The following is a 115,343-nucleotide window of genomic DNA, read 5'->3' as shown; positions in this document are numbered from 1 at the left end:
AAACTGGGGAACTTAAAAGCAATCCAAATTCTAACATTCTTCAATTAGTATTGTTTGAAGGCCATTATTATGAGGAGATTTTCAGTAAAAATCCTAAGGAACGCCAAAAAAAGCCACATGCCAAAAGTTATTTTAAAGAGTATACCATTAATGTTGACCTTGAAGGTTTGAATGATGTCGACATCGATGACAAAAGTTATGACAACAAATATAATATGCTTAATGTAAGTAGCTTAAACTATACGATTGATAGTTTGTATGTGAAAAAATCAGAGAAACTAAAAAACTTTTCAAATACACTCTACGGACGAACCATGTTTGAAAATCTCAACCAGCAAATAAGCATTTCAAAAGATTCGATATTTGAGGGAGATGTTTTCAACTTGTTCAGTAACAATTATAAAGCCCAAATACTTAATCTCGCATCAAATACAGCAACTAGCACTAGGCAAATCATTAAAGCTAACAAGAAAAATGTGGCAACCTCAACTAAGTGGCTGAGTAAGCACATCATTTCCCTTCATGAGAAGTATGTACTTGGGTTGGCTTGTATTATTTTGTTTTTTGTTGGAGCACCATTAGGAGCATTGATTCGAAAAGGTGGTATCGGATTGCCTTTGGTGATTGCCATCTTATTGTTTCTTACTTATCATTTCATTGGGATTTTTGCAAAAAACAGTTCTTTAGATGGTACTATCAATCCAGTCTTTGCTACTTGGCTATCAACACTGATCATGCTTCCGTTAAGTATTTATTTAACAAGTCGAGCCACTAAAGACAGGCAATTATTTGAATCGGAAGGTCTTTTAGAACCATTAAAAAAATTATTTGGTATCAAGAGCAAGACACTTACTTTCAGCACCAATACATTAGATGTCTCTACAACTGACTATCAAACATTGGAAAACTATGACGACAAAAAACTGATTGACGTTGTAAAGCATTACAGGCAATATGATTATGGCATTGAATACAAAAATTCTGCCTTAGCCATTTTAGAAAAAAGAGGCATCACCCAACAACAATTAAAATTTGCAGGCAACTTAACCGATTACGATTACGAAGAGTCCTTAAGATTAAAATATTCTTATGAGGAAAATTCGAAACTAGCTTTTGTGCTATATGGTTTGATGCTTCTAATTGGACTGCCTGGTGCTATTTTGAGGAATAACGGTTATCCTACCTTAGGGCAAACACTCTTTGTAATAGGCATCGGTATTGGTGTCTTGTATTTATTTGCTTTAATGAAATCATTTGTAGATCATTCCAATCTTTACAAGCAGTTAGGAAAGAAAAACATTTCGAATGCCGTTCTCTTTTTGCTTTTAGGTTTACCGCTTTATTTTGTGTTCTATGTCTTCCAAAAGAAAAGAATCAACGAAGATGTAAAAGCCGCAAAAAAAGTCACAAAAAAGGCGGTTGATAGTAATGCTGTTGATATCGATACCATCAGTGGCGGCAAAAACCAATTGCAAGCATATACAAATTACGCCACTTATGCACTCATATTTTTTGTTCTCGCTGTTGTTTTAGTGATACTTCATTTTGTCTTCAAAAACAATGAACTACCCGCAGCTGAAACCGCTTGTTTTGAACTTTCAATAATAAGCTTCTCTTTATTTGTATTGTATTATGTGGTTACAACGATACATTACATCAAACTATACAGAATCACTTCACAAAAAGGCTACCAAAATATCCTATGGATTCTTGTTGGCTTTTTAGCCTATCCTCTGGCCTATTTTAAAAGAAAACATAAAATTTCGAAAGACTTTTCAGCATAGAAAAAATAAGCCATATCTTTGCACTTTAATTCATCGTTATGCTTACCACAATGTCGAGTACCAAAGATGCATCCAAAATACAACTCAATACAATTGAAGACGCTATTGAAGATATCAAAAACGGAAAAATTGTTATTGTTGTTGATGATGAAAACAGGGAAAATGAAGGTGATTTTATAGCAGCTGCTGAAGCGGTTACACCTGAAATGATCAATTTTATGGCTACCAATGGTCGCGGATTGATTTGTACACCGTTAACCGAAGATCGTTGCGAAGATTTGGATTTAACCATGATGGTTCAGAATAATACAGTTTTGCACCATACCCAATTTACGGTTTCTGTGGATTTGATAGGCCATGGATGTACAACAGGAATTTCTGTACATGACAGAGCAAAAACCATCAAAGCTTTGGTTGATGATACTACAAAACCTCACGATTTAGGTCGTCCAGGACATATTTTTCCGTTGAAAGCAAAAAATGGAGGTGTTTTAAGACGAACTGGTCATACAGAAGCTGCAGTAGATTTAGCGAGATTAGCAGGATTTAAACCTGCTGGGATTTTAGTTGAAATCTTAAATGACGATGGCACCATGGCGCGTTTACCTCAACTGATGGAAGTTGCCAAAAAGTTTGATTTGAAATTGATTTCCATTGAGGATTTAGTGGCTTACCGAATGGAACACGACTCTTTAATTGAGAAAAAAGAGGATTTTAACATCGAAACTCGGTTTGGAAGCTTTCGTTTAAGAGCCTACATACAAACTACTAACAATCAAATACATATCGCTTTAACAAAAGGCTCATGGTCTAAAGACGAACCTGTATTGACCAGAGTTAATGCAACCTTAGTGAACAATGATATTTTAGGAACGTTGACCAACAATGCTGACGAGAAATTAGATGACATGTTCAAGGTCATTAATGAGGCTGAAAGAGGCGCTATTATATTTATCAATCAGCAAGCCCAATCCATGAATTTGTTAAAACGTCTTCATATTTTGAAAGAAAGTCAAGTTGATGGCGAAGTGGTTAAAGCACCTCGTATTGAAATGGATAGTAAGGACTTCGGAATTGGTGCACAAATCCTTCATGATTTAAACATTCACAAGTTACGACTCATTTCGAATAGCCAACAAACCAAACGTGTTGGTATGATTGGTTATGGACTGGAAATTGTGGATTATGTGAATTATTGATACATTAATCAATCACATCAAAAACCTTAAACAACCCTTTGCTTTTTGTATTAGGCACTTCTGATATAAAGGCATACTTACCTGGCTCTAAATCGGCATAAAAATAACCTGTATGTCCTGTAGGCATATCGTTTACACCTCCCAAAAACGTTACGCCATTCGGAACTGGTGTGATTAAACCTTTTGGGTCAGCCCAATTCATCCAAGTTTCTAAAGCTTTTTCATCTGCATAGTCTTCAAGCTTAACTAAGTTGATGTCATGCCATATAAAATTTTCATGTGGTTTCTGATCTTTTACAAACACAGAAAAAATGTGTTTCCCTTTTGTAATTCCCTTATCATATGATATCCCTTCCTCTCCAGATAATGTAATATTTACAGTAGCTTCAGGTGGATTGTTTCCGCTATTCTCTTCGGTAACAATGATAGGTTTTGCCATTCCCATAAGGGTATGAAATTTTCCGTTTGGCATTTTCACATAGCATTCCATGATATAATACCCAGGATCTAACTTTAATGTGGTAATGGCTGTATGCTTTGGTGAAATCAAACCTGATCCTCCTGAAAACACAATATCTCCAAACCATTCAGGTAATTCTCCAAAGGCAGCAAAACCTTCTTCAGATTTACCTTCATTGATCAGATCCATACCCTTTTCAAAAACAGGAGCCACATCTTTTAAAGTATGCTCTATCGTTTTCCCTTCAGGATACTTATCTAAGAGAAAGAAATGGGTTTCATTAGAGAGGTTTTGATACTTAAAATTGTTCCATCCTGACGGTATTGTATCCACACTTTGAAAGTCCATACTACGTGTTACAATATCAATAACATTTGAAGGAAACTTTATGTCTTCCGCCATTTCAGTGACTGGTTCTTCAGTAGTATTTTTTTTATCATTCTTACAATTAAGAAAAAACGTAAAAATCAGAAGGATCAAAACAATTGGTTGGTTAGTTTTTTTCATGACTTATAGATTAATGTTATGATATAAAGCTAGTTAATAATTATCTTTTTTGTGATTTGATGTATATCAGTTATTACTTTTAGAAGATACACTCCATTGGGAAGATGTCCTAAATGCAATTCACCCAGATCATTTTTATAATCAGCAACCAATTTTCCCAAGGCATCATAAAGTTGTATAGATGACAATTTTTGTGGACTTTGTATATATAAAATATCAGTTACAGGGTTGGGATAAATTGTTATGACGTCACTTAAACCTTGTGCTACGATACTTAATGTAGGCTCACCTATCAAAGGATTAATAAACCCTTCAGAAATTGTCACATTGCCAACAGTTACCTCTTGAACACTAACTTCTCCAATGGTAAATAAAACTTGCATCGTTCCATTTGAAACACTGGCACCTCCGCTATCGATTGAAAATTTTTCAATAGTTTGAGATTCAGCCAATAGATTCATAAACATAAAACCTAATAATAGAATTTTAATTCTCATAACATTCTAATTTTACCGTAGTAGTTGATTTCTGATTTTCCAAAGCTTCAACACGTTCTAAAAGAGCTTGTAGCATTTGTGATTGATTTGTATTGGCTTGTTCTTGATTTTTAATGGTTTGCCTTTGGTTATCTATGATATCCTGTTGTTCTTGAATGGCTTTGATAAGCACAGGTATCAATTCAACATAACTCACACTTAAGGTTTTGTCTTCATTCTCAGCTTCGTGTACAATCTCCTTGATTATGGTTTGTACATCCTGAGCAATTAAACCTAGAGATTTTGGCTGGTCTGGATGTTTTTTCCAATGGTAACTTACGGGGTTAAGTTGTAGCACCTCGTTTAAACCATAGTTTAGCTTATTTATATCTTGTTTTAAGCGTCTATCAGAACTTTGTGTTAAGGTGCCTGCTAGTGTGGCATCGCCATTAGCAAATACGGTAAACGCATTGGAGCGTGCGACAGGATCTCCATTTCCGACTTGAAATAGAGAGGTTGTAGATAAGGTATTGTCATTCAATCGACCAACAACTGTTGAAAACTGATCGTCAGCAATGGTCTCAGAACCTAAAGCTGTAGCACTAAAGCCCGAAGCCTCAGTATTATCACCAAGCGCAACCGTTGCATAGGATGAGGCTCTTGTACCGTAGCCTATGGCCACAGCATTGATACCTGTTGCATCAGCAGAATACCCAAAAGCCAAGCTATAGTCATTAGTTGCGCTACTTTGAAAACCAAAACTGAAAGAGTATTCTCCCAAAGAATAGGTCCAGGTACCCATAGAAAATGCATGATCACCTAAAGCTCCACTCGGAACCAATGAAGAACCAACACTAAAATCAATAGCATCTTCACCAATATTTCCATAGTCATTAGGATTCCTACCTCTCAAGCGCCAACCAATACCATTACCTTCGTCAATGGCCTCCAAACCTGAAGGCGCATCACTAGATCCAGCCTCTATAAAGGTGGTTTCAACAAATTCCCTAGTGACTAAGGTTTGCGGATTTGACAATAATATCTGACCTATTGTCAAACTAGGCGCCGTTACAACACCACTTGAATACACATTTAATGCATTAGACAACAGTACATTGGAGGTTCCGTTTCCAACTTGAAACAAGATGCCGCCTTGCGACGCATTATAGCGACCTACCACCAAGGCATCATTTTGGTTGGCAAGGGTATAAAACCCAAAAGCCGCCGAATTACTTGCAGTTGCCCGCGTATGGTCTCCAATCGCAAAGGTATGATTGCCTGTGGACTCCGTGAAGTAGCCGCCTGCAGCACTTCGAAAACCAGAAGCCTCGGTATCTTGTCCAAACGCAAAAGCGTTATCTCCAGAAGCAACAGATCGGTATCCCATACTCGTAGAAGTAGAACCAACTGCTTGGGATTGCCAACCCATAGCAGTGGCATTATCTCCAGATGCAATCGTAGCATTGCCCAGTGCCGAAGCATTTAGTCCTGAAGCCGTGGTAAATGCTCCTGAAGCCAACGAGAACGAACCCGTGGCACCATTTGTACCAGAAGCAATACCCGAATAACTTAAATCAACGGCTTGTAGGCCAATATTTCCATAATTTATAGGGTTAGCACCAATGAATCGCCAACCATCACCATTACCTTCATCTAAAGCTTCCAAACCAGTGGAGCTTGAGCCTGAGTTTTCAGCATAGAGCGCATACGGCACCGCCATAAATTGTGTGGTTCCTAAATCGACCAAGCCACTACCAGAGTCTATTTGAACATTTAAAAAATGACTATCATTAGCCCAATCTATAGTATTATAGTTTCCGCTTAAAACAGTTCCCATACCAATATTGACAATGACAATACCATTGGCATCAGTTGTCGTATTATGCTCTTCTTGATAGACGGTTGTATTGCCTGTTTCCTGTATGATTGCAAATTGTATGGTTACGGGTTGACTGACTAACACATTGCCCATATTGTCTTTAATCAATGCTTTGTAGTTAATAGCTTGTTGAGCTGTTACAACAACCGTAAACATCAGAGCTATTAGGAACATATATATAGTTTTCATGGATTTATGGTTTTAGTGTATTTAATTTAAATGCTTTAAAGATCTTCCAAACTTCTTCTTGTTGAAATCCAGTGACTTTCAAATTGACTGCAAAGCGATCATTGTAGAAAAACTCTAAGGTGTATCTGTTTTGATTTTTATCATAATGTTCTTTTACAATGGTGTTATCGTATTCTTTTATTTTGATGTAATCGCCATATTCTTTTTTATTGGTTTTATCGTATTTAATAGCTCTATAAACGGTTGTGGCTGCCGAACCCTTTTCACCTGCACCATCTAAAATCCGTAATTTTATTTGCTTACTGGTATTTTGCCCATAAGTTGCAAAGGCCGTTGAAGCACCTGCCATATCTAAGGCATTACTATTGGTTTTTGGCATACCATAAATAGTTTCTGGAAAGAATGCTTTTAAGGTTTCAGTTGAAATTGGTGTGAGTTTTTTTAAGGCTTCTGACTCTGATGCCAAATCTCTGGCACCTTTTACAAAATTGTTGCCTGTTTTTACTTTTTCTACTACTGAATTGGTTTTTGTGTCTGCTTCTCTTTTATTATCTGATCCACACGAAAATAGTACGACCTGAATAACAAACATTGCCGAAATTAAAATGTGCTTATGTATAGTTTTCATAGTTTGATTGTTATTGAAATCTTTTAGTCTTGAATGTTATATTCAAAATTTGCAGTTATATTATAGAGCAGTTCTCCTGGATCTGTGGTTGGACTAGTGAAATAATTACTGAAAAACTGGTTTCCAGAATCTCCAGGTTCTCCAGAGTTATCTATTTCTCCCTTAATACGCTTCAATGTAAGAATCCCTAATTCGTTTGTAGTTTCTTCGTATTCAGTAATGTTGACTACTACATTTTTGGACAATAAATTATTTGACGCATCATTATCCTGGTCACTATCATTATCATAAAAAATATCCTCATCATCTACTGATACTATCATATACTGAGTCGGCTGGAATGTAATCAAACCTGTTGATCCTGTCTGAAATTCCCCAAGAACCTTAGGTCCCGTACCTGCAGAAAAAGTCATCTCAATATTTCTTTCTACTTCACCATTTGACCCAATATAACCATACACCAAAGTGACTAGTTTTTCAGTCCCAAGTTCGGTTTCTTCAAAATAAACGTGACCTGATATGAATACAAAGTCGTCTTCAGTATCTTGTTCACGACTTATGGTAATATTGGTCCCATTTACAACACCTGTTCCGAGTAATGTATAGGTGATCTTTGAAGTCCCAGTAGACGGGTCTTCAGTATTTGGATCTCCATCGTCGTTGTTTGAGCATGAGATGATGGCTAATAAAGTAATACTTGCAATAACTGTACTAAGTAATTTTAAAATGGATTGTGTTTTCATGTTTTCTAATTTTTGGTTTTTTTAAGCATTTGTCCGCCAGAGAAAAAGTCCATGGTTTGATATTCTACTTTTTCTATTGATGTTTTGTTGTTCTTGAGAGATTTGGCGATGATGTTGACATTGTTCTTAGATTTCTTTTTATCGATGATATCCATTTCCAAAAGCAATCCATTAGAAAATTGTTCAACTACTTTCGAGTCAATATTGGGCATGCCCATCTTTTGATTCTGATTACCAAAATTCAAAAAGTTGGAAAGTTTTATTTCGGCTTCTGAGGTATGGTACACTTTCATTATATACTTATCATCTTCAAGTTGTAGCCCTTTGCAGTTGTATCCAATGATGGTTTTGGAAGGCAGGTCAGTAATCTTATATGTATTCATCAGCTCTTTGGTTTCCACAGGATCAGGAATGGGATGAATCTGTAAAAATTTTTGCCCTTGGGCTTCCATAAACATCACCATGGATTTCAAATCCATATCGAAAAGCATTGTTGAAACACCTTCATTCTTGGTGTCTTCCATAATCATCTTGGTCGCTTGGTAATTGGCACTTTTATTTATTAGGAACACCATCTGAATAACCTCTTTACGTTTGTTGTTTAATTGCATTTCTGTTTCCAATTCCCAATCAAATTCATAGCGATCCTTAAGGTCTTTGGAAGTCACTTTATGATTTCTCAAAGTCGAACGCATGCGCTTGGTCATCCCTTTTTCTTCACTGGTATCATAATCCTCTTCATCGATATCTTCTTTTGGTTGTTTTCCACCTTTAACAATGTTTTCCATAACGCCTTCCATGAGTCCTTGTCCGGCCGCTTTAACTTCTCTGGCATAAGGCAGATTGACCTCAACCGACTTATAATCGTACTTCAAACTACTCTCACCTTTTGGACCGTTTGAGCCAAAACCAGTCATCATCTCTGCATTTTCAGACATCTTTGTAAAAATCTCAACCAATCTATCTTGATCATCAAATAAGACATAGCTACCTTCATAACCAGGTTCATTCAAAAATTCAAACTTGGTATAGGTTTTTCCTTTTATCTTTTGTGGGATTTCATTAAAATCATCATACCTAAAGTCATCCGGCTTATAAATGAAAGCAAACTCCACAATGCCATTAAATGGATTAGCGGTCATGCCAATATCTGTTTGTTTTTGGTATTTTGCCATAAATGGTTCAGGAGGCAGCTTATAAGCTTCAATCATCATGGTTGGCGCCATCAAGCCTTGACTTTGGACTGCTATAAGAGAGGATTTAGTATACTCACCATCTTTATAAACATACATGAAGCCTTCACTGTCCACAAAGCCAGGTTTCGGTTGTTTTGTATCTTCCAACTTTACTGCCACGGCATCTGAATCAAAATATTGGGTTTGATTGGTCTTGCCATTTTCAACAAGCTGAATCACAACATCACTCGTATAAAAAGCTTTTTTCTCCTCAGTATTTTTTTCTAATGCTGAATTGTTAGACCCTTGCGTGGTGTCGGATTTATCAATTTTAGTAACTTGATTGATCTTCTTTTTGAGTTTCTTTAATAATTGAGCTTCAGCATTTGTCGAAAATGCTGAAAGCATAAAGATTAATAGGATGTGTTTTAGTTTCATTTTTGTACTTTTTTAAGTTTTACCAATCATAGACCTCTATAATTTTGTCGCTAATAATATTTCGAAATTGTAGTCTGTCATTATTTCCATCGTTATTACTATCTCTGTCATCATCACCATTGGTCAAAATAACAATGCCAGCAGATTGCACACCATCACTATTATTAATATTTCTTATTCCAGTAAAAAGGGCTTTAAAACCATCGTTTATACCACCATGTGAATATGTTATTTTACTTTCATCTTTTAAAATATTGACTCCTAAATCATTATCTATGAGCTGTCCTATAGCGTTGAGACTAAGTATTCTTTCATCTCTAAAAACCCCATTGTCATTTATCATTATTATCATATTCGCTAATTCTAATGCGTTAGTATATAATCCTGCAGCGGCATACTGAGGATACCTTTTAATTAAATACAACTCACCCTTAGAGTTATGACCTCTAGCAAATTCATCATAGAAATTTTCTGGTCTTGTAAGAAATTCGCTTTTATTCATATTAAGTGGTCTTAAAATATTATCACGCATCCAAACTGAATATTCAGTCTTTGTAATATCTTGAGTTAGTTTTTGTAATACGGTAAATGCCTTACCAGAATACCACCCAACTCTCATACGAATATTATTTGGTCGGTTTACAGTAGGATCATAAGTGATTGTTATATCTTCCATTAAATCTACCATTCCTGGGATATCATTTAAACTTTCAACATAAGGTTCAATACTATCATCTTTATCTTGGTAGCCCTTATAGCCTCCACCTTTATGAATTCCTTTGCTATCGGGTAGAACATATTGGCAGGTAATAGAATCCAATAAACTTCCTCTTCCTTCAATACCACTAGTATGCTGTAATATGTTTCTAATTGTAAGTCTGTTAAAATTTTGTGTCCATTGGGCACTTCTAACACATGGATGAAAAGGTATAGTGCTTTTTAAATTTTCTGAAGTCATTAAATTCTCATCAAGTGTTGCTTCTCCATCATCTATTAACTTAAATGCACCTAAAGCCGCAAACACTTTACTTATTGATGCGGCTTGAAACATGGATTCAGGATGTGTAGCATAGCGCTCATCATTTGCGATTAAATGACCATAACCTGTTGCCCAAGCAATTTCACCGTTTATGACAACCGCTACAGCTATGCCTGGAACACCTCTTTGGCGCATTAAGTTCCAAATAGATAAACCGCCTACATTTTGTTCAAATTCCCTTATTTTATTAACTGGAATGGCTTTTGTACGTTTATCTGCTACAAGACTCCAGCCGTTATTATCTGGGTCGAATGCTATTATACTATTGTTATATTCCCTACCACGAAACTCACCAAGTTTTTTAAATGCCTCATCTGGAATATTTCTGGTATAAAAGTAATCTTCAGCAAAAACTACCCAGCCACCTGAAGGTGTAAAAGACACTTTAGTAATCTTCCTATCACTAGGTTTATTTGGCATATCGGATTGCCTGATATTTTGCATGATTTGATAGCATTCATCAGGAATGTTTTTTGAAAATGTATCTCCATCTGTTGTTAAAATTACCCAGCTGTTGTCACTATCGTGATCAAAAATATTTATATAAGGGAATGATACACTTTCAATAGTTTTTCCCTGCTGTTTTAATGCTTGTATTCTTACATAACATTCTTGTGGAATATTTTTAGCATAAGTGTCATTTTCAGTGATAATTAACCATGAATTGTTACCACCTTTTGGTGGAAAAACCACTTCTTTAATTTTGACACCTGCATTATGATATTCTTTAATTTTTTCGAAACATTGTTGCGGTATTCCTCTAGCAAAGTAGCCGTTATTCTTAGTAATAATAACCCAACCACCATTTGGGGTAAATGAAAAAGATTGTATGCCAAGTGGCATTAATTCTTCCATTTTTTGAATGGCTTCATCTGATATATCTTTGTTGTATTTTATTTGGTCTACAGTACCTGTATTGTCTGAAGTGTTTATCACAAAATTTGTAAGCCCAATATTAGCCTCGAACTGCGAGTCATTCACTACACCAGCAATGGACATCATTTTAGGTTGCATTTTAAATGTTGGAATATTTAAAACCAACTTATTGTCCAAAAGGATATTAAGCGCTTCTCCAATAAATTCAACTTTTACATGGCGCCATACAGGCTCAAAAGTTTCAAACTCTTTTAAAAAGATTTTAGACTGCCCAATTTCCGGATTATTCCATGATGTCTCCAGACCATGTTTATAGAGTATAAATGGTGTATATTTTATATTGTCTTCTCTAAAACCAAAAGAGCCATCCCAAAGACGAATTTCAAAACGTTGCCCTGCCATATTTGAAGAGCGATTAAAAAACACATCAAATTCTACCGTAAAATCGCTACTTAAATAATTGTTAGTTTGGTCATTAACAATTGGCTTAATAACACCTCCATTTCTAAAACTAATATATTTTAGACCATCTTGCTGATTAACAGTTGCCATTCCTGAGATTGCATCCCATTGTGATGGAAAATCACCAATAGTTTCTTGTTTAAGGTTATCTTGGAAAATTTGTGAAGTTAAAACCCATGAAGTGATTAAAAAAACAATACTACAAATGTGTTTTAGTTTCATGATTTAGTGTTTAATATTTGATTAACAGCTAATTAAAATTAAGTGATAAGTTTTTACATTTACTTAAAACTTTATACTTTGAAATAAAAACCTTGTATTTTGCTAGTTATAAATTGTATTTTGCATAAGGGTAATAAAAAATCAGATTAGAACAATCTACAGGCTATAGTATACCTTTGACACATTAAAACACGCAATGCATAAAAAGGTTGGATAAGTATTACATAAACACTTTACTTTTAAAATAAAATGGAATAAGCATGATAAAAGCGATTATCATAGATGATGAATTTAACGCCATTAAAAACTTAAAATGGGAAATTGAAAATTTTTGTGACGATATCGAAATCTGCGATACATTTACTAATCCAAAAGAAGCTATTTCTGCCATTAACTATTTAAAACCTGACTGTGTTTTTTTAGATATAGAAATGCCAGAAATGGATGGTTTTCAATTATTAAGTAATTTAAGTTATCGTGACTTTGACTTAATCATTACTACTGCTTATGATAATTATGCTATTAAAGCTTTTAAAGAACATGCTATTGACTACTTATTGAAACCAATTGATTCTGAAGATTTACTAAAAACCATATCTAGAGTACAAAAAAATCAGAAACAAAATTCATTAGGTGAAGAAGTAAAAAAAATTATTGAGAGCTTTACACCACAAAATCAATCAAGACGCTTGGCTTTGCCACTTGTTGGCAAAACCATTTATGTTAATATAGACGATATTATGTTTTGTAAAGCTGATAGTAATTACACAGAAGTGCACATGGTAAATAATCATAAAGAAACACTTTCTAAAAAACTCAAGGAACTTGAAGCACAAACTAATAATTCTTTTTTTAGAGTCCACAATTCTTATCTAGTTAACATAAATTACATAAAAGAGTTTGTTAAAAATGAAGGCCTTTATCTTGTTTTAGAAAATGGCTCAACAATTCCTGTATCAAGAGCAAAAAAAGGAGAATTACAAGAACTATTAAACCACTTTTAATTTTTGGAACAAGGCTTAACATCTTATTTTTTTGATAATGCCATCCAAAATGGATTTCTCACTTTTACAATTGGAATTCTATTTATCCTTACCGTTTTTCATTTTTTACTTTATTTTCAACAAAGAGACAAACTATATCTATTATATAGTGGTTATACTTTTTTCATTATTTTCTCTCAATTGCATCATTTATCTGAAGGGTTTTTATACAGACTCTTTTTACCAATTAAAGAAGTAACCCAATACCCAACCATAGCAACCGAAATCTATTTTATTATTTACACGCTTTTTGCCTACAGATTTTTGGACATTAAAAAGCATTTACCAAATTGGTATAAATGGAGTTTTAGGGTGCTTTATGCTATTATAGCCTATTGTACTATTGTTTTTTTGTTATATCTGTTAAAGGAAAATGATAGCATTTTAATGGAAGGCTATTTTTATTTCACCATACCAATGACTCTTTTCGGTATAGTGATGTACATTCCTTTTTTTAAGGTAAAAAGTCCACTTAAATATTATTTAATAATTGGGTCTGTAATTTTATTAATATCATCTGTTTGGTCATTACTATATTATATAAGCTTACAAAATAATGGTTTATCCATAGAGCCAGCATATAGCATTTTATATCTTGGGTTTATATTGGAAAACGTTTTGTTTTCATTGGGTTTAGGACATAAACAAAAACTCATTTTAGAAGATAGAAACACTGCAAAAAACAAGCTCATAAATCAGCTTAAAGAAAATGAAGAATTAAGAAAAAAAGTACAAAAGCAATTAGAACAAGATGTAGAAGCATTAAACAAACAAGCAGAAATTGAAAAACTTGAATCCATTAAAATAAAATATGACAAGGAATTAGCAGAGTTAAAAGTATCCGCTTTAAGAAGCCAAATGAATCCTCATTTCATCTTTAATTCTCTAAACTCCATAAAACGTTATATTATTGATAATGAAAAGGAAAATGCTGTTTTTTATCTCAATAAGTTCTCAAAACTGATAAGAAAGATTTTAGCATCAACTGAGAATAGAGAATCTACGCTTGAAGAAGAAATTGAAACCCTAAAACTATATGTTAATATTGAAAATTTAAGGTTTAATAACACCATAGATTTTAAATTGGATTGTGATCCATCGCTAAATTTAGCTTCTTTAAAGATTCCTTCACTTATTACACAACCATTTATCGAAAATGCCATTTGGCATGGACTTTCCTTAAAAAAGGAAAATAGAACATTGACTGTAAGTCTAAGCAAAGAAAATGCAAATCAAGTTCGATTTGACATTATAGACAATGGCATAGGACGAGAGAAATCAAGTGCTTTGAAAGCTAAAAAGTTGCACAAAAGAGATTCCTTAGGTGTTAAGCTTTCTGAAGAACGCCTGAAACATTTCAGCAAACAATTTGAGGCTGAAGGAACCATCACTTTCACAGATTTATATTGTGATGATAAACCTTCTGGAACCAAGGTCACCATTCTTATTCCTATTGGCTAAGCTATTACAGATTTGATAATCTCAGCCATTTGTTGAGCTCTTTTTTTAACCTCGTCTTCTGTCCAAGATAATTTTATAAAGCAAGAGAGGTTTCTGCCAATCCAATGATCAGATTGAGAGAAGTCTTTTCTTTAAGTATAGGCAATTCCTGTTTAATTTCAGCAGATAAAGGATGTAAAGAATTAGCATCTTTTAATATGATGCTATTTCCTTACATAGTGTTCAATTATTGTCACAATAATTCCAGTAGCCAACAAACCAAACGCGTTGGCATGATTGGCTATGGACTTGAGATTGTGAATTATGTGACGTATTAAAACTCGCTCAAACTGGTCTCAGAGTTTTGAATATTTAAATTTAGATCTCCTCTAACAGAATTAGGTGTTCCCGATTCACCACCAAAATCTCTTACAAAGAATGAAAATGTTCCAGAATCGGTAGTATTATTTGGAAGATCTCTTGTTCTAAAAGTACCTGAAAGAATTGCTCCAGTTTTTGGATCTGAAACATCTCCGAACCATTCTACCATGCGATTAAGTGCAGAAAGATCTCTGATATCCCATGAATCAAAAGGAAATTCTGGAGACAAGAACTCTAGTTGGCTATTATCTCCAAGTTGCCATCGTATAGCAGCTACACCACCTTGATCGGCACCTGAATATGTGAAACGATATTCTGTTCTTCCTCTTAAATTAAGTTGCATACTTGAGAAATCATCATCTTGAGTAAAGGTGTGCGTAAATCCATCACCACTTATTTCAAATGAAAATGTTGGAGGTGTTGTATCTACCTCTGGAATTTCAGTATCACAAGACATTGCAAGACTGATAATAAAAAATAATACGAAAGTAATCTTTTGTTTTTTCATGATTTATTGATTTTAATTAGTATTCTTTGTTTCTAAAGCTTCAATTCTTGATTCTAAGGCTTTATATATTTCAAGTTTACGCTCAAGTTGTTCTATATCTTGCTGTTGTTGATGAATTGCATTTATTAAAATAGGGATTAGCTCAGTATAGTTAACACTCATAGTTTGTTGTTCATCATCACCTAGGAGAACCAATTCAGGAATAATTTCTTGAACCTCCTGAGCAATTAACCCGAAACTTTTATGATCAGTTTCTGGTCTATGTTTCCAATAGTATTGCTTTGGCTTTAAATTCAATATTTCTGTGATGCCATAAGGCAATGTTTCTATATTCTTTTTAAGGCGCTTATCACTGGTATGTACTACTGCTCCTCCAACTCTCACGTTTCCACCATCGTTTTGTAAATACAAGTCAGAAGTAGATCCATTATTTCGAGCCATAATTTCATTAGTATCCATAGAAATATTAACACCTGTAGCATCTCCTAAAACAAATAAGCCATGATTTGTTAGAGAGGTATCCAAATTTCCAGCAACTTGCAAACGTGTTACAGGAGTCGTTGTACTTATTCCTATATTATCTGCAAAATAATTTGCTGTTCCACCAAAACCCCAACTAAAATAAGTGCCATTATACCAAAGAGCTTCATCACCATTGACTCTCATCGCAATGCCAGTGCCAATGCCTTCATTAAAATTAGCTTGACCAGCCACTGAAAATGTATAGTCTGGTGAATTGGTATTCACTCCAACTCTATTGGTACTTGCATCCATTCTAAATGTGCCTCCATCCATTTCGACATCACCATTATTATCAGACTGAATAAACAACGTATTGTTTGTATTTGTAATGATTTCGTTTCCATCTAAACGTAAGGAATTAGAGATTTCTAAACTACCACTACCAGCAGTACCACTTGCATCTGTTGTAGCCGTGATTTCTGTTCTTCCATTTATACGCAATAAATCGTTACCGAAATCTCCATAAATTAAGGCATTGTTAGCATCGGCATTTGAATTTTCGATATACAATTTATTACTTCCTGTTTCATTTAATCCTGCTCTATAACCTAAAAAAATGTTGTTACTGCCAGTACTTTCTCTTCCAGCATCATAACCAATAGCAGTATTACTAATCCCAGAATTATTCCTAAGTGCTTGACTTCCTACAGCTACATTATATCCAGTATTTAAGTTATTATACATAGCTTCAAATCCTATAGCAACATTGTTACTACCTCCATTATTATTATAAAAAGCAGCTTGTCCTATAATTATATTTGAATTTCCTGATACGTTTGTAAATGCCGCTTCACTTCCTATAACAACATTACCAATTCCAGTTTGATTGGCACTCATAGCATATGTTCCAATAGCAGTATTAGCAAAACCCGTAGTTGTGCTATTCATAGACCAAGTACCAATAGAAGTGTTGTACGTACCATCTGTATTAGAAGTCAATGCATAATTCCCAATTGCAGTATTGTTTGATCTTACTGTATTTGAAAATAATGCAGACACTCCAACTGCTGTATTGTTTAAACCAGTGGTATTATTTCTTAAAGCACCAGAGCCAATAGCCGTATTATTATTCGTGGTATTCTGACGAAGCGCTTCATATCCTAATGCAGTATTATCTGTTCCGGAAACATTTAGATAAAGTGCCGTGTAACCCATGGCTATATTATGAGTTCCAACGGTATTACGATGCATCGCAAATGATCCAATAGCATTGTTATAATCTGCAGTATTATTTAGAAGTGCTTGATTACCTATAGCTACGTTACTATCACCACCAATATTATTTTGTAAGGCGTTTGTTCCTATAGCAGTATTAGCAATACCTGTCTGATTATTTGAAAGACTAGCATATCCAAGCGCTGTATTAAAACTTGCGGTATTATTATTTGATAATGTCGAAGTTCCTATCGATGTATTGAAACTCCCTGTTGTATTAGCTATTAATGAATTGTCTCCAATTGCTACATTTTGATTACCATCAGTATTGGCTTGTAAAGCTCTATTACCAATGGCCACATTCTGCTCACCATTGGTATTGCTTTGCATCACGAAAGGTCCTATTCCTATATTGTATTGGGTTAAACCTGTATCATTTTGACCAGCAGCTTGTCCTAAAAAAATGGAATTTTCTCCAGCGTTAGTTTTCCCATCAGAAAGATTATTAATTGAATCGTCATCTAAATCAGAAGGACTTAACCAAGTCATTTGACCAGAACCATTATATGCTAAAACTTGATTTAACCCTCCAGAAAATGATGGGAATTCATAAGCGCCATTAATATCTAAGGTTCCATTTATTTGAAGAAAATCATTATCAAACTCGCCATAAATTAGAGGTGTTGATGCGCTACTTTCAATATATAACTTGTTACTACCTGTTTCGGCGAATCCAGCATAATAACCCAAAAACACATTATTGCTTCCCGTTGAATTTGAACTACCAGCGCTAACTCCTATAGCAACATTTTGACTACCTGTTGTTATATTTCTCAAAGCAGAGTAACCCATTCCTGTATTTTCACTTCCAGAAGAACTACTGTACAAAGATTCAAAACCAATTGAAGTATTGTTACTTCCCGTAATATTTAATCGTAAACTACTTGCTCCTATTGCTGTATTATTACTTGAAGTCGTATTAAACCTTAATGCACTATTACCAACAGCAACATTACTTAATCCTTCTGTATTCTCCTGAAGTGATAAAGCTCCTACTCCAATATTATCAAATCCTATGGTATTATTTTGTAATGATTGCCTACCTAATGCAGTATTGTTTGATCCTGTTGTATTTTCAAAAAGAGCAGCATAACCTAATGCCGTATTTCGATTTCCAACAGTAGTATTTGATAATGCTAAACCTCCAATTCCTGTGTTTTCACTTGAAGACGCAAAATATAATGCTAAATATCCAATACCTGTATTATACGATGAAGTAACTGTGTTTTCTAGTGTTCTGTATCCCAATGCTGTATTAGCAGCTCCAGAAGTAGTACTAGACAAAGCTTGAAAACCAATACCAACATTTCTATTATCAGTATGATCATCGTTTAATCCTGCATCAATACCTAAAAAAATTGAAGACCCATTTTCCGTTCCGTCGTTATCAGATTTCCCATCAATGAGGTCATCAATTTTCTCGGCACCATTGCCTATTGGTAACCAAGTTGTAGTGCTATGATTATAGTAGTAAAATCCTGGCGCATTCGAACCTACTGTTGTAGTTAAATACACCAACATAGCATCTTGATTAGCGCCAACTCCTGTTGGAAATACATCAACTTTTGGAATGAGAATACCGTCTGTATTAATTGGAGTTGCTTGATTTGAAGATCTTATATCTAATGTAGCATTAGGATTAGTGGTTCCAACACCAACTTGCGCGTGCGCTAAAAGAATACCAAAGCAAAAACCGATTACAATTATAAACCTTTTCATAATCTTAAGTATTAGCCTTGAACTTTATCAAAGGTTATGGTGTCTCCATCACTTGTTGTAACTGTTAATGATTCTTGCGAAATAGAATCAATAACAACATTTATCACTGTTGCCCCAACTGTAATGGAAATATCATTATTCATTCGAGTGAATGTACCTGTTTCAACTCCTGTAGATGCACACGGACCTGAATCCTCATCAAAAGATTCTAAAAAAAACGCTCCGTTATCGTTAAATTCTATATTGGTGTTTTTTTCACAATCTGTAAAACTTCCTGGTGTAATTGACTCTTGATACCATTTTCCTGATTGTAACAAACTAGCAACATTAATATCACCTTGCATGTCTCCTCCACTGTCATCATCACTACTACATGCACTTGTCAATAATACGAGACAAATAATCCCTAACCTTTTTAATACTGTCATAATTTTTGTGATTTAAAAAGAAAAGGAAACAACGCTAACTCCACGTTTATAATATTGCTTCCTTTTTCTCAACTGATTAATAGCTTCTTCCTATTTACTTTTCCTTAGTAAAATGTGTGCTTTTAATTATTTTACTGTTGTACACAATACTTAACCTATAACTTCCTTTTTCTAAATGATTGACATTGATATAAATATTGGTTTGAGGTAAAGATTGTATCGATCCTAGTAATGATTTTTTTTTATTCAAAATTTAGATTTAAAACGTCTTGCTAAGCATTTATTTCAAAACTAAAAGGAAGGAATTAACCGAAGTATGACAGATGTAACAATTGCTATGAAGTATGTAACACCTAGGTTTTTTATAGGTTTTTCAGGTAATCTGAAGGAGAACAACCATATTGTTCTTTGAAGCATTTGGTAAAATAGGAATGATCATTAAATCCAACCGAGTATCCAATTTCAGAGATATTGACATCCGATTTTTTTAATAACTCAACGGCTAATTTTAATCGTTGGGAACGTATAAACTCTGTCGCTGACAAACCTGTAAGTCCTTTTAATTTTCTGTGTAATTGCATGCGACTAAGACCTAGCGCTTTGCTAAATTCCTTAACATTAAAAGAGGATTCAATTAAATTAGAATCTATAACTTCTTGAAGTTTTTCTAAAAATATTTCATCGGTATTTGAAATGGCGATATCCTTTGGTCTAAGAATGATTTCTTGACTGTAGCGTTCTTGAAGTTTTTTTCTTGAACTTATTAAATTATTCACTCTCGTTTGAAGCAATTTAGATTTAAAGGGCTTTGTAACATAATCATCAGCTCCTATTTCCAATCCTTTATATTTATCTTCATCTTCAGATTTAGCGGTCAATAAAACAATCGGAATATGACTTGTGCGTTCATCTTGTTTTAAAGTTTGGGTAAGCTCAAATCCACCAACATTGGGCATCATTACATCTGAAATAATAATATCTGGAATAAACTCAATTGCCTTGCGATACCCTTCCGTTCCATTTTTGGCTTCTAAAAGTGTAAATTGGTTATGAAAAATACTCTTTATAAAATTCCTTATTTCCTCATTATCATCAACGACAAGCATAATATTGTCTTCAGGCGATACTTCAATTTGCTCACTATCCAACGCTTTATTAAGTTCTGTGATTTCAGATGATACGATAATTTGGTTGGTTTCAAATGCATTTTTATCGATTGGCAATAAAACTGAAAAGTTTATCCTATCATCATTTTGAATCACACTAATTTTTCCTTTACACAAATCAACCAATTCTTTTACCAATGACAAACCAACACCGATACCATCTTTATTATCATCAGCTTGATAAAATCTATTGAAAATATTTTTTATTTGCGTATCTGTTAGTGATTGGGTTGTATTAACTACTTCTAATACCAAAGACTTATGTTCCTCTTTAGCATTAAAAGCTACAGTTCCGTTTTCATCACAATACTTAATTGCATTCGTTAATAAATTCGTTGTGATTTTTTGAATGACATCAGCATCAAACCAGGCAGTTTTCAATCCTTTTATTGCTTTGGAATAGTTTATTTTCTTTTCATTTGCCGTTAATTCAAATGAAGCTGCTAAAGATTTTAATAAAACGGATAAATCCCCTTTTGTAACTCTTAATTTTAATTGTCCAGATTCTAATTTTGCCAGATCTAACATTTGATTTACCAGACCTTCAAGTCTGTCAGCATTCTTATTAATCGTTTCTAACTCTTTCCTTTCATTTTGTTGTAATTCCCTATTTTCTAATTGCTTATGAGAATACCCAGAAATGAGCGTTAATGGAGTTCTAAACTCATGTGAGATATTTGCAAAAAGTTTGCTTTTAAACTGATCCAAATCTTTCAGCTTTCGATTGGTTTTCTTTCTGTTTCGGTACAACATAAAAAGAAAGACACCAGCTAAAGAAGTTATTCCCAGACCACCAATTAACAAATTTCGTTCACTTTTTTTCTTTTGAGCAATGAGAGCCTTTTCAGATTTTAATAAGGCGATTTCTTTTTCCTTTTTTTCTGATTGGTATTTGGCTTCAATTTCTTTAGCTCTTAAAAGGTTCTGACTGGTTACAAGTGAATCATTAATCCTTTTAAATTGCTGTGAGTATTCATAAGCTAATTTATACTCTTTTAATTTTTCCGAATTTAACTGCAAAACTTTATAGATGTCCTTTAGCTCTTCATAACCATCCAGTTTAATTGCTAAATCTTCGGCTTCTAATGCCAATAGATTACTTTCTCTGTAATTCTTTTTTTTACTTAGAATCTTAGATTGCTTTAGAAGTGCGAATATTAAACCTGCTTCGTTCTTATGAGCTCTGTTAAGATTAATGGCAATTTCACCAGCTTCAAAGGCTTTATCTAATTGACCACTATTAAAATAAATATCACACAAAACCACACTTAGTGATGCTTCTTGAAGCGGATACTTATTCTGATTATAAAATAATCGAGCATCCAAAGCATATTTGGTAGCGATGTCATAATTTTCTCTTTCGTTCTCTATAAGAGCAAGCTTACTAAAAATGAAATTTTTCTGGTAAGCATTATCTACACTATCAAATATTGCATACGCTTGTTCTTGATACGAAATAGCTTTCTCGTATTCACTGAAAGATTCATACACATCTCCAATAAAGGATAAGGTAAAGCCACGACTATAACCTTTATAATTATGAGATTCATATATGCTATCTGATTTTATTAGATATTCTAATGCAAGTTCTGTTTTATCAAAAACATAATTGTAAATTTTTCCAAATTGCCCATAGATGTAGGCAGTTTCTTTCCACATTCCATGTTCTATAGAAATGGATTCTGCTTTTTGGGCATACATTAAAGCATCTTCTCCATTTCCTAGTCTTGCATTTTCTTGAGTTAAGCGAGAATAAATCTTGTAAATACGTTTCGGATCATTCATCACCTTTGAATAAGACAACGCTTTCAACAAATTATCATTTATAAAATCTGACGCACTTTGTCCCGATTCAATAAACATTCCGAAATATCCAGCTTTTCTTCTATAATAATTGTAATATGCTAAGTTTGAATTGTAGGTTTTAGCATAAGTAAGAAATTCTTCAAAATATATTTTGCAACTATCGATATCATTATTCTTATAATGCCTGATTAAAGCAATATAACTTTTACATTTTGAACTGTCTGCTATTTGAGTTTGAGTTAATACTAGTTTTAATGAATCAACATTTACTATTTTCTTTTGAGCAAATGAAAAACTACAAATCAAAAAAACTAAAACCCAAAACTTGTTCATAAAAAAAATCAAATAATAACAGCTAAGCAATGATAGATAATAATAATTTTTCAAGCTGTTATGAATGTAACAATAATAAGTTACATTCTTTATAAGAAATTAAATGAATTTTTGTTTTGATTTTAACAAAACAACCTCAAAGACAAGACTTTATGTTATTAACCATTGTTTCAGCTCTTTGTCTAACCTCTTCTTCTGTCCATGACAATTTTATCAAGCAAGAGATGTTTCTACCAATCCAGTAATCGGATTGCGAAAAGTCCTTCTCTTTGAGCTTAGACAATTCGTGTTTTATTTCTGTAGATAGTGGATATAAGGACTTCGCCTCTTTAAGATGTTCCCATTTTCTTACATAATGCCAATTGTTGTCGTAGTAATTCCAACAGGCATCAATACCTTCAGTCTTAAATTTAGCAGCCACTTGTCTAGCTGTTTCCAAATCTGGTAAGAAAAAATTCAGAAACGCATAACTCTCCTCGCCTCCTTTTGGGACTTTTCTAAAGGTAACTCCTGGAACTCGTGCAATGGCATCCCTAAGAATCATATAGTGTTTCTTCTGAATGGAAATAAATTCCGGCAAGCGTTTCACTTGCGCCAAACCTACTGCTGCATTCAGTTCTGAGATTCGGAAATTATAACCTAAGAACGGATGCGATTCAGCACCACGATCATTTCCAACGTGGTCATGCCCATGATCGCTATAATGGTCGGCGTTTTTGTAATACTCAGGATTGTTGGTCACGACAGCGCCACCTTCACCACAAGTAATGGTCTTTACGAAATCGAATGAAAAGCAACCCACATCGGCAATACTTCCTAAGGGTTTTCCATCGTAGGTTCCGCCAATGGCTTGACACGCATCTTCTACAAAAATAAGGTTGTGCTTATTACATATGGTGCGTAAAGACTTCATATCAGCCATACTACCACACATCTGCACCACCATAACCGCTTTGGTCTTATCGGTAATGGCAGCTTCAACTGCTTTGGGATCTAAAGTTAGGGTATCATCAATATCTACAAGCACAGGAATTGCTCCAAGCATCATGATGGCTTCAAAGCTCGCCACGAAGGTAAATGTTGGCATAATCACCTCATCGCCTGCACCAACACCAGCAGACGCCAAGGCTACAGAAACGGCAGCGGTTCCACTGGAGACCAACTGTACGTGTTTAGTTTGAAAGGTTTTGCTTAGTTCTGTTTCCAGAGATTTAGCTTTCCAATGTCCATTGCGCATACCATCAAACCCATAGCGCATCAACACACCATTATCTAATACATCATTGACTTCCTTGCGTTCTTGATCGCCAAACAATTCAAAACCTGGCATATACTATTGAAGTTTAGCTTCCAACTGTGATAAAAATGTCTGAATATGTTCTTTGGTAATAGCTGTTAACGATACACCCAAACGGTTTCCGTTGGCATCTACCAAAGATACTGCAGGAGCTACTTTTACTCCCGTGTAATGAGTTGCTATGCGCTTTGTATAAGCATCGGTATCATTGAAACTCAATTGCAATAAGACCACTTTTAAAGCCACACGCTTAAACGTTTCAGAATTGAAGAGTTCTTCGTTTAATAAAGCTTCTGTTTCAGAAGACATATCACCTGTGGCAAAGACTAACATGTTTTGGTTTTGTGATGTCGCCTTTGCGGTCGCCACTTCATAATCAGTGAACCAATCCCCTTTATTTTGGGCTGTAATCTGAAGAGAAAATAGTAACAAGATTACTAATGCAATTTTTTTCATCGGTTTTCATTTGAATTGAAACAAATATAAGATAATACTAAGGCGGTTCAAAAAAAGTTACGCTTAAAGTGTAATCACGGCTGCATCCATATCTTTTCTGACTTTCTTAAAGCTTGAAAACATATCATCGTCTGCCCTGAAACCCACTGGCAATAGTAACACCGATTTCAAGTGTCGCTCTTCTAGACCAAGCGCTTTATCAAATTGTTCAGGTAAGAACCCTTCCATGGGGCAGGCATCAATTTGTTCTACCGCACAGACCGTCATCAAGTTTCCTAAGGCAATATAGGCCTGTTTGGTGGACCATTCCTGTCGTTCGGTTTGTGACATGTTCTTCATCATGCGCTTGAGATCGTTTCTGTAAGGTTCCAAAATCGTCTCAGGCGTGTTTCTCACATCTGAAACCGTATCGAAAAAGGCATCAACATCGGCATCACTGATATTATCTTGAATACAAATGACCAACAAATGTGAGGCATCGACCACCTGTTGTTGTCCGTAAGCATGTTCTACAAGTTGCGCTCTAAGGTTCTTATCGGACACCATGAGCATGGTAATGGTCTGCAATCCGAAAGATGTTGCCGTAAGGTTAAAAGCTTCCTTTAAGGTTTGAAGCTGCTCATCATTCAATGTTTTATTGGCATCAAACTTTTTGGTGGCATAGCGCCAATTCAAGGCATCAATAATATCCATAAGCATTGTTTTACGCTGCAAAATTAAGCGATAGGCTTGGACTTTAAAAGGATGATGCCGTTAATAAAAACCAAATATTAAGATTAAATTTAAAAATCTTCGGTTTTATTTGAAAGAGTTAAAAAAGGGTTTTATATTTGCATCCGCAATCGGAGAAATGGCAGAGTGGTCGAATGCGGCAGTCTTGAAAACTGTTGAGGGTCACACCTCCGGGGGTTCGAATCCCTCTTTCTCCGCAAACAAGCGCAAGGCTTGAAATAAAAAAACCACCAAGTTTACTTGAGTGGTTTTTTGTTTTTTAAGGCTTAGGCATTTGCAAAATGCGGTAAGAGGGATCACGAAGTAATCCCTCTTACTTGTTTTTTTACCCTTCCGTCCTACGGACAGCTTCCCTAAAATAGGGAAGGGTTTTACATTAGGTTTATGATTACACACTATTTCCCATTGCTCTTATATTCATTTTTGAGGGACCAAAAACGAATCAAAAAGTCCTTTACTGTCGAAGGTATTTTCATTGCCTTAAAGCAATGAAACCATAATTGAATTCCTAAATTGTCTCCAAGGCTTCGACAATTTTTAACAGAATTCATTTATCTATACTGACGACAGCGGTTTCCGACGTTGTTGGGATTGGGTTGTCTTATCCTTCCGTCCTGCGGACAGCTTCCCTAAAATAGGGAAGGGTTTTGTTTTTATACACTTTTTACCATTGCCGCAAAAAGTGTCAAAAAGGTCTAGCCTTGACATCTTCGGCGGTCAATTTGACTATCGAAGCCTAAAAGAAATGAACTCGCTACGCTCAAACAGCATTTCTTTTTTAACGTCTTCTTCTAGTCATTGACACTCGCCTGCCTGATGTTAGAGGCTAATCTTCGTTTTTCGTTGGTTCTGAAAATTGTTGGTGAAGTATGTAAATTGTTATTTTGGTTTTTAAAGCCTTCCGTTCTGCGATACCTTACTTGAAATAAGTAAGGTTTTTACTTATATCCTTTTTTCATCGATAAAAAAGGATACAAAAAATCTAGGCTGCACTTCTTGTTCTTGAAAACCTAACGAACAGACTTAATCATGCGCATCGCAATCGCTACGCTGGGCAATGCTCCTCTACCCTCTTTGTGTCTGTTCTTGGTTTTACTACGAACAAAAACTGATGCCGTTCTATTGAATATTGATTTTACGTTAGTTCTTGAAATCGTTGACAAAGTACGTACAAAGTCTTTAATTGGATTTCAGTTATTTATACTGACGACAGGGGTTTTCGACGTTGTTGGGATTGGGTTGTCTTACCCTTTCGTCCTACGGACACCTTCCTTAAATAGGGAAGGGTTTTCTTGTTAGTTTTGAACATTCTTGTGTTTAACACGGTTTTTAATTTTTTGTTGACCTGCATTAGACCTGAAGGACACCTGAAGGAAACCTGAAGGAGACCTGAAGGAGCACTTCATGTGAATTGGTTATAATTACATCACTTTTTTAAAACCATGCATTTTTATGATAATCGTAGTGGTTATTCAGGTTGGATTTATAATGTAGAATTTTTTCTATATAAAATTGGTTTGATTTTAAATATTATTTAGAAAATTGTTTAAATAACTGAGAATCTTACATTTAGAAAATATTCTCAATTAAAATTTATTTTCTATGTTTGGATCGTGAGTTTTATAATTCGAGCTATCCGGAGGCTTTGTATTTGAACTTACAGTGTTATTCTACCCTATTGATTCCCTAAGCATGTAATTCCCTCATCTATGATGGAAAGTAGCCTTGGTTGCTTTCTGAGTATTAACCTGATTGTCTTCACTATTAAAACAGGCAATCGTAAACTTTAGTATTATGGCTAGAAACAATAGCTTTATTAGACTTGAAGGGACTCTGGACGGGTTGACCTTCTACCGAAAGAACGGCGAATCTTTTGTAAAGACCCAAAGCCGTGTGAGCCGCAATCGGATTATGAACGATCCGGCGTACAGACGTACTCGTGAGAACATGCAGGAATTTGGAGGCGCTGCCAAAACCGGCAAGGCGTTTCGAGAGAGCTTTGCTGGGATTGTGCGTTTGGTTGGAGACAGTTATGTGAGTGCCCGATTGAATGCCATTATCCGCAAAGTGTGTGGATTAGGAACTGGTGCTCGTGGTGAGCGTGATATTGATCTCGTGAGCCATGTGGATTTGTTTAAGGGGTTTAATCTCAACTTGAGTAAGCCTTTTGACACGCAGTTTAATGCGCCATCCTCACCTCCTGTTATCAATGCTGCCCGTGATACCGTGACTTGGGATATTCCTGATTTTGATACGGATACCTTTGTTTTGGCTCCTGAAGGTGCCACGCATTTTAAATTGGCTTTGGCCGCTGGTTTTACCAGTAACTATGAATGGGTTCCTGCCATTAAGGGTTATGAGCCTGTTGATGAGGACGTGAATGGCCGTGGTATGGTAACTTACAGTGCTGAAATTCCGCTAGGTGGTATGGTGGGTAGTGCTACCAACCTTGTTGTGGATATGAGTTCTTATGGTGCCATACCTGTGACCAGTGCGCTATTTGCAGGGACTGCGATTGTGTTTTACCAAATGGTGAATGGACAGTTGTATGAGTTTTCGCAAGGGCATGCGATGAAGATTGCTGTTGGTGGGTAGACTTCTTTATTAACCTTGGTTAGAACCCTCTTTGGCTTATTTGCTAGAGAGGGTTTTTTGTTTTTTTACCCTTCCGTCCTACGGACACCTTCCCTAAAACAGGGAAGGGTTTTGTTTTAATACACTTTTTACCATGGCAGCTTTAATGATGTTCATTTTACCTTGATGCAAAATGAACCAAAACATCAAAACGATTTTTAGGAACTTTTGTCTACGCCAAACCACTCAAATCTGCGCTGCATGCTTAATGCTTTGCATAGCACTTTCGCTTGATTCTGCGTTAGTTCTTGAAATCGTTGATATCTCACCAACAATATTTTCACTAGTGATCGACGCTCGCCTGCCAGATGTTTAAGGCGGAACTTGATTTTACGTTAGTTCTTAAAATCGTTGGGTTTTCCGACCTTGTTGGAATTGCAAGTACAATGCTGTTTTGAAAATAGCCTTATGTATTGTCATTGCGAGTGAGGGACGAACGTGGCAATCTGTTTGTTGATAACTATGCCATTCATAAGATTCCTTCGCTATGCTCGGAATGACATCAATATGGTGTATTGTATTACTATTTTTTTATGCCTCTTCATCTTGGTTAAGAATTGCCACTAACTCTTTGTATCTTTCTGGTTCACCTATTTCTTCAAAAACTATTTCAATTAATCGAGGTGGAAACTCCCTTGCTTTTTCATAAGATAAGCCTATGGTTTCTAAATAGTCTTGTACCTGAGGAACTTCAACAAACATTCTTGCTGTTTTCTTTGGGTAAAACCCTTGAAGCCTTGATATATCCTTTTTCTTAATAGGCTCTGATAGTTCTTGGTTAGTGTCTCTCCATTGGTTAAACATAGCTAACATCACCTGCCCTATTGTAGGCTGCTTTATTTGAAGGTATTTTGCATAATTTTTTTTAAATGTATTGCGATTAGTTCCGAACAGCTCATACATAGACTCCTTATCATATGTACTAGGCATATGTTGATCAGTAAAATCTGCAAGCATTTGGTCTGACAGTGTTATATAGGGTGTTTCCTTGAGATTTAACCAATTGGCATGATGCATTATATAAACCAGCCACCTTCTTAACGATTTAAAATCATCACTAAGATGGTAGCTTGTTAATGTTAGAAAAAAATGTTCTTTGCATCTCCATCTGTGACCACTTTGCACAAGGGATTGTAATAGGTCTCTCCATTCATTTTTAGTTGTCACAGCCATTTTTGACGCTTACTTTTTTCTGTTAGGATTTAATTGCGCTCCTCGATTACCATGTACTTTACTGTAGGTGCTGTTAGTACCTGAGGTGCCTTTGTTTGCATTACTTTGATTAGCTTGGTGATTGTTTTGTGTACTCATAATTTTTTGTTTTTAATATTACTATGTTACAAAACTAAAACTCAAAAAATTGGCATTTCTAGATATTGACGGTTTTTGGTTTCATTTTTTAATTATAAGATTCTGAAACGCGTTCAGAATGACACGGGATGCGTTTCTGGACACTATTTACTGACATCTCATAAAATGGCTCGAAGTGACAAATAGAAAAGTAAATCATTATTACCCTGTTTATAATTAATATTCAATTCACAAGTCCATACCTGCGCCATTGATTTTTAACCAATGGATTTGGGCATCATAATTTGGTAATATTTTATCGACTTCATTCCAGAATAGTTTTGAATGGTTATTGTGAATTAAGTGGGCTAATTCATGCACTACAATGTAGTGCAACACATCAATTGGTGCCATAGCACATTTCCAATGGAAGTTTACGTTACCGTTTGCTGAGCAAGAAGCCCAGCGGTTTTGAAGCTCCATTACTTTAAGAATTCTTGGCAGTACGCCTAATTGTTCTTGATATGATTTTACTATTCCTGGTAATTTAGTATTAAGTTTTTGTTTGTAGAAATCAATAAACAGCTCTTTAGCTTTATCCTTATCAGTTGGGTTTAAGAAAAAAGTATTTTTTCTGAAATGTAATTTACCTGCCTCTACTTCGGCGAATTTTAAGCGGTAATTTCTTCCTAAGTATAAAAACGATTGACCACTAACATATTCGCGTTCTACTGCATTTGCATTTAATTGCTCCCATTCAGCAAGATGTTTGAAAATTAAGTACTCTTTTGAATTTAAAATGTCTTGAAGCTCTTCGTCTTTAACTTTTTCTGGCACACGAGCTGACACAGAACCATCTCGCTCGATATAAATACTAAGGGTTTTACGTTTACTCTTGATTACTTTTATGTCGATTCCTGATACCTGCATTATCCTAATAATTCATCGTTTCGACGCTTTGCCAAGTTCATTATCTCAACGCTCAACTTGGCGTACTGATTGGCTACTTTTTCAATGGACACAAATGCTATTTCATCCTCAATAATGCCTTGTAATTTTCGTATTTCGGATGGGCGTCCTTTCCAGAAGTTTGGTTTATTTATTGCATCTTGAAGCAAGACCACTAGATTTTTTACTAAAGTTTTTAATACTTCTTTTTCATCATCCGATAAATCTTCTTCTTTTAACGTTGTAAAGATGATGAAATCATAAAATGGTAGCTCTTGTTGGGTTAAGCCTGATTCCTGAGCTTCATCCGCTCTCCCCTTATCCATATCCTCTCGGACTTTATAGAATTCTTGTACAATCATTTCCCAATTATCGGCATAACGCTCTAGTAATTCTTCTATTCTTCTTAAAAAACGCTTGTATAACGCAGGATCTTTTTGCATATTGACTTTGATGTGTCTTCTAATCGCATGCTCCATTTCAGACGCTTTTGCCTTGCTGTTTTTACCTAGCTTATCCACTTCTTTAGTGAAATCGTCTGACAACAAACTTACTGGTGGAATTTTACTATCAATACCCAAAGTTTCTAAATAGCTGTCTATCATTTTACGCACTTTGGGTTTTGCCCATTTTAAGTCCATACTTGGGTCTTTATAGCGGTTTTTGATACGTACCAATAAATACCCGAAACGCTTTGCAGGAATGTAATAGTCTTTAGCCACTTTAGAATTGAATAGCAAATCTAAACTATCAAAAAAGGCTTTTAGATAGGTGTCAAATTGTGCTCTAAAGGCTACCGATTCTGCCAAGGCTATACAATCCTCTGCCAATTGAAATTCTTTGTCTTTGTCAATCATTCGCTGTTCGGCAAACTTTTTAAAATCAGTTATGCCTTTGTCTGTAAACAACTGAATCATTCTGTTGTAACGTGCTTCTAAGACAGGAATTTCTTTATCAATATCCTTGAAGTATTCTAATAATTCCTTGATATCCTCTTCATCTTCGGCTCCCCAAATATTTAAGGCATCTTTTAAATGATTGGACACTCCGTAATAATCTACTAAAAGCCCATGTTTTTTATCTTTTTTAGTTCTATTTACTCGTGCTATGGCTTGTAACAAGTCGTGTTCACGAATGTTTTTATCTAAATACATCACTTGTGCAATAGGCGCATCAAAGCCCGTTAGTAATTTATCGCACACGCACAGAAAGGCAACACCTGTTTCTGGTTTTAGGTAATTACCATCTGCATCTTTAGAAAAATCGAAGTCCTTTTTAAAGTTATCTACCGCTTTTAATTCTTTGGCTTGTTTTCTAGCCGCACTGATGAAACCAAGCTCATTGTTATCTTGTTTGGTTACAATAGTTCCTAATTTTAAAAACTCAAGTTTTTCGATAAGCTCTATATCTGGACTTTGTTTTTGTTTTTCTTCTGCTATATACTCTTGAATGTATTCTTGAATGTAGTATTGATATCGTGCCGCTGCAAGCACAGAACTCCCAACGACCATAGCTTTAAACCCATTAGGTAGAATATCTGCCACGTAATGTTTTACAATGTCTTTGGCTATTTTACGCAAGCGGTCTTTGTTCTCTAAATAGGCTTGCATCGTTCCATAACGCTTTTGAATCTCTTCTTTTTCTTCTTTGGATTGTTTTTTAAAGACATCTTCAAACTCGGCATCAAAGGCTTCTTTAGAACTGATATTATCATTGGTGGTTTTACCAATATATCTTATATCTAAAGTGGCTCTATCATCTACTGCTTCTCGTATTTTGTAGGTATCTATAAACTCCCCTGTGCCACCAAAACGCTCATGTGTTTTCTGTTTGTGTCTATCGGTCAATAACGGTGTTCCTGTAAAGGCTATTTTGGCTGCGTTAGGAAAGGCCGCAAATAGATTATCGCCCATATCACCGCCTTGTGTACGGTGTGCTTCGTCAATAAGGATTACTATTCTATCTGAGGTATTTACGACCTCAAAAGGTTTAAATTCTGGTACTTCGCCTTTTTCTTCGTAGGCTTTTAATAAGGCTTTGGAATGTTTCAGTTCTTCTTGCACAAACTTATGCACCATGACCATATTTAAGTTAGATGCTGTCCCACTTAGCTTCGGTTTAAGCTCTTTACGGGAACTTACAATATTGGCTTCTTTAAACTCATTGGTTAAACGTGCTGTAGCCGATAGTTGTTTCTGTAAATCTTTGCGATCTACCATCATAATGACCTTGTAATCTTTGAGGTCAGATTGCGAGCGCAACTTGCGGACAAAAAACACCATGGTCAAAGACTTACCAGAACCTTGGGTATGCCATACTACTCCAGAACGTGTTTGTCCTGTAGATTGGCTGCGCATACGGTCTAAAATTTTACCTACTGCTCTGTATTGTTGGTAACGACACACGATTTTAACCTCTACACCTTCTTTAATTTCCATAAAGAGTGTGAAATGTTGTAGAATATCTAAGAGGATTTCTTTATTGAGAATCCCTTTTATCATGACCTCCTGACGTACACGAGGATCGTTTTGTAACCCATTACTTTTATAACGCTCGCTTTCTTCTTCAACATAGTTTGTGATATCTATGTCTTTATAGCTTTCTGGAAAAATGTCTTTCCAATTGAGGTAGTATTCGAAATCGCCTGTAATAGACCCTACTCGTGCTTCTTCACCATGCGTAGCAATGCTAAAGAGGTTGTAGTAAAATAAACGCTCTTCACCTTCTTTGGTGCCAAACTCATCTTCTCTGGTATTGGCATAGCGCATAATTTGGTCAACTGCACTAGAAATAGGATCTGCTACATCTACTTCTTTACATTCTACTACTGCAATAGGTAAACCATTAACAAAAAGTACAATGTCTGGTATGATGCCTTCACGCGGACCACCAGGTGTAACCACTCTAAACTGATTGATGGCCACAAACATGTTGTTGTCCCAGTTCTCGAAATTGATGAGTTTAACAAGGGGGTTCTCTTCTCCTGTCACTTCATTTTTAGCCACCGTGGTTTTGGTAACACCGATGAGTTTTTCAAAGATTTGTTTGTTGGCCTCTAGTAAGGATAAATTATCACGTTCTACACTAATTAGTTCGTTGTAAATATCCTCTAGTTGTTTATTGGTTAACCATGTTTTGCCATTAACCAAATTGATCTGGCCTACTCCTTTCATAAACTCTTCTTTTAGAGTTACTTCTTTAAAAGAAGAACGCAAACTAGACGCAGGATCTTTAGGAATGCCAAAACTGCCTTGGTTGATGATACGCCACCCTAAGGCTTGTAATTTATCTAAAAAGGGTTTTTCTACGTTGGTGTATTCTGCCATGGTTAACTAGCTTTTAACTTATTTTGTTTTCTACAATTCTCAATCTGTAATTGAATTCGTTCTAAAAAGATATTTTCGTTTCTAATTAATGTTTCCATATCCATTTGCTCACCAACTAAAATACCATCGATAAAAAAATTAGTGCCAAATCCACTATTAAATAAGCCGCTTGAAGTTGATTTATTAAACTTCAAATTTTCTGACAGAGGATAAATTAAACCTCCTAAAATAACATCAGGTTGAAAATATTGGATATACGTATGTATTTGATAAAAATCAGATCTATCTACATCTATTTTGCGACCAGACATTTTTTTGAATTTAGCATCAAAAACAATTATTTCGCCTGTTTGTTTATGTTTCATAACAATATCTGGAAACATTTTTCTTCCAAAAAACAGATTGTTATAAACATTTATTTCTTCCTGTCCATTTACGATCCAATTTGTGAAATATCTTTTAAGTAATTTCTCTAGATAAACCTCAAATAATTGCGATATATCAAACAGATATCCATAAGTTTTTAAACTTTTATCAGGTTTAGACACTAAACCCAAGTTATTTAACAAAATTTCTGCATAGTCTAGAACCTCTTTGAACGGTTTATAAATAGGGTTTTGTAATACTTTATGATTTTTAGCTTTATCTATAATGTTTTGAGACACATACTTTTTAGAACTATTTTCTTTAAGTGTTTGATATACACCTAGAATCTTTGATTTGTAATGAGTCCCCAAATAGTTCTCTACTTTTGTAACAGCTGCAAATAAAACATCCAATATTTCTTGGATGTTTTGCTGAGTCCTGAAGGTAGAAGATAATTTTCCTTTAAAAGGAATATCTTCTTTTAGATATTGATTGATGTTTATTTTACCTCTTACTTTTGAGCTTCTTTCTGTAACTTGTTTAAATTGTTTTGGCAAACCTAACACACTTGCTTTTTCTAGTGATTGGATAAACAAGTAAGCAATTATGTAATGGAATTCGTTTGTTTTTTTATTTAGTTTTGCTTCTGTTTCTTTTGTGCTTACATAAATATCATTAACAAAATTAAGCATTCGATTTAGCAACACATTTCCATAACTTGTTGTTATATTAAAACCGTATCCTTTATGATATAATTTACCAGCAAATAAACCTGTTTGTATAGCAAACTTTTTTTGTTCTCCATTTACTTTCGAAAAAAGCCTAATTACCAATTGCTCCTCTTGATTTAATTTATTTTTTTGATTTTTAAATCCAATTATTTGCAGTTGTGCTAAACTTAGGTTTTTAGTAGTTACTGTAAATAATGAAGAAAATAAATCTTGTTCTATTACTTTTTGGTCTTTTTTATACTTAACATCAAAAGCATCCCATAGTTGCATATGGTCAAAAAAAGTTGACTCATAATAATGATGGTTTGTAGGAATACTAATATTCACTTTTATAAACTTCCTTTAAATAATTGCAGTGCCTCATCTAACTTACTATCTAAGTCTTGCTCTGGATATAATGCTCTTAAATACTCTCTTAATGATGGTTGCAGATATAATCTGAATAATTTTTCAAGATTGCTACTCGTAATGGTTTTTCTGTGGGCTATTCCTTCTATTTTCATAAAAAACGAATGCCCAAACTCATAAGACTTTCCTAAGCCAAGAGTTTCGCTTATATATGTATTTAGTTTTGTACAAGCTATAGCATACTCTACAATATTATGAAAAGCATTACCACTTTTATGTTTTGTTACATTCTCTAAAACCTCTTGACTGTAATCCATTCGTTGCCATTTAAAACGTCTACGCAAGGCTAAATCAAAAGCATCTATACTCTTGTCAACATCATTCATCATACCTATAAAATAGAGATTATTCGGAATACTGAAATAAGCATTACCATCTGTAAAATAAAAGGCTAAATTCTCTTTGCTATCACCTTCTTTTTTAGCATCCTCAACCATAGCTTCAATAAGTGAACTATATTGCGTTTTATATAAATTGTCATTAGGTCTGTTTACATCATAACGATAATCTTTTTCTAAACACATTAAAGTTTCACCAAATACTGCTGATAAATTGGCTCTATTGATTTCATCAACCACAAAATAATATGGTTTTGGCTCTCTTCCCTCTTCTTTTGCTTGCAAGCATTCCGCCAATGCTTTTTTACAAAACTTCTTAAAAACACCATCAGTTAATTCAAATTTTATATTACCATCGGTAGTAACTCCTTTTGGCTTTATACCATCAATGAAATCTTCATATGTAAATGAAGGGTGAAAGGTTATAAACTCATACCTTTCTGTTTCCCCTAAACAAACAAAATCCAAATTTTGCTTTACACTATAAGTCTTGCCTGTTCCTGGTGGACCATACAAAATAACATTAGGTGTGTTTGCATCTGCAAAAGAACTTGCCGTGGCATATTGCCACAAAAATCTAGAAACTGCATAAGAATTAAAAGCCGAATTTTCTAGTCCTAAAATACTATTAATCACCAACCGTATTTCATGATTCTTACCTAAATTGGTTTCTGTTTCACTTTCTAAAAATTCATTATGAAGTGTATTAATGGCATCGTCTGAATAAATATGTAAAAAATCACTAGTACTATCTAATACTGCCATTTTTCTTAATATTTGTTTGGCAGCATAATTAGCATTTTCAATAACTTCAATTTTTTCACTAGCTGAACTTCGATTAACAATTTTTCGTAATAGCGGTTTAATAACGGTTGTAAATCTTTCCTTTGCATCTTCTTTTGAGTTGTAATTTATTTGACCATCACCTCTTTTAAGATTTTCATTAAAAGTGTAAGTCTCATTATCATTGTTTAATTTAATCTCGAAATTACTAGCATTACCAGGTTTTGAAGAACCATAAATTTCGCTAGTAGTGCGCTCCAAAAAATTACATAAGTAGCCACCTCGTTCATTATTGTTTTCTAATCTATTGGTATAATCATCTAGACCTATTGTACCATCTAATATTCTTTCGCGATAATACTGCCAATCCTCTTGTAAAGTCTCTATTTTATTATTGATTTTCTTAACCTCAACACTTGAATATTTATTATGAAAGGTTTGCCATAAACTTTTAATGTTGTCAATACGTTCTTCTGATAAAATGATGTTATCCATAATCATTTGTTTTTGTACTTTAAGATGCCATTTTTTAATGAATTGGTTAGTAGCATTATTATTATTTGCAGATGTAAGTGTTCCTGGTGCCTGTATATGATTCTTTCCATACTCTTGTAAAATAGCTTCTTTTAATTTATGTTCAGAATCATTATAAATGCTTAACAGTTGTATTGATCTGCGCAACCGAAACCAATCAAAATCCTCATCAGTGTTATTTTCTATAAACCAATTACCTTTTATCTGTACTAAAGCTATTGGATCAATACCATCACGTATAAGAACGACATCATTCAGTTTTACATCTTGCTTAAAATAGGTTGGGTCTGCTACCTCTTCCCCCTTTTTATTGAGCCAAGATTCGCCCATACCAATAACCTTCTTCTCTTTAAGGATTTTGATAAGCGTGTCTTTCTTAAATTTTGCACTATTACTAGGGTGCATTTGTAAATGCCAATAATTCATAATCTATTGGTTTTAGCGTACATCTAGCATTTTCATGAATGCTTTAAACGTACCTTTTAAATACTTTTGCTCTTCTTTATTAATCTCATTTATAACTTCAATCCATCCCTTTTCTAATGATGCTTTCGTATAAAAACTCACTATTTCCTTAGAACCTTCAAAACGCCAAGATTCAAAACCACCAGTTATCATTTCAATCATAGTAATCCAGAGTAACCAATATTGACTTGCAGTATAATTTTCAAGTAGTTCTTTTAAAATCGGGTCATCTTCTCTATCTAAAAACTTAATATAACTCAATAGACCTATCCGTAAGGTTTGTATATGTTGTTCAATTACTTTTGGATTGGTTGCATTATCTTTCACCAACTCAAAAGCAATTACCAACATCTCCTCTACTTCTGCCCTTTGTAACTCTAGTACTTTACTTTCGTCTCTAAACCATAAAACATCTGTATACTTATATCCCTTCATATACTTGATAGAGGAAGCTGGATATAATAAACTTTTTAAATTATTATTCCAGTTGTATTCTCTGTTCTGTTCTTGAGAGTCTTCTTTTACAGCAACCAATAAACGCGACCCCTTAACAAGAGACTCTAACTTTGCAGAATGCACCAATGCAGGACTCACAATAAAGTTTTTGTCTAAATTAGGTGACGTAGTTCTATCTTCTAGTCGAACAAACCCTTCACTAACAGCGCCACGCAGTAATAAAAAAAAGTCCTTACCCAAACTTTCGTACTCCTTGTTTTTTTTAAAACATTCTCTATAAATATCAGAAAGACAATTCAAAATAGAAGTTCTATTGCTACTGTAAAGCAAAAGACTGTCAGACATTAATGTTCCTTTTACATCTTCATTACTTCTTATAAGTCTCCATGAAATATTATAGAAATCATTTAGGATTTGTCTTGCTTTATTTTGGTCTATGCTAACCATTCTACTAAAGCCCAATAAATCAATAAAAGCGAGTATTCTCTCTTCTTCCATAGTTACTTATTTTAATTTACACTCACCTCAACCCTACCCGTTAACAAATCTTGCAACAAACCTGCTTTTAGCTGCTGGTATTTTGCCAATGCCTGCTGCTCGGTGTGGATTTTTTGGTCGATTTTATTTAGCTTATTTGTAATTATATCTTGTTCCATTTTGTCTGGATAGCTAAATTTTAAATTGTATAACGCATTAGAATTAACACTAGGAACACCTGTAGCCTCGTTTAATTTCATTAAGTCCTTAGAACACATTTGATAATAAAACCACTTTATGTTTGTTGATTCATTTGTATTAATGCAAAAAATTGTATCAACATTCCAAAAATCACCCTCAACATATATCGGGTTATTTATAGTTCCTTTTCTACCTGTAAGAACTGCTGGACCAGAATTTAATGATTTTGATGTCCATCCCATTATACCTCCTGTTCCATAAATTGGATATTTATCTCCTTTAGGATTTGCCTTGTAATCTCGACCATATTTTATTTCTCCAAAATCCTCCAACTTTTTAACTTCCCACTCCTTAGGAATCCAACCTAAAGCGCTTTGTTTGTACAGTTCTGGTGCTAGGGTTTGTTTGGGGCGTAGTTGCCCTGTGTGTACATCTATACCACGTGTAAATACATCGTGCATGAGGCCTTGTTTTAGCTGCTGGTATTTGGCTATGGCGGCTTCGGTTTTTTCTAGTACCGCATCTACCGTGCTTAATATTTGGGCTATTTTGCGTTGTTGTGATAGGGGAACAAAAGGAACTTTCAGCTTTTGAAAATCACCTACAGTAAATGAAGCTTGATTTACAGCTGGTTTAGTTATAGCCTTAATTTCATCTTGAACTATTCTTGAACTCAATAAATAATACAAAAAACTTGAATCAATTTCAGACTTTGCTTTTATTCTGAAAAGATTCGTTGTATAAATACATGGTCTTTCATAACCTTTAAAAATCGCTAATTTTCCAATTTGTTCTATACTATTAATAAAACATAGAAGTATATCACCAACGTCTAATAAATATTTACTTGTATCAGCTCCTTGTGGATCTCTTACGTACCAATATTTTAAATCACTATAATCAAATCGATTATTTTTAATATTTCCTGATATTAAAACTGGTATACCAATATCTTGTTGAGATAATAATCTAGATAAACCACTTTTTAATAAAGCAAAGTAAGAACCTAATTCTACCTCTTTAAATCCGCTACTCATAGCCCAATTCCTTTAAAAACGTTTGTAATTGGTTAGCGGCTTGCTCGCGCTCGTTTAAAATGTTTACCAAGGTGTGTTGGTATTTGGTAAAGCGGGTTTCTAGTTCGGTGAGCAAGGCACGTTCGTAACGGTGTACATAGTCCATTACTGTAATATGTAGCGTTTCTTTAAAGCGTTGTAGTATGAGTATTTTGGCTTCGTCTGCAGTAATGTTTTCGCGTGCTTTGGCTACCAGGTCTTCTTTTTTGTCTTTTATTTCTTTTATGGTGGCTCTACAGGTTTTTAGCTCGTTGGTAAGCTCGGTATGGCGCGCTAGTTTTTGGTCTATGGTTGCTTTATTGGTTTCGGCTTGGGTTTGTTGGTGTTGTCGTTGGTTGCGTTGTTGTTCTAAGGTAGTGACTTCGAGAGCCTCAGTCACCGTTTTTATTCTAATGTTTAGAGCTTTGATGTCTTTTTTGCATTGGCGAATAGTAGCATTGGCTTCTTTTACATCGGCTTTTAACTCTTTTAAGGCTTCTTTTGGGAAGACCTCGTAGTTATCTTCTTCGTACTCGTCATCATCTAGTTCGTTTACTTCATTAAACAAAGCCTCTAGCTCGTCTCTACGGGCTTCGTTTATGGCTAGTTCTTCTAACACCTCAGGGAACTGCGATTGTAAAATGGCATCGGCAGGAATTAATTCGGCATTCCAACCACTGGCAGCAATACTTTTAATATCGGTTTCTAACGCATCCCAATAGGCTGCAAACGCACCACGGCTTTTGTGTAAGTCTAAAATACCCAATTGGTTAAAGGTGTTGGCAATGCTTACTGCAAAATCTTGTCGTACCTCATAAACGTTTTGCTTGTCTGGTAAGGCTTCAAGTTTTGCTACGTTTTGGTTCCACCAACTGTTAATACTGTTGGTGTAGGCTTCTCGTTTTTGTAAAACATCCTCGTGATTAAGCACTACGTTTTTTAGGTCTTCTTTAGCGGTAATTTGGTCGGTAAACACATCGTAATCTGCTTTTGGTGCTTTGTAAAAAATGGCAGTACGTAAGTGCAGGTAATTGTCCCAATAGTTTTGTAGTTCGTCCACTTCGGCTGTAGGGATACCACCATGCAAATGTGCATGCACGTCTTGTGGTTGTGCAGGCGGACTGTTATCTACATACCTACGGATGTTGAAGTTGTAATCTTCTTTTTCTAAATCGGTTTTAGACACCTTTTTGGCATAGCCTTCTAAATTTTCTTTGGCTTTGTAGATATAGGTAATTTTGGCAATATCTTCTGGTCGTAGTTTGTTTTGGTTTTTGCCTTCTTTGTATTCTCTATCGGCATTGATAAACAAGACCTCTTTACGTGTACCAGCCTCTTTTTTGTTAATGACCAATACCGAAGCAGGAATTCCTGTACCATAAAACAAACCCGATGGTAAACCAATAACCGCTTCTAAATAACCACGTTCTACGAGCCATTGTCTCATGCTTTTTTCTTCGCTTCCGCGGAACAGCACACCGTGAGGCATGACTACAGCCATACGTCCGTTATCTTTAAGTACAGATACCATGTGTTGCACAAACATAAAGTCGGCTTTTTTCTTTTTAGGCATCCAATAATGAAAACGGTCACGATGGTTTTTAATATCGCTATAATTGGCAGAAAATGGTGGATTGGCAATGACTATGTCAAAACGTTTTAATTCTCCGTTTTCTATGTGTTGTGGATTTGCAATGGTATCGCCTTGTAAAATGGTAGCATCAAAAATATCGTGAAACAGCATGTTCATTTTACACAAAGACCAGGTGGTTCCGCTTAACTCTTGTCCGTAAAAACTCAGTCGAGACGCATCGCCATAACGTGCTTCAACGTAGTTTTTATTTTCAATAAGCATACCACCAGAACCGCAGGTTGGGTCGTAAATTTCGGCATCTTCACCAGGTTCTAAAATAGACACCAATAGTTTTACCACTTCGTTAGGCGTGTAGAACTCGCCGCCTTTTTTACCAGCGCTATCCGCAAAGTATTTAATTAAATATTCGTAAGCCGCACCCAAAAGGTCTGGGAACTCAAAACGGTCGTCTGTCAACACCACCTTATCAAAATGCGTGATGAACTCAATGAGTTTTTCATCGCTCAAGGCATTTTTATTTTTACCAATGGTACGATTAAAGTTTACATTGGTGAGTACACCGCTTAACTTATCTGGGTTGGCTTCTTCTAAAGCTTCCAATGCTTTGTTTAGATGGTCACCCACATCTTTTTTAAGGTGCAAAATACCGTCATTGATTTCTACACCAGCATCGTTGGTGGTTTTGTAGTTCCAACGTGCTCTGGTAGGCACAAAATAGTCGTAATTATTTGGGCTTTCTAGTCGTTTATTAATCTGGTCCTCAGTTCTACCTTGGGCTTGTAATTCTTTGTAGCGTTTTTCGCGGTCTTGTTCGTACTTATCGCTTAATCGCTTTAAGAACAACATCCCGAAAATGTATTCTTTAAACTCTGAGGCATCCATGTTACCTCTTAATATATCGCAGGCATCCATAAGGAAACCTTCTAGCCATGAAAGGGTTAGTTTTTTGTGGGTCATGTAGTTTGTTAGTCTTTTAAAATACCGTCTTTATATTTTTCTTTTTTAAGCTTGTCTCCTGCTTTGTTGTAGTATGTTGTAGTGCCATTACGTAAACCGTCTCTAATACGACGTTCTTCATAGTTACCAGTATCTGAATCTGTATAGATAAATTCCCCATCAAATAATTGGTTAGTATCTAATGCGTAATACGTTTCTGTATTAGGTTTGTTACTATGATCTAAGTAGCTGGTAATAATCTTTACATTTTGTTTTGGATAGTAATGCTCCCAAGTACCTGTCTTAGCAGTTTTGTACACATAGCCTTGAAAAGAAATACTTCCGTCTGCATTGGCTAATAAAACATCTCCATCCTGATAGCTTTTATTAGACCCTTTCATTTCATTATGAAATAACTCTTTAAAATCGTAATGTGCCACTTCTGCTGTTGGTTTTGCTATGTGATAATCGGCTTCAAATCTACCTCCTTCTTTAAAGTAATTGATAAAACGTACTTTGTATGCGCTTTGGGATTCTGATAGGATTTTATAGATCTTTTCTATGTTTTGCCCTAGTTCATCATAAACTTTGAGTTCTTTAAGCTCATTACTTCTAAATAGTTTTTCTTCTTGTTTAATACCATCAAGGTTGTATCTGGTATATAATCCATTTAAAAGATTGTATTTATAATTACTCTCTACTAGGATATGCTCATCGTTAAGATATTCAATCCACTTCCCATCTTTAGATCCGCTCTGGTAGTTTCCTTTTTTATAAACGTATATCGGGTCTTCTTCTGTTTCTATGGTATAGCTTTCAATCCATTCTCCATGTTCTTTACCATAATTGTAATTACCCTTATAGCGTAAATTTCCTAGGCTATCTTTTAAGGTATATAAGCCATGCAATTCATCATCTTTATAGTTTGCTAGAATATATAATTTAGTATAAACCATTTTTGTACATGAGTCTTTTGGTTTATTGTTGTCATCCCTATCTTCACATTTATATTTTGTTTTAGTCAGATTAGAAAAGAGCTCTGTTGTACCATTTAATCGCCCTTTATCATAATTTTCTATCTTGTGAAGTTTTTGGGAATAGTGAAAAGGTTTATTATTGTCATCTATATACTTAGGATAGTAACTCTTCCATTGTCCTATTTTTAAATCATTTTGATAATTCCCTTCTGTAATTGCACCAGTTAGGGTATAGTGTTTCCAATACCCTGTTTTTTTCCCATCTTTATATTGTCCTTTATCAATTAGTTCAAGTTTAGTAGTATCTGTCTCTATTATACCTCCAAAAATAAACTTTGTCAAATCCCTATAAAGTCTGTACTTCCCATTTAATAAACCTTTGTAATAATTTGCGAATATTAACGTGTCTTCAGATATCTCTTGAGCCAACCCGTTCTTTAAATCATTTTCATAATAAGTTTTTGATAAAACGCTTTCGTTGTTATCTTCATCTATGTAAATTAATTTGGTTACTCCATTTAATTTCCCATCGATATAGTTAGAAAAAACTTTAGCCTTTAAACGCCTTGTCTCATCATCATAAAAGTAAACTATAGACTCTCCATGTAGTAGGTTATTTTTAAAAAACTCAGTTTTCTTAATTTTACCGTCAGGCTGATATTCTTTTGATTCACCATCCAATTCACCCCTATTAATATTATAAACATAGACTATATTTCCATTCTCGTCATACTCTTTCCATAAGCCTTGTTTTTGGTCGTTTTTATAAACACCTTCAATACGTAAGTTTCCGTTTTTATAATACCCCTTATAATCGCCTTCAAATTTACCATCTTTAACATTGTAGATGATTTCCACCTGCTGGCTTTTATCAAAGTATAATTTTTTTAAGCCATTTTTAGGGTCATAGGCACTGGATTTTTTGATAAGCGTAAAACCATAGGCTGTTATACTTTTATCATAACTAGAATAAGTGTCTTTTTCACGTTTTTTTGTAGATATAGTAAGTAAGAATTTTGAACTAGCATAGTTTGAAATTAATTCATTGTCTTCTATTTCACTATCTTTTAGTTTATAGCCTTTAGGACTTAAAGATTTCTGAATAGCAGTGTAAGATGGTTTGTTGAAAACAGAATAGCTCACTTTATTGGGAAACCCCTCATATGTGTAAAGGTAAAACCAAGCCGAAGCCTTATCATCATAAGATTTATTGTAAGACCATGTTATGGTATTATAACTTTCGGAATCACCTTTTGAAGACTCGTAATATTCCCATCCTTTATTCATTAAAAACTGGTTAACACTTTCCCAGTTCTTTTTCTGACATATGTTTTCCAAGTCATTTAAGGTAAGTTTTTGAGCTTCAACTGAAGACAAAAAAACACAGGTTAATACAAATAAAATTTTTAATTTCATTGGTTTATTTAGTTATTCTTTATAATAATTCTGATAGTGATTCAGGATACACAATCCATTTGTCTCCTTTATTATTTTCCTTGTATTCTATCCCTTCTTTAAATCCTTCTTCTGTAATTGTATTTTTATCTAGAATCAATCCTTTTTGAGACATCACTGAAACAACCTCACTAAATCTTTTCCCTTTCAGTCTTCCTAAACTTGTAGCTGAATGCTTTTTTTCGTTTTTACGAGCTTCTACTAATTGATTAGCTTTATATTCGTCCCTCGTGATTACCTCATTGTTTTCTTGAACATTAACATAGGATTCTTCCATATAATCAAATACAGATACTTTTTTTGACAAGTTGCCATTTACTAAGTCATTCGTTAAATCCAACTGTGTTTCAGAACCCAAATAATCTTTGCCTAAAAACTTCTTCTTGTAATTAGGTCTTCTAATAAAAACTGTATAACTCTGAGATAAGACGTCCATAGTTTCATTCCAAGCTTGTTTATCTATGTCTGTACCACCAAAAAGTGAATTTTCACTAATGACACCAAACTCCACATTGTTGTCAAACGAGTAATCGTATAGATTTACAGAAGTAATAATACCACGTTTTTCGTTTGCATAATATTTAGCATGTAAGTTTGGAATGTAAACAATTGAAATATTTGGAAACTCTTTAAAATATTCTACATCTTCTTCCTTGATACTTCTCCAAGGGTTATTTTGGTTTTTCCCAAAAGCGATTAAAATATGAAGGTTAGCATTACCTTTAAGTCTATTAAACAATTCATTTTTAAAATACTCATCAAGTTTTATGTAAGGTGAAACAATCAACAGGTCTTTTCTTGCTTCTCTTATTACAGCACATAATTCATCTGTAAGTTGTTTACCCGTAAGAAATTTAGCCATTTAGTTAAAATTATTTCATAAAGAAAGCGCCTCGTGGTGAGTCGCTCATTGTAAAAGGGATTGGTTAAAGATAGCAAAACCATTACAATTTAAAAGGAAAAACATTGTATTTACAAACTAGAGATTCAATGAAATTTAGACTCCTACCCTAAAATAAATAAAACACTAATTTAAATCTGAATTTTTCACTTCTATCAATTTAATACTGACAATCAACTACTCTTCATCAAAAAAGAATTCATGAATTTTAATGAGGTCACCTCGCCCAATTTGAATAAGGTTCATTGTTTCGTTAAGATAGATTCCCAAGGATCGTTCGTTATATATAAATTTCATTTCTGGAGAATAGTCCCCAACAAGATACATATCGCCATCAATTTTATAGAAGTCAATATCCTCTTCTTCCTTTGATTTGACACCTCTATTTACCACTTTCCCACTCTTTAATGTTTGACGAATAATTTGTTCGTTTTTTTCTCCTGATGCTACTTTGGTATAGGCCGTCATCATATTCATCCATTCATCGCTATCAATTAAAAACCATTTTACCTTATCGAAATCAATACCATATTCATTGATCCAACCAAAACTCGTAAATCCAAAAAGCACTAGTTTTTTACCCAACACAGGTTCATCGTCCATAAGGTCAAATTCTCTAATTTTAAATGTAATGACAGAAGTTGAAGACATATCTTTTAACTTCTTGCCATTAAAATCAAGTGTTTTTAATTGAAACTTGCTGTATTCGGGATGGTGTGTTAAAAACCATTCGGTTGCTGTAAGTTCTGCTTGTTCTTTCATTTGTTCTACAGCTGCCACTCCTGCACCTAATGCTAGTAGTCCACCCGCAACAGCGGCAACAGCGGCACTATCATTTTGTGCTTTACTTAATTTTGGCATTAAGAATAGGATGGAGAAACTAATGATAACTAGTTTTTTCATATTAATTATAATTTTTGGTTAGTTAGATTATTATTTAAGCATTAAAAACACGGATTACATTCCAATCATTAAATATAGAACTAATCTTTACTCGTTTTTTACGGCTTTCCGTATCTTAATCATTGATGCTGATAACACTTCCCATTGGCGTTTTTAGTCTTTCGCTTACAGCGTTTACCAGCTTGGGTCTTCCCTGTACATTGGGTCGCTACTGCTTTTTTTGCCGAGGGTTTAGAAGTGGTAGCAGAAGTTTGTGTTCCAGACAATTGATTGGCAGTAGCCTTGGTATTCTCACGTGTAGGTTTACAAACCATACAGGCAGTATAACCCAACTCCAACGCTTTATCAAATGTGATTTGTGTTTTGGAGTACTTGAGATAGCGGCAATTGGCTTTATGGTACTTCTCCCCTGTTTTGGTGGTATAAACCGTTTGGGCAAGTACGTTGGAGGTGCTTGTTATAAATAAAATGAGGGTTATAAGAAGTGCTTTTTTCATTTGTTTTTTATGTGTTTTCATTATTGTAAAAAGAATCAAATAGATATCGCTTTTATTGTTCATTTTGTCTTGACACATTACTGAATTTAAAGTATACTTTAAATGAAAGTACTCAGCGAAGCTGAACCAAAACATCAAAATGGTTTCTCATTTATATACTTTTTCCCATTGCCGCATTTATGATGTTCATTTTGTCTTGACACAAAATGAACCAAAAAGTCAAAACGATTTTAGGAACTTTTGGCTGTGCCAAACCTCTTAAATCTGCGCTGCATGCTTAATGCTTCGCATAGCACTTCCGCTTGATTATACGTTAGTTCTGAAAATCGTTGTTGTCTTCAATTAATGTTTGTAATTACCGTTTCCTACGTCTATCCAAATTACAGCGACGGCAGCGTGATAAATACGTCAACGAAAACTCATATACGCCTCTGGTATTCCCTATTTTGGACGTGTTCATATCATACGATAAGCCAAAACGGAACTCGGTATATTCCAAGCCTAAAAAGGCATTCACCGAGGTGAGCAAATGACTGTTCTGGTCGTTACGCGCTGGATTGGTTACGGCTGTCAACCCCAGCAATAATTGATTCACCTGAAAGAGCGACCCAATATCCAATCGGTTGTACTGCCCTTGCTGCATGTAGTTGGCGGTCATCATCACACCGTAATCGTTCAAAAAGGGAAAGCGGAAATTACCATGAATGGAATAAAAAATCTCCAAGGGTGTTTGCTCGCCTTCCACAAACGAAATGTTCGGTCGGTTCAAATGCTTCACCGACGCCCCAAACCAATAGGTAATGCCATTAAACTCTTCCTTTTCAAACACAATCCCTGTGGTAAAATCAACAAAATAGCGTGTACGTGTGTTACGGCTTAAGGGATCGATAGATGTCGGACTTATCTCTCCTGTATTGATGTTGATTTGGTCTGCCAAGGTGAGATTTCTAAAGCGATTGCTTTTATTGCCCACACCTACCTCAATGCCTGGTCTGAAAAACCAACCACCATTAAGATTCACACGGTGGGCATAGTTAAAATTGACCTGCACAAAATTATAATTGTTAAACGACTCGTATTGCCAAATCGCATTGGCACCAATACCAAAGCCAAACCCAGGACCATAATCAAACGACTTGTTCACAAAGGCGTACTGTGTGGTCAAGTTCAAGTCGAGACTTGGCCATTGCAATCGGCTTAAGATGCCAGCATAAATACGATCATTATCCTCAAAGCCTGAAAAGCCAGGGTTTAAGGTTTCCTGAACATAATTAGATTGCGTAAATATAGGATCTTGGGCTTGAACCGTTTGAAACGCCAAAACACCTAAAAGTAAAATCGTGTAGTATCTCTTCATGGGGCTAAACTTATTTGATGAAGACAAAAGCGCCTTGTTTTTCTATCACATCGTCGTAAAAGGTACTGGCCTTAAAGGTGTAATAGTAGTTTCCGTTTTCTGCTGATTCATCATTGATCTTGCCATCCCAACCTCGTATATCATCGCCCGATTCTGAATAGATCAAGCTTCCCCAAGTGTCATATATATTGAGTTCCAAAGTGTTCAAACCAATATGTTCTGGGGCGAAATAATCGTTCAATCCATCCTCATTTGGTGTAAAGGCATCAGGCATGATGAGTTTATAGCCGTCTTCAACAATAAGTGTTACGATATGGGTATAGACACAACCAAAAGGATAGGTTACGGTTTGCGTGACCACATAATTCCCAACTTGTACATAGGTATGTGTCGGATTTTCCTCTGCGGAAAAACTGCCATCTCCAAAATCCCATAGAATACTCACAAAATCACCCGTAGCCTCATTGGTAAACTGAATTGGGTCTTGAATGGCAAAGATGCCATAATTTACCAAGCCAATAGACGACACCTCAAACCCAGGATCACCCAGTACAGGGGTTTCCACATTGAAAGTATAGTTGGTGGTACAGCCCAGACTATCGGTTACATCAAGTATAACGAGTCCGTTAACCTCAGTCGTCATCATTTCATTATTAAGACCGCTTACGTTACCACTCGACCAATTAAACTGATAAGGTGGAACGCCACCACTTGCCATGGCGATAAAGGTTTGATCGACGGTCTTGGCTTCACAGTCAAATTCCGATTGGGTTTCGACGTCAACCACTAAAGGCTCAAAACGCGTCACTTCCCAATTACCTTCTACTTCGCAACCGTTGGCATCGGTGACCACCACCGAATAGAAGTTGGGTGGAATACTTTCCAAGTCTTCTGTAGTAGCACCATTATTCCATTGAACATCAAAAGGAGGTGTACCGCCTTGAATCAGTAAGTTAATGGCGCCACTATTGGTATCGTCGCAATCTAAGGCATTGGTGATATTTGCCGAAAGCAGCAATGGTGCAATATCGTTAATCGTAAAGCTTTCCTGAATCACGCAAGGTGTGCCATCGGTAATGGTCACCGTATAGGTGCCAGGTGCCAGATTGTTTCGTTCCACACCAACCGTTGCATCATCATCCCAAACTACTGTGATGGGATCAATACCGCCAACAAGGTTCAGCGTAATACTGGCATCGTTCTCGCCTGCGCAGGACATTTGTGTGACCACAGGATCAATCAAAAATAGGGGTGCTTCCTCTATTTCTATCGGAAAGGCTTTCTCACAGTTTTCGGCATCTGTAATGGTGATTGTGTAAATACCTGCCGAAAGATTGACTTGGCTGAGTCCTGTTCCGAAGTTACTCCAAGCAATATCATAAGGTGGCACACCTCCTGAAATGTCATTGATGGTAATTGAGGCATTGTTATCGCCATAACATTCAATCTCTGTAGTGGTGACATCAATCATGATCTCATCATTCTGATTGATGGTGAAATCCAAGACCTCAACACAATCGGAGCTATCTGTAACCGTAATGGTATAGGTTCCTTGGAAAAGCGTATCAATATTTTGGGTATTGCTGGTATAACCATCGGGGCCAGTCCATGAGAAACTATAATCTGGTCGGCCACCTGCCACATTAATTGATATCGCTCCAGTAGCCTCACCAAAACAAATTACATCGGTCTGACTGTTTAAGGTAACGACCAAGGGCTGTGGCTCTTCAATTAAAAAGCTTTGGGTCAATGGCCCACAATTATTAGCATCGGTAACCGTGATTTCATACAGACCAGGTCCCAGGTTATCTAAGTCCTCATCATTTGAAAACGGCAAACTATCTTTGGTCCAGCTATATACATAAGGCATGGTGCCGCCAATAATAGTGATACCGATGCTGCCATCATTCGCTCCAAAACAAGAAATGGTTTCAGGATCAAAAAGTACCTCATCAATTAGAAATTCCTCAGGTTCTTCAATCGTAAAGCTTTCCGAATACGGACAACCACCATCATCGTCAATAGACAAGGTATAGGTTCCCGCTTCAAGGTTGATAATATCTTCATCGGAACTGGTAAATCCGTTAGGGCCAGTCCATGAAATCACATAAGGTGCACCCGATGTGAACGGTACACCTCCTACGATATCTATATTTATAGAGGCGTTATTCGACTGAAAGCAATTGTTGTTGACTACGGTTGACGTCACTGTAATTGACGGATTCACCGTGACAACTACTTCAAAAGTCTCCCCTACACAATCGCCAGACGTTGGTGTAACGGTATAAGTTACTGTAGCTGGATTGGTTGTGATGTTTTCCAAAAACTGGGAAATCGTATTAACAGGTGTCACTTGGTCTGAAGCACCGTTGATAGAGCCCGCTGGATTCACTACTGGTGCCGTCCAAGTATAAGTGGTATTGGCGGGAACAATATCACCATTGGTTTCATCTGGAGTCACCGTAAATTGATTGTTACTACATATTAGTGCCTCATAATCACTTATTTCGGGTACTTGATTAATGGTAATTTGAACGATATCAGTCATTAAATCGCCACACCCTCCTTGGGAAAAGGATATAACCGCATAGTAGTACACTGTGCCAACATTGGTGTCTGTAATCGTTAAAGTCGTCGCATCGGTTCCTATAGGGTTTGGTGTATCGGTGTCGTTGGTATCGTTGGAATACCATTGAATTGTAGGTGTTCCAACACCACTGGAAAAACCGATTTCCAAGGGCAAGATGGTATCACCCAAACAATATTCGGCACTAATTGGTTGCTGTGTGATTGAAGGCCCATCGTTTACGGTAATGGTTACTGTATTACTTGTGCCATCACAACCTATATCGTTTGCCTGACTTACCACGCAATAGTATTCGTAAACACCAGCTGGCAAACTTGTATCGTGGTTATAGGTACTGGCAGTGGCTCCTGTTATGGCAACACTGTTCAAAAACCATTGAAAGTTGTAATCGGAATTATCAATCGCGCCATCGCCATTGGCATCAATGCCACCAGAAACAATTGCTACCAGCTCATCAACTGAAGCGTTGGTACAAATGGTTTGGTCTAATGGTGTTACTGATACCTCTGGATCGTCCACCACTTCAATCGTAAAAATGGCACTGGACACATCAGAGCATCCTAAGTTTTCATCAACATCAACTGTAACGTAATAATAATAAGTCCCTGCCGTATTTAAAATCCCTGGATCATAGGTTGCATTTGAGCCTACTTGGGTATCAGAGGCGTCAATAACAGCATCATCAGAAAGATACCATGCATAATTGACGTTTCCTGCACCACCATTATTGATGGAAAAACTCAAGACTTCTGGGTTAGCGCCTGTGCAAATAAGCTGATCCAATGGCAATTCATCACTGATGGCTACATTTGGGGTTATCGTAATGGCCGCTGGAACCGTTGTAATCTCACTACAACTTCCCGTACCACTAAAACTAATGACACAGAAATAATACAAAATACCTTCACTATCGGTTGGCGGTTGGTAATCGGCTTGCTCTCCTTCGGGAGCAGGAATTGGCGTGGTATCACCATCTGTTGGATCATTACTTCCAGTATCGTTTACATACCATTGGTAACTTATGGTTCCAGAGGTATTTCCATTTAGGGAAAAACTCAGTAATTCAGCAGTCGCATCTAGACAATAACTTGCGTCCTGTGGTTGGGTTCCGATGGAAGGTCCTTCATCGACCGTTATGGTAAATTCTACAGGATCACCAGGACAACTATCGACCAAGAAAGGCACTACGGTGTAAACAACCGTTCCGGTAGTTCCCGAAGTCAAGGTTAAAACATGCTCTGGAATGGTATCTGTAGTTCCCGAAGCAATTACCCCAGACACATTGCCCGTTGGTGAGTTGCCCGACCAAGTAAACATCGTATTGGCATCATCGGCTTGTAAGAGAATGTCTGCTGTAGATGTGCCAGAGCAAATGGTCTGCGTCAAATCTGTATTCGTGATTTCAGGAACAGCAGAAAACACGAATTCCTCAGTATCAGAGTTGGTACCGCAATCGTTGGTGATTTCAAGACTTAGAATATAGGTGTTAGGTGTGTAGAATTCAATTTCAGGGGTTTGAGAATTAGCGTTAGTGCCATTCACAAACTGCCAATCGGTTGGAGAGGTTCCCACATTGATGCTCCAGCTGTAAGTTGGTGTATCTGGACCACAATTATCCACCACAGCCGACACTGAAATCGCGCCATCTGATTCACATAGATCTGGAATGGCATCAATGGCTATTTGAGGTGGCGACTTTACTATGACCTCTTGAGGTGTACTGGAAACCGAACCACAGGAATTGGTTGCCTCCAATACAATTTCATAAGTCCCTCCATTCAAAAATTCAATTTGCGGATTTTCAGAATTGGCATCGGTACCGTTAACAAAGTTGTAATCACTTGAGGTTCCACAAAATCCAGCCGTATAATTGACGGTCCATTGATAGCTTGGCGTATCACATTGATCAATCAAACTAGTGGTATTGTTCAAAACGGTAGTATAAGGCGCGCAACCTTCGGTATTGTTTACTGTAAATGTTGGACTTAAAGGCGGTTCGATACAGATATCTTGAGTGACCGGAGTTGTTTGTCCACAATAGTTTTCAGCATATAGTGAAATGGTGTAAACACCAGGTGAGGTATACGAATGGTTCGGCTCAAAATCGGTGTAAGTTGTTCCATCTCCCATATCCCAAAACCAATCGGCACCTTCAGAACATCCTGGATTGTAGCCAGCACTGGACGTGTTGTCTATAGAAATAGTGGTGTTTTGACATGCGCTATCATCGACTTCAAAACTCACATCTGGCCTTTGAAGAATCGTGATGGGACCTGCAGTAAAATTAGAAATCCCACATGAGGTAATGATATCTAGATAGACCGTGTAATTAGCATTCGGACAATTTGACTCGGTATATTCATGTGGCACAGGATAATCTGCAGAAGCTGCAGGGTTAGCACTGTCATAAAACGCTGAAGATTCTAACTCATTTTGAGACAAACTCAAGGTCGTTCCATCCCCATAGTTTATATTATAAACTGTATCAGGTGGATTTTCGCCCCAATTACTGATGGCAAATTCTAGAGGCACAATTGGCGTGCACAAATTTACGGTAGAACCCGGAGATACAATACCGCCTGTAGGGTTACTGGAATTGGCAACCGAATACGTTTTTCGCGCTTCACAGCCATTGGTTCCAACTGCCGTAATGGTCATATTAAATGTTCCCAAAGTAGTGTAAACGTGATCGATAGGAAACGTGACATTATTATTTGAGCTACCATCGCCCCAGTTGATATTATAAGTTGTTACACAGGTATCTGAACCAGGTTGAATCCCTACTGAAACCAGATAATCAATAGACGCAGCATTACAGTTTTCAAAAGGCACATCAAAACCTGCATTGAGATCCTCAAAATCAACATCAGGTTCTTCCATAATGGTTATTGTTTGCGTGTCTGTACTTGTTTCTCCATTATCATCAGTAACTGTTAAGGATACTATAAAATTTTGGTTACCACATCCATACGCATTAAAAACATGGTTAGGATTGGCTTGCGTAGAAGTTGAACCATCACCAAAATTCCAGGTATAATCAAAAGGACCATCTCCCGTGACGTTTGAAGTAAAGGAAACGACTTGTCCAGAACAGGTATTATTGTCGAAGGTAAAATCTACCGTTGGAGGTGCAAACACCGAAGTTTTCGCAATGTTATTAAAAGCGATTGCTGTGCCAACGATAATAAAAAAAATAAATCCGAAGTACACATATTTTTTATTTCCCATAACACAGTGCTAGCTAATTTTATAATCAGGTTTAAATTATAGATTTGAATTTTTATATGCCTTTGAAGTTGAGTTATTTTCGACAAAAGCATCTTATCTTCGTTAAAAGCCCAAATTCGTTAATCCCCATGCTTTCAAATTTATAGCACTTGATACGCTCAAAAAATACTCTTTATTGGGTATTTTCACTACCTATTCATTAGCCACATAATTCGTTATGGCCTTTTTCCACAGCAAATAACCCTCTGCGTTAATATGCAAGCCATCATAAGACAATTCTCGATTCAGTGTGTTTTCTTTTGTTTTGAATGTATCAAACAGGTTTATGAATATTAGCTTATGTTCGTCTGAAAGCTGACTTAAACGTTTGTTGATATTTATAATATCGATATTTCTTCTTGTTGGCTGATCATATGTTGGAAGTAGACTTTGGATGTACAATTTGGTGTTTGGCGCTTTCTTTAAAATCAAACTCACCAATGTCTCATAATCGTTTAGAATTTGATCAACAGATTTCTTATTTCCCAAATCGTTGATACCAATCATCAAGAATATTTTTTTAGGTTGGAAACGAATTACCTCATCCAATCTATTAATAACTCCTTTAATTGTGTCACCACTAATACCTCTGTTTTTGAGGTTTTGTTTGCTAAGAAGCTCATTCCAATTACACATGGCAGTTAGGCTATCGCCTAAAAAAATGAGTTCTTCAGACCTTGCAGGCATGCGTTCAAAAAAGTCGAGTTTAAAATCGTAGTGCTCACCAAAGATGGTAGATTGGTTGTTAGGTTTATTGATTTGTTTTCTAACAATACCTAACACATCCTTTTTAATAAGCACATAGCTCCCTATAAGAAGTGCAATTATATTTGCTGCAACCGAAATTGCAAATACAACTTCAATAGCCATGTTGCGCTCTTATGGATTTGATTGATAGCCTCTTCATACGAGCACTAAATGTAAAGTCATAAGAACAAACTCCCTTACGGATATCCGTAAGTAAGGTATTGATTATAAAAATCTTATGTTTAAATCAATCCCAAATCCTTAGCAGTAGCCACTAACTGAATGACATTATTGGATTTGAACTGGATGCGAAGTCTGTTTAAGCGTTTTTCGATAGAACTCAAACTACTGGGTTTTATTTTTTCGGTCTTGAGGAGCTTGCTGATCTCTTCCTGCGACAGGCCTTTTGCTAATAGTTTCAACAAATAAATGTCATAATCCTCAATCTCTAAATCGGCTTTTGGACTCAAGGCACTGGAGACTTGAGGCGATAAATAGAGTCTGCCTTCACTAACAGCCTTAATGGCTTCCTCAAGTTCTAAAGACCCTTTTCTGTCTTTACACACATAAGCATTAACACCATAGGTCTTCACCAATTGCCTTACTTTTTGAAGTTGGTCTTTCATAGAATAGACGATGATCTTCATGTCTGGAAAATCGGTTCTGATCTTCTCGATAAGATCTTCGCCACAATCTAAATTGACGTTTCTATGGTCGCGCTTGAAGGATAAATCGGTAATCAATAAATCATATTCGGCTTTGTCGAGCTCTGCCTTTTTTATCTTTAAAAACGCTTCGTCACAATATTGGGAACGTTCTACCGAATTTGCATTTAATTTTTTTAGCGTATGCGAAATGCTTGAAAGAATGGCGTCGTGATCATCATTGATTAATACTCTTCTGAACATTATTAAAATTTAATTTTTGCTTTAAATCCCTTATTTGGTTCAGATTCAAAAGTAATAGTTCCGTTAATGGCTTGAATACGGTTTTCCGTATTTTGAAGTCCGTTGCCTTTTTTTATGTCACAACCTACTCCGTTATCACTATATCTTATCTCATGTTTTCCGTTATCCTTCTGAAATGACACCACTACAATACTTGCCTTGCTGTGCTTTTTCATATTGATGAGCAACTCCTGAAGCACCTTGTAAATGGTCATTTTCTTTATTTCTGACAACATGGTATAGTTTACCTCAGACAGCCCTTTTACAATGATGTTGGTTTCTGTATTTTGATAATTTTCTATCAAGGCCGTCAACTGCTCTGAAAACGGATAGGCATGACTTATGGTGCCGTGCTCTTGGGCAATATCACGTGTTCTGTAATACAAACCATGTAAATCATCGACCACTTCAGACTCAATATTGGAATTGCTTTCTAGTTTCGTCATGAGCTGAAACACATCGTTAGCCACTTCATCATGGACCTTTTTGGAAATGCGCGATTCTGTTTTATACACTTCCTGAAGTTTGTCTTTTTTGTGCTTCGACCTTAAATAAAAGACTATAAACACCGCTAAAAACAATAAAATGATGGCTATGATCAGATAGTACAATTTCAATTGCTTTTGTGTGGCATTATCGAGCTCGACTTCCTTAATCTTAAGCTCTTTTTCCTGTGCCAACCTCATTTGTTTCTCTAAGGCATATTTCTTGGCAGCATAGCTATTTTGAACATTCAGCTCTAAATTATACAAACTGTCCTTAAGGAAGGTATAGCGATTAATATCGTTATTGGAATTCAATTTCATTAATACTGATAACACCTCAACCTCCTCATGTACTTTTTTATTGATTCTTGTCAACGCAAGCGCCTGTTCGGCATTTTGGAGGGCTTTTTGAAGGTTATTACTGTCTTTGTAATAATCTGATAGCTTTAAGTAGCTGTCTACCATTCCTGTAGTATATCCAGCATGTTCTCTTATTTCCAAAGACTTATGGATACTGTCAAGTGCTCCAGGCATATCCATTTTGGACATAGTCATTCCTAGATTACATAGAGATCGCGCTATTTTGAGCCTATCATTCCCTTTTAAATTAAACCTATGAACATCGAGATATATGCTAAATGCTTCATGGAAGTTTCCTTGCTCATAATAAATCAGTGCCTTATTGGTTTTTAATGTATTTAACCTTACAGGATCTTTCTGTAAGACCTCTGCTTTTTCATAATACCAAAGTGCGCTCTTATAATCTTTCAATCTATTATAAACACGTCCTAAATGGTTATAAATCCCAACCCTATTCTCGGTAGCTCTAGTGTCTTGAACACTAAAATTGTCAATATACTCCAAAGCCTCTACAGCTATTTTTTCACTATCCTGTAACAATCCGAGATCAAATTGTGTCATAGCGATATACCGCAAATTATATATAATATTCAAGGTGTCTTTTTGGCTCAGACTTGTCTCGTTTCTGTTTTTAAAGAATTCATAAACCTTTATAAGGTCATCTTTGCTCTTAGGTTTTAAAGCGAGGTCTCTATAATACGATAAACTATCGACCACTGACGCGTTTTGAACTTTAAGTTCTACATTATCAGAGCTATGCACCAACCAAATGGCACTAAAAAAAATGAGGAATGAAATTACTATGGACTTCATTCCTCAAATGTAAACTTATTTTCAGTAACAATCTATCTTATTACTTAGCCACCAGGTGGTGGCGGTGGTGGTGGCGGAATGTGCTCTCCTTCATCACAGCAACCTTGAGGAGCTATTTCTTCAGAAATTTGCTCTGGTGTACAAGAAAAACAGAATATAGACACAACAGCCAACAATGCAAAAAATCGAATTGCTTTCATACTTCCATTGTTTAAAATTTGACAATAGCGTGCCACCTGAGATATTTCAGTTTGTTGAATTGCAGCACGCGCGTTTGAAGTCAGTGCTTCGTTGGGAAGTGTGGCATATGAAAGCAATTGTTGAAGCCCTTCCCGAGACGATCTCGAATTGCCATCATAGCCATTGTCAATTTGAATTTCGCATGCCTTTTGCGATTAAGGCGTTTCAAATCTTTCGTAAAAGAAGTGGTTGTGATTTGGAATGTTTGGAAAAAAAATGGAACTTTTATGGAAAATTAATTCCATAAAAGTTCCATAAGAATTCCATGTACTAACAGTAAAACTCAAGCACTATGTACAACCAACTCATACTTGATGCTTTTGAGAAAGCAAAACATAAACTAGATACTGATAAAATAACCCATATATCAAGAGAGCTATCTGAATTTATTCAAGGGCACAGTAATGAACCTTACGGCGAAAGAACCTTAAGAGATCATTACAATAAGGCTCTTGATGGTTCTGAAGAAACTGTCCATTTAAGAACATTTGCCGCTGATGCGCTTAGTGTTTATTTAGGATATTCTGACTATTCAGAATACAAAAACGCCCATTCTCCATCTATAGAAAAATATGTAACTGAAATTTCAAGATTAAAAAAAAGAAATCGGGTTGTTATTATCTGTTCCCTTATAGTGATTTTGGGCTTGCTACTGTATCAGGTTTTAAACAAACAACATTGGATGGTTTGGGACAATGACCATTATGTTGAATCAAAATTTGATATCAAAAAATTAAATCTCGGTCTATTAAAAATTCGCGATGATAATCTTATTGATAATTTCAGAAAAATTGAACCAACGTGTAACTATGTTTTTTTTAACCCAGATGGCAGTCCAAGGGTTTGGTATGGCAAGAATATTAAAAAAGACTATGAATATTTTACCAGTTTTGATGAGCATCCTGAAACCAAGAAAACACTAAAGGAAATAACCCAGTATATCATTGACAATCATATCTGTAAATAATTTATATAAATTATAATGTATTGATATACAAATTTTTATAGTATATTATATATTATTTTAGTTTAAGCATACACAAAAGCGTTTTCTACAAGTGATATACACTCTTCAACATTATTTTTTTGTGTATTTATGGCAAAACTTCCATTAGCATAAGGCTTGTATTTTTCAATTTTTGTGTTTGAAAACAATCCGATAGTGGTAGTCTTTGTCGAGCTTGCCAAATGCATGATACCAGAATCTGCACCGATAAACAATTCTGCATTGGCAATAACCGATCCTATTTCCCTAATATCCTTACTGTAGAAGGATTCCGCCTGAAAATCTATTTGGGAAATATTCTCCACTGGCAAAATCTCCAAAATATTATAATCCTTAAACCTCAATTTCAATTGTGTATAAAAATCTTTCCACCACAATTTCGAATAGCATTTACTACCTGTTGCATAGGTAAATATGCATATGGTTATTTTGTTGTTATCAAACGTGCTTTTTAGAATGGTCTTCCCTTTCTCAATCTCATCTTTGGTAAGCTTTAAATCTAATGGCGCTATGGGCTTGTCTATTTTTATGATACCTGACTTAGAAAAATACGTTCTAAAATGATGAATCGGGTTTTTAGCCATATGATACCCTTTATGGGAAGCATCAACTTTTTGCGCCTCTACCGCTCCGAAGATTTTATATTTAGAATTCGCAATTTGGGTTAATAATCTGCCCGAAGATGAACCTCTCACGGCATTGACCACCAAATCGTATGTTCTGAATTTTACTTTTAGCCAAACCAAGGCATAATTTATTAAGTGCTTAAATGGCTTTCTAGGAAGGAGCAGGTAGTTTTTGATATTGCCATACGTTCCAAATACAATTGGCGCTAGATTGCCTTTTGCCAAAATATCTATTTCACATTCGGGAAAAGCAGTTTCAATTTCTTGTATCAATGGTGTCGTCAAGATCAGATTCCCTAACCTGTGGTTTGGTCTGACAACCAAAACTTTTTTAATCGTTATATCACCATTGAGCGGCATGGTATCAACTTGGGATTTACCAATATTTTTGGTCAACGATGTCATTATGTTTCTTCTGACATCATTTATCCGCTTCCAAATTATTGCTCTCTTGCTCTTTATTTTAATATTATTGGGAGCCTCCATACTTTAAAATTGAATTACTGCCGTTAAACCAACGGTGTCATTATAAATTGATGGTGCTACATTAAATTTTGTAAGACTCTCAGACTCTTGATTTTTCTTAAACGGATTCCAATCAAATAAATAATCGAAATGGTATACCAATTTGGTGATAAGGATTCCCAAACCAGCACCTGCCAATACATCAGATAAATAATGTGAATTCTTGGCTACCCTTAGAAAACCTGTTGTTGAGGCAAAAGCATAGCCACTGTAAGCCAACCATGGATTTGTATCTTTAAATTCCTCATACAAGATTGTAGCCGAAGTAAAAGCCTTTGACGTATGACCTGACGGAAAGGAATTATCGTTATAACCATTAGGTCTCGTTTTGTGAATCAAGCCTTTGAGTGCATTGGTAGTGTACTTGTTGATAGTATGCGCTACAAATGCATTTTTAGATTGGTCGAACCAATGATTCTTAGCCTCTACTCCAAGCAAATCAGCCGAGTACATTTCAACCAAAGGCACATACCACATATAGTCATCCATTTTGGTTGTGAAATCATTTCCCACCAAATTACCAATGTCATTTTGAATTCCTTTTTCTAGGGTCGTTCCAGAAATTAAAAGCGACGTTCCTATTAAAACCCTAGGAACTGTTATTTGCTTTAAAAATGTCTTTTTGGGTTTGTTGATTTCTAAGCTGTCATTTGAAGATTCTATTACTTGTGAATTTGCCGTTAGCACACAAAAAAGTAATATCCAGGAAAATAATTTCATAATAAGTCCATTAAGGTTCGTATTCAAACCCATTACAGACAAACAAAACTTTACCCTATTTTTTTAACACTATTTTTCGAAGTTTAAGTACTTTTGGAATTACAACTAGTAGATAAATGCCTAACAAAGAACCTTCATTATGTGATGAAAAAGTTTTCAATGATTTTTTCAGAAAGCACTACGAATCGATCACGAGGTACATCTATTACAAATGCGGAGACCTACAGCAAGCCGAAGATATTGTTCAAAATATATTTGTGAAGATTTGGAATCTTTGTGAAAAAATTATTTACTCAAAAGCGAAGTCGTATATTTATTCTGCTTGCAACAACCTATTGATTAACCAAATTGCCCACAAAAAAGTGGTGCTTAAGCATCAAAAAACGGTAACAGACAATAGCAATCATGAAAGTCCGGACTTCCTTCTGGAGCAAGAAGAATTCAGAATCAAATTGAAGCAGGCCATCAATGATCTGAATTTTAAGGAACGAGAAGTCTTTCTATTGAGTAGAATTGAAGGTAAAACCTATAAGGAAATTGCCGAAATAACAGGCTTAACCGTAAAGGCCATTGAAAGAAGAATGAGCAAGGCCTTAAAAGAACTCAGGGAAAAATTGGGAAACCATATAAAAATATAATAGGGTAAATCTGTTTTTAAATGTATTAACATCAGAAACGCAAGGTAAATGGAACAAAACTACCATACAGATGAGACTTTTTTAGCACGTTGGATTGCAGGAGAACTTTCTGATGAAGAATTAGCTGCCTTCAAAAAAACGGATGCCTACAAGGAGTTTAAACGCATTGATGAAGAAGCGCAATTGTTGAGCGGACCAGAAATTGACGTAGAGAAAGCATTGAAAAATGTACAAGAAAAAATCAGCACTCCTACTACGACTTCAAAATCAAAAACCATTCAGCTATGGCAAAAAATAGCTGTTGCTGCTATATTGATATTGTCGTTAGGCTTCTATTTGAATTCCTCCAAAACCTACAGCAACGGTATTGGTGACAACCAAACCATTGTTTTAAATGACGGTTCTGAGGTACATCTAAATTCCAATTCCAGCATTTCTTTGAAACGCTTTTTTTGGTCTAATGACAAAACCGTCAAATTAACTGGAGAAGCTTATTTTACTATTACCAAAGGAGACGACTTTAAAGTGGAAACCTCTCAAGGTGTAGTGAGGGTTTTAGGAACCCAATTCAACATTAGAGACAGAATCACATTTGAATTGAAATGCTATGAAGGAACAGTGGAATTCTCTCAAAAAAACATGTCCGCATCGCCTCAAACCCTAACCAAGGGAATGCAAATAAATATTGAAAACAATACGGTTGAAAACTTGACTTTTCAAGAAGACTCACCAGATTGGAGAAACGGATTATCAAAATTTGAAGCACAACCTTTGCACCTAGTTCTAGAAGAATTAAAACAGTATTTCGACATTGATTTTGAGACTGAAAACGTCAATACAGAGCGTTTGTTCTCTGGAAGTTTTGAGCACAATAATTTAGACCTCGCTCTTAAATCAACTTTAGTTCCTATGGGAATTACCTACGAACTCAAAGGCAACACCATTATACTTACAGAAGACTAACTTTAAATTAGTATCTTCCTCTTGGATAAGGTTCATTTATGAAGCATTTTATTTTTCTTTTTTCCTTTTTTATCATTTCATCAGGTATTGCTCAAAAACGAAAAAGCTATGACTTTAAAAGCTCAAGTTTACATGATGTTATCAATCAATTAGAAACAGAAAACAACGTTACGTTTTCTTATGCTATCGACCTTATTGCGCACAAGCAAATATCATTAACTATTGAAGACATCGAATTTGAGGAATTACTCGATTTACTTGAATCGCAAACATGCCTAAACTTCAAGTTGCTTTCAAAAGACCGCGTCATTATTGCTCCCAAAACCAATGACGATTTGATTTCAGTCTATATCTTAGACCAAGAAACCAACTTACCAATACCTTATGCTGAAATTACAAACTCCTCAGGTTTACCATCCATTTCTGATAGCAATGGTTTTTTTCAGTTAAGGAAAAACGAAAACAACAATTTTTCAATTTCAAAAAACGGCTATTTTCCACTTGAATTTTCAGCCAATGAAGGTTGTCAACAAATCTATCTTTCAGCTAAAAATGAAATGCTTAATGAAGTCTTGGTATTGGGATATGTAACTTCAGGAATCGATAGAAAAAAAGACGGCTCCATTGATGTCAACAGTAACTCTTTAGGGATTCTTCCTGGACTTGTATCTTCAGACTTACTGCAAAGCATTCAATTGATTCCAGGAATCAATAGCTTAGATGAATCTGCTTCAGGAATACAAATTAGAGGTGGCACACCAGACCAAAACCTCATCTTGCTTGACGACATTAAACTGTTCAACACAGGTTACCTGTACGGTATGTTTTCATCTATAAATCCGCATGCCACCCAAAAAGCCAATGTCTTCAAATCTGGAACAAGCGCTGTTTATGGTGATCGTATTTCAGGAATCATTGATATCACGACTGGTGAAAATATTCCAGAAAAAACCGAAAGTGGTTTGGGTATTGACGGCCTTAGCATTGATGGGTTTGTAAAAACCGCTATATCTGATAAGCTCGCTGTTTATGTGTTTGGAAGACGTTCTTTAGACGATATTTTCAGAAGTCCGACCTATGAAAGCTTTGCCGATAAAGTTTTTAGAAATACAGGAGTAGTCAAAAATGCCAATGGCGAAATCATAGACGTTCAAAGCGATGACGACTATACGGAAAACTCCAGCACAGACAGTTTTTCATTTCATGATATGAATGCAAAAGTTATTTTCACTCCAAACGACGCCAATACATTTATTTTAAGCGGCTTGATCAATCAAAATGCTTTAGACTTTTCCTTTGTGAATAGCAATGAGAGAAAAGCTGATGATTTGGTAACCACCAACAATGGCTTAAGTTTTAAATGGAAACATCAAGGTAATGGCTATAATTCCGAAGACATTTCAATTTATGTATCAAAATATGATTCTGACTATTTTAATCAGGAAACCATTGACAATGTGTTAGGTGAAAGGAATAAAATAAGTAATAGCATTACAGATATTGGACTGAATTTAAAGCTTAACAGATATGTAAGCGAACGAAATCTACTGACATTCGGTTATCAAATTTCTAATAGTCGCGTTGATATTGAAGTTGTACAAGAGGATCAGATCAGTAATGAAGAAAACCAAGCTTTCAAAAACGCTTATCAAAATCTGAAAAATGCATTATTTGCCGAATATAGCTATAGCACAAAAAACTCAAGCTTAATCGGTATTGGACTTAGAACGGTTCATTATAGCAGCTTAAAAGCATTGTATTTAGAGCCTCGATTAAATATAGAATACCGATTGATTAAATCCTTGAGACTTAAAGGAAGCTTAGAGAGACGCCATCAGCCCATCTCGCAAATCATAGAATTTGATCAAGGAGAGTTGCGATTGGAAAATAATATCTGGCGCTTGTCCAATAACACTGACAGTCCATTATTAAGAAGCGATCAAATATCTACAGGGTTGCTATTCGATAAAAAACATTGGACCATTGACTTTGATGCTTACTATAAAAAAATCTCTGGATTGACATCACAAACCAGTGGTTTTGGAAACCCACAATTGAAATTAGATGAAGGTGAAAGCATTATTAGAGGATTAGATCTTTTAATCAAAAAACGATTTCAAAATTATCGTATTTGGGCTGGTTACACTTATAATAACATCAGTTTTGATTTTCCTGATATCCAAGGAGGCAATTTCCCTGGAAACAATGATATTAGACATAGTTTTAGAATATCAAATTCCCTGAAAATAAACAATCTAGACATCTCTTTGGGATGGCAATACAGAACAGGTGCGCCTTACACACCAATAACAAGCTATGACCCAGAAACATCTCTTGTTTCTTTTGGCAGCATTAACAGTGCGCGACTAGAAGACTACCATCGATTGGATGCCTCTGCTATTTATGACTTTAAATTCAGTAAATCAAAAAAATGGAGCGGACAAGTAGGTTTTTCAGTATTGAATATTTACAACAGGGAAGTTCCAATCTCATACACCTACATCACTGAAGACGAAGGCGCTGGTTTGGAATTGCAACAAGTTATTCAAAAGTTTTCTCTTGGAATAACACCTAATGCGTCTTTCAGAATATTTTTTTAGATTGAATGATTATGATATCCATTTAAAACCCAAGACGTATCTTTGCAAAAACTTTCTTATGGCAAAGAAGAAAAAACCAGATCAAGTTGTATTCAATGAGAAGTCCCAATCTTATGATGCTTCCTTAAGACCCTATTCCACCAATGTAGGTGCTCCAGCTATTGAAATCACAGATACGACCGCATGGAAGAACAAAAACATATTTAAAGCCAACAAACAATTGGAAGCAAGATACCAAGAGTTAAAAGCTGAGTATGACAAAATGCTTCAGGAATTGGAATATAATAATTTGGTTTACAACGCGCGTTTTAATTTTGAGCCTACCATTGGTGAAACCTATCACTTGTACAGAGACAAGACTGCGCATTTATTTTTATCTATCATTGCACCTCAGGATTGTAATTTCGATTACGTTGGAAGTTTTTATCTCAACAGCGAACAGCTCTGGAAAAAAATCGACTTCAAGTCTTAGTCTTTACCAGCTTTTAAATACGCACGTATCACTACCACTGCCCAAACGACAACGCAGAAGGACACAAAAATAGAGAACCAGAAAACAATTTCATTAGCGTCCATTGGTTATCTGTTTTATAAAAATTACAAGTCCTAATATGGTCGGTACCCAAAGCCCAATAAATATAGCGTGAAGTTTATCACCACGAAGAAATAGGTATTCAGCTACTACAATAATCAATGCACAGAGACATATCATAAAAAGGTTTGATGGACCTATCTTTTTAAAAAAACTCATAAGTTGAGGGTTAGTTCATTAGTTACTAAGTTATAAAAAAAGAATAGCACTTACTTAATCCACATGAAAAGTTTTTCATTAACTCCCTATTTTCATATTTTAGAAATCAGATTAACAACATTACTTTTGGCACAATAAATGCAATTCAAAAAGTTAATTAACAAACCCTATCTCATGAAATATATGTTCTTTTTGGTTTCCCTGTCTCTTACGATGCTAGCGTCTTCTCAAAACACATCGATTGGAAACAATGAAAAATTAATCTTCAGTGCATCTTATAATATGTCTGGACTCTTAACCGAACTAGCTGAAGTGAAAATGGAAACCAGTGAAGTCAAAACCGCTAAATCTACTTTACTTCGCTTAAAATGTACAGCTACAACCTATAGTAAATGGGATAGCTTCTTTAAAATACGAGACTTGTATGAAAGTTATGTGAGCCCAAAATACCTAACCCCTTATTTGTACAAAAGAGACATTAGCGAAGGTGGCTATGAAAAGTTCATGCAGTATAAGTTCAGTCACAAATCAAAAACAGTAGAAAGCATCAAACGCAAAGAACGCAGTGATGGAAGCATTTGGGAAGTAAAGAAAACATTAAAACTCAATCCATCTACCAGAGATTTGGTCACAACCATTTATCATATTCGTAATTTAGATATTGATAAAGCCAAGATTGGTGATAGCTCTACCTTTAAGGTGCTCTTTGATAACGAGGAATTTTCTATAAACGTCAAACTATTGAAAATCGAGACCATCACAACCAAAATCGGACCAAAAGAATGCTACAAATTAGCCATTTCAATTAGCAATAGCGATGTCTTGAAAGGCAACAACGATAATTTACTTTGGTTAACGGCTGATAAAAACAAAATCCCTGTGTATGCTAAATTTAAGATTGCTGTAGGCAGTGGCGAGTTAAAAATCAAATCGGCAACCGGATTGAAAAACTAAAACCATGAAAAAACTAATGATTGTCTTAGGCTTTATTACGGCTATTTTAGCTATTGTATTAGCTGTGACTCCTCTTTCTAAGATTGCTTACATTCCAGGCATTTTAGCACTTCTTTTTGGGAGTGTGTCGTTATTCCTATCAAAAACCGACACAGGTGCAAAAAGACCCATTCAACTTATGTTCCTGCTTACCATCATCGCTTTGGGATTAACAACCTATAAAGCAATTTTCAATACTGTTGAAGTTGGAGACACTCAAGAATTGGAAATTAAGGAAAAAGCCTCTGAAGAGGAAGCCATAGAGGAACTTAACGATTTGGAGATTGATGATATTGAAATAGAATAAAACTTCTTTTTCTTATGTTTTTTTACGTTATTTGACTGGCAGTTAGAATACTAACCTAAACCCTCTCCTATTTTATTCTAAATGAAGATACAAGCTGTTACGTCATTGCTTATACTTGTTGGGTCTTGTGCGACTTTAAGCCATACCGAAAAATTAGAAAACATAAAAAGTAATATTGTTTTTTTTGATACTGATATCATTAATAAATACGCCAACACCATTACCGCTGAAGAATTAAATGCCCATGTGTATCAATTTTCATCAGATGAATTCCAAGGTAGAAGAGCTGGTGAAGCAGGACACATGAAAGCTGCAGATTTTATCAAGGATTACTACTTTAAAGAGAACATCCCTTCGCCTTTAGGTCCTGAAAATTATTATCAATTTGTTGATGGCGACTTTTTTCCTGAACCTCAGAACAGTTCTCCCAATGTTTTGGCTTTTATAGAAGGAACTACTTTCCCTGATGAAATCTTAATTATTACAGGTCATTCAGACCATGAAGGATTTACCGACGACATTATTTATAACGGTGCCGATGATAATGGCTCTGGAACTGCGGCAATGTTAGAAATGGCACAAGCATTCAATATGGCTAAGCTTGAAGGTCATGGACCGAAACGCAGCATTTTATTTCTACATCTCACAGGAGAGGAAATAGACTTGACAGGTTCTAAATACTATACGCAACATCCTATATTTCCTTTAGAAAACACTGTTGCCAATCTCAACATTGATATGATTGGTCGCATAGATGAAGCACATCAAGACAATCCGAATTACATCTATTTAATTGGTTCCGATCGGCTAAGTACAGAATTACATTTTATTTCGGAAAAGGCCAATGAAACGTTTACAAAACTCAATTTAGATTACCGACTTAATAGTGATAGTGATCCCAATCAATACTACACAAGATCAGACCATTACAGTTTTGCCCAAAAAGGAGTTCCTGTAATTTTCTATTTCAATGGTACGCATGAAGACTATCATGAACCAACAGATACTGCCGAAAAGATAAACTATCCGTTACTGAGCCAAAGAACAAAATTGATCTTTACAACAGCTTGGTACTTGGCAAATAACGATGAACGCTTGCAAGTCGATCTCGATTCCTAATCCTGTTAAAGTTTGTTAAAGAAAGTATAGAGGTAAAATCTAAACTCAAAGATATTTTGTAATATCGCATTCAAAACACTAAACATCTATGAAAAAGATTTTAACGATAGGAGCTTTATGCCTCTTATCCCTCTCTTGTACTCAAACAAAAAAACCTGCAGACCCTAAAATTTATGGCGACACCATTACAGAAACCGAATTAAAGGAACTTCTGTATAAATATGCTTCAGATGAATTTGAAGGCCGAGAAACCGGTGAGCCTGGTCAAAAAATGGCCGTAAATTATCTCAAAGATCAATATGTTGAAATGGGCATTCCTTCAGCTTATGGCACTGATAATTATTTTCAGGAAATTCCCTTAGAAAGACAATTGCTCGCTGATGTTGATTTAAAAATCAATGGTAAAAAAGCCCTTCTATATGATGAATACATTCCACCAAGAAATGTCAATGTTTCAGATTTATCCATTAGTGAAATTGTTTATTTAGGTTATGGTATTGATACCGATACTTATTCAGATTACAAAACCATGGATGTTAAAGGTAAGTATGTGATTATGAAAGCTGGAGAACCCATGAATCCTGATAGTACTTATGTCACTTCTGGCACCAAGGGAAAAACACAATGGACTTCTGGAAGACGAGCAAGAAATTTAAAAATTGAAACTGCTGAAAAGCATGGAGCAAAAGCTGTTTTCTTTTTGGATGATGCAACTGTAAACTATTATTCTAAATATTACAAAAACATTGATCCAAACACTTATGAAGGTCGTATTGCTGCTGTAAGTAATGACAACGACTCTTATAGTTTTATAATCAATAATTCATTGGCAAATCAAATTGTACCAGATATTGATTCCAACCATACTCCAAGAACTGTTGAAACAGACCTTCAACTTTCAATGAAAAAAAACATCAAACCTTTTACGACAGAAAATGTTGTTGCTTACATTGAAGGTGAAGAAAAACCTGATGAAGTTTTGGTGATTTCTGCTCACTTAGATCACCTTGGCATTGAAGATGGCGTAGTTAGTAATGGTGCTGATGATGATGGCTCTGGAACGGTTGCCATGTTGGAAATTGCCGAAGCGTTTCAAAAAGCGGTCAATGAAGGTTATCGCCCGAAACGATCTATTTTGTTCCTGCATTTAACAGGTGAAGAAAAAGGACTTCTTGGGTCTAAACATTATACAGATATCAGTCCTGTTTTTCCTCTGGAAAATACCATCTCTAACCTCAACATCGACATGATTGGTCGTGTTGATAAACTTCATGAAGACGACAGAAACTATGTTTATGTTATAGGATCTGATATGCTAAGTACAGAACTTCATGACATTAATGAAAAAGCGAATGCGACTTATACCAACATCAATTTAGACTATCGTTACAGCAATGAAACCGATCCAAATCGCTACTATTATCGTTCAGATCATTACAATTTTGCCAAAAACAATATTCCAGTAATTTTTTATTTTAATGGAACGCACGAAGATTACCATAAACCTACAGATACACCAGATAAAATTCAATACGATCTTTTAGAGAAGCGAACGAGATTGGTTTTCTACACGGCATGGGAACTCGTCAATAGAGAAAATAGAGTTATTGTTGATAAAGCCACTAAATAGCTATATCAGAATAATTAAAATAACTTAAAAAAAGACTTTGTAAAAAATTGCAAATGGCTTACATTTGCAATCCTATTTAAAATGGTGGTTGTAGCTCAGTTGGTTAGAGCGCCTGATTGTGGTTCAGGAGGTCGTCGGTTCGAGACCGATCTTCCACCCAAAAAGACAAGCCTTTCAGAAATGAAAGGCTTTTTTTGTGCTTTTAATAAAAATCGTGTGATTTATTAACATATAACGTTGTAGTTGGTTTGAAATTTTGAGATTTTCTGAAAAAACAATAATATGTATTAACGAATTAATCATAGATTTTCTCACGTACTTATGAAAATTAAAATTTCCCTAGCATACCTCCTTTTTTTTAGCATTGGTTTTTCTTTCGGACAAGTGCATACGTCGTATCTTTGGCATCTTCAACAACCAACCTATTGGCCAGATGCTAGTGTTTCAAATCCCTATGAATATCAAAAAGCTTGGGAATCCTTTCAGTTAAAACAAAACGGTGGAAATATCTATCCTGATGGATTAGCGCATCCCTTGAACGATCTTTATGAGATTTTCAGTAAACCTGATCGTGTAAACGTTTACCAATGGGAAGCTCGCAACTCAATCAATAGCATTCAAGGTCATGCTGATGCTGGTGCCCAAGTGAACTATGGTGGTTGCTTAATTGAAAACATACAATCCCTTTCTGATGCTGGTGCTTGGGGCTATGTTCCTAACTGGACCAGTTCTGTTATTGAAGCACAAAACTGGCAAACCTCTGGCGGATTTCCACGTATGGATGTCACAAGTTTTACATGGCATCATTCACTTTCTCCTTTAGTAAGTGATCGTGTTTTAAGAAAGGAAATCCAAGGCCATAAACATATTGTTCAAGACTATTTCAACGGAACTGTCTCACCTGGCTATTGGCCTGCCGAATGTTCTTTTTCTGAACGTATTATTCAAGTGTTGGTTGAAGAAGGTCTGGAATGGTCTGTGATTGCCAACAGTCATTTGGCGAGAACCTTAAATGATTATCCCATAAACTTCGGAACATCAGGTGTCAATACGAATCCACCAAATCAAGCAGATAAAGTTGTTACAAATGGTAATAACTGGTGGAGCGGACAAATTGATGGTCGTGGCGGAACATTTGCTGCACCTTACAGCTACCAAGCGCACAAAGCAAAATATGTTAATCCAGAAACAGGTCAGGAATATAAAATCACTGTGGTGCCCATGGCAGATCTCTTAAGCTATCGTGATGGTTTTTCTGAACAAAGTACTGCTGATATTGACAACAACATTGCTCCTTATGATAACCCAAGTCAGCCATCTCTTGTACTATTGGCTCATGATGGTGATAATGCTTGGGGAGGAGGTGCAAGCTATTACCAGCAAGCTGTTCCAAACTTTACCAATGCTGCTGCTAATCAAGGGTATTCACCAACAACAATCCAACAGTTTTTGAATGACCATCCGGTTCCCGATAATGATGTGGTAAAAGTTGAGGATGGGTCTTGGTTCAATGCTGCAAACGATTGGGGAAGTCCGCAATTTATTAATTGGTTATGGCCAATGTATACTTCGGATTTTGAGTTTGATCCAAATGGTTGGACTGAAGATGCTAGAAACTGGGCTGTATTGACGGCCGCTGAAAACTTTGTCGTCATGGCTGAAGACCTTGAAGGTGGTACTGATATTTCAGATATTGTGAACCCTTCTGCCTCTTCTTCTGATGCTGAATTAGCTTGGCACGCACTGTTACCTGGTTACACTAGTGGCTATATGTATTATGGAAAAGCAATCGATATGGAAATTAAGCAAACCATAGCTGGAAATAATGCCATTGCTTATGCCCAAAATGTGATTGATAATAATGCAGGAATCGATACAACGCCTCCTTCAGTGTTTATTCCACAACGTTATCCATACAATCCAGGAAGTATTGGTTTCGGACCTACTTATGGTTACCAGCAACATTTGAATTCGGCCGATTTTACAGTTTGGACTTTCGCTTATGATGTGAATGGTATTGTGTCTGCTGAATTAAAATACAGAGTGGATAACGATGGTACCAATCCGTTGAATAATAATGACAATGAAACCTATGCTGGAGGACCTTCAGTTGGTGCTTGGCAAACTTTAGCGATGATCGAAAGAATATTTCCAAAAACCAATATTACCAACGATCCTGAAATTGACTTTTTTGTATTGCCAGATCATATTGCCAATCAGTATCATGCTGAAATTAGTGGACTTTCAGAAGTATTGGTAGATTATTATGTGGAAATAACCGATACTAATGGGAATGTTACCAAATCTAAAATCCAACATGTTTGGGTAGGTGAAAATTTAGACGTGAATCCGACCATTACGTTTCAGCCTGAAAATAATTACTCCGAAAATCCAATCGATGTAATCATTACAGCAGACGATTCAACAGATCCGAATCCGACGATTTATTATACTACAGATGGTTCTGAACCTACTCTGGGTTCTGCTTCAGCAGTTTCTACAACGACAATCAACATTACCGAAACAACCACTTTTAAAGCCTTTGCTGTAGACTTGGATGGCAACCAATCTGATGTTGTAACCAAAACCTATTTTATTGGTGAAGTAGATGGATTTACAGTGTATTTTAAACCTCCTACTTCATGGACAACAACACCAAAGATATACTGGTGGAATGCACAACCAGAAGGAGTTTTGGGAGATGGTTCATGGCCAGGTGTTGATATGAATGAAATTTGTGATGGTTGGTACAGTTATACTTTTAATAATGTGTCATCTACCAATCTTATCTTTAATGATGGTGGAGGTAATCAAACGGCTGATTTAAGTGCTAGTGGAGATGCTTATTATGAATGGGATTCTATGTCTTGGATTTCAAATCCAAATATTTCAGAACCTTGTTTGGTCATTGATCCACTTGGAGGCACCTTTTCAAATGGGTCAACTGTCGATGTCACTTTAACGGCTATTGATTCAACCGATCCTAATCCAATTATCTATTACACGACTGATGGCTCCACTCCAACCACAAGTTCATTGTCTGGCTCGAGTCCATTGGCACTTCAGTTTACGACTACTACGACCTTGAAGGCATTTGCCCAAAATACAAATGGTGATATGTCTTCAATCAAAACTGAAACCTATACGTTTGAAGACGTCCAAAGCTTCACAGTGTATTTCAAACCTCCTCAAGGTTGGGCTGTTACACCAAACGTATATTGGTGGAATGGACAACCGAATGGTGTACTAGCAGATGCTGTCTGGCCTGGAGTTGCGATGGAAATGCATGATGCCGAATGGTATAAATATACCTTTACTGGTTTAACTAGTATTAATGTCATTTTTAATAATGGTTCAGGCGGTGTTGGAGTCAATCAAACCGAAGATTTTGTTGGTGTTACCAATGATCTATGGTACGAGTGGAACGAAGGTGTACTGTCTGTTGAAACTCATGACATAGATACTTTCAAACTTTATCCGAACCCGATAGAAAACATCATTAGAATAGATACAACGATTGATTTTAAAACTTATGAAATCTATGATGTTACTGGTAAATTGATTCAAAAAGGAGCCATAGAAAACAAAAACATCAAGGTTGGAAATCTTTCAAAAGGGTTATACCTATTGCAACTGAAAGATGAGTTCAATACCATCAAAACGGTTAAAATTCTGAAGTAAGATTTTATATCAAGTCGAATACACTATCAACAGCTACATGACGTTCAGCTGTAAAACCTTCAGCATATTCAGTGCCTATCAGTCGACCTAAGTCTCTGGCTCTGTATTTGACACTATCAGTAAAATTTTTGCTTGAGATTGGCGTTTGTGGTTCTTGACTATCAGGATCGTAAAATTGCGTCTTATACGCTAATACAGCGTCCATTTTCTTATCTATAAAGCCAGAGATATCAATCACAACATCTGGTTCGATGTTTTTCCATTGGATATAATGATAGACTTGTTTTGGTCGCCACTGCTCCTGCTTTTGCCCATCAACTTCGGTTTCTATTTTTATCAAGCCACTTAAAAAACAGGCATCGCTTACCAAATTACTGCCTCGTGCATGATCAATATGCCGATCTTCAATAGCGTTGCATAATACAATATCTGGTTGATACTTACGAATGACTTTGATAACTTCTAACTGATGGTCTTTATCATTCACAAAAAAGCCATCAGCAAAGCCTAAATTTTCTCTTATGGAAAGTCCTAAAATTTCAGCAGAAGCACTTGATTCTTGCGCTCTGGTTTCAATTGTACCTCGAGTACCAAGCTCTCCTCGCGTTAAATCGACCACACCAACTTTCTTACCATTTGCAACTTCCTTTGCTATAAGTCCACCACAACCCAATTCCACATCATCTGGATGCGCTCCAAAAGCCAATATATCTAGTTTCATCTTATCAAAAATTTAATCTACTAAGTAAAAATCTGACGTTTTAGTTCTGAATAAATTACAAAATCCTATAAATCATACTCAAGAAAACTCAAAATTTTACGATAAAACAAAGCTAATATTTATAACTCAATACTACGCATTCGTTTTCGTAAATATTATTTTCAATAAAACAATCTGAAAAAAGTGAAAACCGTAAAAGTCAGTCCCACTCTATTTCCATGACATATATCATATTAATTTCAGCATACAAAACATAACTTTAAAGTATTGAATTTAAGTGCTACACTATGTATTTAATGCTTGCCATATTGACCGTTACCATCGGATTGTTCATCTGGGGAAAATTCACTCCAGATATTGTAGCCTTACTTTCTATGATTAGCTTGTTTTTATTCGGAATCTTAGATCTGAATGAAACCTTAAGTGGATTTAGCAATCCGACAGTCATTATGATTGCGGCACTTTTTATTATAGGTGAAGGCTTATCACAAACAGGATGGACTGCCATTGCAGGCGAAAAATTCATGAAACTTGCTGGAAAAAGTTCTACTCGACTACTCATGATTACCACTTTAGGCTCTGGATTGCTATCAGGTGTCGTAAGCAATACAGGAACCATTGCAACATTGATGCCTGTTACCATTGCTTCAGCATGGAATATCGGAACCTTACCTTCTAAACTTTTAATGCCAGTCGCCTTTGGCTCTAATACTGGTGGATTATTAACACTAACCGGAACACCTCCAAATATCATTGTGAACAATACCATGCTGGAAAGTGGACTCGAGGGGTTTTCATTTTTTGAATTTGCGCTTATCGGATTGCCTTTGTTATTGATAGCACTCCTCTATTTCAGGTTTATTGGTTATAAATTACTGCCTAGCAACAAAACCAACAATAAGCCGGTCGATATCAGTACAACGTTCCACAAATGGATTGAAGCCTATAAGGTAGATGATGATTATTACCGTTTGAGAGTACGTTCTGTATCTCCTTTATTGAATACGAAAATTGGCGATTGGAATTTCGAAAACGAATACCATGTGTCTATTATACGAATCAAACGAAGACATCCAAATGTATTTAAAGGCAATGAAGCGTTTATTGAATTTCCAACAAATTCAACTGAATTCATGTATCACGACATACTCACTGTAAAAGGTGATACTGAAGCCATTAATACCTTGATGATAAAATTCCGATTAGGACTTCTTCCGTTGGAACCTATTGCTGATGAGCTAAAAAACAACTTGGTCAATCAAGAAGTGGGTATGGCTGAGATTATTGTCACACCTAAGTCTGTTCTCGTCGGAAGAAAAATTCGTTTAGGGAACTTTTTTAAACGTTTTGGAGTGCAACTTATGGCAGCTTCAAGAAACAATGTGCCTTTTTTAGAACGGGAAATTGTTGTAAAAGCGGGTGATGCCTTCTTGATTCGAGGTATTTGGAGTGATATAGAACAACTTAAAGAGCACCACGAAAACCTCGTTATTATTGGCAGTCCAGAAGGTATGTCTAAAACCATCACCAATCTCAATTACAAATCATATGTCGCTTTGTTTGCATTGATTTTAATGATTGTCTTACTGGTATTTAAAGTGGTTCCTGGAGCTATTGCCGCTTTAATTTCTGCTGGCATTGTATTGATTTCTGGTTGCGTACCAATTGCCAAAGCTTATAAAGGTATTAGTTGGATCAGTGTAGTGATGATTGCTGCCATGATTCCTATGGGAATCGCATTGCAAAAAACAGGAACCGCAGAAATGATTGCCAATGGTTTGGTCAACTCTTTAGGAAGTTTAAATCCTCTTGTTTTGCTTGGAGGTGTCTTTCTATTGACCACAACATTTAGCCAAGTCATCAATAATTCAGCTACAGCAGTTCTAATGGCTCCAATCGTTATCCTTTCTGCAAGTGCTTTAAATGTCTCAGCTGCACCTTTTATGATTGCTGTAGCCATTAGTGCTTCAACAGCTTTTCTAACTCCTGTAGGCACCACAACCAATGCCATGGTAATGACTGCAGGAGGTTACAAGTTTGCGGACTATTTCAGGGTTGGATTCCCTTTATTGATATTATTTCTAATTACGACATTAATTCTAGTGCCAGTGATATGGCCTTTTTAACACATTAAATCATGGAAACACTTTTAAAACAACCAATTATGAAAACAACAGATCTTACCAAATATGGAATTAAGGACGCTAAAGTCCATTACCAACTATCTCCTGAAAAACTTCAGGAAATCACCTTGGAAAAAGGCATGGGAAAAGAAACTGCCAACGGGACACTTGCCATCAATACAGGGAAGTTCACAGGACGATCTCCTCAAGACCGTTTCTTGGTGAAAGACGACTATACATCTGATCGTGTTTGGTGGGGAAAAACGAACAAACCAATCGCTCCTGAGAATTTTGATTATCTACAATCTGAAATCGAAAAGTACCTCAGCGGAAAGGAAATCTATGTTCGAGATGGTTATGTTTGTGCAGACCCAAAATATAAAATGAATGTTAGAACCATCACAGAATATCCTTGGTCTAATATGTTTATCTTTAATATGTTCTTACGACCTTCAGAAAAAGAACTTGAAAACTTTGAGGAAGAATGGCTTGTACTTTGTGCTCCAGGTTATGAATGCAAAGAACCTAATAAATATGGCTTAAGACAGGGTAACTTCTCTATTTTGAACTTCACTAAGAAAATTGCCCTAGTTGGTGGTTCAGCTTATACAGGAGAGATGAAGAAAGGTATTTTCTCTGCCTTGAACATGATCCTTCCTGTGGACAAAAACGTATTGCCAATGCACTGTTCTGCCAATGTTGGAGAAGATGGTGACACAGCTATTTTCTTTGGTTTGTCTGGAACCGGAAAAACAACTTTGTCAGCAGATCCTAACCGAAAACTGATCGGTGACGATGAACATGGTTGGACAGCAGAGAATAGTATCTTCAACTTCGAAGGTGGTTGTTATGCCAAGGTAATCGACCTAACTGAAGAAAAAGAACCAGATATCTATAGAGCCATCAAACCAGGTGCAATTTTAGAGAATGTCATTTTCAAAGACAATGGCGAGGTTGATTATATGGATAGCAGTATTACACAGAACACACGCGTAAGTTATCCGATTTACCATATTGACAATATCCAACAGCCATCGTATGCCAGCAATCCGAAGAACATTTTCTTCCTCACCTGTGACGCCTTTGGTGTGTTGCCGCCAGTTTCTAAACTAACCCCTGGACAAGCAGCCTATCATTTCATTTCAGGCTATACCGCAAAAGTGGCAGGAACCGAAGCAGGAATCACAGAACCTGTACCATCGTTCTCAGCCTGTTTTGGAGAACCGTTCATGCCATTGCATCCAACGGTTTATGCTGAAATGCTGAGCAAAAAAATGCAAGATGCTGGTGTCAATGTTTGGTTAATTAACACTGGCTGGAGCGGTGGACCTTATGGTGTTGGTTCTCGTATTAAATTAAAATACACTAGAGCGATGATTACTTCAATACTTGAAGGAAAACTTGACAATATCGAGTTTGAACAACATCCAATTTTCGGATTGTTCATGCCTAAGGAATGTGACGGTGTTCCAACTGAATTATTGGATCCAATGAATACTTGGTTGCAAAAAGGTGCTTATGTTAGTAAAGCTATTCAGTTAGCACATTCATTCCACTTGAACTTTGAAAAGTTTGTGAATCAAGCTTCACAACAAATCATTGAAGGTGGTCCACTAATTGATGAGCACCATCATTTAAACGATCACGTATAATTAATTAATGAAAATGAGGTTGGCTAGGCATCTAATAGTAGAGGTACATTCATGACTTTAAAATTGCCAGCCTCATTTTTTTATGAACACTTAAAACTTCACTTTATGAAACGCTATTGGTTGATCCTAGTGTTTTATTTCGTTTCTAATGTCGTATGTCCACAAACCAATCCTGAAGACAAATTAGGGACATGGTTTATGTACAATGGGAAACATCAACTATCAGAAAAATTCAGTATCAATTCTGGTGTACAATTCAGGTATTACGAGCCAAGTACCAATTACAATTTGAACCTGTTTTATACAGGGTTCAATTATCATATAGGTAGTCAAACATTTGCCACTTTTAATTACGGTTACTTGGATATTGACAGAAGTATCGAATTTTCAGATGTAAAAAACACCATTGAACATCGTTTTTGGGAACAAATCTACAGGAAACACAAGCTCTACGGAATCGCTTTGAATCATAGACTGAGACTTGAACATCGCTTTCTACATGATCATGAAAACACACTTCAAAACAGAATACGATATCGCTTGGGTTCTAGTATTCCCATAAATTCACGATTTTCATTTTTAGTTAGCAATGAGTTCTTTGTTAATCTTGAAGGAGATCCTTTTAGGGAAAATAGAATTTATGGTGCACTAGATATCCAAATTGATAAGCATGTAAAAATCAACCTAGGCTATTTAAGACAACATATAAACAACTTAAACCTTAACCGATTACAAGTGGGAATGCATATTACAACAGACCTGAGAAAAAAATAAGCCTATTGCCATTGTTTTTGTTCCTCTTTTGATAAGAAAGACCATGCTACAACCCTACTTTTTTTATGTCCTAAAGAGAACTCAATAACTTTAAATTCAGTCGCATTAAGTTTTTCAAGAGAAATTTTCATAGACTTTATATGTTCTTTTTTTGACACCAAACTGGTATACCAAAAAAAATGCTCTTTTAGTTTTGAACTTTGGAACAAATAATTGTGCAAAAAAGCCTTTTCACCACCAGGATACCATAATTCGCTGGACGTACCACTAAAATTTCGTTGGATTGTTTTTGCCTCCTTACCTAGTCCTTTGAGTTTTTGTTGGTTACTTTCAATGGCTTCCTTTTCATTTTTGAAAAATGGCGGATTACACATGGTTGCCGTTAGTCGTTCATTTGGCAATAGAACTCCTTCCAATATTGCATCATTTTTGCTTTGCAATCGCAATTCAATATAGGCTTCCAATCCATTTTTTTGAATAATCTGATTGGCATTAGCCAAAGCTTTTTTGTCAACTTCGGAAGCTAAAAAAGTCCAACCAAATTCTGAATATCCAAGAAGCGGATAAATACAAGTAGCACCTGTTCCAATATCCAAAACCTTGATTTCTTTTTCTAATCCACTTGACTTCAATAGATCATTTAACAACAAGATGTACTCCAAGCGTCCTGGAATTGGCGGACATAAATTTTGGTCTGGAAACTCCCAATATTCAACATTGTGATACTGCTTCAACAAAGCCGTATTTAGAGCTTTAACTGCTTTTGGATCAGCAAAATCAAGCGTTTCACCACCATACTTATTAGTAAACACAAATGATTCCAATTGAGGATATGAGTCTATTAGCGACTTGAAATCATACTTCTTTGAATGTCTATTGTTTTTATGCAAGTGTAGTTGCTTTAGAGTGTTTCAAAGCTTGTTTGATATCTCGTTTTAAATCGGAAACATCTTCAATACCTACCGAAAATCGAATCAATCGATCACTAATACCTACTTCTTTGCGTTCTTCTTCAGTCAACAACGCATGAGAGGTTTTTGCAGGTAATAACATCGTACTTTCAACACCAGCCAAACTCATAGATGGTTTTATCAATTTCAATTGGTTTTGAAATGCCATAACATCAATACCTTCCTCTAATTCAAAAGATAGCATCGCTCCAAAATCGTGCATCTGACCTTTGGCAAGTTTGTATTCAGGATGTGATTTAAGTCCAGGATAATACACCTTTGAAATGGCTTTGTTGTTTTCTAAAAACGCAGCTATTTTTTTGGCGTTTTTGTTTTGAGCCTTAACTCTCAATGCTAAAGTCTTCATACTACGTTCGAGCATCCAAACGGTAAAATCACTTAAGCTTCCACCTAGATTAATTCCAACATTCCAGATGGCTTCAATATGGTCTTTACCACCTGCAACAGCACCTGCCAAAATATCGCTATGACCTCCTAAATATTTAGTAGCCGAATGCATCACAAGATCAATTCCTAAATCGATTGGATTTTGATTGATCGGACTTGCAAACGTGTTATCAATTGTTGTGATGATTTGTCTAGACTTAGCTAAATCAGCTATAGCTTTAATGTCAGTAATGGTCAATAACGGATTTGAAGGTGATTCTAAATGAATTAGTTTTGTATTGTTCTGCAGAGCCTTTTCAAAATCTGAAGGTTGATAACCATCGGTAAAGGTAAACTCAATACCATATTTAGGGAATTCAGATTTGATAAAATTTCGCGTTCCACCATATAAGGTATTCTGAACCACAATGTGATCGCCTTTCTTTAAAAATGCCAAAAACATGTGACTGATGGCAGCCATGCCACTACTAAATATCAAGGCATCTTCAGCGTGTTCCAAGGCGGCAATTTTTTTAGCCAAATGTTCTTGATTAGGAGTATTAAAGTATCGTGGATAGCGCTTTACCTCAACATCATCATAAGCATACGAGGTAGAAAGATAAATAGGTGAAATAGCACCTTTAAACTGTTGGTCTTCTATTTCTCCGATATGTGTGCAAATGGTATTTAAGCCTAACTTCTTTTTTGACATAATAGAACTTTTAAAGTGTTCTAAAATTACAAAAAAGACACAGTAATTATTTAATTGGAACCATTATTTAATGATAACTTTAGTGTTAAGAATCGTACGATCTGTATGAACCTCAATAATGTAAGTTCCTGTTGACATATTTTGTACTGGAATTCGAATTGCTGAACCAACTACATAGTCTAAGGTATTATTCCAACTTTGAATTTCTTGCCCTAAAATATTTACCAAACGTATTTGATTGATTTCAGAAGTATTAAAAGTCTTCACATATATTTCTGAAGTTGCATTCAGATAATTAATAATAGTCTGACTTTCTTGAGATGCAACAGTTGATAATGTGTCCTCAGATTGGAATGTTACAAAAAATCTGTCAACATAAGTATTGGCATCCAATGTAATCTGGAAGGCTTCCGTATTGATATTGAAATAATTTCCTGTAACTACATCATAAATGAATACTTCAACATCTTCGTCAAAATTTTCCAAAGCTTTTAAGGAAATTTCATAAGTTCCTGCATCACTAATATACATAGACAAAGGATATTGTTTGTCAACCGCAAATGAACCAACTCCTTGCGTAGTAAAATCTCTGTTTTCTATATTCCAGAACGCATCGTTTGAAAATTCCGAATCGGTATTTTCAGCATCATAACCATAATCGATGGCATCAGTCGCAAATCCGTTAGAAACAAATCCAAGCAATAATGGTCTAATTGCCCCTTCGGAAGTTTTAAAATCCAATCGTACGCGCTTTATTTCAGAATCAGAATCTGTTTGAGCATCATCATAGTTTGCTGAACTACTCCTAATAAATACAGAGTTCCCTAAGCTTTCTCTTACAAATCCTCTTTGACTATTCTTAAACTGAATGGATCCACCTGTATTACTTGCTGTTACGAAAAAGCCTTGTGATACAGGCACATAACGTGATGGTAATTTAGTAGGCGTACCATTACCACTTACTAAAGGAGGTGACACCGCTGCATTTCCTCCGGTTAAATTATAGGTAGCATAACCACCTTCGTACTCTTCAAGAATATGTGTGAAATTTGAAGTGTAGTGCTCCCAGAAATACAGAGTACCATCGATACTTTGGGTTGTTCCTGAGTTACCACCAGGAATATTATCTAGAATAAACAGGTTCGCATCAATAGCTGAAGGATATGGATTTCCAACTAATGCCTGATTTCCAACGGTAACAGGTGTTGTTATATTCCCGTTGTTAGGTTTACCAACAAACACGTAGTTTTGATAATCAGCAATAGGATCACCAGCACCACTTCCTTTCATAGTAAAGCCTAAACCTGTGCTAATATTACTTGTTTCATTAATAGCATTCCATGAGGCATACGAATCTTCAGGATAGTTTTCATACGTATAAAGCCATCTGCTAGTTTGAGTAATAGGCATTGTACTTCCGTTAGCATTTTGTCCCATAATCCATTGTAGATTTAATGGGTTTGCTGAATTGGTTCCATCTTTTAAAACATCATCTATACTGAATGGTATATTATTAGCACTCGCATTTATAGTGCTTACTGGCGAGCTCCAATAATTGTAATTATATAAATTTGAAGTTCCTTGTTGGTCTCTTTCAAGCTTACCACTACTTGACACATCTAAAACACTATCCTCATCTTGGAAAAGTTGGGACTCACCCACAAGATCTATAATACCATCTAATTTGAGGTAATGGGTTACTCTAAGCATTTGTCCGTCATTGGTTTCGTCTTGAGCGGTAAACGGATCGGTTATGGTCAATTCTTTATTTGTGGTATCTGAAATCAATCCTAAAACTGTAATATCCTTATTTCCTGAACTGATGTCATGGGAAACTTGGACAATATTCCAGTCTATTGGAGTTGATCCATCAACCCCTAAACTATTAGGAGCATCCCAAACATTAAAGTTTGTCCAGGTGTTATCTGTACTCCAATTTTGACCATCAACCCTAGACGTGTACGGCAGTGGAGCTGTTTGCTGTTGAGCAGAATTCATATTTCTCAACTGACCTCTAACACTTCCTGCATAAGGAATTAGATAACCACAAGTGATATCCATTCGGTAGTAACCACTTAAATCTGTCCAGTTCAATCCAGCAACATCTAAAGGAACGACTGCTCCTCTAACCGCAGTATTATCAATGATTTCTTGATTCATCATCTTTCGAATCTGATGCGTGCTTAATGCGGTATTCCAAATACGAAGTTCATCAATCCAACCATTAAAATAGTATACAGGTCTGGTAGTTGGATTTCCATTTTGATCCATTGCACCTGCTAAAGCTTTCATTCCATTTGATGCTGGAGCAGAACCAGATACTGGTGAACTTACCTCAATACCATCGATATATAATCTGTAGGTTCCACTAGAATTAGTCACAGCGACATGGTACCATCTATTTGTAGAAATTGGGTATGTAGATTGAATCACTCCAGTATTATTCCATCGGAATTGCACAGTACTTCCTACTAATCGCAAATCATATCCAGAAGATAAGTCGTTTGCATTTCTTTTTGAAAAAATGGTTTGCGTACCTGTTATTGAATTCGGTTTCACCCAAGCTTCAATACTAAATTGATTGGAAAGCGTAAAGTTATCATCAAAAGTGACATAATCATCCGTACCATCAAAATCAACACTCGGACAACTTTCTATAGTTACCAAAACTGTATCTGAACAGCCTCTTGTTGGAATTGACCAAGTTAATTCATAGGTACCAGGTTCTGCTGAAAACTTAGATCTCGGACTAGATATATCTGAAAAACTATAGTTAGTACCACAACCTGAAATCACAGTAGCAGACCACACGCCAGCTTCTTGAGTTCCAGGGTAAGTACCTGTTGTGAATAGCGCTGGATTAGATACACCATTAGCAATATTTTGCGCAGCTGTTAAATCATTATCGTAAGCATTCAAAGAAACTTCTTCACCGCATTCACCAATAATCTGAACAATATCTTCTCCAGCATAGGCTAAGCTTGCATTTACTGATATAAACTCTGTACCTTCATCTCCATCAGCTCTACATCCATTAATTAAAGAGGTTACACCAAACGTTTGAACACCAGGAGTTACTGGACTTATAGTTGTTGTTGAACCGGTTGTTACCACCACACCTGTTCCGTCTGTCCACTCAATAACCTCATCAACTGGTGCTTGAGGAATGGTGATATTTTCAAGAGCCCAAACACTATTAGCTGTACCAGAATAGGTAAATCTAATTCGCATATTAGACAAGCCAATATAATTTTGTAGATCTATAACTACGTGATTATCAACTAAGGTTCCAGGATTATTTCTACATTGTCCTCCAAATCCGATAGATTGACCATTAACAAAGCCTGTATCACTCGGACCAGTATAATTATAACCTGCACCTGGATCTAAAGTTATTGGATAAGTTGCTCCTCCATCTAATGACAATTCTATAGAGAGCCATGCTCCAGCTTCTAAAAAATAAGCTTGATCAAACTCTAAAGTCGCTGTAGATAAACCTAAAGTACTAAATACAGAAGTTTCCAATGTTGATAAAGGCGTTATAGTATGATCAGGATTTACATAAGGAGGAATCCCACTTACAACAGCAAATTTGTTTCCATCAGGAGAATCAAAACATTTTCCATTAAACTTCTTTGGTCCATTCGTTAATTTCCAGTAGGTATTATTTGTATTGTTTCCACCTGCAGACATCTCAGCAGCACCATCAACTGTCCATCCTAAGTTATTCAAGTTAGCCTCGTTGAACATTCCTCCGTTATTGAAGCCAGAATTAATTCCAAAAGAACTTTCTGCAGTAACAACAATATCATCTCCTATACAAGACTCAAATGTATCTGGTCCAATAATCGTTGGTGGAACATCTGGCGGAATAACCACAACTTGAGCAATTGATGATTTAGCTTGGCAAGATCCAATTTGGATAACGGCTCTAACCAATGTTGTTTGCAGAATATTTGGATAATAAAATGTCGTAGTCGTATTTGCCACAGTAGTCCAATTCAGTCCACCATCAAGTGATGTTTCCCAATAGGCAACACTCCCTGAGTGACCAGTCAAATTAATTGTTGCGTTTTGTGGTTCATCTGGACAAGCGGTTACTTCTATCAAATTATCTTGATCAGCAATTGTCTCTGTATTATTTAAATACCCCAAAGCTGTTCCTCCTGAAATATTTGGACTAACAACTGTAACTACGGAAGTACAAATAGCAGAATTCCCATTACCATCATCTACAGTTAAAACAATGACATTACTACCTATGTCTGTACAATCAAATATATCTTGAGATAAAGAAAAATTAACTACTCCACAGTTGTCTGATGACCCATTGTCAATTTGACTACCAGTAATTGTTGCAATACCTGTTGTATCACTCAACTGAATTGTGATGTCTTGACACGTTGGTATCGGATCAACAGTATCATTAATAACTACATTTTGTACAGCACTGATTGAATTTCCGTTACCATCATCAAAATTCCAAGTAATTGCAAACGCACCCTGAGTATTATAAACCAATGGATCAGAAGTTGTTCCTGAAATTGTCCCTGAACAATTATCAGAGATTGTTGGTATAGGTACAGTAACTGAGCATTGACCTGTAAGTATTGGTAAACTAGGTGTCGATGGGTCCGTCACGTCGTCTACGATGACCGTCTGTGGGACACTGATAACATTGCCGTTACCATCATCGAAAGTCCAGGTGATCGTATAGGTTCCCTGGGCGTTATAGGTTAGCGGATCTGATGTTGTTCCTGTGACCGTTCCAGAGCAGTTGTCCGTCGTCGTCGGAACGCTTGCCGTTGCCGAGCACTCGCCAGTCACTGTCGAAAGGGTCGGTGTCGCAGGATCTGTAGTATCGTTTACAATAACTGTCTGAGGTACTGTGATGACATTGCCGTTACCGTCGTCGAATGACCAGGTGATCGTGTATGTTCCTTGAGCGTTATAGGTTAGCGGATCAGAGGTCGTTCCTGTGACCGTTCCAGAGCAATTGTCCGTTGTCGTTGGAACGATTGCCGTTGCGGAGCACTCGCCAGTCACTGTCGAAAGGGTCGGTATCGCTGGATCTGTCACGTCGTCAACGATGACCGTCTGTGGGACCGTGATAACGTTCCCGTTGCCGTCGTCGAACGTCCAGTTGATCGTGTAGGTTCCTTGAGCGTTATAGGTTAGCGGATCAGAGGTCGTTCCCGTGATAGTTCCAGAGCAGTTGTCCGTTGTCGTTGGAACGCTTGCCGTTGCGGAGCACTCGCCAGTTACCGTGGAAAGGGTCGGTGTCGCTGGGTCCGTAACGTCGTCAACGATGACCGTCTGTGGGACCGTGATAACGTTCCCGTTACCGTCGTCGAACGTCCAGGTGATCGTATAGGTTCCTTGAGCGTTATAGGTTAGCGGATCAGAGGTCGTTCCCGTGACCGTTCCAGAGCAGTTGTCCGTTGTCGTTGGAACGCTTGCCGTTGCGGAGCACTCGCCAGTCACTGTCGAAAGGGTCGGTGTCGTTGGGTCAATACTATCGACTACTGTTACAGTTGCAGTACAAGAATTTGTTTGTCCGTCAGTATCTGTAACAGTTAAAGTAACCGTGTTATTTCCTATATTACTACAGTTAAAGCTATTTGGTGTAACACCCATGGAAGCAATTCCAAAGTCATCAGAACTTCCTGAGTCAACATCATTTGCTGAAATTGTAACATTTCCACTAGAATCAAGTTGCGCTGTAAAATTTGTACAAACAGCAGTTGGCGGATTGTCTACTCTAAATGTAGCTCTGTAATTAAATCCACCATTACTAATATAATATGTGTTATCAAGAATGTTATCTCCGTCATAATCGGCATCAGAACGCGTATACACTTCAAGCGTATAATCACCAGATGGTAATCCATTTAGGATATCTATATTAGCTCCAGTAGATTCCCATGTTTGATCAACACTTGTTCCTGAACAAAAGTTAGAAGTTCCGTCATCAGTATTAAATAATATCTCTGAAGGAATGAAAGCAGGAGGTGTATTTCCTGTTAGATAAATTCTATAATCTATAAAGCTATTAAGTATATTATGGGTTCCGCACTTGTATGTTTGGTTCTGTGCTCCATTCAAAACCAAGCTGTTCGATGGATTGAAGGTCCCTAAATTAACCCCTTCAAAATTAGGATTTGCTGTATCGACATTTAAGTCGTAATAAACATTTCCAGAACCATTAATATCTAAAACAACATAACTTTCGTAAATATCCGATTGAGAATACGAAACATTAAATGTAACTAGCATAAGAGCTACCAAAAACCTCAAAGTAAAATATTGTTTTTTCATGTATTCAGATTTTGTTTTAAACACAAAGCCTATTCTTACAAAACATGTTTTGTTCAATGGAGAGAAAACATGAACACCGTTATTTGAAGGGATTATTATATAACAAAAATGTTCATCAAGGGAATGTAAAATTACGGATACAATGTCTTGTCAAATAAAATAGTCGTTGAAACACCAGAATATTCTATGTATACTGATTTTCAATAAGTTAATTCGTTGAAACGTCAAAATAGCAGATTAAAAGCACGCAACTCTTAAGTTTACAGAGTCTTTATAATCAATATGTTATATAAAATTGAAAGAATTTACTGTTATTATACCTCCGTAAGCTTCCATCGTCCTTTTTTAAACCAAATAATGGCTACGATAGAAATTAATACTTCTGCGAATACAATAGCCAAGAACACACCTGTTGGGCCAAAATCAAAAGTTAATGCCATTAGGTATGCAAATGGCAACTGAAACAACCAAAAGCAAACAAAATTAATGATGGTTGGTGTCACCGTATCTCCAGCACCATTAAACGCATTGATAACAACCATACCATAGGCATAAAAAATGTATCCAGAAGCCATAATACGAAGACATAGGCTTCCAGCAGAAACAACATTTGGTTCAGAGGTAAACCAAGACACAATCTGAGTGGCAAAAACCAAATAAACTATAGAAACCAATCCCATAAAATAAGCACAGTATTTGCCTGTTTTCCATACGGATTCTTCAGCTCTTTTTGGTTGTTTAGCTCCAAGGTTTTGACCTACTAAAGTTGCTGCAGCATTACTCATTCCCCAGGCTGGCATCAATGTAAACATCATTACTCTTATGGCTATGGTATATCCAGCTAAGACCTCACTTCCAAATTCACTCATAATGCGCATTAAGAATACCCATGAAGACGTTCCTATCAAGAACTGCCCTATTCCTCCCAAGGATACCTTTATCAGATTGACCATAACTGCAATCCTAACGACTACATCCTTGATACGCACCTTAATCTTGCTCCACCCATAAAATAACACCAGTAGTTGAAAAACTACAGCTGTACCTCTTCCAATCGTCGTGGCGATAGCTGCTCCTTTAACACCAAATTCTGGGATTGGTCCCAAACCAAAAATCAGTATTGGGTCTAAAATGATGTTTAGAACATTTGAAATCACCAAAGCCCACATGGCAATTGAAGCATCTCCTGCTCCTCTAAAAATAGCATTGATTAAAAACAATAGCATTATGGTTACATTCCCTCCTAAAAGAATCTGCGTATAGCCAAATCCTTCAGCAACAAGGTCATTCTCACCTCCCATAAGTTGTAGGATTTCCTTAGGAAATAGAATTCCGATAGCACTAATAATTAAAGACACTACGATGCCCAATACGATAACCTGAACAGCCGCTTGAGATGCTTTTTCATATTCCTTTTCACCAACCCTTCGAGCAACAATAGCTGTTGCAGCCATACTCAGACCAATAGCAACTGCGTAAATAAGGGTTACTACAGATTCTGTCAAACCAATAGTAGCTACGGCATTTACACTAACTTTAGAAACAAAAAAGATATCGACAACCGCAAATATGGATTCCATAAGCATTTCAAGAATCATTGGTACGGAAAGCATAAAGACAGCTTTTCTAATACTTCCAGATGTGAATTCTTGCTCTTTGCCAGAGACAGCTTGCTTAAATAGACTGCCTATTTGTTTAAGGGATAAGGTTGATTTTGTCATTACAGATTGCTAATTACATTTATATCCAAGTTTATAAAAGATGTGGCTTGAATTTAGTTGATTTTTGAGGCTTCCATCTGATGACAATCAACCGTGAGAGCAAAATTGCATTTAATTTTAGTCAATTCAAAATGCAATCAACCTCTCATTTAATCAAAATTTGCACTTTATCGAACAAAACGACTACTCAACCAATGTATTCTGAAGTTATTGATTCTCAGTATGCTTTTACTTATATTCGTCTCAACTAACTGATTAAAACCTATGTTCAAAGCTGTATTATTTGACATGGATGGTGTTATAGTTGATACCGAACCTCTCCATCGAAAAGCCCATTTTCAAACATTTCAAGACCTTAATATTCAAGTATCCGATAAATTTTACAATTCATTAATCGGACAAACCACATTCTCGATTTGTCAAACCGTTGTGGAACATTTTAAACTTCCACTTTCACCTTATACGGTCATGGACATTAAACGTGATCATTACAAAGCCTTATTCGATACCTCTAAATCGCTTACGCTTATGGATGGAGTTTTGGATTTGATAAAAGATTATCATGCCAACGGCTTGCAACTTGTTGTCGCCTCTTCATCAACGATGGAAAACATCAACCTTATTTTTAATCGCTTTAATCTAAACCCCTATTTTAAAGGAAAAGTTAGTGGTGCCGAATTAGAAGCTTCCAAACCACATCCTGAGATTTTCATGAAAGCAGCTGATGTTGCTGGTCATGCCATTGAAGACTGTTTCGTTATTGAAGATTCCTCCAATGGAATTATTGCTGCCAAGGAAGCGAAAGCCTTTTGTGTAGCATTTAAAGGTCCGCATTCTTTAGCTCAAGATTACAGTCGAGCTGATCGTGTTGTGGAATCTTTTTCCGATATAAAATTCAATAATCTGAAACAGCTTTTCAGTCTTATTTAGGAATTCTTACGTAACAATGCATTTTGTTCTTCCATCAATTCAGTAAGATTTGACAGTAACTCTATATCCTTTGGTGTAGAGACGCCTTCATTTTTAGGGTCTTCAGCTTTCGATTTTAAACGGTTCATTGCTTTTACCACAATAAATACTGTTAATCCTACAATCAAGAAATCTAAGAAGGTTTCAAATAACACACCGTATTCTATAGCAACCTCATCTGTTATAATGTCGCCTTGCGCATTTAAGATTCTTTCCCGTAACACGTATTTCTGATTTTGAAAATTCAAACCGTCAGTCATGAGTGTTAACGGAGGAAGAAACACTTTTTTAACCAGCACATCAATAACCTTATTAAACGCTGCACCTATAATGATTCCGATGGCCATATCCATCATGTTACCTTTGACAGCAAACTCTTTGAATTCCTTTAAAAATTTCATACTTGTCCTTTTAAATTTACAAGCGACAAAGATATTTAATACCTACAAAACAGAATTAAAAAGAGTGCTAAATACTTGAAGAGGTCTATTTTTTGTAGAACATCACATACTTTCGGTAAGCCAAAAAGCCTAGGACAGCAACAATACTTACTGCAATGGCAATAATTTGCAAACTAGCGATTTGCTGACCTGATTGGTAGGAATGCAATCCGGACAAATAAAAGTTCACTCCGAAATAAGTAAATATGATACTCGAAAAACCAATTATGGAAGCCAAGTTAAATCCATAGCGCCCGCGAAGACCAGGAATCAATCGCATGTGAATGATAAACGCGTATACCATGATACTAATCAGCGCCCAAGTTTCTTTTGGGTCCCAACCCCAATATCGTCCCCAACTTTCGTTTGCCCACATACCTCCAAGGAAATTTCCAATAGTAAGCATCACCAATCCAACCGTTAATGACATTTCATTGATGATTGTCAGTTCCTGAATATTGAGCAACATCTTCTGTTTATTGGATTTAGTGGTAAAAATCATCAGTAGTAAAACGGTGACTCCTAAAATCATTCCTAAAGTAAATGGCCCATAACTTGCAACAATCACAGCTACGTGAATCATTAACCAATAGCTATCTAAAACCGGTTGTAGATTTGCAATGGCAGGATCCATCCAATTCCAATGGGCAACCATCAAAATCATGGAGGTTACAAAGGCCGTTGCAGCAATCGTCAACATACTTTTCCGTCCGAAAGCCAATCCGAAAAACATGGTTGCCCAAGCGACATAAATCATGGATTCATAAGCATCACTCCATGGTGCATGACCCGAAATATACCATCTTACAACCAAGCCTAAGGTATGTGTAAGAAACAGTAGTAAAATAATGACTCCTAATGCTTTTACAACGTTATTCAAAATCTTATTCTGTGCTTTAAAAATCTGTACAATAAGGAGAATAAACAACAAGGTGCCAGCATACATATACCAACTGAAGAGCTTTTTGAAAATATCGTATTTATTGTACAATACCTCAGCATTAATACGATCTTCGGAAATCATCACCTCACCACCTAACTTTTGCTGATTTCTTTTAAACCCTTCCAATAATTTGTCCGCTGTGGTAAAATCACCTGTTTGTTTTGCTTTGTAGAGTTCTGAAAGATAATAGCTAAAACTATTTTCAATAAACTTTCCATAGATGGTATCGTTGACTTTCTGCTGATAACCTTCGCGATATTCCAAAGGTGAAATCCACGTATTTTTCTCATCACCAGGCACCGGAAAAATCTTTAAAGACCTTCCTTCAATCGTACTGAACAACAAATTAATCCGTTGATCGGTTTCCTTGAATTCTTTCTGATAGCCATTTGGAACCTGTGTTTTATAGGCATCTTCTAGATAAGGTCCTAACTTGTATGTTCCATCGTCTTCTAAGAAATCGGTCAATGCCACATACTTTTCACTTTCATCAACGCCAATAAGATGTCTAATGGAATCTCCTTTTCGTTTGGCTAAATAAATGATTGGGACATTATACCAAAATAATGGACTTTCCTGCATGGAAAGCATGACTTGATTAGCATCAAAATCTTCGTAATGATCTTTCTTACTTACTTTTCTTAAGACTTCTGATGCATAGGTGTTCATTGGCATCATTCGACCACTATAATCTTGAATAACCAATTTTCCGAAGGCATCTGAATGCGCTTTAGGAGTAATATTGGCTTTTATGATCGAGTCAATTTGAGCTTTTGTTGGCTTAGCGATTGAATTTGTCGGCTGTGAATGGTCATGACCATCATCTTCAGAATGTTGCTGTGAAAAACCAGAGAGGCTCACAAGAAGCAAAAGAATTGAAAGTACTTTAGCCTTTTTGGATTTAACCTTATCAAGCATGCGTTTCAAATCACCAAAACGTGATCCTTTAACAAATAATATCGCCATCAATCCGAAGTACAATAACATGTAGCCTATATAAGTGATCCAAGTTCCCCAAGCATCGTGATTAACAGAAAGCTTTGTTCCTTTAAGATCTGGATCGAAACTCGCTTGAAAAAAGCGATAGCCTTTATGGTTCAAAATATGGTTCATATAGATGTGGTAATCGAAATTACCTTCCTCTTCGTCAACAACTGTAACCTTGCTTTCGAAAGAAGAAAAGCTATCCTCTGTTCCTGGATACACCTCAGCATTAAAATCGTTGAGCTTGATACTGAAAGGCAATTCCTTAACCAAGGAGCCATACTTTACAGCCACATCAAAACCTCCAACTTTTACTTGCTCAAATTTTCCACTATTGTATTGACCTCCCAATAAATGAACACGTTTGGTGTCGCCATTCGCTGAGACAGCAACGGTCACACCATCTTCACTACCACGCAACATTTGCGAACGCTTCACCAATTCAAACTCACCTTTAACTACTGGCTTAGGAAAAACCATGGACAAGTTACCTATTTGATATCGAGATCGTAAAGCAAGTGGTTGAATGGAATCCTGAACCAAAGTACCAGTGGCTCGCGTTGCCATGGTCATAAATTCCCCTTCAAAAGGCGATTCGATGAATATACCATTCTGATCATCGGTTGTGATGTTAATAGCGCCTTTTTTTGGATTATTGAGTGTAAAGATGATATTGTGAATCAGTTGGTCCTCACCATCCTTTAAAAAATGGTTATGAGGTTCGCCTCCTGAAGATTCAACTATTTTCAAATAAGACTCACCATCATCTGTTGGAACTATATCAATTTCAGCATTTTTAATAAATTTTTCTGCTGAAATTGTTACAGGTGTCCCGTTATAATCTGCAGTTACTTCAAAATCATTGCTTAAGCGTTCAGAGAAATCGACTGGTTCGTTAACAACTCGTCGTTGTGGCAATCCATTAACCACATAATCGCCATCAATATAGGCAGTCACATAAATAGTTCTGGTTAGATAGTTGTTGGTAGTTTCTCCTTCCTTAATCGGCATCCATCCTTCATAACCAATATATCGTGTGATTCCTGCTCCAATGATGATAAAGATAAAAGCCAAATGCAAAATTAAGGTTGCCCATTTTTCCTTTCTCAGCAGTCGGTATCTAAAAATATTGCCTATAAAGTTGATTACGAAGATGACCATAATCAACTCAAACCACCAAGCATTATAAATCCAATAGCGTGTGTAAGGTGTTGGTGAGGTTTCCTGATTGGCATCCAGGAAAGTTCCTGTAATCATAGCTATTGCAAAAACAATGAATAAAACACCAGTAAGTCGAGTTGAAAATAGGAAATTGGCAATTTTTTTTTGCATAGCTTTTCGTATATTTTTTGCTGTGCAAAGGTAATTATTTTAGTTCATTTAAAACCCATGATTCCATTTCAAAAATGTGTTAAAGACACTGGAATTAATTTGATCGCACCTCAAAAATTTTAAGATATATAAATGTGGCCATTTTTCGTGCTCTTCTTTTAGCATTATCAGCAACCTCTCCCTCGAAAAATTCATCTAAGGTTTGATACCATAGATTGAGCCATAATCCAAAATGGAGTTCAGTTATGGAATAATTGAATTGTTTATCGACCTCAATATGGACTTCCAAAGGATTTCCTCTATACTTTTTTTCTAAAGGTTTGGTCATGAATAAACTGGTTTCCCAAAATGTAGTTAAGTGATCTAAATGTGAATCCCAGTCACTAATAGTATTATTAAAAAAAGGTCCCAAAGTTTTATCTATCTTGACTTTTTTGTAGAATTCTGAAACCAACAGAGCAATATCGCTTCGATTTTCGATATCTTTTTTCATATCATCAAAGGTAGCGAATTAAAAGCATGCAGTAATATTAAATAGTTTCATTTGTATGTCGTAATTCTATTGTATTTTAGCACTATGATTTCTGTTGTTATTCTTGGCGCTGGAAATGTAGCCAGCCATTTATATAAAGCCTTTCAAAATTCTGAAGACATTGACGTTAAGCAATGGTACAATCGAAATTTGAAACCACTTCAATCGTTTCAAAACGACGTTTTGATTTCAGATAATATTTCTGAATTAAAAGAAGCCGACATTTATATTTTGGCTGTGAGCGATGATGCGGTTTCAGAGCTCTCTTCAAAACTACCTTTTGAAAACAGATTGGTCGTACACACCTCTGGTAGTGTTAGTATTCACGATATTGACAAAAAACACAGACGTGGCGTTTTTTACCCTTTACAAAGTTTTTCCAAATCAGCTGACATCGATTTTTCAGAAGTGCCGATTTGCTTGGAAACACTCGATAAAGCAGATTACCACTTGCTCAAAGAGCTTGCAACCGCAATTTCAGAACACACCAAACGTGTGAATAGTGAGCAACGTGCTTCACTACATTTGGCTGCTGTTTTTGTTAATAATTTTACGAATCAATTATACCGAATTGCACAAGAAATTACAGAATCGACCAGCACTGAATTCGATTTACTGAAACCCTTGATTAAAGAAACTGCAGAAAAAGTCCAAGAGCTTTCTCCTTACAGAGCGCAAACTGGACCTGCAAAACGCAACGACAAAAGCACCATAAAAAAACATTTGAAACAACTTAAAAATGAAGAGCATAAAACTATTTATAAGTTGTTGACTAAATCCATCCAAAATACTCATGGAAGATAAAAGCTACAAAGAATATTTACCAAACATTACCACCTTCATTTTTGATGTAGATGGTGTCTTAACTGATGGCACAGTAACGATTATGACCAATGGCGACATGCTTAGACGCATGAATATTAAAGATGGTTATGCATTAAAAACGGCTATTGATGCTGGTTATAATATTTGTATTATTTCAGGAGGAAGTAATCTAGGAGTTCAAAAACGCTTGGAAGGTCTGGGTGTTACCGATATTTATTTAGGAGCTCATAACAAAATAGATCAACTTAAGGAATATACTGAAAGAAAGCAGATCCAATTGGAACATGTATTGTATATGGGAGATGACATTCCGGATGTGCCTGTCATGAAGTGTGTCGGACTACCAACTTGTCCGCAAGATGCCGTTAATGAAATCAAGTCCATTAGCAAATATGTATCCCACAAAAACGGAGGAAAAGGTGCTGTTAGAGATATTATTGAACAAGTGATGAAAGTTCAAGGAAAATGGAATGCTAATTTTGATGCCAAATACGACTAGCCTTGCATATACTACAGCTCATTCGTTATAAAAATCTATTGCTCATCGTTCTGGTTCAACTATTGATTCGCTATGCTTTATTTGAGCCTTTCCAGATTGATGTAGCACTTAGTACTTCAGGTTTTATCGTTTTAATTATTGCCACGCTTTGTATTGCTGCTGCTGGTAATATCATCAATGACATATATGATTTGGAAACAGATAAGGTAAATAAACCTGAACGTGTCGTTATCGATAGGCATATTTCTGAAAAAACCGCTTTCAACTTATTTATAGCTTTAAATGTTATTGGTGTAGTGTTAGGATTCTATTTATCACATAGCGTTGGAAGGAGTCCGTTTTTCTCAATTTTTGTGATTATTTCAGCAGCCTTATATGTCTATGCTTCCTTTTTGAAGCAAACTCCTTTTTTCGGTAATTTGCTCATCTCGATTTTGGTAGGAATGAGTATTCTCATTGTTGGTATTTTTGATTTGATTCCAGCAATAACCGAACAAAATAGCGGCACGCAGTTTACTATGTTTGAAATTCTTCTCGATTATGCTGTATTTGCCTTTTTGGTCAATTTGGTTCGTGAAATGGTTAAAGATATTGAAGACATCAATGGTGATTACAAAGCGCAAATGAACACCTTGCCTATTACTTTAGGGCGTGAGCGTGCTAGATACATTGCCTTTATATTTAGCTTTTTCCCAATTATCGCTGTCACATATTTTGTTGTAACTTATATATATCAACAAGAGATTGCTATTGGTTATTTTTTACTTTTTGTTTTAGCACCTCTTATCTATGCTTCCATTAAAATTTTTATGGCTAAGACAAAAATGCATTACCATCACATAAGTAATGTCTATAAAATTATCATGCTTTTAGGAATGCTATCTTTATTATTATATCCTTTTATTCTGAAATAAATTTCAAATATGCTTGCAGACGCTTTAAAATCCTATCATCTCATTTTGGCTTCAGGTTCTCCTCGAAGACAGCAATTTTTTAAGGATTTAGGTCTTGATTTTGAAGTTCGCTTGAAGTCTATTAAAGAAGACTATCCTGATAGATTACAGCACTTTGAGATCAGTGATTACTTATCACAATTAAAAGCCATTCCCTTTAAAGAAGAATTACAGGATAATGATATCCTTATTACGAGTGACACTATTGTCTGGCATGATAACAAAGCTTTAGGAAAACCTATAAATCACGATGAAGCCTTTGAGATGTTATCTTCTATGAGTGGAAAAACCCATGAAGTCATCACATCAGTTTGTTTTACGACATCAAAACTTCAAAAAACAGTTAATGCAATAACTAAAGTCAATTTTAAAGATCTGACTGAAGAAGAAATTGAATACTACATTGATCGCTATAAACCATTCGACAAAGCTGGTGCTTATGGTATTCAAGAGTGGATTGGCCATATTGGAATCACTCATATAGAAGGTTCGTATTTCAACGTAGTAGGTTTACCAACACATTTAGTTTACAAGACCCTTAAAAGCATAATAGATTAAAATCTTATTTTAGAGATTCTTTTTTCTGAATAAAAGGCTAGCAATTCGTTTATCTTTGTAAAAAAAAATCACCTTCTATGTTTTTTGAAACTTATCATTCTGAAATCATCACCTCTATTATTGTATTGGCCATATTATTTGTCATTCGACTAATTGCACATACATTAATAAAAAAAATTGGTCGTAAAAGTGGCATCAATGATGCTCGAATTCAGCTGATTTGCCGTTATGTTTCAGTGACTCTTTTAGTAATAGCACTGATTATTGAAGCTTTTGTATTTGGAGCAGAATTGAAAGAGTTAACATTGTTGTTTTCATCCGTTTTTGCAGTCATCGGAATTGGGCTTTTTGCCATATGGTCTATTTTAAGCAACATAACTTCAGGCGTAATCATGTTCTTTAATTTTCCTTATAAGGTTGGTGATAAAATTGAAATTCATGATAAGGATTTTCCTGTAGAAGCTATTATTGAAGACATTAGAGCCTTTCATTTGCATTTACGGTTAGATAATGGCGATTTGGTAACTTATCCAAACAACCTCATTCTTCAAAAAGCGGTAACTCTAGTAGAAAAAGATGCAATTCACGAATTGCTTGATGACGATAGCGAAGCCTTATAAACAAAAAATCCTTGAGTGCTTTACCCAAGGATTTTATATATGCATGATCGCTATATTATAATATAGCCTTAGCTCTCTTGTTTGCTTTTATAGACGACGTATCGTATCCTGAGAACTTTTTCATATAATGCTTAACAGTTGACCCATAAGCATCCGAAAAGTTCTGTGATCCATAACTTCTCAAAAATTTCTTTACACTTCCAGGTCCAGCCAAATGAGCAGCTGCAAGGATTCCTGATTCGGTAACCAAAACACCATTAATATACTTACCATCAAAACGTTTGATGTCACGTCTTAAAATCCACTTGTTTCGTTCGGCATTCGCTAAGAATGCTTTTTCCTGCAATTCAGGAGTATACAAGAACTTTTGTGGATTGTAAATGCCAATGAGCTTTAAGGTTTCAGCACCAAATTGGTATTTTCCCAAATAACCTAACGTATTGACAGTAAAATAATCACCTCTCGATTCTTTAAAAGCCAAAGCTTCTTTAAATCCGTGATACGATTTACCTAAATATGGAAAATAGGTATGCTGTGTTTGGAAAGGGTTTGATAAATGAACTTCAGTAGCCTTAGAAGGTTCTTCTTTTTGTACTGTAAAGTCTAGTTCCATTCCTTCCGTCGAATACATGGCGACATCCAGAGAAGGGCTCGGTTTTAGTGCCATAAAAACAACACTACAAATAGCTAGAGGGATAGCAAAATAATTACTTATTTTTTTAAACATAATAGCTAATTTATGTAAGGTGAAAATTGTCCCCTAAATAACCTTACAATTTCAGCTTGCAAATATACGCCTTTTTCTAATTTATTGAAAATAAGAGGTTAAAGTGTTGTTAAAAGTAGATGTAATGAAGCTTAAAGCCGTTTTTATCGTTGAACTCCAAGGTAGGAAAAGGTACTTTTATCGTATTAAAAACGTCAAACAACGATTGCAACAACCTAGATTTTGTCTTAATTTTTGATAAATCGACGTCCAAACTCAGGTAAAATTGACGCTGTCTATTTTGATTTATGAATAAGTTATCAACAGACTCATCATTTCCGGTCAACATACCCTCTGCTCCATAACCAATAGCTATGTTAAACCACCTAGGTATTTTACTGGATTTAAAGAACGATTTTACATTGGCACTCAACCAATAGGTTTGTCCGTTATAATCCTTTAAAAACTCTTCCATAAATCCGTTTCCCAATTTATCAGGACGTTGGGAGGCATATTGTGTTTGATGGAAAGAATACTTCATCAATATGCGTTGTTCTTCCCACAATAATTCTTGTCCGATAAACAATCCAGTCCCTAAAGAATTTGCTGCCATATCTGTCCATGAAAATCCCCATTCAGCACTATAGCCATCCATAACTTCTATAGCTGTTAAAAAAGTAAACCCTAAGGTTGCGCCATAGATTAATTGGTCTTTTTTCTGAACGCCACTCCATTTCAATGCATCTGCTCCAACCTTTCCCAGTTGATAGGCAGAAAACACATGCCCTAATTTGTCCATTTGTAACCATTCACCAGAATCGTCTAAAGTATGAAATGAAGATCTCGGATAATCGGCATACCAAAGTTGATCTAAACCAATAAGAGCCATACTTGCCAAGGAAGCTTCCGTAATGATGACTGCATTCCGTCTAGGAATATGTAACGTATCACTGGGTGTTAGAAAAGCATCTAATTTTGACTGTGAAAAGGAAGACCACGAGATCAAAACAAGACCAATATGTACCCAAGACAACTTCACCTATCTATTGATCCCTTGTGAAGACAAGTAGCGTTGGTAAGCTCTTGCATTGACATTGTGCTGCGCTAATGTCTTAGCAAACTTATGATACCCTAATTTTTGGGGATCGGCTGCAAAATAGAGGTAGTTATGCTTTTCATAATCGAGAACAGCATCGATGGCAGATATATCTGGCATTCCAATTAAGCCTGGAGGCAAGCCTGCGTTTTTATAGGTATTATAAGGCGAGTCGATTTCTTTATGAACATTAAGAACCCTTTTTATAACCGTATTCTGATACTGTGGAAGTTTGTAAGCAGCAAATTTTAATGTTGGATCGGCTTGAAGTGGCATACCAATACGTAATCGATTCATATAAACACCTGCAATTCTAGGTTGTTCTGCTGCCTTTTTGGATTCTTCATGAACAATGGAAGCTAATGCCATGACCTCATTTTTTGAAAGCTGAACAGCTTTTGCCTTATTGGTCCTGGTATCATTCCAAAAACGATTGTATTCTTTAAGCATGCGATCTCTGAAGTCTTCAGCAGACGTATTCCAAAATACCTCATAACTGTTGGGAATATACATTCCTAAAGCGGTTTTTTCTGAAAAGCCATTCGATTTAAGGAATTCAGAATCTCTCATAGCAGACAATAAAGCACTGCTATCAGCTTCAATCTGACTACTGATTCTTCCTGCTAAATCCTCTAGACTATTTTGATTATTGAAAGCAAGCTTAAGAGGTATGTTTTTGGTTCTTATAGAATTGATAATATCATTGTTCCCCATACCTTTCTTAATGACAAATCTACCAGCTTTCAGATTGGTATTGTATTGCTTTCTTGAAGCCAAAGCATCAAAAGTACCTATATCCTTCAACAGAGGTTCCAATTGGGATCTAACTTCTTGATAAGAAGCATTTGTAGGAACAGTGATATAAACCTTTTCTTCATTAAAAGCTGTATTGGGCTCAAACATAGCGCTATACACATAATATGCAAATGCTCCTGCTATAACGAGACCTATGATGGCAATTGCCCAAAGAATTTTTTTGATGTACATATTAATTTAAAATTCGTTGTAGTAAATATTCATTTTTAAACTTGCTATCAACCAAGTTCCAATCTTTTTTTAAGCCCACGATTTCAAAACCTTGATTTTTAAAAAGTTTTAAACTCTTTGTATTGCTTTCTGAAATATTGCAATACAATTGATGTAGGTCCAAATGTCGTTTTGCATACGAGATTAGCAATTCCAATGCCTCTTTTCCGTAACCTTTTTGTCTGTCTTTTTCATTCTTGATAAGCAAACCAACTCCTGCTCTTCTATTCGTGAAATCAAAGTCGAAAAGATCTATCAAACCTATGGTTTCTTCATCAAAGTTGGATATAACCAATCGCAATTGTTTCACCTCAAAGATATCTTTATGTGCATTTTCAAGGTATTGTTTGATTACATATCGCGAGTATGGTGTAATGGTATTGCTGATTTCCCAAATAGATTGGTCATTCTCTATGGCATAAACGAATTCCAAGTCTTCAGGCTCCAATGCCCTGAGGTATATATGTTTACCTTTAAGATTAATCATTGATTTCGCCTTTAAATACTTGAGTTGCTGTTCCTATCAACCAAATGTTTTCATAACCATTATCATTTGTTTCAAAAGACACCTTCAACGCACCTCCTTCAGTTTGAAGTGCAATGATATTACTTGTAGACGCTCCTAAAGTATGCATGGCCAATGCTACGGCAGTTACACCTGTTCCGCAAGACAAGGTTTCATCCTCAACACCTCTTTCGTAGGTTCTGACTGAAAAATTGTCATTTGTGTTTTTACAAACAAAATTCACATTGGTTCCCGCTTGTCCATAAGTTTCTGAATAGCGGATTTTACTTCCACTGGATTTCACATCCAAGGTTTTCAAATCAGGTTCCATTTGTACATGGTGTGGCGATCCTGTATCAAGAAATACATGATTTTCAAACCGTTCAACTTTATCGACATCTTGCATCTTTAAGCTAACTATGGTATTGTCAATAGTAGCTTCGTGCAGACCATCAATGGCTTCAAAAGTAGCCTTATTTTCTATGATGCCTAAAAACTTAGCAAAGGCTGTAATGCAGCGACCTCCATTTCCGCACATCGAACTCTCATTTCCATCAGCATTAAAGTATACCATTTTAAAATCTACACTGTCATGTGCTTCCAACAATATCAATCCGTCAGCACCAATGCCAAAACGTCGGTCACATAAAAACGCAATACGTTTGGTATTATTTTTGTCGAATTCCTGTTGACGATTATCAATCATCACAAAGTCGTTTCCAGTACCTTGATATTTATAGAATAATGTTTGCATAGCTTTTGCAAATATAGAAATAAAGATAGGATAATTCAGCTGTTAAACGACCGTTAAAAGTGACGTTAAAAATCGTTAAAGTTGAATTTGAAAATCAATAAATAATTAATTTTAATCGTTACCTAATTAAATAAAGATGAACACTATGAAAAAAATTGTAACCTTAGTATTTGTTTCAGTATTAGGTGGAATAATAACCTTGTCTGCCTACAAGTTTGGTTTTGAAAAAAACTCAGACACCTCAGTTGAATCTACTCCATCTGAGCAACCTTTTTTTGTGCCAACCAACTATAATACTACAAACACTAATTTAACAACTGCTGCCATTCCAAATTTTGTAGACGCAGCAGAAAAAACGGTTGATGCTGTGGTTCATGTTAAGAATACAGCGTTGGTTTCTGCACCTATGACGCTACAGGATTTGTTCTTCGGAAGACAACAAGCTAAACGTGCGCAGATTGGTACAGGAAGCGGTGTGATCATTTCACCTGATGGTTATATTATAACCAATAATCATGTGATTGCTGGATCCGAATCGATTTCTATTACTTTAAACGACAATAAAATTTACGATGCTCAATTGATTGGGACTGATGAAAAAACAGATATTGCCTTATTGAAAGTTGAAGCTGACAATGATTTACCGTACATCACTTTTGGCGATTCTGATGCGGCTCAAATTGGCGAATGGGTTTTAGCCGTTGGCAATCCTTTTAATCTAACCTCTACTGTTACAGCAGGTATTATTAGTGCCAAGTCTAGAGATTTATCAGGACAGAACTCCCAATCTTTTTTACAAACCGACGCGGCTGTTAATCCTGGAAACTCTGGAGGTGCACTCGTCAATTCTAAAGGTGAATTGGTTGGTATCAACACAGCCATTACTTCTCAAACAGGTTCGTATATAGGCTATTCTTTTGCGGTTCCAAGCAACATTGCCAGAAAAGTGGTTGAAGATATTATAGAATATGGCAATGTACAAACAGGTATTCTTGGCGTTTCCCTTCTGAATAAAAATTCAAAAGAAGCTATTGAAAAAGGGTTAAATGAGATCAGTGGTGTTTATGTTTCAGAAATCACTAAAAAGTCTGGAGCCGAAAGTGCAGGAGTTAAAGTTGGAGATATTATTAAGAAAATAGATGATATTGAAATTAAAAAATACTCTGACTTGAGTGGGTATTTAAAAACCAAGCGGCCAAATGATGTCGTCAATATTGAGGTTATGAGAAATGGTAACCTGAAAACATTACCTGTAACACTCTCAAAAACTGACATTCTAACGGTAGACTTTTTAGATATGGAGTTAAAGAATCTCTCCGACGAACAAAAAATCCAAAAAGATATCAGTTATGGTGTTGAAGTCGTTAAGAATAACAATGATTGGCTCGCAGAAAATTTAGGTATTTCGTCAAGTTATATTATTACCGACATCAACAATATCAAGATTAAAAATATTGAAGATATTTCTGTTCTTAAGCAAAAACTTGGAGGGAACGCCGAAAAGTATATCAATAAAATTGGCCTCATTAATCGAAATGGAGAGCGTGAGCAATTCATCATCCGATAAATTTTCAGATTTTCCAATACTAAACCCTTTAAAAATAAGTGTTTTTAAAGGGTTTTTTATTTTTCAAAAAAACGCTACGAAAACGTTTGAAATATATTACTTTTGCACACTGAAACTGAGGCGTTTTTTAAATTTTCGTAGAAGAATTAAAAGGCGATTAAACAAATCAAACAACCCTCTGCAAAAAGCAGATTAACTAAATTTAAAACAATGAGTTTGAACGGAACTTATGAAAACGAATTGGCATTTCAAGCCGATCGAAGACGAGCAACAGTAGAATTTATTAAAATCGTTAGCGATTTGCTCTATGACAAATCCATTGAACTGGTCCTTTTCAGAAATCAATTGATTGATCGCAATGTGAGTGAAATCCTTAACCTTCACGAATATGCTGGTGAATTCGTACAAAAACCCATTTCTATTTTTGATTCGGTAGAGATAGCACAAGCTATCAAAACCCTTGACCTTCCTCCTGCCAAATTGGACATCGGAAAATTAACCTATGAATTCCATTTGGAGGACCAAAAGTACAGTAATGCAACTGGTTTCGTTGCCAATAAACTCAAAGACGCCAAAAAGAATTCCGACATCAAGCCTAAGGATGTCATTTTATATGGCTTTGGTAGAATAGGTCGATTGCTTGCAAGGGAATTGATGACCAAAACTGGTAAAGGTGGCCAATTACGTTTAAGAGCCATTGTCACTCGAGGAAAAATTGACGAAACCGTATTGGAAAAACGTGCTTCCTTGTTGAGAAATGATTCTGTTCACGGTGATTTTTCAGGGACTGTGGTTGCCGATATTAAAAACGAAGCTTTGATCGTCAATGGTACTACCGTTAAAATCATTTCAGCAAACAACCCTGAGGATATCGACTATACAGCGTATGGAATTGAAAAAGCCTTGGTCATAGATAATACTGGTGCTTTTAGAGATAAAGAAGCTTTAGGAAGACACTTGAAAGCCAAAGGAGTGGATAAAGTTTTACTAACGGCTCCTGGTAAAGGTGTCCCAAATATTGTTCATGGCGTGAATCATTTAGAGAACAATCCGGATAAAGTGGATATTTTTTCTGCGGCTTCCTGTACAACCAATGCCATCACTCCTATCTTAAAAACCGTTGAAGACACATACGGAGTTAAAAGTGGCCATTTGGAAACCATTCATGCTTACACCAATGATCAAAATTTGGTAGATAACTTTCATAAGAAATACAGACGAGGACGTGCAGCTGCATTAAACATGGTGATTACCGAAACTGGGGCAGGCAGTGCTGTTTCAAAAGCCTTACCATCCTTTGAAGGAAAACTGACTTCCAATGCCATAAGGGTTCCTGTACCAAACGGATCTTTAGCTATTTTGAATCTGGAACTGGAAAAGAAAACTTCGGTAGATGCCATGAATGCCATGATAAAAAAGTATGCTCTTGAAGGTGACTTGGTTGAACAGATCAAATATGAAATGAGTGATGAATTGGTATCGAGTGATATCGTAGGCAGTTCTGCTCCTTCAATCTATGACAGTAAAGCTACTATTGTAAGACCTGATGGAAAAAATGTCATTCTTTATGTTTGGTATGATAATGAATATGGCTATAGCCATCAAGTGATTCGATTGGCAAAATATATTGCAAAAGTGAGACGTTACACATATTATTAACAGTCTTAACGTCTAAATATTTTTTTTGACCGTATATAATTTAGCCTCACCTTTTGTGAGGCTAATTATTTAATTTTATTATATTGAACCCAATAAACACACAACTAATTTTACTAGCCAAAATGAAATTTTCAAAGCCTTTATTCCTGTTGTCCTTTTTTGTTGTGACATGTCTTACCGCTTATTCCCAAGAAACTGATGAAAACGATAACCTATCTTTAAATAGCGGAACCATTGATAGTCAGTTTGAATATGTTTTTAGAAAATCTGGAAATTTTAAAGGGACCAATGGTCAAAGATATGAAGCCGTAAAACAGGTTTGGCTCTTACAACTAAAGGCCAATGTTTTGGATTCTCTTAAAACAACCTATCAAGAGGTTGATAATCTTGAAGCCACAGTTGCCAATCAGAGCAAGGAAATTGGAGACTTAAAAGCGAAACTCGGCAACACACAAAGCACCTTAGATCAAACCAATGAAGAAAAAAACAATATGTCCTTACTTGGCATGCAAACCAGTAAAGCCAATTATAATGTCATTATGTGGAGCATTATAGCTGTATTAGCTGCGTTCTTGCTTTTCTTTATCTATAAATTCAAAAACAGTAACGCTATTACCAAACAAGCCAAATTAAGTTTGGCGGAAACAGAAGAAGAGTTTGAAGAACACAGACGTATCGCTTTGGAACGTGAACAAAAAGTTAGACGACAATTACAAGATGAAATCAATAAGCAAAAGAACAATGGGTAACCTAAGTTTTTGCTCTCAATAAATCATTAAAAATCTGTAACTTAGTTTACAGATTTTTTTTTATTACAATAATAATGCGGACAAAAGCATTACTGATTCTGGCAATTCTTGCTTCCCTTCTAGGTTATATGGAATGGGGACAGAACAATACCGCTTTTGTTTTGGAAGCTGAATATCAAATTATCAAAGGTTTGTTTACCGATATTACATCTGTAATACATCCATTAACTATTATTCCTCTAATTGGTCAATTACTATTGATGTTTGCCTTATTTCAAAAATCACCTTCAAAAAGGCTAATCTATTTCGGACTGATTGCTATTGGAATACTTTATATTATACTACTGCTGGTCGGATTGATCGCTATGAGATTTACTACGATACTATCAACGCTACCTTTTTTTATAATCCTGATTTTATTGATTAGGCAACTCAGGCAAAAACATTAAATACCTTATCTTTGCGGTCTTAAATTGCTATCTATGCGCATAGACATTATCACTGTTTTACCAGAATTATTGAAAAGTCCGTTCGAGGCTTCCATCTTAAAACGAGCTATTGACGCAGGATTGGTGAGTGTTTATTTCCACAATCTTCGCGATTATGCCAAAGGTGGTTACAAAGCCGTTGACGACACCCAATTTGGAGGAGGTGCTGGAATGGTCATGATGATCGAACCCATAGATAAGTGTATTAGTAAACTTCAGAGTGAACGCTCTTACGATGAAATCATTTATATGACACCAGATGGAGAACGCTTGACGCAAAGCATTGCCAATCAGGTGTCCTTAAAAGAGAATATCATTGTTTTATGTGGCCATTACAAAGGTGTGGACCAACGCGTGCGTGACAAGTTCATTACCAAGGAAATTTCAATTGGCGATTATGTATTGTCTGGAGGCGAATTAGGAGCTGCCGTATTATGTGATGCTGTCATTCGATTAATTCCGGGAGTATTGGGCAATGAGACCTCTGCTTTGACCGACTCGTTTCAAGATGGTTTATTGGCACCACCAATCTATACCAAGCCAAGGGAATATGATGGTATGAAAGTCCCTGAAATCTTGTTTAGTGGTAACTTTCCTGAAATTGAAAAATGGCGTGAGGAGCAAGCTTACAAACGCACCAAGGAACGACGCCCAGATTTACTCAATGAGTAGATATGAGCTGTGATCCTTAACTTTTAACTTATTTACTTTTCAAACTTTCAAATCCTAAAACCCGTGTTAAGGATTGAAGCTTTGTTGGAGCTCTCCTGCTACGACTTTAAAGTATGCAGGAAGCGACTGCTGAAAGCCTGACGCTGTAGAGTGTTTAGCGATACAGGGAAACACCCAAAAAAAATAAATTAATAATTGCGCATTATCAATTATTGACTATCTTTGCACCACTTTTGGATCAACCTCTGGCGAGAATCGTGAATGTTGGTTTAAAACAACTATTTAAATTTAAAAAAATGAATTCCTTAGTAAAGTTTGTTCAAGACGAATTTATAGAGAAAAAACAATTTCCTGAATTTGGTGCTGGAGATACCATCACTGTTTACTATGAAATTAGAGAAGGTGAAAAAGTACGTACGCAGTTCTTTAAAGGTGTTGTATTACAACGTAAAGGAACTGGAAGTACAGAAACTTTCACTATCAGAAAAATGTCTGGAACCATTGGTGTTGAACGTATTTTCCCAATGAACTTGCCTGCACTTCAAAAAATTGAAGTGAACAAAAGAGGTCGAGTTAGACGTTCAAGAATTTACTACTTCAGAGGTCTTACAGGTAAAAAGGCCAGAATCAAAGAAGTTAGAAAATAAGAAAAACCAAACCCTTATATATCAAAGCCTCGATTGTATCGAGGCTTTTTTGGTTATGAACTTTTGTTAATAACTTCGGTTTATAAAATGTGAATATCTATAACTTAAAAAAATTTGGAATTCTCAAACAAAAGTCTACTTTAGCTAAACGATTAACAACAAACGTTGTTTGGTTTTGAATATTAATTTGAATTTGTGTTAAATCGTTAATAAAGAAACGTTCTTTATATGATTGTTTTTCGAGGCTTTGGAGTCGCAGGTGTATGCGTGTTAGACAAGAAGGTCATGAAGTTTGGAAAATGTCTTGATGTTTCGGCAGTGAGGTGTTGGAAAAGCGGAAAGCTTGGAACAAGTATCAGTAGTGAAAGCGAATGAGAACAGGAAGAGCAATGTCTTTGGAATATTTGACGTGAAAACGAACTAATGTTGACAAAGAGATCAAGAAAAACGATTAAAACTGAAGCTGAGTAATAACAGGTCAATACATTTTGAAAGTTATGAAACGTTTCATTGAGTTAGTGAAACTTGAACCGAAAAGAGATGTGGGAATTTATATTCAGCGATCTCGAGGTTAGCAGCAATGTTAAATAGGTCACGTGTAGCTAATTTCAAAAAAGCCATGTCAGAGTAGTTATGCTACAGTGATATGGCTTTTGTATTTTAAGAGAATATTCTGAAATACTTCATTGAAAATTGTCAAATAGCAAATAGATTCTATTTGATATTTTTAATTTGATAAAATTTCCTTCAAAAAATAGCGATTTGGTATTTTTTATGGCTTCTGAAAGTGTTTCGCCAAAAACCTTATAACACCAAATCTTTACTTCTATTAGCGCTTAGTTTTTTGTATATTTGCTAGGCTTAAAAAAATAGCATTTTTTATTTAAAATAAATTTACAATTCCTATGGCAAAAACTCCTACTATCATCTATACGAAAACAGACGAAGCCCCAATGTTAGCAACACATTCGTTATTACCAATCATTACCTCTTTTACAGCTTCCTCTGGAATCAATATAGAACTTAAGGACATCTCTTTAGCAGGAAGAATTTTAGCGAACTTTCCTGAATTTTTAAACGAAGATCAACGTGTACCAGATGCTCTTAAGGAATTAGGTGATTTAGCAAAAATGCCTGAGGCCAATATTATTAAACTTCCAAACATTAGCGCTTCGGTTCCACAACTAAAAGCAGCGGTTAAGGAACTTCAAAGTCAGGGCTACAATTTACCTGATTATCCAGAAGAACCTGAAACTACGGAAGAGAAACAAATCAGGGCACGTTACGATAAAGTGAAAGGAAGTGCTGTAAACCCTGTACTTAGGGAAGGAAACTCTGATAGACGTGCGCCTAAAGCCGTTAAGAATTTTGCCAAAATGAATCCGCATTCCATGGGTAAATGGTCTTCAGATTCCAAAACACATGTCGCTACCATGTCGCATGGTGATTTTAGACATAATGAAACATCGGTTACAGTTGATAAAGCAACATCAATTCAGATAGTTCATACTGATAACAATGGAAACAAATCAATATTAAAGAACAACATTGCTTTACTTGATGGTGAAATTATTGATGCCACTGTCATGAGTAAAAAGGCGCTTTTAGATTTCTTAAGAGATGAGGTTAAGGATGCTAAAGATAAAGGTGTTTTGTTTTCATTACATATGAAGGCCACGATGATGAAAGTTTCTGATCCCATCATTTTTGGTCATGCTGTTCGTGTGTTTTTCGCCGATTTGTTTAAAAAACATGGTGACACTTTTGAAGAAATTGGTGTTGATGTTAATAATGGTTTTGGGAATCTTGTTTCAAAACTGGAAGAACTTCCTGAAGCAAAGCGTTTACAAATCGAAGAAGATATTGCGACAGCATTTGCCAATGCTCCAGATTTAGCTATGGTAAATAGTGATAAAGGGATTACCAATTTACATGTCCCAAGTGACGTGATTATTGATGCGTCAATGCCTGCCATGATTCGTACCTCTGGACAAATGTGGAATGCTGAAGGCAAACAACAAGATACGAAAGCTGTTATTCCCGATAGCAGTTATGCCGGATTGTACCAAGCAACGATAGATTTCTGTAAAACGCATGGTGCTTTTGATCCAACCACCATGGGAACGGTTCCTAATGTAGGCTTGATGGCCCAAAAAGCTGAAGAATATGGGTCACATGATAAAACTTTTGAAATCCAGTCTGATGGAAAAGTAGATGTTGTAGATGCTTCTGGAAACGTATTGATGTCGCACACTGTTGAAGCTGGAGATATTTGGAGAATGTGCCAAGTAAAGGATGCTCCAATTCAAGATTGGGTAAAACTTGCTGTAACGCGCTCAAGAGCATCTCAAACGCCTGCCGTTTTTTGGTTGGATAACGAGAGAGCCCATGATGCCGAATTGATTAAAAAAGTAGAGGCCTATTTAAAACATCACGATACAAGTGATTTGGATATCAGAATTTTGTCACCTGTTGAAGCTACAAAATTCACTTTAGCTCGTGTTAAGGAAGGAAAGGATACTATTTCAGTTACAGGTAATGTTTTACGTGATTACCTAACAGACCTCTTCCCTATTTTGGAATTGGGAACCAGTGCCAAAATGCTTTCCATTGTTCCTTTGATGAATGGTGGTGGTTTATTTGAAACAGGCGCTGGAGGTTCCGCACCAAAACACGTGCAACAATTTATGGAAGAAAATCACTTGCGCTGGGATTCTTTAGGTGAATTTTTAGCACTTGCGGTGTCTTTGGAACATTATTCAGAAGCAAATAATAATTCAAAGGCAAAGGTTTTATCTGAAACTTTAGATGATGCTACTGAGAAATTATTGGCCAACGGAAAATCGCCTTCCAGAAAAGTCAACGAATTAGATAATAGAGGTAGTCATTTTTATTTGGCTTTGTTCTGGGCGGAAGCTTTGGCTAATCAAACCCAAGACATGGAATTGAAAAATGAATTTGCTTCAGTATTCAGGGATTTACAGGCTCATGAAGCTAAAATTGTTGAAGAGCTTAATAGCGTCCAAGGTCAAACGATGGATATTGGTGGTTATTACCAACCTAATTCAGAAGCTACTTTTAAAGCCATGAGACCTAGTGAGACTTTCAATAAAATTTTAAACTAAATATAAGAGACCTAAGGGTCTCTTTTTTTATGACCAAGCAAGATCTTCTAGATACTTATAACAGGGTTAAACCTTATGTTCACAACACACCAATTCTAACTTCAAGATTGGTCAATGAACATGTTGAAGCACAAGTATATTTTAAATGTGAGAACTTTCAACGTGCTGGTGCTTATAAAATTCGAGGTGCCACCAATGCTATTATGCAGCTTTCAGAAGATCAGAAAAAAAATGGTGTGGTGACACATTCCTCAGGAAACTTTGCCCAAGCATTATCTTTAGCTGCAAAAAGCTTAGGGATTAAAGCCTATATCGTAATGCCTTCAAATGCGCCAAAAGTTAAAAGAGAAGCCGTTTTAGAATATGGTGGCGAAATTATTGAGTGCGAACCTACCATTGAAGCAAGACAACATGCAGCAGATGAAATAGTAAAATCTACTGGAGCAACATTTATACATCCCTCCAATCATCCTGATGTGATTCTTGGTCAAGGGACTGCAGCATACGAGCTTTTGGAAAAGATACCAGACTTAGATTATATTATTTGTCCGGTTGGAGGTGGCGGACTCATAGCCGGAACAGCTTTAGTAGGAACTTATTTTTCTGAACATTGTAAAGTGATTGGCACCGAACCTTTTGAAGCCGATGATGCCTATCGCTCCTTGATCAGTGGGAAAATTGAAAGTAATATCACTGCAAATACAATTGCTGACGGGTTGCGAACGCAATTGGGCTCGCATAATTTCCCAATCATAAAAGAGCATGTTTCCGAAATTATTCGCGTTACGGAAAACGACATCATAGAAGCTATGAAGTTTATTTGGGAGCGCATGAAAATCATTATTGAACCTTCGAGTGCAGTAGCTTTTGCAGGAGTAGTAAAACAAGAATCCCAATTCAAAAACAAAAAGATAGGAGTTATCATTTCAGGAGGCAATGTTGATGTAACAAACTTACCCTTTTAGACAATTCTAAATAATTGTTAAAAATCGAAACGCCCTAAAGCCTTATGGTTATTTTTGATTAAAACTTAATTGATGAAGAAAAAAACCGCCACTTTTCTACTCTTTTCACTATTCGTTCCTTTATTTATAATAGCCCAAGAAAAATTCACCTTAAGTGGCACCATTTCCGATCAATCCAGTAATGAAACCCTAATTGGCGTAAACATTCTTTTTCCAGATGCACAAACTGGAACCATTACCAATGAATATGGATTTTATTCTATAACCCTTCCTGAAGGTCAATACAAAATTGTCATCAGTTATTTAGGGTATAAAAACATTGTCGAAACCATTGATTTGCGTTCAGATTTGACCAAAAATTTTCTGTTGGAAGAAGCTACGGAAAGTTTAGATGAAGTGGTCATTACAGAGAATATCGAAAAACTTGATATCAGAAAACCTCAAATGAGTGTCAATGCACTTTCAGCTGGAACCATTAAACAAATTCCTGTGGTATTGGGCGAATCTGATGTGATCAAAGCCATCACACTTCTACCTGGCGTTACTACTGCTGGCGAAGGTGCTTCCGGGTTTAACGTAAGAGGTGGCGCGGCAGATCAAAACCTGATTTTATTGGATGAGGCCATTATTTATAATTCATCGCATTTATTTGGTTTCTTCTCGGTATTTAATCCAGACGCCATTAAAGACCTAAGATTATATAAAGGTGGTATTCCTTCTCGTTATGGTGGTCGTGTGTCTTCGGTTTTGGATATCTATCAGAAAGAAGGAAATAGCAATGAATTTCATGCCAATGGTGGAATTGGAGCTGTGTCTAGCCGTTTATTGGTGGAAGGTCCAATCAAAAAGCAAAAAGGTTCATTCCTTTTAGGTGGAAGAGCCTCTTATGCGCATTTATTCTTACCTCTTTTTGATATTGATAATATTGCTTATTTCTATGATTTGAATACCAAAATCAGTTATCGACTGAATCCTAATAACAATATTTATCTTTCAGGATATTTTGGTCGTGACGTCTTTAGTCTGAATGAAAGTTTTGAAAACACCTATGGTAATAGTGTGTTGAATTTCAGATGGAATCATTTGTTTTCTGATCAATTATTTTCGAATCTATCACTGATTTATTCGGATTATTACTATGGTCTGAATTTGGATTTTGTAGGATTCAAGTGGAATTCAGGAATACGGAATTTCAACCTTAAATACGATTTGAAGCATTATTTAACAGATAAAGTCAAGCTTCAATACGGATTGAATAGTATCTATCATAAATTCAATCCTGGAGAAATTGAACCGTCCACAAGTACCTCAGGTATCAATCCAGATAAACTGATTGATAAATACGCCATGGAAAACGCTTTGTATTTTGATGTTGAGCATCAGCTTTCCAACAAATTGACAGCTTCCTACGGATTGCGATACAGTAATTTTCTACGATTGGGTCAAGATGAATTGAATCGCTATGAGAACAATCAAGCTGTTGTGTTTAACGAAAACCTACAGATTTACGAAAAAGCAGAACCAATAGGTGTCGACAATTTTGACCGATCTGATGTTATTAAAAGCTTTAATAACCTAGAACCGCGTTTAGCTCTAGCCTACCAACTTAATGGTGAATCTTCAGTAAAAGCGAGTTACAATCGTATGGTGCAATACTTACATCTCTTGTCTAATACAAGTTCTCCTACACCACTTGATGTATGGACACCAAGTGGAAAATATGTCGATCCTCAAATCCTGGATCAATATGCTGTTGGGTATTTTAGAAATTTTAAAAACAATACCTATTCTTTAGAAGTAGAGTCTTTTTATAAAACGATTGACAATAGAATTGATTACATCGATGGTGCCAACCTTATTGCCAACGATGCCATTGAGCAAGTCATTTTAAATGGAAGGGCTCGTGCTTACGGATTGGAAGTATTGTTCAGAAAAAATGAAGGTCGATTTAAAGGATGGTTATCCTATACCTTGTCAAAATCGGAACAACAAACTAAAGGCAGAACACCAGAAGAAACAGGTATCAATAATGGTAATTGGTACAATACGCCATTTGATAAAACTCATGATGTATCATTTACGGGAAGCTATGAACTGAATAAAAAATGGACCATTAATTCCAATTTTATTTTTCAAACAGGACAACCTGTGACCTATCCTAATGGACAATATGAATATAATGGTATTCGCATTCCAAGTTATACCAATAGAAATGAGTTTAGATTACCGTCGTACCATCGTTTGGATATTTCAGCCAACTACACTCCAAAACCTGAAAAAACAAAAGGGTTTAGAGGCGAATGGGTCTTTAGTATTTACAACATTTACGGAAGAAAAAATGCCGCTTCGATAAATTTCAGGCAAAATAGAGATACAGGAAGTAATGAAGCCGTTCGATTGGCCATTTTTGGAATTGTCCCTTCTGTCTCTTATAATTTTAAATTTTAGTCATGAAAAAGATACTATATATTTTTTTAGCTGTTCTTCTTTTTGCATGTGAAGATGTCATTGATGTAGATTTACCAACTGCCGAACCAAGATTGGTTATTGATGCCTCCATCAATTGGTTTAAAGGTACTTCTGGAAATGAGCAAAGTATAAAACTTAGTTTAACAGCTCCTTTTTTTGAAGAGGATATTCCACCTGCCAACAATGCAACCGTTTTCATTACAGATGAAGACAATAACATCTATAATTTTACCGAAGATGCAAACACTGGAATTTATATCAATACGACTTTCAATCCTGAAATTGATAGAACCTACAGCCTAACTATTATCTATGAGGATGAAACTTATGTTGCCACAGAAATTTTAAAATCTGTAAGCGAGTTAACACGTGTCGAACAAAACCTTGAAGGCGGATTTACAGGTGAGGAAACAGAAATCAAAGCATTTTTTGACGATCCAGTAGATGAGGAAAACTATTACTTTTTTGAGTTTATTCCCAGCCTTCCTGTGACACCTACACTGGATACTTTTGAAGACGAATTCGTCAATGGTAATGAAATTTTCGGGTTTTATGTCGAGGAAGACTTAGACCCTGGACAAAGTGTTACCATCAGAAATTATGGCGTTTCAGAACGTTTCTATGAGTACATGTTTATTTTATTGCAACAACTGGACGATTCAGGAGGTGGTCCTTTCGAAACTCAACCTGCAACCGTTAGAGGAAATTGCATCAATCAAACCAATCCCGACAACTATCCACTAGGTTATTTCAGATTATCTGAAGTTGATGAATTGATTTACACAGTTGTTGAATAGTTTTTGGGCGTTCCCCTTTTTGCCTTGAAAAGGGTCGTGCTATCCATTATATCTTTTTGTGTTCACAAAAAGGATGTCATTGCTATCACTAACGCATAAATTTCTCTATTTTTACACTATGGCATTCATCAAAACCACAGAGCAAGACTCCAATTACGATCATTTGGAAAAGATGAGTATCAACGAGATACTTCAAAACATCAATAATGAAGATAAAACAGTTGCCTTTGCTGTAGAAAAGACACTTCCTCAAATCAACTTATTAGTAGAACAAGTAGTCAACAAACTCAAAGCTGGAGGTCGAGTGTTTTACATTGGTGCTGGAACAAGTGGTCGACTTGGCATTCTGGATGCTTCTGAATGCCCTCCCACTTTTGGAGTGTCCCATGATTTGGTCATTGGCCTAATTGCTGGTGGAGATAGCGCTATTCGAAAAGCTGTAGAATTTGCTGAAGATTCAACAGATCAAGGTTGGAAAGATCTAAAGTCTTACAATATTTCAGATAAGGACATTGTGATAGGGATAGCAGCTTCAGGAACGACACCTTACGTGGTATCTGCTTTAAAAAAATGTAATGACAATAAAATTATTACAGGTTGTATTACTTGTAACCAAGGTAGCCCACTCTCAAAGACCGCAAAATATCCTATTGAAGTTGTTGTAGGTCCTGAATTTGTCACTGGAAGTTCAAGAATGAAAGCTGGAACAGCTCAAAAATTAGTCCTTAATATGATTTCAACTACTGTCATGATTCAATTAGGTCGTGTCAAGGGTAATAAAATGGTCGATATGCAACTAAGCAATAATAAATTAGTTGACAGAGGCACTAGAATGGTTATGAACGAACTTAATATTTCTTTGGATGAAGCTAAAGAGCTTATTCAAAAACATAAAAATGTTCGTGACGCTATAAAAAAAGATAACAAAAATGAGTAGTGAAAAAAGAACAAATAAACCTTTATTGATTAAAGGTATAAAAATAATGGGCTTATCATTAGCCTGTATGTTCATTGGTCCCACATTATTCTATGTAGCTCAAACCAACAACGAAAAGCTACTTTACATTCCATTAATGATTATTGCTATTACTGTTTGTGTTTTGGCTGTCTTTTTTGCCTTCAAAGGACTACGTACTATCATGAATAGTATGTTTGACAATTAACAGTCGTATTCACATATCCCTTCTAATCAATTTTTTGATCGTATAAACAAAAAAAGACCCTTGCTTATTGCAAGGGTCTTTCAAGAAAGGCGATGTCCTACTCTCCCACAGATGCAGTACCATCGGCGCAAACGGGCTTAACTTCTCTGTTCGGAATGGTAAGAGGTGAGCCCCGTCGCTAT

Annotated in this window: 86 protein-coding genes, 2 tRNA genes and 1 rRNA gene (1 of these 89 running past the window's edge); 39 read left to right on the top strand and 50 right to left on the bottom strand. The window is 35.9% G+C overall.

Features of this window, described 5'->3' with window-relative positions:
- Together AB9K26_RS02515 and ribB are read left to right on the top strand one after the other, a co-directional pair.
- Positions 1-1,784: the 3' portion of an LptF/LptG family permease gene (locus tag AB9K26_RS02515; RefSeq protein WP_369970958.1), read on the top strand. 577 nt of this gene lie to the left of the window's left edge; the window shows 1,784 of its 2,361 coding nt (coding positions 578-2,361); the start codon falls outside the window, past its left edge; its stop codon occupies positions 1,782-1,784.
- A gap of 38 nt (positions 1,785-1,822) precedes the next feature.
- A complete protein-coding gene (gene ribB / locus AB9K26_RS02510; protein WP_369970957.1) occupies positions 1,823-2,983 on the top strand; it encodes a 3,4-dihydroxy-2-butanone-4-phosphate synthase in 1,161 nt (386 codons plus the stop codon).
- A 4-nt stretch (positions 2,984-2,987) separates the two neighbouring features.
- Here ribB and AB9K26_RS02505 read toward each other — a convergent pair whose 3' ends face one another.
- The 7 genes from AB9K26_RS02505 to AB9K26_RS02475 are packed head-to-tail and all read right to left on the bottom strand — an operon-like array spanning position 2,988 to position 12,077.
- Positions 2,988-3,950, bottom strand: a complete 963-nt coding sequence (locus AB9K26_RS02505) for a hypothetical protein (protein ID WP_369970956.1) — start codon at positions 3,948-3,950, stop codon at positions 2,988-2,990.
- Positions 3,951-3,979: 29 nt separating this feature from the next.
- Positions 3,980-4,447 carry a T9SS type A sorting domain-containing protein gene (locus AB9K26_RS02500; protein WP_369970955.1) on the bottom strand — a complete coding sequence of 156 codons (468 nt, stop codon included), beginning with the start codon at positions 4,445-4,447 and terminating at the stop codon, positions 3,980-3,982.
- Entirely contained in the window at positions 4,437-6,494 is a 2,058-nt protein-coding gene (locus AB9K26_RS02495; RefSeq protein ID WP_369970954.1) for a tail fiber domain-containing protein, read from the bottom strand. The genes AB9K26_RS02500 and AB9K26_RS02495 overlap by 11 nt, the downstream gene beginning before the upstream one ends.
- A 4-nt stretch (positions 6,495-6,498) precedes the next feature.
- On the bottom strand, positions 6,499-7,122 hold the full coding sequence (locus AB9K26_RS02490) for a hypothetical protein (RefSeq protein WP_369970953.1): 624 nt from the start codon (positions 7,120-7,122) through the stop codon (positions 6,499-6,501).
- Between the two features lie 23 nt (positions 7,123-7,145).
- Entirely contained in the window at positions 7,146-7,865 is a 720-nt protein-coding gene (locus AB9K26_RS02485; protein WP_369970952.1) for a hypothetical protein, read from the bottom strand.
- A 5-nt stretch (positions 7,866-7,870) separates the two neighbouring features.
- Positions 7,871-9,478, bottom strand: a complete 1,608-nt coding sequence (locus tag AB9K26_RS02480) for a hypothetical protein (RefSeq protein WP_369970951.1) — start codon at positions 9,476-9,478, stop codon at positions 7,871-7,873.
- 19 nt (positions 9,479-9,497) lie between these two features.
- On the bottom strand, positions 9,498-12,077 hold the full coding sequence (locus AB9K26_RS02475; protein WP_369970950.1) for a serine hydrolase domain-containing protein: 2,580 nt from the start codon (positions 12,075-12,077) through the stop codon (positions 9,498-9,500).
- Between the two features lie 260 nt (positions 12,078-12,337).
- Between AB9K26_RS02475 and AB9K26_RS02470 the strand changes: the two genes are divergently transcribed.
- From AB9K26_RS02470 to AB9K26_RS02460, 3 genes are all read left to right on the top strand, one after another.
- Positions 12,338-13,081 (top strand): LytR/AlgR family response regulator transcription factor, encoded by a 744-nt coding sequence (locus AB9K26_RS02470; RefSeq protein ID WP_369970949.1) that lies wholly within the window; start codon positions 12,338-12,340, stop codon positions 13,079-13,081.
- A gap of 3 nt (positions 13,082-13,084) precedes the next feature.
- Positions 13,085-14,581: a sensor histidine kinase gene (locus AB9K26_RS02465; protein WP_369970948.1), complete on the top strand. Its 1,497-nt coding sequence runs from the start codon at positions 13,085-13,087 to the stop codon at positions 14,579-14,581.
- A 104-nt stretch (positions 14,582-14,685) separates the two neighbouring features.
- The gene (locus AB9K26_RS02460) at positions 14,686-14,898 is read left to right on the top strand and encodes a hypothetical protein (RefSeq protein ID WP_369970947.1); all 213 of its coding nucleotides are present in this window, start codon (positions 14,686-14,688) and stop codon (positions 14,896-14,898) included.
- Here the strand turns inward: AB9K26_RS02460 and AB9K26_RS02455 are convergent.
- From AB9K26_RS02455 to AB9K26_RS02420, 8 genes are all read right to left on the bottom strand, one after another.
- Entirely contained in the window at positions 14,895-15,449 is a 555-nt protein-coding gene (locus AB9K26_RS02455) for a hypothetical protein (RefSeq protein ID WP_369970946.1), read from the bottom strand. The two genes, AB9K26_RS02460 and AB9K26_RS02455, sit on opposite strands and share 4 nt — an antisense overlap.
- Before the next feature lie 12 nt (positions 15,450-15,461).
- Positions 15,462-18,905 carry a tail fiber domain-containing protein gene (locus AB9K26_RS02450; protein ID WP_369970945.1) on the bottom strand — a complete coding sequence of 1,148 codons (3,444 nt, stop codon included), beginning with the start codon at positions 18,903-18,905 and terminating at the stop codon, positions 15,462-15,464.
- Positions 18,906-18,916: 11 nt separating this feature from the next.
- Positions 18,917-19,333, bottom strand: a complete 417-nt coding sequence (locus AB9K26_RS02445) for a lipocalin family protein (protein ID WP_369970944.1) — start codon at positions 19,331-19,333, stop codon at positions 18,917-18,919.
- Between the two features lie 94 nt (positions 19,334-19,427).
- On the bottom strand, positions 19,428-19,583 hold the full coding sequence (locus AB9K26_RS02440) for a hypothetical protein (RefSeq protein ID WP_369970943.1): 156 nt from the start codon (positions 19,581-19,583) through the stop codon (positions 19,428-19,430).
- Positions 19,584-19,695: 112 nt separating this feature from the next.
- Positions 19,696-22,638 (bottom strand): response regulator, encoded by a 2,943-nt coding sequence (locus AB9K26_RS02435; protein WP_369970942.1) that lies wholly within the window; start codon positions 22,636-22,638, stop codon positions 19,696-19,698.
- Between the two features lie 136 nt (positions 22,639-22,774).
- The gene (locus tag AB9K26_RS02430; protein WP_369970941.1) at positions 22,775-23,968 is read right to left on the bottom strand and encodes a DegT/DnrJ/EryC1/StrS family aminotransferase; all 1,194 of its coding nucleotides are present in this window, start codon (positions 23,966-23,968) and stop codon (positions 22,775-22,777) included.
- A 3-nt stretch (positions 23,969-23,971) separates the two neighbouring features.
- On the bottom strand, positions 23,972-24,391 hold the full coding sequence (locus tag AB9K26_RS02425; protein WP_369970940.1) for a thioredoxin family protein: 420 nt from the start codon (positions 24,389-24,391) through the stop codon (positions 23,972-23,974).
- Positions 24,392-24,454: 63 nt separating this feature from the next.
- The gene (locus AB9K26_RS02420; RefSeq protein ID WP_369970939.1) at positions 24,455-25,084 is read right to left on the bottom strand and encodes an NAD(P)H-dependent oxidoreductase; all 630 of its coding nucleotides are present in this window, start codon (positions 25,082-25,084) and stop codon (positions 24,455-24,457) included.
- Positions 25,085-25,235: 151 nt separating this feature from the next.
- Here AB9K26_RS02420 and AB9K26_RS02415 point away from each other — a divergent pair.
- Positions 25,236-25,320 (top strand) — tRNA-Ser (locus tag AB9K26_RS02415).
- Between the two features lie 1,714 nt (positions 25,321-27,034).
- Positions 27,035-27,718 carry a hypothetical protein gene (locus AB9K26_RS02410; protein ID WP_369970938.1) on the top strand — a complete coding sequence of 228 codons (684 nt, stop codon included), beginning with the start codon at positions 27,035-27,037 and terminating at the stop codon, positions 27,716-27,718.
- A 570-nt stretch (positions 27,719-28,288) separates the two neighbouring features.
- Here AB9K26_RS02410 and AB9K26_RS02405 read toward each other — a convergent pair.
- From AB9K26_RS02405 to AB9K26_RS02315, 19 genes are all read right to left on the bottom strand, one after another.
- Complete coding sequence (locus AB9K26_RS02405; RefSeq protein WP_369970937.1) at positions 28,289-28,930, bottom strand: hypothetical protein; 642 nt, start codon at positions 28,928-28,930, stop codon at positions 28,289-28,291.
- Positions 28,931-28,939: 9 nt separating this feature from the next.
- The gene (locus tag AB9K26_RS02400; protein WP_369970936.1) at positions 28,940-29,068 is read right to left on the bottom strand and encodes a hypothetical protein; all 129 of its coding nucleotides are present in this window, start codon (positions 29,066-29,068) and stop codon (positions 28,940-28,942) included.
- 228 nt (positions 29,069-29,296) lie between these two features.
- Positions 29,297-29,977 (bottom strand): M48 family metallopeptidase, encoded by a 681-nt coding sequence (locus AB9K26_RS02395; protein ID WP_369970935.1) that lies wholly within the window; start codon positions 29,975-29,977, stop codon positions 29,297-29,299.
- Positions 29,977-33,321 carry a type I restriction endonuclease subunit R gene (locus tag AB9K26_RS02390; RefSeq protein WP_369970934.1) on the bottom strand — a complete coding sequence of 1,115 codons (3,345 nt, stop codon included), beginning with the start codon at positions 33,319-33,321 and terminating at the stop codon, positions 29,977-29,979. The genes AB9K26_RS02395 and AB9K26_RS02390 overlap by 1 nt, the downstream gene beginning before the upstream one ends.
- Positions 33,322-33,323: 2 nt before the next feature.
- Positions 33,324-34,688 (bottom strand): hypothetical protein, encoded by a 1,365-nt coding sequence (locus AB9K26_RS02385; protein WP_369970933.1) that lies wholly within the window; start codon positions 34,686-34,688, stop codon positions 33,324-33,326.
- Positions 34,689-34,747: 59 nt separating this feature from the next.
- Positions 34,748-36,907, bottom strand: coding sequence for an McrB family protein (locus AB9K26_RS02380; protein WP_369970932.1), 2,160 nt, complete (start codon positions 36,905-36,907; stop codon positions 34,748-34,750).
- A gap of 12 nt (positions 36,908-36,919) precedes the next feature.
- Positions 36,920-37,900 (bottom strand): hypothetical protein, encoded by a 981-nt coding sequence (locus AB9K26_RS02375; RefSeq protein WP_369970931.1) that lies wholly within the window; start codon positions 37,898-37,900, stop codon positions 36,920-36,922.
- A gap of 11 nt (positions 37,901-37,911) precedes the next feature.
- Positions 37,912-39,117 carry a restriction endonuclease subunit S gene (locus tag AB9K26_RS02370; RefSeq protein ID WP_369970930.1) on the bottom strand — a complete coding sequence of 402 codons (1,206 nt, stop codon included), beginning with the start codon at positions 39,115-39,117 and terminating at the stop codon, positions 37,912-37,914.
- Positions 39,110-41,686 (bottom strand): type I restriction-modification system subunit M, encoded by a 2,577-nt coding sequence (locus AB9K26_RS02365; RefSeq protein ID WP_369970929.1) that lies wholly within the window; start codon positions 41,684-41,686, stop codon positions 39,110-39,112. The genes AB9K26_RS02370 and AB9K26_RS02365 overlap by 8 nt, the downstream gene beginning before the upstream one ends.
- A gap of 8 nt (positions 41,687-41,694) precedes the next feature.
- A complete protein-coding gene (locus tag AB9K26_RS02360; protein WP_369970928.1) occupies positions 41,695-44,058 on the bottom strand; it encodes a hypothetical protein in 2,364 nt (787 codons plus the stop codon).
- Positions 44,059-44,077: 19 nt separating this feature from the next.
- A complete protein-coding gene (locus tag AB9K26_RS02355) occupies positions 44,078-44,959 on the bottom strand; it encodes a phospholipase D family protein (RefSeq protein ID WP_369970927.1) in 882 nt (293 codons plus the stop codon).
- A gap of 216 nt (positions 44,960-45,175) precedes the next feature.
- The gene (locus AB9K26_RS02350) at positions 45,176-45,901 is read right to left on the bottom strand and encodes a hypothetical protein (protein WP_369970926.1); all 726 of its coding nucleotides are present in this window, start codon (positions 45,899-45,901) and stop codon (positions 45,176-45,178) included.
- 119 nt (positions 45,902-46,020) lie between these two features.
- Positions 46,021-46,398, bottom strand: coding sequence for a hypothetical protein (locus AB9K26_RS02345; RefSeq protein WP_369970925.1), 378 nt, complete (start codon positions 46,396-46,398; stop codon positions 46,021-46,023).
- A 355-nt stretch (positions 46,399-46,753) separates the two neighbouring features.
- Positions 46,754-47,755, bottom strand: a complete 1,002-nt coding sequence (locus tag AB9K26_RS02340) for a PorP/SprF family type IX secretion system membrane protein (RefSeq protein WP_369970924.1) — start codon at positions 47,753-47,755, stop codon at positions 46,754-46,756.
- A gap of 10 nt (positions 47,756-47,765) precedes the next feature.
- The gene (locus AB9K26_RS02335) at positions 47,766-53,570 is read right to left on the bottom strand and encodes a PKD domain-containing protein (RefSeq protein ID WP_369970923.1); all 5,805 of its coding nucleotides are present in this window, start codon (positions 53,568-53,570) and stop codon (positions 47,766-47,768) included.
- Positions 53,571-53,762: 192 nt separating this feature from the next.
- Complete coding sequence (locus AB9K26_RS02330; RefSeq protein ID WP_369970922.1) at positions 53,763-54,479, bottom strand: GDSL-type esterase/lipase family protein; 717 nt, start codon at positions 54,477-54,479, stop codon at positions 53,763-53,765.
- Positions 54,480-54,598: 119 nt separating this feature from the next.
- Positions 54,599-55,264, bottom strand: a complete 666-nt coding sequence (locus AB9K26_RS02325) for a response regulator (protein WP_369970921.1) — start codon at positions 55,262-55,264, stop codon at positions 54,599-54,601.
- 2 nt (positions 55,265-55,266) lie between these two features.
- Positions 55,267-56,961: a hypothetical protein gene (locus AB9K26_RS02320; protein WP_369970920.1), complete on the bottom strand. Its 1,695-nt coding sequence runs from the start codon at positions 56,959-56,961 to the stop codon at positions 55,267-55,269.
- Positions 56,962-57,005: 44 nt separating this feature from the next.
- Positions 57,006-57,161, bottom strand: coding sequence for a hypothetical protein (locus AB9K26_RS02315; protein WP_369970919.1), 156 nt, complete (start codon positions 57,159-57,161; stop codon positions 57,006-57,008).
- 332 nt (positions 57,162-57,493) lie between these two features.
- Here AB9K26_RS02315 and AB9K26_RS02310 point away from each other — a divergent pair, with 332 nt between their 5' ends.
- On the top strand, positions 57,494-58,168 hold the full coding sequence (locus tag AB9K26_RS02310; RefSeq protein WP_369970918.1) for a hypothetical protein: 675 nt from the start codon (positions 57,494-57,496) through the stop codon (positions 58,166-58,168).
- A 62-nt stretch (positions 58,169-58,230) separates the two neighbouring features.
- Here the strand turns inward: AB9K26_RS02310 and AB9K26_RS02305 are convergent, their stop codons facing one another.
- Positions 58,231-59,238 (bottom strand): glycosyltransferase family 9 protein, encoded by a 1,008-nt coding sequence (locus AB9K26_RS02305; protein WP_369970917.1) that lies wholly within the window; start codon positions 59,236-59,238, stop codon positions 58,231-58,233.
- An 84-nt stretch (positions 59,239-59,322) separates the two neighbouring features.
- Positions 59,323-60,078 (bottom strand): phosphatase PAP2 family protein, encoded by a 756-nt coding sequence (locus tag AB9K26_RS02300; RefSeq protein WP_369970916.1) that lies wholly within the window; start codon positions 60,076-60,078, stop codon positions 59,323-59,325.
- A 116-nt stretch (positions 60,079-60,194) separates the two neighbouring features.
- On the opposite strand from AB9K26_RS02300, the gene AB9K26_RS02295 reads away from it, so the two are divergent.
- The 10 genes from AB9K26_RS02295 to AB9K26_RS02250 all read left to right on the top strand — a co-directional run bounded on the left by AB9K26_RS02295 (position 60,195) and on the right by AB9K26_RS02250 (position 72,760).
- Positions 60,195-60,716, top strand: a complete 522-nt coding sequence (locus AB9K26_RS02295) for an RNA polymerase sigma factor (protein ID WP_369970915.1) — start codon at positions 60,195-60,197, stop codon at positions 60,714-60,716.
- Between the two features lie 48 nt (positions 60,717-60,764).
- Positions 60,765-61,679, top strand: coding sequence for a FecR family protein (locus AB9K26_RS02290; protein WP_369970914.1), 915 nt, complete (start codon positions 60,765-60,767; stop codon positions 61,677-61,679).
- A gap of 38 nt (positions 61,680-61,717) precedes the next feature.
- On the top strand, positions 61,718-64,279 hold the full coding sequence (locus AB9K26_RS02285; protein ID WP_369970913.1) for a TonB-dependent receptor plug domain-containing protein: 2,562 nt from the start codon (positions 61,718-61,720) through the stop codon (positions 64,277-64,279).
- Between the two features lie 58 nt (positions 64,280-64,337).
- The gene (locus AB9K26_RS02280; protein ID WP_369970912.1) at positions 64,338-64,751 is read left to right on the top strand and encodes a DUF2452 domain-containing protein; all 414 of its coding nucleotides are present in this window, start codon (positions 64,338-64,340) and stop codon (positions 64,749-64,751) included.
- 453 nt (positions 64,752-65,204) lie between these two features.
- Complete coding sequence (locus AB9K26_RS02275) at positions 65,205-65,984, top strand: DUF3108 domain-containing protein (protein ID WP_369970911.1); 780 nt, start codon at positions 65,205-65,207, stop codon at positions 65,982-65,984.
- A 4-nt stretch (positions 65,985-65,988) separates the two neighbouring features.
- Positions 65,989-66,330, top strand: a complete 342-nt coding sequence (locus AB9K26_RS02270; protein ID WP_369970910.1) for an FUSC family protein — start codon at positions 65,989-65,991, stop codon at positions 66,328-66,330.
- Between the two features lie 81 nt (positions 66,331-66,411).
- A complete protein-coding gene (locus AB9K26_RS02265; RefSeq protein WP_369970909.1) occupies positions 66,412-67,449 on the top strand; it encodes a M28 family peptidase in 1,038 nt (345 codons plus the stop codon).
- A gap of 88 nt (positions 67,450-67,537) precedes the next feature.
- Positions 67,538-69,079, top strand: a complete 1,542-nt coding sequence (locus AB9K26_RS02260; protein ID WP_369970908.1) for a M28 family peptidase — start codon at positions 67,538-67,540, stop codon at positions 69,077-69,079.
- 83 nt (positions 69,080-69,162) lie between these two features.
- Positions 69,163-69,238 (top strand) — tRNA-His (locus AB9K26_RS02255).
- Positions 69,239-69,400: 162 nt separating this feature from the next.
- Positions 69,401-72,760 (top strand): starch-binding protein, encoded by a 3,360-nt coding sequence (locus AB9K26_RS02250; RefSeq protein ID WP_369970907.1) that lies wholly within the window; start codon positions 69,401-69,403, stop codon positions 72,758-72,760.
- A 4-nt stretch (positions 72,761-72,764) separates the two neighbouring features.
- Here AB9K26_RS02250 and bshB1 read toward each other — a convergent pair whose 3' ends face one another.
- Positions 72,765-73,481: a bacillithiol biosynthesis deacetylase BshB1 gene (gene bshB1, locus AB9K26_RS02245; RefSeq protein ID WP_369970906.1), complete on the bottom strand. Its 717-nt coding sequence runs from the start codon at positions 73,479-73,481 to the stop codon at positions 72,765-72,767.
- A gap of 296 nt (positions 73,482-73,777) precedes the next feature.
- On the opposite strand from bshB1, the gene AB9K26_RS02240 reads away from it, so the two are divergent.
- The 3 genes from AB9K26_RS02240 to AB9K26_RS02230 all read left to right on the top strand — a co-directional run bounded on the left by AB9K26_RS02240 (position 73,778) and on the right by AB9K26_RS02230 (position 78,030).
- Positions 73,778-75,607 (top strand): SLC13 family permease, encoded by a 1,830-nt coding sequence (locus tag AB9K26_RS02240; RefSeq protein WP_369970905.1) that lies wholly within the window; start codon positions 73,778-73,780, stop codon positions 75,605-75,607.
- Between the two features lie 38 nt (positions 75,608-75,645).
- Positions 75,646-77,256 (top strand): phosphoenolpyruvate carboxykinase (ATP), encoded by a 1,611-nt coding sequence (gene pckA, locus AB9K26_RS02235; protein WP_369970904.1) that lies wholly within the window; start codon positions 75,646-75,648, stop codon positions 77,254-77,256.
- A 105-nt stretch (positions 77,257-77,361) separates the two neighbouring features.
- Positions 77,362-78,030 (top strand): DUF2490 domain-containing protein, encoded by a 669-nt coding sequence (locus AB9K26_RS02230; protein ID WP_369970903.1) that lies wholly within the window; start codon positions 77,362-77,364, stop codon positions 78,028-78,030.
- Positions 78,031-78,032: 2 nt separating this feature from the next.
- Here AB9K26_RS02230 and rlmF read toward each other — a convergent pair whose 3' ends face one another.
- The 4 genes from rlmF to AB9K26_RS02210 all read right to left on the bottom strand — a co-directional run bounded on the left by rlmF (position 78,033) and on the right by AB9K26_RS02210 (position 88,118).
- Positions 78,033-78,920 carry a 23S rRNA (adenine(1618)-N(6))-methyltransferase RlmF gene (gene rlmF / locus AB9K26_RS02225; protein WP_369970902.1) on the bottom strand — a complete coding sequence of 296 codons (888 nt, stop codon included), beginning with the start codon at positions 78,918-78,920 and terminating at the stop codon, positions 78,033-78,035.
- Positions 78,913-80,079, bottom strand: a complete 1,167-nt coding sequence (locus AB9K26_RS02220) for a PLP-dependent aspartate aminotransferase family protein (protein ID WP_369970901.1) — start codon at positions 80,077-80,079, stop codon at positions 78,913-78,915. Before AB9K26_RS02220 ends, rlmF begins: the two co-directional genes overlap by 8 nt.
- Positions 80,080-80,142: 63 nt before the next feature.
- Positions 80,143-86,397, bottom strand: coding sequence for a LamG-like jellyroll fold domain-containing protein (locus AB9K26_RS02215; protein WP_369970900.1), 6,255 nt, complete (start codon positions 86,395-86,397; stop codon positions 80,143-80,145).
- A gap of 314 nt (positions 86,398-86,711) precedes the next feature.
- Positions 86,712-88,118, bottom strand: coding sequence for an MATE family efflux transporter (locus tag AB9K26_RS02210; protein ID WP_369970899.1), 1,407 nt, complete (start codon positions 88,116-88,118; stop codon positions 86,712-86,714).
- A gap of 264 nt (positions 88,119-88,382) precedes the next feature.
- Here AB9K26_RS02210 and AB9K26_RS02205 point away from each other — a divergent pair, with 264 nt between their 5' ends.
- A complete protein-coding gene (locus tag AB9K26_RS02205) occupies positions 88,383-89,048 on the top strand; it encodes an HAD family hydrolase (RefSeq protein WP_369970898.1) in 666 nt (221 codons plus the stop codon).
- On the opposite strand, the gene mscL is transcribed toward AB9K26_RS02205, so the two are convergent.
- The 3 genes from mscL to AB9K26_RS02190 form a co-directional block, all read right to left on the bottom strand.
- The gene (mscL, locus tag AB9K26_RS02200; protein ID WP_369970897.1) at positions 89,045-89,488 is read right to left on the bottom strand and encodes a large conductance mechanosensitive channel protein MscL; all 444 of its coding nucleotides are present in this window, start codon (positions 89,486-89,488) and stop codon (positions 89,045-89,047) included. The two genes, AB9K26_RS02205 and mscL, sit on opposite strands and share 4 nt — an antisense overlap.
- 85 nt (positions 89,489-89,573) lie before the next feature.
- Positions 89,574-92,786 (bottom strand): cytochrome c biogenesis protein CcsA, encoded by a 3,213-nt coding sequence (gene ccsA, locus AB9K26_RS02195; protein WP_369970896.1) that lies wholly within the window; start codon positions 92,784-92,786, stop codon positions 89,574-89,576.
- A 94-nt stretch (positions 92,787-92,880) separates the two neighbouring features.
- Positions 92,881-93,279: a group III truncated hemoglobin gene (locus AB9K26_RS02190; protein WP_369970895.1), complete on the bottom strand. Its 399-nt coding sequence runs from the start codon at positions 93,277-93,279 to the stop codon at positions 92,881-92,883.
- 84 nt (positions 93,280-93,363) lie between these two features.
- On the opposite strand from AB9K26_RS02190, the gene AB9K26_RS02185 reads away from it, so the two are divergent.
- The 5 genes from AB9K26_RS02185 (at position 93,364) to AB9K26_RS02165 (ending at position 96,773) form a co-directional block, all read left to right on the top strand.
- Positions 93,364-94,122 (top strand): Rossmann-like and DUF2520 domain-containing protein, encoded by a 759-nt coding sequence (locus tag AB9K26_RS02185; protein WP_369970894.1) that lies wholly within the window; start codon positions 93,364-93,366, stop codon positions 94,120-94,122.
- On the top strand, positions 94,112-94,642 hold the full coding sequence (locus AB9K26_RS02180; RefSeq protein ID WP_369970893.1) for a KdsC family phosphatase: 531 nt from the start codon (positions 94,112-94,114) through the stop codon (positions 94,640-94,642). The genes AB9K26_RS02185 and AB9K26_RS02180 overlap by 11 nt, the downstream gene beginning before the upstream one ends.
- Positions 94,643-94,644: 2 nt before the next feature.
- Entirely contained in the window at positions 94,645-95,556 is a 912-nt protein-coding gene (locus tag AB9K26_RS02175) for a geranylgeranylglycerol-phosphate geranylgeranyltransferase (RefSeq protein WP_369970892.1), read from the top strand.
- Between the two features lie 9 nt (positions 95,557-95,565).
- A complete protein-coding gene (locus tag AB9K26_RS02170; protein WP_369970891.1) occupies positions 95,566-96,153 on the top strand; it encodes a Maf-like protein in 588 nt (195 codons plus the stop codon).
- Positions 96,154-96,230: 77 nt separating this feature from the next.
- Complete coding sequence (locus AB9K26_RS02165) at positions 96,231-96,773, top strand: mechanosensitive ion channel domain-containing protein (protein WP_369970890.1); 543 nt, start codon at positions 96,231-96,233, stop codon at positions 96,771-96,773.
- A gap of 55 nt (positions 96,774-96,828) precedes the next feature.
- Here the strand turns inward: AB9K26_RS02165 and AB9K26_RS02160 are convergent, their stop codons facing one another.
- The 5 genes from AB9K26_RS02160 to dapF form a co-directional block, all read right to left on the bottom strand.
- Positions 96,829-97,500: a peptidoglycan-binding protein LysM gene (locus AB9K26_RS02160; protein WP_369970889.1), complete on the bottom strand. Its 672-nt coding sequence runs from the start codon at positions 97,498-97,500 to the stop codon at positions 96,829-96,831.
- A 109-nt stretch (positions 97,501-97,609) separates the two neighbouring features.
- Positions 97,610-98,518 (bottom strand): DUF2279 domain-containing protein, encoded by a 909-nt coding sequence (locus tag AB9K26_RS02155; RefSeq protein ID WP_369970888.1) that lies wholly within the window; start codon positions 98,516-98,518, stop codon positions 97,610-97,612.
- Positions 98,519-99,562, bottom strand: a complete 1,044-nt coding sequence (gene mltG / locus AB9K26_RS02150) for an endolytic transglycosylase MltG (protein WP_369970887.1) — start codon at positions 99,560-99,562, stop codon at positions 98,519-98,521.
- 1 nt (position 99,563) lies between these two features.
- A complete protein-coding gene (locus AB9K26_RS02145) occupies positions 99,564-100,088 on the bottom strand; it encodes a GNAT family N-acetyltransferase (RefSeq protein ID WP_369970886.1) in 525 nt (174 codons plus the stop codon).
- A complete protein-coding gene (dapF, locus tag AB9K26_RS02140) occupies positions 100,081-100,860 on the bottom strand; it encodes a diaminopimelate epimerase (protein ID WP_369970885.1) in 780 nt (259 codons plus the stop codon). Before dapF ends, AB9K26_RS02145 begins: the two co-directional genes overlap by 8 nt.
- Positions 100,861-101,005: 145 nt before the next feature.
- On the opposite strand from dapF, the gene AB9K26_RS02135 reads away from it, so the two are divergent.
- The 12 genes from AB9K26_RS02135 (at position 101,006) to AB9K26_RS02080 (ending at position 115,161) form a co-directional block, all read left to right on the top strand.
- Positions 101,006-102,427 carry a trypsin-like peptidase domain-containing protein gene (locus AB9K26_RS02135; protein ID WP_369970884.1) on the top strand — a complete coding sequence of 474 codons (1,422 nt, stop codon included), beginning with the start codon at positions 101,006-101,008 and terminating at the stop codon, positions 102,425-102,427.
- Positions 102,428-102,637: 210 nt separating this feature from the next.
- Entirely contained in the window at positions 102,638-104,086 is a 1,449-nt protein-coding gene (locus tag AB9K26_RS02130) for a glyceraldehyde-3-phosphate dehydrogenase (protein ID WP_369970883.1), read from the top strand.
- A 122-nt stretch (positions 104,087-104,208) separates the two neighbouring features.
- Entirely contained in the window at positions 104,209-104,835 is a 627-nt protein-coding gene (locus AB9K26_RS02125; RefSeq protein WP_369970882.1) for a tRNA (guanine-N1)-methyltransferase, read from the top strand.
- Between the two features lie 74 nt (positions 104,836-104,909).
- On the top strand, positions 104,910-105,284 hold the full coding sequence (locus tag AB9K26_RS02120; protein ID WP_369970881.1) for a hypothetical protein: 375 nt from the start codon (positions 104,910-104,912) through the stop codon (positions 105,282-105,284).
- Between the two features lie 33 nt (positions 105,285-105,317).
- On the top strand, positions 105,318-105,995 hold the full coding sequence (trmD, locus tag AB9K26_RS02115) for a tRNA (guanosine(37)-N1)-methyltransferase TrmD (RefSeq protein ID WP_369970880.1): 678 nt from the start codon (positions 105,318-105,320) through the stop codon (positions 105,993-105,995).
- Positions 105,996-106,291: 296 nt separating this feature from the next.
- Positions 106,292-106,642: a 50S ribosomal protein L19 gene (gene rplS, locus AB9K26_RS02110; RefSeq protein WP_369970879.1), complete on the top strand. Its 351-nt coding sequence runs from the start codon at positions 106,292-106,294 to the stop codon at positions 106,640-106,642.
- 905 nt (positions 106,643-107,547) lie between these two features.
- A complete protein-coding gene (locus AB9K26_RS02105) occupies positions 107,548-109,767 on the top strand; it encodes an NADP-dependent isocitrate dehydrogenase (RefSeq protein ID WP_369970878.1) in 2,220 nt (739 codons plus the stop codon).
- 29 nt (positions 109,768-109,796) lie between these two features.
- A complete protein-coding gene (locus AB9K26_RS02100) occupies positions 109,797-110,732 on the top strand; it encodes a threonine/serine dehydratase (RefSeq protein ID WP_369970877.1) in 936 nt (311 codons plus the stop codon).
- 72 nt (positions 110,733-110,804) lie between these two features.
- Entirely contained in the window at positions 110,805-113,180 is a 2,376-nt protein-coding gene (locus tag AB9K26_RS02095; RefSeq protein ID WP_369970876.1) for a TonB-dependent receptor domain-containing protein, read from the top strand.
- Between the two features lie 2 nt (positions 113,181-113,182).
- Positions 113,183-113,998: a DUF4249 domain-containing protein gene (locus tag AB9K26_RS02090; protein ID WP_369970875.1), complete on the top strand. Its 816-nt coding sequence runs from the start codon at positions 113,183-113,185 to the stop codon at positions 113,996-113,998.
- A 118-nt stretch (positions 113,999-114,116) separates the two neighbouring features.
- Positions 114,117-114,935 (top strand): N-acetylmuramic acid 6-phosphate etherase, encoded by an 819-nt coding sequence (murQ, locus tag AB9K26_RS02085; protein WP_369970874.1) that lies wholly within the window; start codon positions 114,117-114,119, stop codon positions 114,933-114,935.
- Positions 114,928-115,161 carry a DUF6095 family protein gene (locus tag AB9K26_RS02080; protein WP_369970873.1) on the top strand — a complete coding sequence of 78 codons (234 nt, stop codon included), beginning with the start codon at positions 114,928-114,930 and terminating at the stop codon, positions 115,159-115,161. Before murQ ends, AB9K26_RS02080 begins: the two co-directional genes overlap by 8 nt.
- An 84-nt stretch (positions 115,162-115,245) precedes the next feature.
- On the opposite strand, the gene rrf is transcribed toward AB9K26_RS02080, so the two are convergent.
- Positions 115,246-115,343 (bottom strand): 5S ribosomal RNA (rrf, locus tag AB9K26_RS02075); the annotation flags it as partial.

Origin of the sequence: Psychroserpens sp. XS_ASV72 (genome assembly GCF_041224425.1) — a bacterium.
Lineage (GTDB): Bacteria > Bacteroidota > Bacteroidia > Flavobacteriales > Flavobacteriaceae > Psychroserpens.
This window is presented reverse-complemented; position numbering and strand designations above follow the sequence as displayed.

Excerpts from the sequence above, each read along its gene's own strand:
- ribB (WP_369970957.1), top strand. The coding sequence starts at position 1,823 with ATGCTTACCACAATGTCGAGTACCAAAGATGCATCCAAAATACAACTC.
- AB9K26_RS02505 (WP_369970956.1), bottom strand. The coding sequence starts at position 3,950 with ATGAAAAAAACTAACCAACCAATTGTTTTGATCCTTCTGATTTTTACG.
- AB9K26_RS02500 (WP_369970955.1), bottom strand. The coding sequence starts at position 4,447 with ATGAGAATTAAAATTCTATTATTAGGTTTTATGTTTATGAATCTATTG.
- AB9K26_RS02495 (WP_369970954.1), bottom strand. The coding sequence starts at position 6,494 with ATGAAAACTATATATATGTTCCTAATAGCTCTGATGTTTACGGTTGTT.
- AB9K26_RS02490 (WP_369970953.1), bottom strand. The coding sequence starts at position 7,122 with ATGAAAACTATACATAAGCACATTTTAATTTCGGCAATGTTTGTTATT.
- AB9K26_RS02485 (WP_369970952.1), bottom strand. The coding sequence starts at position 7,865 with ATGAAAACACAATCCATTTTAAAATTACTTAGTACAGTTATTGCAAGT.
- AB9K26_RS02480 (WP_369970951.1), bottom strand. The coding sequence starts at position 9,478 with ATGAAACTAAAACACATCCTATTAATCTTTATGCTTTCAGCATTTTCG.
- AB9K26_RS02475 (WP_369970950.1), bottom strand. The coding sequence starts at position 12,077 with ATGAAACTAAAACACATTTGTAGTATTGTTTTTTTAATCACTTCATGG.
- AB9K26_RS02470 (WP_369970949.1), top strand. The coding sequence starts at position 12,338 with ATGATAAAAGCGATTATCATAGATGATGAATTTAACGCCATTAAAAAC.
- AB9K26_RS02460 (WP_369970947.1), top strand. The coding sequence starts at position 14,686 with ATGATCAGATTGAGAGAAGTCTTTTCTTTAAGTATAGGCAATTCCTGT.
- AB9K26_RS02455 (WP_369970946.1), bottom strand. The coding sequence starts at position 15,449 with ATGAAAAAACAAAAGATTACTTTCGTATTATTTTTTATTATCAGTCTT.
- AB9K26_RS02450 (WP_369970945.1), bottom strand. The coding sequence starts at position 18,905 with ATGAAAAGGTTTATAATTGTAATCGGTTTTTGCTTTGGTATTCTTTTA.
- AB9K26_RS02445 (WP_369970944.1), bottom strand. The coding sequence starts at position 19,333 with ATGACAGTATTAAAAAGGTTAGGGATTATTTGTCTCGTATTATTGACA.
- AB9K26_RS02435 (WP_369970942.1), bottom strand. The coding sequence starts at position 22,638 with ATGAACAAGTTTTGGGTTTTAGTTTTTTTGATTTGTAGTTTTTCATTT.
- AB9K26_RS02430 (WP_369970941.1), bottom strand. The coding sequence starts at position 23,968 with ATGCCAGGTTTTGAATTGTTTGGCGATCAAGAACGCAAGGAAGTCAAT.
- AB9K26_RS02425 (WP_369970940.1), bottom strand. The coding sequence starts at position 24,391 with ATGAAAAAAATTGCATTAGTAATCTTGTTACTATTTTCTCTTCAGATT.
- AB9K26_RS02420 (WP_369970939.1), bottom strand. The coding sequence starts at position 25,084 with ATGGATATTATTGATGCCTTGAATTGGCGCTATGCCACCAAAAAGTTT.
- AB9K26_RS02410 (WP_369970938.1), top strand. The coding sequence starts at position 27,035 with ATGAACGATCCGGCGTACAGACGTACTCGTGAGAACATGCAGGAATTT.
- AB9K26_RS02405 (WP_369970937.1), bottom strand. The coding sequence starts at position 28,930 with ATGGCTGTGACAACTAAAAATGAATGGAGAGACCTATTACAATCCCTT.
- AB9K26_RS02400 (WP_369970936.1), bottom strand. The coding sequence starts at position 29,068 with ATGAGTACACAAAACAATCACCAAGCTAATCAAAGTAATGCAAACAAA.
- AB9K26_RS02395 (WP_369970935.1), bottom strand. The coding sequence starts at position 29,977 with ATGCAGGTATCAGGAATCGACATAAAAGTAATCAAGAGTAAACGTAAA.
- AB9K26_RS02390 (WP_369970934.1), bottom strand. The coding sequence starts at position 33,321 with ATGGCAGAATACACCAACGTAGAAAAACCCTTTTTAGATAAATTACAA.
- AB9K26_RS02385 (WP_369970933.1), bottom strand. The coding sequence starts at position 34,688 with ATGCAACTATGGGATGCTTTTGATGTTAAGTATAAAAAAGACCAAAAA.
- AB9K26_RS02380 (WP_369970932.1), bottom strand. The coding sequence starts at position 36,907 with ATGAATTATTGGCATTTACAAATGCACCCTAGTAATAGTGCAAAATTT.
- AB9K26_RS02375 (WP_369970931.1), bottom strand. The coding sequence starts at position 37,900 with ATGGAAGAAGAGAGAATACTCGCTTTTATTGATTTATTGGGCTTTAGT.
- AB9K26_RS02370 (WP_369970930.1), bottom strand. The coding sequence starts at position 39,117 with ATGAGTAGCGGATTTAAAGAGGTAGAATTAGGTTCTTACTTTGCTTTA.
- AB9K26_RS02365 (WP_369970929.1), bottom strand. The coding sequence starts at position 41,686 with ATGACCCACAAAAAACTAACCCTTTCATGGCTAGAAGGTTTCCTTATG.
- AB9K26_RS02360 (WP_369970928.1), bottom strand. The coding sequence starts at position 44,058 with ATGAAATTAAAAATTTTATTTGTATTAACCTGTGTTTTTTTGTCTTCA.
- AB9K26_RS02355 (WP_369970927.1), bottom strand. The coding sequence starts at position 44,959 with ATGGCTAAATTTCTTACGGGTAAACAACTTACAGATGAATTATGTGCT.
- AB9K26_RS02350 (WP_369970926.1), bottom strand. The coding sequence starts at position 45,901 with ATGAAAAAACTAGTTATCATTAGTTTCTCCATCCTATTCTTAATGCCA.
- AB9K26_RS02345 (WP_369970925.1), bottom strand. The coding sequence starts at position 46,398 with ATGAAAAAAGCACTTCTTATAACCCTCATTTTATTTATAACAAGCACC.
- AB9K26_RS02340 (WP_369970924.1), bottom strand. The coding sequence starts at position 47,755 with ATGAAGAGATACTACACGATTTTACTTTTAGGTGTTTTGGCGTTTCAA.
- AB9K26_RS02335 (WP_369970923.1), bottom strand. The coding sequence starts at position 53,570 with ATGGGAAATAAAAAATATGTGTACTTCGGATTTATTTTTTTTATTATC.
- AB9K26_RS02330 (WP_369970922.1), bottom strand. The coding sequence starts at position 54,479 with ATGGCTATTGAAGTTGTATTTGCAATTTCGGTTGCAGCAAATATAATT.
- AB9K26_RS02325 (WP_369970921.1), bottom strand. The coding sequence starts at position 55,264 with ATGTTCAGAAGAGTATTAATCAATGATGATCACGACGCCATTCTTTCA.
- AB9K26_RS02320 (WP_369970920.1), bottom strand. The coding sequence starts at position 56,961 with ATGAAGTCCATAGTAATTTCATTCCTCATTTTTTTTAGTGCCATTTGG.
- AB9K26_RS02315 (WP_369970919.1), bottom strand. The coding sequence starts at position 57,161 with ATGAAAGCAATTCGATTTTTTGCATTGTTGGCTGTTGTGTCTATATTC.
- AB9K26_RS02310 (WP_369970918.1), top strand. The coding sequence starts at position 57,494 with ATGTACAACCAACTCATACTTGATGCTTTTGAGAAAGCAAAACATAAA.
- AB9K26_RS02305 (WP_369970917.1), bottom strand. The coding sequence starts at position 59,238 with ATGACATCGTTGACCAAAAATATTGGTAAATCCCAAGTTGATACCATG.
- AB9K26_RS02300 (WP_369970916.1), bottom strand. The coding sequence starts at position 60,078 with ATGAAATTATTTTCCTGGATATTACTTTTTTGTGTGCTAACGGCAAAT.
- AB9K26_RS02295 (WP_369970915.1), top strand. The coding sequence starts at position 60,195 with ATGCCTAACAAAGAACCTTCATTATGTGATGAAAAAGTTTTCAATGAT.
- AB9K26_RS02290 (WP_369970914.1), top strand. The coding sequence starts at position 60,765 with ATGGAACAAAACTACCATACAGATGAGACTTTTTTAGCACGTTGGATT.
- AB9K26_RS02285 (WP_369970913.1), top strand. The coding sequence starts at position 61,718 with ATGAAGCATTTTATTTTTCTTTTTTCCTTTTTTATCATTTCATCAGGT.
- AB9K26_RS02280 (WP_369970912.1), top strand. The coding sequence starts at position 64,338 with ATGGCAAAGAAGAAAAAACCAGATCAAGTTGTATTCAATGAGAAGTCC.
- AB9K26_RS02275 (WP_369970911.1), top strand. The coding sequence starts at position 65,205 with ATGAAATATATGTTCTTTTTGGTTTCCCTGTCTCTTACGATGCTAGCG.
- AB9K26_RS02270 (WP_369970910.1), top strand. The coding sequence starts at position 65,989 with ATGAAAAAACTAATGATTGTCTTAGGCTTTATTACGGCTATTTTAGCT.
- AB9K26_RS02265 (WP_369970909.1), top strand. The coding sequence starts at position 66,412 with ATGAAGATACAAGCTGTTACGTCATTGCTTATACTTGTTGGGTCTTGT.
- AB9K26_RS02260 (WP_369970908.1), top strand. The coding sequence starts at position 67,538 with ATGAAAAAGATTTTAACGATAGGAGCTTTATGCCTCTTATCCCTCTCT.
- AB9K26_RS02250 (WP_369970907.1), top strand. The coding sequence starts at position 69,401 with ATGAAAATTAAAATTTCCCTAGCATACCTCCTTTTTTTTAGCATTGGT.
- bshB1 (WP_369970906.1), bottom strand. The coding sequence starts at position 73,481 with ATGAAACTAGATATATTGGCTTTTGGAGCGCATCCAGATGATGTGGAA.
- AB9K26_RS02240 (WP_369970905.1), top strand. The coding sequence starts at position 73,778 with ATGCTTGCCATATTGACCGTTACCATCGGATTGTTCATCTGGGGAAAA.
- pckA (WP_369970904.1), top strand. The coding sequence starts at position 75,646 with ATGAAAACAACAGATCTTACCAAATATGGAATTAAGGACGCTAAAGTC.
- AB9K26_RS02230 (WP_369970903.1), top strand. The coding sequence starts at position 77,362 with ATGAAACGCTATTGGTTGATCCTAGTGTTTTATTTCGTTTCTAATGTC.
- AB9K26_RS02220 (WP_369970901.1), bottom strand. The coding sequence starts at position 80,079 with ATGTCAAAAAAGAAGTTAGGCTTAAATACCATTTGCACACATATCGGA.
- AB9K26_RS02215 (WP_369970900.1), bottom strand. The coding sequence starts at position 86,397 with ATGAAAAAACAATATTTTACTTTGAGGTTTTTGGTAGCTCTTATGCTA.
- AB9K26_RS02210 (WP_369970899.1), bottom strand. The coding sequence starts at position 88,118 with ATGACAAAATCAACCTTATCCCTTAAACAAATAGGCAGTCTATTTAAG.
- AB9K26_RS02205 (WP_369970898.1), top strand. The coding sequence starts at position 88,383 with ATGTTCAAAGCTGTATTATTTGACATGGATGGTGTTATAGTTGATACC.
- mscL (WP_369970897.1), bottom strand. The coding sequence starts at position 89,488 with ATGAAATTTTTAAAGGAATTCAAAGAGTTTGCTGTCAAAGGTAACATG.
- ccsA (WP_369970896.1), bottom strand. The coding sequence starts at position 92,786 with ATGCAAAAAAAAATTGCCAATTTCCTATTTTCAACTCGACTTACTGGT.
- AB9K26_RS02190 (WP_369970895.1), bottom strand. The coding sequence starts at position 93,279 with ATGAAAAAAGATATCGAAAATCGAAGCGATATTGCTCTGTTGGTTTCA.
- AB9K26_RS02185 (WP_369970894.1), top strand. The coding sequence starts at position 93,364 with ATGATTTCTGTTGTTATTCTTGGCGCTGGAAATGTAGCCAGCCATTTA.
- AB9K26_RS02180 (WP_369970893.1), top strand. The coding sequence starts at position 94,112 with ATGGAAGATAAAAGCTACAAAGAATATTTACCAAACATTACCACCTTC.
- AB9K26_RS02170 (WP_369970891.1), top strand. The coding sequence starts at position 95,566 with ATGCTTGCAGACGCTTTAAAATCCTATCATCTCATTTTGGCTTCAGGT.
- AB9K26_RS02165 (WP_369970890.1), top strand. The coding sequence starts at position 96,231 with ATGTTTTTTGAAACTTATCATTCTGAAATCATCACCTCTATTATTGTA.
- AB9K26_RS02160 (WP_369970889.1), bottom strand. The coding sequence starts at position 97,500 with ATGTTTAAAAAAATAAGTAATTATTTTGCTATCCCTCTAGCTATTTGT.
- mltG (WP_369970887.1), bottom strand. The coding sequence starts at position 99,562 with ATGTACATCAAAAAAATTCTTTGGGCAATTGCCATCATAGGTCTCGTT.
- AB9K26_RS02145 (WP_369970886.1), bottom strand. The coding sequence starts at position 100,088 with ATGATTAATCTTAAAGGTAAACATATATACCTCAGGGCATTGGAGCCT.
- dapF (WP_369970885.1), bottom strand. The coding sequence starts at position 100,860 with ATGCAAACATTATTCTATAAATATCAAGGTACTGGAAACGACTTTGTG.
- AB9K26_RS02135 (WP_369970884.1), top strand. The coding sequence starts at position 101,006 with ATGAAAAAAATTGTAACCTTAGTATTTGTTTCAGTATTAGGTGGAATA.
- AB9K26_RS02130 (WP_369970883.1), top strand. The coding sequence starts at position 102,638 with ATGAGTTTGAACGGAACTTATGAAAACGAATTGGCATTTCAAGCCGAT.
- AB9K26_RS02125 (WP_369970882.1), top strand. The coding sequence starts at position 104,209 with ATGAAATTTTCAAAGCCTTTATTCCTGTTGTCCTTTTTTGTTGTGACA.
- AB9K26_RS02120 (WP_369970881.1), top strand. The coding sequence starts at position 104,910 with ATGCGGACAAAAGCATTACTGATTCTGGCAATTCTTGCTTCCCTTCTA.
- trmD (WP_369970880.1), top strand. The coding sequence starts at position 105,318 with ATGCGCATAGACATTATCACTGTTTTACCAGAATTATTGAAAAGTCCG.
- rplS (WP_369970879.1), top strand. The coding sequence starts at position 106,292 with ATGAATTCCTTAGTAAAGTTTGTTCAAGACGAATTTATAGAGAAAAAA.
- AB9K26_RS02105 (WP_369970878.1), top strand. The coding sequence starts at position 107,548 with ATGGCAAAAACTCCTACTATCATCTATACGAAAACAGACGAAGCCCCA.
- AB9K26_RS02100 (WP_369970877.1), top strand. The coding sequence starts at position 109,797 with ATGACCAAGCAAGATCTTCTAGATACTTATAACAGGGTTAAACCTTAT.
- AB9K26_RS02095 (WP_369970876.1), top strand. The coding sequence starts at position 110,805 with ATGAAGAAAAAAACCGCCACTTTTCTACTCTTTTCACTATTCGTTCCT.
- AB9K26_RS02090 (WP_369970875.1), top strand. The coding sequence starts at position 113,183 with ATGAAAAAGATACTATATATTTTTTTAGCTGTTCTTCTTTTTGCATGT.
- murQ (WP_369970874.1), top strand. The coding sequence starts at position 114,117 with ATGGCATTCATCAAAACCACAGAGCAAGACTCCAATTACGATCATTTG.
- AB9K26_RS02080 (WP_369970873.1), top strand. The coding sequence starts at position 114,928 with ATGAGTAGTGAAAAAAGAACAAATAAACCTTTATTGATTAAAGGTATA.